Raw genomic sequence first — 115343 nt, 5'->3', positions numbered from 1 at the left:
AACCTCGGTGGAATCGACTTCAAGGTCGCAGACCTGTCGCTGGCGGAGTTCGGCCGTAAGGAGATCCGCCTCGCCGAACACGAAATGCCCGGTCTGATCGCACTCCGTCGCGAATATTCCGACGTGTTGCCTCTCAAGGGCGCTCGAGTATCGGGATCGCTCCACATGACCGTGCAGACTGCCGTGCTGATCGAAACCCTGGTCGCCCTCGGCGCCGAGGTTCGCTGGGCGTCGTGCAACATCTTCTCCACCCAGGATCATGCGGCCGCGGCCGTCGTGGTCGGACCGTACGGGAGTGTCGAGGAGCCCAAGGGCGTTCCGGTCTTCGCGTGGAAGGGCGAGACCCTCGAGGACTACTGGTGGGCCGCTGAGCAGATGCTGACGTGGCCGGCAGCCGCGGACGGGACCCCGCAGCCCCCCAACATGATTCTCGACGACGGCGGCGACGCGACGATGCTCGTGCTTCGTGGCGCTCAGTTCGAGAAGGCCGGCGTCGTTCCCCCCACCGACGAAGACCATGACTCGGACGAGTACCAGGTGTTCCTCGGCCTGTTGCGCCGCTCGCTCGAAGAGTCGAAGACCAAGTGGAGCGAGATCGCAGCGTCGGTCAAGGGCGTCACGGAAGAGACGACCACCGGAGTGCTGCGGCTCTACCAGTTCGCTGCGGCAGGCGAATTGACCTTCCCGGCGATCAACGTCAACGACTCGGTCACCAAGAGCAAGTTCGACAACAAGTACGGCACTCGTCACTCGTTGATCGACGGAATCAACCGTGGTACCGACGTCCTCATCGGTGGCAAAGCGGTTCTGGTCTGTGGCTACGGCGACGTCGGTAAGGGCTGCGCCGAAGCATTGAAGGGCCAGGGTGCTCGCGTCACGGTCACCGAGGCCGATCCGATCAATGCGCTCCAGGCGCTCATGGACGGGTTCGACGTGCGAACCGTCGAAGAGTTCATCGAGAAGGCCGACATCGTGATCACCTCGACGGGCAACCTCGGCATCATCACGTTCGCGCACATGCAGCGGATGAAGCACCAGGCGATTTTGGGCAACATCGGCCACTTCGACAACGAGATCGACATGGCCGGTCTCGAGCGGGCAAAGGACGTCACGCGGATCAACATCAAGCCGCAGGTCGACGAGTTCCAGTTCGCCGATGGCCATTCGATCATCGTTCTGTCGGAAGGCCGACTGCTGAACCTCGGCAACGCCACGGGTCACCCGTCGTTCGTGATGAGCAACAGTTTCTCCAACCAGGTCATCGCGCAGATCGAACTGTGGACCAAGCCGAGCGAGTACGACAACGAGGTGTATCGCCTGCCGAAGCACCTCGACGAGAAGGTTGCTCGCATCCACGTGGAGGCACTCGGTGGCACGATCACCAAGCTCACCAAGGAGCAGGCCGAATACATCAATGTCGACGTCGAGGGCCCGTACAAGCCCGAGCACTACCGCTACTGATCCGGACGCGGTAGCCGTGGGAAAATTGCTGGTGATCGAGGGAGTCGACGGGGCGGGCAAGAACACCCTGGCCCGTCGGCTCGTCTCGGCGTGGGAGCGCGAGGGCCTCGAGGTCGCTCGCGTCGGGTTCCCACGGTACGGATTGTCGATTCATGCCGATCTCGCTGCCGACGCGTTGCGCGGTGAGCATGGTGATACCGCTGAGAGTGTGCACGCGATGGCTTTGCTGTTCGCCCTGGATCGACGGAATGCAGCAGAGATGATCCGAAAGCTGCTCTCGCACAATGATATCGTTCTATTGGACCGATATGTTGCCTCGAATGCGGCATACACTGCTGCACGGCTCGAAGAGCAGGCCGACGGTGCCGGGGTCGAATGGATTCGAGCTCTCGAATTCGAGCGATTCGGGGTGCCGATTCCTGATGTGCAGATCTTGTTGGACGTCCCGGTCGAGCTCGCCGCCGAACGTGCTGCGGCACGTGAGAAAGAGGATTCGACTCGCGTCCGAGACTCCTACGAGCGTGACTCCTCGCTTCAAAGCAGGACTTCAGCGGCCTATTGCGGGTTGGCCGCCGCGAACTGGATGTCACCGTGGGAGGTGATCGGCGGGGAGATCGATCCGACCCAACTCGCCGCGCACCTGGTCAATGAGACGTCTGACGGCATGAAAGTGACACCATAGAAACATGAAGCCCCGGATTCTTGTAGTCGACGACGATTCGGCTCTGGCCGAAATGCTCACTATCGTCCTTCGTGGCGAGGGTTTCGAGCCTTTCGTCGTCGGTGACGGCACTCAGGCTCTGGCCGCGGTTCGCGAGAACCGACCCGATCTGGTGTTGCTGGATTTGATGCTTCCAGGTATGAACGGCATCGACGTGTGCCGAGTTCTACGTGCAGATTCCGGAGTGCCGATCGTGATGTTGACGGCGAAGACCGACACGGTCGACGTCGTTCTCGGCCTCGAGTCCGGCGCGGACGACTACATCATGAAGCCGTTCAAGCCGAAGGAACTGGTCGCTCGTGTTCGGGCGCGATTGCGTCGCACCGAGGACGAGCCGGCCGAATTGTTGTCCATTGCCGACATCGTGATCGACGTCCCTGCCCACAAGGTGAGCAGGGGCGATGACCTCGTGTCCTTGACCCCGCTCGAGTTCGATCTTCTGGTGGCGCTTGCTCGCAAGCCGCGGCAGGTATTCACTCGTGAGGTGCTGCTGGAACAGGTGTGGGGTTACCGCCATGCCGCTGACACACGTCTGGTCAATGTTCACGTTCAGCGCCTGCGTGCGAAGGTCGAGAAGGACGCCGAGAACCCAGAAGTCGTTCTGACCGTGAGAGGGGTCGGCTACAAAGCCGGACCGCCGTGATCCGATTTTCCCACTCTCGGCGGCGAATCAACGGAACGTTCTCGCCGCTGTTGCGTTGGTTGCGTTCGCTCAGTACTGCGCTAGGTCATGCGTGGCGCCGTTCGCTTCAGCTGCGCGTGGTGGTCTCGACTCTGACATTGTCGCTGGTCGTCATTACCATCCTCGGGGTCGTTCTGACCAGTCAGATCACCGATCGTCTGCTGGAGGCGAAAATTACCGCCGCCACCGAGGAACTCGATCGTTCTCGTACCACTGTCGAAGGGTCGCTGGCCGGAGCAGACGACTCGAGCGGGCTGAGCACCCGTCTCGAGCGCGCCCGTGCGCAGTTGACCAGCCGCGACGTCGATGCCGGGCAGGCTTCCGGGTCCGCGGGCACCTTCGACCCGGTGCTGATCGTCGAAGGTGACGGTGTCCGCAGTGACGCCTCCGTCGGTCCCGTCGATCACATTCCCGCGAGTTTGCGTGAGTTCGTGAAGCAGGGGTTGATCAGTTATCAGTACGCAACGGTCGCTGATAACGAGGGTGGATACTCCGGGCCTGCATTGATCATGGGTTCACCCACCGGATCCGATATCGCCGGGCTCGAGCTGTATCTGGTGTTCCCACTCGGGAGTGAGGACAGAACACTCTCACTCGTCCGCGGAACGCTCCTCATCGGTGCGGTCGTGCTCCTGGTCCTACTTGCAGCGATATCGATGCTCGTCGCCAGGCAAGTGGTCCTTCCGATTCGCTCGGCCTCACGTATCGCCGTTCGATTCGCCGATGGACGACTCAAGGAGCGAATGCCGGTGCGCGGGGAGGACGACATGGCGCGGCTTGCCATGTCGTTCAACGAGATGGCGGAGAGCCTGTCCAAACAGATCACCCAGCTCGAAGAGTTCGGAAACCTGCAGCGGCGTTTCACCTCCGATGTGAGCCACGAGCTTCGAACCCCGCTGACGACGGTGCGGATGGCCGCTGATCTGATCCACGACGGCAGTGCAAATCTCGATCCGGCTTTGAGGAGATCCTCTGAGTTGTTGGTCAACGAACTGGACAGGTTCGAGACGTTACTCGGTGATCTGCTCGAGATCAGCCGCCACGACGCGGGTGTCGCCGAACTGGCCGCGGAACAACTCGATCTACGGATGTGCGCGCGAGCGGCAGTGTTCACGGTGCGGCACTTGGCACGAGAGACTGGCACCGAGGTCATCGTGGACATGCCAGATACTGCCGTCATCGCAGAAGTCGATCCGCGTCGTGTCGAGCGAATACTGCGAAACCTGCTGGCCAATGCTCTCGATCACGGCGAAGGGAAGCCTGTTCTTCTGCGGCTCCGAGCCAACGCGGACGCTGCGGCATTTGTCGTCCGAGATCAGGGAGTGGGGCTACGTCCAGGTGAGGAGAAGCTTGTTTTCAATCGCTTCTGGCGTTCGGATCCCTCTCGCGTGCGCAGATCGGGCGGAACCGGTCTCGGACTTGCCATCAGTGTCGAGGATGCACGGTTGCACGACGGGAAGCTCGAGGCTTGGGGGGCTGTGGGTGAAGGCGCATGCTTCCGGTTGACGTTGCCACTCGTGCGAGGACACAAAGTGATCGGAAGTCCATTGCCCCTGAAGCCGAGCACTCGACGTTACACACAGGGCCAACCGCTTCCCTCGTCGACCTCGCGGACCGATACGCCCCGGACGGCGGATGCGGAGCACTCGGAGTTGACGCCCGCGGTGTCCAGCGAGTCGACGGACCCTTCGAAACGTTCGGAGTCATCGTGATCCGGCGTTGTTCGGCGACCGTTGCCGCTGTCCTGGTCGTCCTCCTGTCGCTCGCAGGATGCGCAAGCCTGCCCGAATCGTCGACCCCGCAGGCAATCGGTTCGATCACGGGAGGGGCGGCGTCGACTACACCGCCACCGCCGGCGGAAGGACGTGAGCCCGATCTGCTCGTCCGCGACTTCCTCGTAGCGAGCGCGAATTCGGCGAACCGCCATCAAGCTGCACGGCAATATCTGACACGCGATGCCTCCAGTACCTGGGACGACGGAGTCAAAACCGTCGTAGCGGATCGAATCGACCTGTTGTCCGGCCCTCGCACTTCGGACGAATCGGAGTACACGATTCGATCGAACACCGTGGGCGTCCTCGCGTCGGGTGGTGACTATCAGGCCGGTGCAGGCTCGGTGGACTCGACGATTCGGATCGTCAAGGTCGACGGTGAGTGGCGCATCGACGAGCTTCCTCCCGGCGTACTGATCGATCGCTCGCAGTTCTTCAATGCCTACCAACGGCAGTCGTTGTTCTTCGTAGATCCGCTCGGTGCGGCGTTGGTTCCCGATGTCCGGTGGCTCACAGGTTCCCCTGATCAACTGGCCAACCAGCTCGTGCAATTGCTGATCGACGGGCCGAAACAGACGTTGGCGCCTGCTGTGTCGAACGAATTGTCGAACGATGTCGGCGTTCGTGGGCCGATCACCAAGGCCGATGGTCGAACAACACAGGTCGGCGTCGGTCCAGGCGGAGTGAGAATCGATTTCGGCGGACTGCAGTCGATGGATACGAAGAATCGTGAGCTACTTGCTGCCCAGGTGATCTGGACGTTGGCATCGGCGGATATTTCCGGTCCGTACGTCCTGCTCGCCGACGGACAACCTCTCGATGACGACAAGCAGGACGGGTGGACGACTGCAGATGTCGGTTCTCTCGATCCGTTGGGAACATCCGAGACTGCAGTGGGCCTACACGCGTTGGTCGCAGGGCAACTGATGTCGGTCGAGGATTATGGTGCCGTTCCCGTTCCCGGATATTTCGGCACCGTCAACAATCTGCGTAGTGTCGCGCTGTCGAACGACGGAACGCTGGTGGCCGGCGTGGCAGACACCGGCCGCCCGGTGCCCGAGCCGTCCTCGACTTTGATGATCGGCGGGTACGACAGCGGTGCCTTCCCAGTAGCGGAGGGACAGTCGATCACCAGACCTTCCTGGGGTGCCGACAACAATGCGGCGTGGGCTGTCATCGACGGTACGAATGTGATTCGCGCAGCACGGGATCCAGCGACGGGGCAGGTGTCGGTGGTTCCGGTGGATGCCACCGCCGTCACTGCGCTCGGTGTGAGGATCACCGACCTACGGCTATCACGCGACGGTGTCCGGGCGGCTATCATCGTCGACGGGTTGGTATACGTCGCGTCGGTGGTGCGCAAGGAGAACGGCTCGTACTCCCTCATGTCTCCCAAGGCGGTGGCAAACGGTCTCGGCAGCGACGCTCTGGCGTTGGACTGGAGTACCGGTGATGCCATCGTCATCGTGCGTATCGCGACCGACGTGCCGGTAGTGCAGGTTACGACCGACGGTTCGCGACTCGATGCGCTTCCGAGCCGGAACCTGACAGCTCCGGTGCTCTCTGTCGACGCGTCGCCGACGAACGAGTACGTCGCGGATTCGCGAGCAGTATTTCAGCTGAACAACAGCGATCCTGCCGGTGACCGCTATTGGCGTGAAGTAGCCGGACTGGCAGGAGTGAAAGCGACACCGATTCTGCCAGGCTGAGCGCTGTATCCGGCAAAAAGTGTCGTACCCGGATGCTCTGATTCACCGTATGAACGCAACTGTTCGGACGTTGCTCGACCTGGCACTCCCTCGTGAGTGTGGGGGCTGCGGTGCTGCGGGAACCCTGTGGTGTCTTCGGTGCGAGGACACTGTGTGTTCCGCCGTCGAGCGGGTACGGCCTCGCATCGACCCAGGGGTGCCGTGCTGGGCGCTCGGGCCGTACTCCGGTGCCCGCCGAAGCGCGGTCCTCGAACTGAAGGAACGGAACCGGCACGACGTGGCCGTCCCACTCGGACGGGCCCTTGCCCACGCGGTCGAGCAACTTCGGGAATTCGGTGAGATCGATCCGCCCGAGCTTTCTCGTCTGGTGCTCGTGCCTGCGCCCACTCGAGCGCGCGCAGCGCGAGTGCGAGGTGGTGATCATGTAGAGCGCTGTGTCGAAGCGACCGCGGCCGAGCTAGGGCAAGAAGTCGTGCGGATACCGTCGATATTACGGATGCGCACGGGAGTACGAGATTCGGTCGGGCTCAGTGCGTCCGAGCGGCAGGCGAATGTGGCGGGTCGGATCGAGCTGGCACTCTCGCGCAGCGCAACATCTGCAGGTCGTCGACATCGCAGACGCGCCGAAGTCGGCGATGTTGCTGTGCGCGTGGGAATTCCGCGTGAGAGAACTGTCCTCTTCGTAGACGACGTACTCACCACCGGTGCGACGGCGACCGAATCAGTAAGTGTCCTAAAGAATTCGGGAGTGCGTGTTGATGGGGTATTGGTGGTTGCAGCAGTTCGGTAGGGGGCCTCGATGGTGCACTCCGGACACGCGGACGTACCAATTTCAAGTGAAGAGTGGCACACGAGCGGATGACAGACTAACGTCGCGGACACGACCTCGATATGTTTTTCGAGGTCTCGTAGTGGAGGTGATGCAGCCGCACGTGATGCCGGTTGGTTCCCCATTCGGCATGAACATTTGCCGCACTGCGAAAAGCGGTGCAGCCTATATCGGGAGGTACGAGTGACGACCCCTTCACAAGCTTCTGTTTTCTTCGACGAGAAGCCTTCGGACGAGTCCACCAAGACCAGTGCCGACGTTGTGGTCAAGGGCCGCAATGTCGAGATCCCAGACCACTTCCGGGTGTACGTCTCCGAAAAACTAGCCCGACTCGAGCGCTTCGACCCTTCCATCTACCTCTTCGACGTCGAACTGCAGCACGAGCGCAACCGTCGACAAGCCAAAGCATGTCAGCGCGTGGAAATCACCGCAAAGGGCAAAGGCCCGGTTGTTCGAGCAGAAGCTACTGCTGACAGCTTCTATGCAGCGCTCGAGTCCGTCACATCCAAACTGGAAGCGCGTCTCCGTCGGACCAAGGATCGCCGCAAAGTCCATTACGGTGACAAGACTCCGGTGTCGGTCGCCGAGGCTACGGCAGAGTTGGCTGAGGACGACAGTCTGGCGCTGAATCCGGATATCAAGCTGGATTCGTTCGAGGACGAAGCTACGGGACCCGGACAGATCGTCCGAACCAAAGTCCACTCCGCTTCACCGATGAGCGTGGACGACGCTCTCTACGAGATGGAATTGGTCGGTCACGACTTCTACCTCTTCCACGACAGCGTCTCCGACCGCCCGTCCGTCGTGTATCGACGGCACGCATTCGACTACGGCTTGATCAGACTCACCTGATCTGGCCCACGCGCTAGGTCCGACGTGCATTTTGAGCCACGTCAGTGGGCCCGACCTGGGGTTCGACCCAAGGTCGGGCCCACCGACGTGTGGTGGGCCTACAAAGCACTCAGCATCAGCGCCTACCATGGACGCGTCGGTCCGCTGCTGGCATGAGACTTTCATGTGAGTGCAGCGCAACCGGCGCTGCCGTAACGCCCCGCTACGACGTAGATGACCAGTCGATATCTTGCTAGCCGATATCCGTAACCGAGGATCGAGGACGAGAAAGCCCGTGCCTTCGCTGTCGTTTTCCAAGCTGCTCCGTGTTGGTGAAGGTCGCATGGTCAAGCGGCTCAAGAACATCGCAGACCATGTGTCCACCCTGTCTCCGGACGTCGAGCGGCTGTCCGACGCCGAACTGCATGGCAAGACCGCAGAGTTCAAGAATCGATTCGCGTCCGGTGAATCTCTGGACGAGCTGCTGCCCGAGGCTTTCGCCGTCGCCAGAGAAGCGTCGTCCAGAGTGCTGTCGCAGCGACATTTCGACGTCCAGGTGATGGGCGGCGCAGCTCTGCATTTCGGGAACATCGCCGAGATGAAGACAGGCGAGGGCAAGACTCTCACCTGTGTTCTGCCTGCATATCTCAATGCGATCTCCGGCAACGGAGTGCACGTGGTGACGGTCAACGACTACCTGGCCAGGCGAGATTCGGAGTGGATGGGCCGAGTCCATCGCTTCCTCGGCCTCGAGGTCGACGTCATTCTCTCGGGAATGACTCCGACCGAGCGGCGTGCGGCCTATTCGGCCGACATCACCTACGGAACGAACAACGAATTCGGATTCGACTACCTCCGCGACAACATGACGCACTCCCTCGACGATCTGGTGCAGCGGGGTCACAACTTCGCTGTCGTCGACGAGGTCGATTCGATACTCATCGACGAGGCGCGCACGCCGCTGATCATCTCGGGTCCGGCCGACGCGTCGTCGAAGTGGTACGGGGAATTCGCCCGAATCGTGCCGATGATGAAAATCGACGTGCACTACGAGGTCGACATCCGTAAGCGCACCATCGGTGTCCATGAGGCGGGCGTCGAATTCGTCGAAGACCAGCTCGGCATCGACAATCTGTACGAGGCCGCGAACTCGCCGCTGGTGAACTACCTCAACAACGCGATCAAGGCGAAAGAGCTCTACACCAAGGACAAGGACTACATCGTTCGCGACGGCGAGGTCATCATCGTCGATGAGTTCACCGGCCGCATCCTCGTGGGGCGTCGATACAACGAGGGAATGCACCAGGCCATCGAGGCGAAGGAAAAGGTCGAGATCAAGGCCGAGAATCAGACTCTCGCCACGATCACGCTGCAGAACTATTTCCGGCTGTACGACACTTTGTCCGGCATGACCGGTACTGCCCAGACCGAAGCGGCTGAGCTTCATCAGATCTACGGGTTGGGAGTCATTCCGATCCCGACCAACCGACCGATGGTTCGCGTCGACAACGGCGACCTCATCTACAAGACCGAAGAGGCGAAGTTCGATGCGGTGGTCGCCGACGTCGTCGCACGACACGCCGAGGGGCAGCCGGTTCTGATCGGAACGACGAGTGTCGAGCGCTCGGAGTACTTGTCCAAGCAGTTCACCAAGCAAGGCGTAGTGCACAGCGTGCTCAACGCGAAGTTCCACGAGCAGGAAGCCACCATCGTGGCCGAGGCCGGCATGCTCGGTGCGGTCACTGTGGCGACCAACATGGCAGGACGCGGCACCGACGTCGTTCTGGGTGGCAACCCGGACATCATCACCGATCTGCAACTGCGTAAGCAGGGTCTGGACCCAGTGGAGACGCCCGACGCATATCAAGATGCGTGGGAACTTGCCCTGGAGACTGTGAAAGCCCAGGTGAAAGCCGACGCAGCGACCGTGCGCGATGCAGGTGGACTGTACGTCCTCGGTACCGAGCGGCACGACTCACGCCGGATCGACAACCAGCTTCGCGGTCGTTCCGGTCGTCAGGGTGACCCAGGGGAGTCTCGCTTCTATCTGTCACTCGGTGACGAGCTGATGCGTCGATTCAACGGTGGCGCACTCGAATCGATCATGACTCGTCTGAACCTGCCCGATGACGTGCCGATCGAGGCCAAAATGGTCTCCAAAGCCATCAAGAGTGCGCAGACCCAGGTAGAGCAGCAGAACTTCGAGATCCGCAAGAATGTTCTCAAGTACGACGAGGTCATGAACCAGCAGCGCACCGTCATCTACGAGGAGCGGCGCCGCATCCTCAAGGGCGCAGACATGGAAGGCCAGGTCGAGGGGATGATCACCGATGTGATCACCGCCTACGTCACCGGGGCTACTGCTGACGGGTACGTCGAGGATTGGGATCTCGAGCAGTTGTGGACGGCATTGAAGACCTTGTATCCGGTTGGTCTGGACTACAAGGAGCTCTCGCAGGAGAACGAGTTCGGCGAAAAGGGCGATCTGAGCCGCGAGGAACTTCTCGAGGCATTGCTCGCCGACGCTCGGGCGGCGTACGCGACGCGTGAGAAGAACATCGAAGAGATCGCGGGCGAGAACGGAATGCGTGAGCTGGAGCGTCGGGTGCTGCTCTCGGTGCTCGATCGAAAGTGGCGTGAGCACCTCTACGAGATGGACTATCTCAAGGAAGGCATCGGCCTGCGCGCGATGGCGCAGCGCGATCCTCTGGTGGAGTACCAGCGCGAGGGGTACGACATGTTCCAGGGAATGCTGGAAGGGTTGAAAGAGGAATCCGTCGGGTTCTTGTTCAACCTGCAGGTCGAGGCGACCCCCGCCCCCGCAGGTCCCGCGGTAGGGGCAGGCCTGGCCGTCGCGCCGGGTCTGGCGTCTCCGATCGGTACTGCCAGTGCATCGATGCAGAAGTCGTCAGCTGCCCAGAAGACACCGATCGAGAATCCGCTGCCGACACAGGAGCAGCTCGCACAGCCGGCGCAGGGTGCGGGCTCGGCACCGAGCGCGCTTCGCGCAAAGGGCCTCGACGAACGCCCCAGTGGGCGGTTGACGTTCTCCGGTCCGGACGAAGACGGTGGTACCGAGGTACGTCGTTCCGAGGGTGGATCCGGTCGACGCGGATCAGCGACTGCAGAAACCCCGATCACCCCTGAGGGGACGCGCCGGGAGCGACGCGAGGCAGCTCGTGAGCAGTCGAAAACCTCCAGCAAGTCCGGTAGATCCAAGAAGAAGCGCTGAGAACCTGCCGTCGTTCCGGTAATTCTCAACGGATCCTGACGGAGGTGACCGTCCAGCCCGAGTATCGCGCAGTCTTTCGATACTCGAGGCGGGCGGCCACGGCAAAGATGCGCGGTCCGCGGGCATAGGTGCCGAACACCTCCGCGGAGTTCTTCGCACATCGACTCACATGCACCCGTCGGAGTGACGCGGCGCCTAGACTCTGGCCGGGTGGCTGCGAATTCACAAGGGTTTTCAGCGACTCGACAACTGTGGGGGTGAACAAGGCGCCCAGCCTGGCGGTTGTTCGGCGTCTGTCGAGAACCTCCAGGATCAGTCGCAACGCGCGTTCTGCCCCCCGCTGTGCGTCGTCGGAAGCCTGACTCTCGGCTGGGTTTACTACATTCGATCCAGGCGTGCCCCCGTGAGCGTGGTTTCCGAGACTTCGCTGGAAGGGGCGACGTCGACGGTCCGACTGGCTTCGGGCCTGCACGTGTGCGAGATGGTGATCGAGACGTTTCCTGGCGTGTACGGCGGCACTTCCAGGCGCCGTCGGTGGCTCGAAAGGCCGGGCGTGCGAAAGGAATGTATGACGGTTCGACACGGGTGGGTTGTCCATTTTTTGCATCCCTTACGTCGCGGTGTATGCATCCTCTAGTGAATGAGACGGAACCGGAGGCCGTACGGTTCCACTGTTGTCTTTCGTGCAGCCGGTAGAAATGGCTGTAGCGTTTTGCTTCATCCAAGTTCGATCGGCATGGTCGGTTCGAGCGTCGGGCAGAACTAGCCGGTACCGGCGAACGGAAACGGGGAGCAGGATTCGCGATGGCGACAAGGCTGACTACGCAGGATGCGTCTTTCTACTTTCTCGAGGCCAGCAGCACGCCCATGCATTTGGGATCTTTGGCGACCTTCCGCACACCGCGCAGCGGTTTCAGTTATGAGAGTTTGCTCGAGCTCGTCGAGGAGCGTCTGGTTCTCGTGCCTCGCTATCGGCAGAAGGTTCGCGAGGTCGCATTCGGGCTGGCGCGCCCGGTATGGGTCGATGATCCGGACTTCGACATCACCTATCACATTCGCCGGTCTGCGTTACCGAAACCGGGTTCCGATGACCAGCTTCACGACTTGATTGCCCGGCTCACCTCCAGACCCCTGGACCGAACACGTCCACTATGGGAGATGTATCTCGTGGAGGGGTTGTCCAAAAACAGGTTCGCCATCTTCACCAAATCGCATTCTGCGCTCGTGGACGGGGAGCTGGCACTCGAGCTCGGTCAAGTCATCCTCGACGCGAGCAAGAGTCCCCCTGTGATGGCCGAGGAACTGTGGATGCCGGCGCGCGAGCCCAAGGACACGACACTCGTCCTCGATGCCATCACCGAGATGATCATTCGCCCCAGTGAAGGCGTCGAAGCCGTCCGAGGTGCGTTCCGTAGCATCACCGACGTGGCGAGCGAGGCCGTTGCTGCGACGGGCAAAGTGTTTTCCGCCGTACGCACGGCGGCACAGGTTGCGCCCTCCAGCCCGCTGAATACTCCGATATCTCGAAATCGTCGGTTTGCGGTGGCGAAGACAGAACTGTCGGACTACCGAAAGATCCACACCCGATTCGGTTGCTCGATCAACGATGTCGTGCTTGCTGTGGTGACGGGTGCGTTGCGCAACTGGCTTCTCTCGCGGGGCGAACCGGTGACCGAGTCCTCGACGATTCGGGCGTTGGTGCCGATGTCGGTGTACGTCTCGAACGAAGGGGCAGGACCCGTCGAGCACGCGGCCAGACTGACCGGTGAGCCGGAAGCAGAGGTGCCGCGCAGTGAAGTGTCGTCCTTTCTCGTAGACCTGCCCGTAGGTGAGCCCAACGCAGTCGTCCGGCTGTCGCATATTTCTCATGCGACCGAAGCTCATGCGCGACAGTCACCCGGAGTGACGGCTCAAACTTTGATGCGGATTTCAGGATTTGCTCCGGCCAGCTTGCATGCAATGGGCGCGCGAGCGGGTAGTCGGCTTTCGAAGCGATTGTTCAACCTGATCATCACCAACGCTCCGGGACCGCAGTTTCCACTGTATGTCGGTGGGGCGCGCATGCTGGAGATGTACCCGGTGTCGCCACTCTTCGAGAATCAGGCCCTCAGTATCGGTCTGACGTCGTACGACGGCTCTGTGTACTTCGGGTTGAACGCCGATCGGGGTGCGATGCCCGACGTCGATGTGGTGACAGCACTGCTACTCGAGTCTCTGGAAGAGCTGATCGATGCCAGCAACGAGTCGAGAGTATGAGGAGTTCTACTGTGAGGGTGTACATACCGGCGACGGTAGCGATGTTGAGGACGCTGGTGGCAGACGGTGAACTCCATCCGGTGAGCAGGACCGCGTTCGCGGTGACGCCGTCTCTTCGAGAGGCGTACTCCTCGGGTGACGACGAGGAGTTGGCCGAGGTTGCAATGAACGAGGCAGCCAGGGCGTCATTGCGGCTCATCGCTGCAGGTATCGAGGACGAGACCGATGCCGGGGTAGTCGACGGGGGAGTGGTGAATCGACGTGCGGTAATTGCTGCGGACGTCGAGGACCCGACGCTTCGTCCCGATCTCGACGACGCGGTCGTTCGGTTGAAGAACCCGTTGCGCATGGACGAGGTGGCGTCGGTTCACCTCGATCTGGAGGGCGCGGAGGATGCTGTCGGAAAAGCTGTTGCGGTAGTCGACGCGGCCGACGTCGGTGACCCCGACGCAGAGTTCGTCCTCGGCGATGCCGAGGACCACAGTCTGGCGTGGTACGCGACGCAGGAATTGCCGTTCTTGCTCGCGTTGCTGTGACGGCGGTGTAACCCACATCGCTTTTGCGTTTCGTCAACCTACGGTAGCGTAACTTACAGCAACGTATCGTTGCCTCGAGCGAGGGGATGACCAACCGGATGGACCTCAAGAAGTGGCTGGAAGCACCTGCTGCGGACGTATCTGCGCCCAAGCGGCCCAAGCTGAACATGCTGCGCGGAGCGTTCACCAGGATTACGACTCCGCTGCTTCCCGACGATTACCTGCACCTCGCCAATCCGTTGTGGTCGGCGAGAGAGCTGCGCGGACGCGTCGTCGAGGTGAAGCAGGAAACTGCGACCGCGGTGACGCTGGTCATTCAACCGGGGTGGGGTTTCAATTTCGATTACAAGCCCGGCCAGTACATCGGAATCGGTCTTCACCTCGGCGGTAGGTGGCATTGGCGTTCGTATTCGCTGACGTCACCGCCGAACTGGGACGAAAAGCGTATTTCGATCACCGTGAAGGCGATGCCCGAGGGTTTCCTCTCCAGCCACCTGGTCGGTGGAGTTCCACAGGGCACCATCGTTCGACTGGCTGCGCCGAAAGGAAATTTTGCGCTTCCGACTCCGCCTCCGGAGAAGATTCTGTTCATTACCGCCGGTAGTGGCATCACGCCGGTGATTTCGATGCTGCGAGCGCTGGACCGTCATGGAGAATTGTCGGACACCGTGCACATTCACTCGGCGCCCACCGAGGATGAGGTCATGTTCGCGGACGAACTCTCTGCACTTGCCGAGGCGCATCCACAATTTCATTCGCATATTCAGCTGACACGCTCCGATGGCAAGTTCGCACTTGCCTCGCTCGACGAGCTGTACCCGGACTGGCGCACCCGTGAGACATGGGCGTGTGGTCCCGCTTCGCTCCTCGAAGAGATCGAGCGCGTGTGGAAACACGAGGGGTTGGAAGACAAGCTTCACCTCGAGAGATTCGAGATTTCGCGCGCTGACACTTCAGGTAAGGGCGGAACGGTAACGTTCGCAAAGTCCGATCGTTCCACTGAGGTCGATGGCGCGACCAGTCTGCTCGAGGCAGGCGAAAATGTCGGTGTACAGATGCCTTTCGGATGCCGGATGGGGATTTGTCAGACCTGCGTGGTCCCGCTGACTGCTGGCCATGTCATCGATCTCCGCTCAGGTAAACAGCACGGTGAAGGTGATCGAATTCAGACGTGCATCTCGGCCGCGGCCGGCGACTGCACTCTCGACCTGTAAACGCCTGTGCGCTGCGGGGGAGCACACCTACCTCTCAGTATCTTCGGTTATTATTTGGCTAGGCGCTCCGTCGCCTGACAGACATTCGGGCTAAGCCATCAGTGCTAGGCCCAGGACCCCTGGAGGACCACGATGGCCATTTCGGACATCAAGGAGTTTGCTCACCTGACCGAAGCCGATATGGAAGCCTTCGGACGGGAACTCGACGCGGTACGACGTGATATCGAGGACAGTCGCGGTGCCAAGGATGCCGCCTATATCCGCCGGACCATCCGGGTGCAACGCAGTTTGGAGCTCGGAGCTCGAATTGTGCTGTTGGGCAGCAAGTATCGGCCCGCTTGGTTAGCAGGAACAGCGATGCTCAGCGTTGCAAAGATCATCGAGAACATGGAGCTCGGGCACAATGTGATGCACGGGCAATGGGATTGGATGAACGATCCGGAGATTCATTCCGTCTCGTGGGAGTGGGATCAGACGGGGCCGTCGGAGCAGTGGAAGCGAGCGCACAACTACTCGCATCACACGTACACGAACATCGTCGGAATGGACGACGATATCGGTTTCGGTATTCTCCGTATGACTCGTGACGAGCCATGGAAGCCAATCAACCTGATTCAGCCTTTGGCCAATGTTCTTCTTGCCATGACTTTCGAGTGGGGCATCGCCCTGCACGATCTCGATGCGAAGAAGGATCTCGACGGCGAGACGAATCTGCCGTTCTGGAAGTCGGCGTCCAACCGACAGTTCGGCCGCAAGATCGCCCGTCAGGTTGGCAAGGATTTCGTTCTCTTTCCTGCGCTGACCGGCCCCGCGTGGAAGTCGACTTTGACTGCCAATGCGACGGCGAACCTCGTGCGCAACCTGTGGACCTACGTAGTGATCTTCTGCGGACATTTCCCCGATGGTGCAGAGAAGTTCACCATCGGCCAGTTCGAGAACGAGACCCGTGCCGAGTGGTACATGCGGCAAATGCTGGGAAGTGCGAACTTCGAGGCGGGCAAGGTCATGGCATTCATGTCGGGCAACCTGTGTTACCAGATCGAGCACCACATGTTCCCCGATCTTCCAAGCAACCGGTACGCGGAAATCTCCGAGCGCGTGCATGCGCTCTGTGAGAAGTACGACCTTCCGTACACCACGGGCTCGCTGGGTAAGCAATACCTGTTGGCGCTCCGTACCATTCACAAGCTTTCGCTCCCGGACTCATGGTTGCGGGCTACCTCCGACAATGCGCCCGAAACGAGTTCCGAGCGGCGTTTCCGCACGGGTGAGGTTCCTGCCGTCCATGCGCTCCGAATCGATCCGATGACCGGTGAGCGGCGAGGACTTCGTTCGGCTATCGCCGAAGCCCGAGTCACCCTTCGGAACGCAAAAAAGGAAGCCAAGCGGCAGGCGAAGGCGATGCGTCGTACACAGGGCGAGTGAGTTCACTCACACCTACGCGTGCGTAACCTACGCAACCGTAAGTTGCGGTACGGTCGTTTCAAGAACGTGTACGAAGTGCACCTCGACGACTGCCAGGAGGGCCGTATCCTATGGCGATTTCGGAAATCAAAGAATACGCACATCTGACCGACGCCGACGTGGAAGCGCTCGGAATCGAACTCGACGCGATTCGTCGGGACATCGAGTCTTCGCGGGGCGAGCGTGATGCGAAATATATTCGCAATACGATTCGCTTCCAGCGCGCACTCGAGATCGGTGGTCGTGCAACTCTTTTCGCGAGCCGTAAGCGTCCCGCCTGGTTGCTCGGCGCGGGACTGCTCGGCGCCGCGAAGATCATCGAGAACATGGAACTCGGGCACAACGTGATGCACGGGCAATGGGATTGGATGAACGACCCGGAGATTCACTCCACTTCGTGGGAGTGGGACAACACCGGACCGTCCGCGCATTGGAAGCAGACCCACAACTACATTCATCACAAGTACACCAACATCCTCGGCATGGACGACGACGTCGGTTACGGGTTGCTGCGGGTGACTCGCGATCAGCGCTGGAAGCCGTTCAATCTCGGTAACCCGGTGTTCAACCTGCTGCTGCAGCTGTTCTTCGAGTACGGCGTCGCAGCCCAGCACCTCGAACTGGGCAAGGTTGCCAAGGGGCGTATTCCGCGCGAGGAGTTCGTTCAGAAGCGCCGCGAGGTTCTCGAGAAGGTCGGCAGGCAGGTCGTCAAGGACTATGTGGTGTACCCGGCTCTGACCGGTCCCGCGTGGAAGTCGACGATGACGGCGAATCTCCTCGCGAACATGATTCGCAACGTGTGGACGAACACCGTCATCTTCTGCGGTCACTTTCCCGACGGCGCCGAGAAGTTCACCAAGTCCGACATGGAGGGCGAGACTCAGGGGCAGTGGTACCTGCGTCAGATGCTCGGCAGTGCGAATTTCGATGCGGGCCCCGTCATGGAATTCATGAGCGGAAACCTCTGCTATCAGATCGAACACCACCTGTTCCCGGATCTTCCCAGTAATCGTTTGCGGGAAATCAAGGTTCGCGTTGTGCAGCTCGCCGAGAAATACGATTTGCCGTACACCACCGGATCGATCGGCAAGCAGTATCTGTTGTCGTGGCGAACAATCGCCAAGCTCTCGCTGCCGAACAAGTATCTTCGGGCTACCGCGGACGATGCGCCGGAGACAGCATCCGAACGTAAGTTCGCCAATGAGCCTGCGGGTCTGCTGACCATCGATCCCGAGACCGGGAAGCGTCGCGGCCTTGCAACGGCGATTCGTGAAGCCAGGAATTCCCGCGGACTGTTCGGGCGAAAAGTCAAGTGAAGTAGTACTTACGGTTCGAAACCACGAACGACGTCTGGTGATCTACTGCCAGGCGTCGTTCGTGCGTACGGCCTCGAGAAGGCCGCGAACGGCGCGGACGCGACGGGCTGCGTCGCCGGTCAAATCATCGAGGGCACATTCGGGATCGGCGGGCGGTCCTAGATGGGTGCATCCTCGTGAGCACTCCTCGATGGCGTCGGCGAGGTCGGAGAAGGCAGCCACGACGTCGTGCGGTGAGATGTGCGCGAGGCCGAAGGATCTGATGCCCGGGGTGTCGACGACCCATCCGCCGCTGGGCAAAGGCAAGGCCACCGACTGCGTCGATGTGTGCCGCCCCTTGCCTACGCCCGATACGACGCCGACGGCGCGATGCGCGTCGGGGACGAGTCGATTGACGAGGGTGGACTTTCCGACTCCCGAGTGCCCGATCAGTGCGGTCAGTTTGCCCCGCAACGTGGCCGTCAGCTCGGTGAGGTCCTCGCTTTGGCCGGCGAGAACCACAGGTACGTCCAAATCGGCGAAAGATGCGGTGAATTCGGTCGGATCCGCGAGGTCGCTCTTGGTCAGGCACAGAATCGGTGACAGACCGCCGACGTAGGCGGCGACCAGTGCACGCTCGACGAAGCCGGTACGCGGCGGCGGATCGGCCAGCGCAGCGACGATGAGTAGTTGCTCGGCGTTGGCGACGACGACGCGTTCGAAGGGATCGGTGTCGTCGGCTGTACGGCGGAGCACCGTGCGACGCTCGGCCACGCGGACTATACGAGCGAGGGTATCGACCTTGCCGGTCAGATCTCCGACGATGTCGACGTCGTCTCCGACGACGATCGGTGTCCGGCCCAGTTCACGTGCGCGCATGGTGACAACGGGCCGGTTCGGGTCACCTCCCAGAACGCATCCCCACCTGCCTCTATCGACCGCGACGACCATGGCCGATTCGGCATCGGCATGTTCGGGCCGGGTCTTGGTCCGAGGTCGCGAGCTCTTTCCTGGACGTATGCGTACGTCCGATTCGTCGTACCTGCGCGGCGTCAGGACATGTTCCCGTCGGTCTCGAGGTGCGAGGGTGAACCGGCGAGCATGTCGGACCAGAGGGTCTCGAACCCGGGCAATGTCTTTGCCGTGGTGCCGATGTCGTCTACCTGCACTCCGGGTACGCGGAGTCCGAGTATTGCGCCGGCCGTCGCCATTCGATGATCGGCATATGCGTGCCACAGTCCGGAACCGAGGGGAGCCGGCGTGATCTCGAGACCGTCGGCGGTTTCGACGGCTTTTCCGCCGAGCCTGCCGATTTCGGTGGCCAGTGCTTTCAGTCGATCGGTCTCATGGCCGCGCAGATGTGCGATCCCGCGAAGCCAGGACGGTCCATCGGCGAGCGCTGCCAGTGCTGCCACTGTCGGGGTGAGTTCGCCTACCTCGTGTAGGTCGATATCGATGCCGTGCAGCACGTTCGGTCCCGACACTACGAGGGTGCCGTCGGTGAGTTCGACCTCGGCGCCCATGGACCGAAGGATCTCGCGGATCGCATCGCCCGGTTGCGTCGTTGCGGCCGGCCACTGGGGTACGCGCACTTCACCGCCGGTGACCGCAGCTGCAGCCAGAAACGGTGTCGCGTTCGACAGATCCGGTTCGATGACCCAGTGCACCGGGGCAACCGGTCCCGGGTGGACACGCCAGGTATCGGCGTCGCCGCTGTCCTGGGGGGTCTCCACTCGCACCCCGGCCTGCCTGAGCATGTGCACCGTCATCTCGATGTGTGGCATCGACGGCACAGGTTTGCCAATGTGGTGAATGGTGATGCCGTCGTCGAATGCTGCGGCGGACAGCATGAGCCCGGACACGAACTGTGAGGATCCGGATGCGTCGATGTCGACGGCGCCGCCACTCAGGCGCCCAGTGCCTGTCACGCTGAACGGGAGCGAGTCACCCTCCACCTGTGCGCCCACCGACCGTAAAGCTCCCAGGATGGTATCCAGAGGCCGCGAACGGGCTTGCTCGTCGCCGTCGAAGAAGACTGCACCGTAGGCAAGCGTGGCGAGCGGTGGAACGAACCGCATGACGGTTCCGGCGAGACCACATTCGATCGAACAACCGTGGAGTGGGCCGGGAATGATGTGCAGCTCGGTCGGATCGTCTTCATCGATGTCGATCCGTACCCCGAGATCACGCAGAGCGGCGATCATCAGATCGGTGTCTCGGCTCCGCAATGTTCCCGACACCGTGGACGGGCCGGTCGCAAGAGCAGAAATGATCAGTGCTCGGTTCGTCATCGACTTGGATCCGGGCAGGATCACCGTTGCATGTACGGGCTCTGTGGTCGACGGCGCTGTCCAGGTGCTCACTCCTTCATCTTTGCGCATCGACGTTCACTCCGTCGCGATGGGAGCCGTGACCGCCTTGCAGAGCCGAACCAGTTCGCGGGGATCGAGCTCGATTTCCAGTCCGCGCCTACCTCCACTACACAGCACCCGGTCCCACGAGAGTGCCGAGTCGTCGACGATGGTGGCCAACGCCCGCCGTTGCCCCAGTGGTGATATCCCGCCGAGCACGTACCCGGTCGATCGCTCTGCCTGAGCCTGATCGGCCATGGTCACTTTACGAGTGCCGAGAGCCGCCGCCGCCGACTTCAGGGACAGTGTCGTGGTGACGGGTAGTACTGCAACCGCGAGCGTGCGGTCGGCGCACTCGACCACGAGGGTCTTCAAAATCTGCCCACACGCCAGTCCGAGTCGCGCGGTCAGAATGTCTGCGGCTTCGGTCCCGTACGAGGAGGAGTTCGGGTCGTGCTCGTAGCTGTGCAGTCGGTGGTGCACTTTCGCCTGGGCCAGCACCGTGATGGCAGGAGTGGGGGCGCCGCGCATGCGCGCAACCATATCGGCGTCGTGGTGGAACTGGGCTCGAGGGAACACGTGGCGTCGCGTCGGTGTTGAACACGCAAGAATCTCTAGCTGGGAAGGAAGGGATCTGCTGTGACGGTTTCGACAACAGAGCGCCCCTCGCGCACACCTGTCGGTAGCGAAGCGATCTACGTTTTGGGGCTGCCCTCGCCCGCGGTAGCCTGGTCGAACATGGCTACCGAAGGGATCAGCGTGGAGGAAGTCGAGCCGAAAGCTCAGGCGACAGCTGAATCGGCGACCGAGTTGACCGAGCGTTTCGAACGTGACGCGCTCCCGATGCTGGATCAGCTGTACGGTGCCGCACTGCGAATGACCCGCAATCCTGCCGATGCGGAGGATCTGGTTCAAGAAACGTACGTCAAGGCGTACACGGCGTTCAGATCGTTCCGTGAGGGCACGAACCTCAAGGCGTGGCTGTATCGCATCCTGACCAATACCTACATCAACTCTTATCGCAAGAAGCAACGCCAGCCGGCTCAGTACCCGACCGACGAGATCACCGATTGGCAGTTGGCCGCCACCGCTGAGCACTCGTCAGTCGGTTTGCGTTCCGCCGAGGTGGAAGCGCTGGACGCACTTCCCGATGACGACATCAAGGCCGCGTTACAGTCTCTGCCCGAGGACTTCCGAATGGCTGTGTATTACGCAGACGTGGAAGGTTTTCCCTACAAGGAGATCGCCGAGATCATGGGAACGCCGATCGGAACGGTGATGTCGCGTTTGCATCGTGGTCGTAAGCAACTGAGGGGCCTGCTCGCTGGTGTGGCCCGTGAGCGTGGATTCAACCGCAACGGCGCGGTCGATGCGTACGAGCAGGAGGTGTCGAAGTGACGTCCGAGGCAACTCCCGACGATGCGGGGCAAAGCGAGTTCGACAATCTCGACTGCTCGGCGGTGATCGCCGATGTATGGCTGATGCTCGACGACGAGTGCGACGACGCCAGTCGGAAGCGTCTACAGAAGCACATAGACGAGTGCGGGTCGTGCTTCGCGGCTTACGGTATCGAGGAGAAGGTCAAGAATCTGATCAGCCGTAAGTGTGGTGGAGATCAAGCTCCGAGTGGTCTGCGCGAGCGCCTCAGCATCGAGATTCGGAGAACGGTCCTGATTCGGCAGACCGAATCCGACTGAGGCATCCAGGACCAAGTCGGTTCGATAGAAACGGAAAAAGGCCAGGGAGCGTTTCAAGCTCCCTGGCCTTTCTCGGTTCTCGGTCCGAGCGTCAGCTGTTCGGACGCTTGCCGTGATTTGCCTTGTTGTTCTTGCGACTGCGCTTCTTACGCCCACGCTTACCCATGTGTAGCTCCTCTCGTATGTTCACTACAGTCTTTCACGTGTGATTGGCTGTCCTTCTACGGGTGCCTGATGAGTTGGAGGTGCTTGTGGTGCGGATCACTGAACGAGAGGGAAATTAATGGCCGAAGACGTGCGGGCAGAGATGGTGTCGACTGTCTTCGAGATCGTGGTAGCCGAGGGGGACACAGTCGCTCACGGCGACACTCTCGTGGTTCTCGAATCGATGAAGATGGAGATTCCGGTGCTGGCCGAAATCGCGGGTACCGTAACCAAAATCGACGTCAAAGTCGGTGATGTCATCAAACAAGGTGATCTCATCGCAGTGGTGTCCTGAGCCCAGTCGCCGTTCACCGTGTCGACTCTCAGTGACCTTCTTGCCGAGCACACCGACCTTCCCGGGGATGCCGTCGATCATTTGCAGCGAGTGGTCGGGGAGTGGCAGCTTCTGGCCGACCTGTCCTTTGCCGATCTGCTGCTGTGGGTCGGCACCGGCAACGCGGCCGATCGTCCCGATGCCGAAGTGCTCTGCGTTGCCCAGTGCAGGCCGACAACGGCTTCCACTGCCTTCACCGAGGACATGGTGGGGTCGATCGTGTCGGAGTTACAACACCCGACCGTGATCGACTCGTTGATCACCCGCGACATCGTCCGCGGCGGTGCTTCCGGTACCGAAAGCGTGCCGGTGAGGTGTGGTGATCACGTCATCGCCGTTCTCACTCGCGATATCAACCCTGCCCAACAGCGGCCTCCCAGCGCGCTGGAGAGCGCGTACCGAGATTGTGCCGATGACCTCTGCCGGATGATCAATGAGGGAACGTTTCCGACGCCGGCCGAACGAACCGACGTGAACTCGTCTCCGCGTGCCGGTGACGGTTTCATTCGGCTCGACACCGATGGTCGGGTTGTCTATGCCAGCCCCAACGCGCTGTCGGCGTATCACCGTATGGGATTGGCGACCGAGCTTTCGGGACGGGATCTTGCCTCGGTGACGCGTTCCTTGATCACCGACCCGTTCGATTCCCAGGAGGTGGCCGACCACATTGCGGCCTCCACTTCGGGAGATGCAGGTCATCGCATGGAAGTCGACGCGCGCGGCGCGACCGTGCTGATCAGAACCCTTCCACTCCGACCGCGTGGTGAATCTGTCGGTGCAATAGTGCTGGTCCGCGACGTCACCGAAGTCAAGCGCCGCGATCGTGCTCTGCTGAGCAAAGATGCGACCATTCGCGAGATTCACCATCGGGTGAAGAACAACCTGCAAACCGTCGCTGCGCTGTTACGGCTGCAGTCGAGACGACTGGAGAACGAAGAGGCGCGCACCGCGTTGTCGGAATCGGTGCGGAGGGTGACCTCGATCGCACTGGTTCACGAAATGCTCTCGATGTCGGTGGACGAGGAAGTCGACCTCGACGAAATAGTCGACCGGTTGGTGCCCATCATGTTGGATATTGCGACAGTCAATCCGCGCGTTCGCGTGGTGCGGGAGGGCGCGCTGGGGGTCTTTTCCGCCGAACGTGCAACGCCGCTGGTCATGGTGCTCGCAGAGTTGGTCCAGAACGCCATGGAGCACGGTTTCGTGGCAAGTACCGATGGAGTGGTCCGCATCACGGCCGACCGATCGGCGCGGTGGCTCGACGTCGTTGTCCACGACGACGGTCCAGGTCTGCCTCCTGGTTTCTCCCTCGAGAAGTCCGAGGGACTAGGGCTGCAAATCGTGCGGACGCTCGTCTCGGCAGAGTTGGGTGGGTCGCTGGGGCTGCATCGCGCTACAGGTGGCGGAACCGACGCCTCGCTTCGCGTGCCATTGGGCAGACGCGGTCCGAGGATCTGATTGGAGAGTGTGCGCAGAAAAAAACTCGGTCCGAGTATGGACCGAGTTTTTGCCTGCTCTTGTTCCTGGGAACGTCAGACGGAGCTACGTGCTCGCGTGCGAGCATTACGACGCTTGAGTGCGCGACGCTCGTCTTCGCTCATGCCGCCCCACACGCCCGCATCCTGGCCGGACTCGAGTGCCCATGAAAGGCAATCAGCCGTGACAGGGCATCGCGTGCAGACGACTTTGGCATCGGCGATTTGTGCGAGTGCCGGGCCACTGTTTCCCACGGGGAAAAATAGTTCCGGGTCTTCGTCGCGACAAATAGCGTTGTGGCGCCAGTCCATCCTCTGCTCCTTACCGGGCGCCGAAGCACCGTTTTCCGTTTCATTGATGTTCGCGAGTGCGTAACCAATGTTTCCGCTCTGTTGCTTGTGAATGCTTTCACGAACTCAGGGGAAGTCAATAGATTGCCGCGTGACCGTGGTCAAGCTCACTCTGTTAGGCTGCCTCAAGCCTGCTGCGCTCCTTTGTACCCCTTGCGGCGAATTCTCGCTATACACCGTTGTCGCTGCCGTGGTAAGCGCGGCTGGAAACAGGCTGGACGAGTCTGACCGAGCGAGGGTGAAGCTGCCTGCTCCGCCCGTCGGCGCAGGGGTCATTCGGACGGCGGGGCTATGACTTCCAGTGCAGACGGAGTTGCGAAGAATTCGGCCTCGGTGCGCTCCCCGAGATAATCGCCGTCCATCTGCAGGCCGATCGGTTCGGTCGAAGTGATCTTGATTCGCGGCACATCGTCGATGCGAAAGAGATTGCGAGACTTGGGTTCCGCGCCTGCAGATAGAAGTTGTCGCGACACCAGAAGGCTGGGCACCACCTTGGTCGTCCTCATTGCGAACAACCCGAGTCCGGTATCGAACGTGGTCCCGGGATTGGTGTGAACCGGCCTGGCATCGAGATAGGTCCACGGACTCGAATTGGAAACGAACGCGTAATGCACGCCGGTGATCGGGTCGTGGCCCGGCACCTCGACTGTCAACATCGGCTCGTGACGCTTGTGCCGAAAGAACTCGCGTACGGCCGACCGAACGTAGCGAGTGGCAGAAACAGGGCGTCCGTCCTTGCGGCTCGCGTCGATCGCACGACATACGTCGGCATCGAGTCCTAGGCCGGCATTGAATGTGAACCACCGGTTGTCGCAGTGGGCGAGGCCGATCGTCCGTCTCGACCGCGACGCAAGAAGCTCGATGAGCTGATTGGTGGCAGCTACCGGGTCGGGTTCGATTCCAAGGGAGCGGGCGAAGACATTCGCACTGCCTCCAGGCACCACGGCCAAAGCCGGGATGGCCCCGATCGTCACTGATCGCATCGACGTCGGAAGCGGAACACCGAGCAGTCCGTTGATGACCTCGTTCACCGTGCCGTCACCACCGTGGACGATGACCAGGCCCATACCGTCCTCCCGAGCTTCGCGTGCCAATTCGGCCGCGTGATCTCGGTGCGTGGTGTGGGCGACCGTGACGCGAACGCGGCTCGACAGCGCGTGCGCCAACAGGTCACGGGCAGCAGGAGTGGTCGATGTCGCATTGGGGTTGACGATCAGAAGCGCGCGCACGGGGCATCAGCCTAGCGGTCCGACGGCGGTGTTCTAGGCTGGCCGGGTGTCAACGCCTTCGCAGCCACTGGTGCCGCCTTCGACCTTCCGGTCCGCCGGGGTGCTCGTCGCCCTCCAAGGACTCGTAGCGTTGGTCGTTGCCGTAGTTCTACTTGTCCGCGCAGTCGGCGGTGTCGAGGATTCCGCCGCGAACGGCTACGGAACCGCCGGATGGTTCGCAGTGGTCGGACTGGCCGTCGGAGCTGCGGGTGGGGCACTGGTGGCGGGTAAGCGTTGGGCTCGAGCCATCGCTCTGGTCGTACAGTTCCTCCTGTTGCCGGTCGTCTGGTCGCTGCTCACCGACTCGCATCAGCCGCTGTACGGTGCGTTGCTCGGACTGGTAGTGATCGCGATCCTGGTGTTGCTTTTCAGCCCGCCGTCGTCGAGATGGATGGCCGCCGAGTACGGGGACTTCGACGAAAAAATGTAGACGACCGTACTCGGCTGTGCATTCGGTAGGTCGGCCCGACTACTAGCTCGAGCTGGACGTATTCGCGAGGGCAGCCAGTGCATCACCGGTCATCCGGAACGTCGTCCACTCGTCCTGAGCGAGAGCGCCGAGTGAACGGTAGAAGCCGATCGACGGGGTGTTCCAATCGAGCACCCACCAACTCAGCCGGGTGTACCCCTTCTCGATGCACTCCGTGGCCAGTGCGGCGAGTAGTGCTCTGCCATGGCCCGCTCCGCGAAATGCGGGTTTGACATAGAGGTCTTCGAGATAGATGCCGTTGACGCCATCCCAGGTGGAGAAGTTCAGGAACCACAGAGCCACTCCCACGACCTCGCCGTCGTTCTCGGCGACGTGGGCGAACACCGAAGGTGCTGGTCCGAATAGAGCGGCAGCGATCTGTTCGGGTTTCACCGTGCAGTGTTCGAGCGATTTCTCATAGTCGGCCAGTTCGTACACGAGCCCGGTGATGGCTTCCACATCGTTCTCGTTCGCCCGTCGGATCATGCTGCTCACGGCTTCTTTCTCCCGGTTCGCACCGACGGATCGATGTTGTGGACGACGAGCTGTCGATACGAATGATCGAAGCCCAGCACCGAGTACGCACCAGGAGCCATTGCGAAGCGTTTCCCCTCGGCGACAGGCAGTTCCAACCATCGAGTGAGCAAAGCACGCGAAAAATGGCCATGTCCGACGAGGATGACGTCGCGCTCGACCAAGACCGGCAGCACGACGGAGAGCACGAGATCGGCACGGGAGCCGAAATCGTCGATCGACTCACCGTTCGGGCACGGGTGCGTCCACACGGTCCAGTGCGGCACGGTTGCGTGTATTTCGGGTGAGGTCAGGCCCTCGTAGTCTCCGTAGTCGACTTCGGAGAGCGCGTCCCACTCTCGGTCGACCGTCAGGCCGGCGAGGTGTGCAGTCCGCTGAGCCCGCGCGCGTGGGCTCGACAGGACCAGCGGCTCGCGCAGTTCGAGTTCCACGATGAGTTCGCCTGCCGCGACGGCCTGCTGCTCGCCGACTGCTGTCAGTGGGACGTCCGTGGGTCCCGTGTGCCGGCCACTTGTTGCCCATTCGGTTTCGCCGTGCCGGAGTAGCACGACCCGGCCGGTGGTGCCAGAGTTGGAGATCGTCATACCCGCAATGATGCCGTGTCTGGTTTCACAGTCCAGACGGTGGATCCGCCGGCAAAACCGAGAGCGTAGTGCGGCGACAGGGAATACCGATCAGGGGGACACTCGTTTGTCCTTCTGTCAGGCGCATTGTTCGTGATGGGCATGGGACTCGGATCCACGATGATGCCGATCATGACTGCCTCGCTGCAGACGCTCATCCATCACGAGGTCGCACGTGGGTCGACATCGATGAACATCGTGCAGCAGACAGCGGGTCCATCGGCACCGCCGTGATGTTCGTGGTGCCGACGAATCAGATCAAGAACGTCGCAATGTGGGCGCATCGGATTCGGTTTCGACGAGCCCACATTTGCATTCGCCTGGCTCTGTCGTGTTTTGTACGCAAGGATCAGCGGTGTGACGACAGTACTAGCAGTGGCCAATCAGAAGGGTGGCGTCGCGAAAACGACGACGGTTGCGTCGCTGGCGGCCGCACTCCACGCGCTCGACCAGCGGGTTCTCGTGGTCGATCTCGATCCGCAGGGGTGCCTGACGTTTTCGTTGGGTCACAACCCCGACAAACTCGATTCATCCGTGCACGAAGTCCTCACCGGCGACAAAAAGGTTTCCGACGTGCTCATCGAAACCGACGAGGGCATCATGCTGCTGCCCGCGACGATCGATCTTGCCGGTGCCGAAGCGTTGCTCCTCATGCGTCCGGGACGAGAATATGCTCTCAAGCGAGCGCTGGCGCCGGTGATCGACAATTTCGACGTCGTCATCATCGACTGCCCTCCTTCGCTGGGGGTGTTGACCCTCAACGGCCTCACCGCAGCCCAATCGGTGCTCGTTCCACTGCAATGTGAAACTCTCGCGCATCGTGGTGTCGGACAGTTACTTCGGACCGTCTCGGAGATCCAACAGATCACCAATCCTGATCTGACCCTGCTCGGTGCACTGCCGACTCTGTTCGATGCGCGGACCACTCACAGCAGGGATGTGCTCGGCGACGTATCCGATCGATACGATCTGCCGGTTCTGTCGCCACCGATCCCGCGAACTGTCCGGTTCGCGGAGGCTACGGCTTCAGGGTCGACGGTGCTCTCGGGTCGAAAGAGCAAGGGCGCGCAGGCATATCGCGAACTTGCAGCGAATCTTCTGGCACACTGGCAGCACGGGACCGAATTGGCCACTTATTCTCCGAACACACCGGACTGATCGGTTTCGGTAGCATCGCTTCAGCGTGCCGATAGTGCAACGAGGTTCTCACCGCGCTGCTCGATGACGACATCGCCGATCACCGACATGCCCACTGGGCCGGTATAACCGGCTCGGTCGACGTCCAAGGTCCGTTCTACGGTGCCCCTGGCGGGGTCGATCACTGCTGTTCCGCCGGGTACCGGAACCAGTAGCCGACCCGCCATGACCGTGCCGGGTCCGAGTGCGCCGGGGATCGACCACATCGGGGCCAGATCGGTCAATCCCAGTGCCACGATTCCACTTCCAGTCCACCAACTGAAGACCGATGCGGCCTTGACTACCGCTTCGGCTGTGGGGGAGTGGTTTTCGTCGACGACTGCGGAAGGAAGGTCGAACTCGGCCACGGGCTGTGCGTTTCCGTCGAAGACGGCAACCCTCGATGGTTGAGCGGAATGTGCTGGAATAGCCACTGCCACACGGTCACCCGAGGCGACAAGAATCGATGCTCCGGCGATCGGGCCGTCGGATCCTATCAACGCCGCCACGACGGAAGAACCGTATTCCTCCGGCTGCTGGGCATCCTTCGGGGCTGGATTCATCGTTGTCAGTCGCGCCCCGGACTCACCTCGGCACTGCTCGAGAACTGCGACGCGAGAACTGTTGGAAGCGGAGGACAGTAGAGTGCAACCGGATCTGGGTTGACCACTCGGATTGACCGGCGCGTCGACGCGACCGTATTCGAGTGTTCGGACCAGGTCCGAGCGCCATAGCTCCATTCGAGTGTCACCGCGAGAGGTGACGTAGGTTCCGTCATCGCTCAGCACGATATTCGCATCAGCGTCACTGCTACGTTGAGCTTTTCGCGTACCACTGGAGCTGTCGAGTTCGGTGACCTGCGAGCAACCCCTGGCGTCCTGATAGACCGCGACGATCGTATTCCACGCCTCCGTAACGGCGCAAAGCTTTCGATCTCGGCTATAGCTCCATGCAATGGAGCCGTCGAGCGGGTCCCGACCGGTGACAGTGCCACCGTCGCCCGTGACGACGGCACCGCCTGTGGTGACCGGTGCCGACGTGACCGGACTCGACGCACGCCAAGTCTCGGTAAGCGCGTCCGGAATCGACGTTGCCACATTCGCTTGGTGCAAAGGAGATTCCGCAGGGGCTGATGTCGTGCCGTGCGCGTCGCTTCGGAGCCACACAACTCCGAGAACGAGCACGGTCACGACTGCGATCGCTACGGCGACGACGATATCGGACCGGCGCCGACGTTCGGGTGCAAGCACAGTTTGGGAGACTACTCCGACGCGGCCGCACCGGACGAGGCTGACGCGGAGGAGCGGCGACGCCGTCGTCTACGTGGAGGAGCCGTCGTTTCTGTCCCTGTGTCACCGGTCGATTCGGTGGCTACCGAACCGGTGGTGTCAGCGACGGAGTCAGCCTCTCCGGTCGCGGGCTTACCCGCTCTGGTGCGCGAACGAGAGCGGGAGCGGCGAGGCTTGGAAGCACGCGGCTCCGCATCGGCGTCGGGCTGCTCAGAGCCCTTTTCATCCGAGGTCTCATCGGTTGCAGCGCTACCGTTCGAGTCCTTCGCGGCTTTGGCCTCGGACGACTTGTGCACTGTGCTGCCCACACCGGTTGGGATGTCGAGTTCTTCGAACAGGTGCGGGCTGCTCGAGTAGGTTTCGACGGGGTCGGGTGTCCCGAGATTGAGGGCTTTGTCGATGAGCTGCCACCGGGGGATGTCATCCCAATCGACCAACGTCACAGCGATGCCGGTGCGGCCTGCGCGGCCCGTCCGGCCGATGCGGTGAACGTATGTCTTCTCGTCCTCCGGGCACTGGTAGTTGATGACGTGCGTGACGTCGTCGATATCGATGCCCCGGGCAGCCACATCGGTGGCCACGAGAACGTCGATTCCACCGGTGCGGAACTTCTTCAGCGCTTTTTCGCGCTGGACCTGCCCGAGGTCACCGTGCACCGAGCCGACGGCGAATCCACGTTCCGCGAGTTCGTCTGCGACTTTCTGGGCGGTGCGCTTGGTACGGGTGAAGATCATGGTCGCACCGCGGCCGTTTGCTTGGAGCACCTTGGTCACCATCTCGACCTTGTCGAGTGCGTGAGCTCGGTAGACGTGCTGGGCGGTGCGATCGTGCACTGCCGACGACTCGGCCTCTTCGGCGCGAATATGAGTCGGCTGGGTGAGGAACGTACGGGCGAGGGTGATGATCGGTCCTGGCATCGTTGCCGAGAACAACATCGTCTGCCTTTTGTCCGGGACCATTCCGAGAATGCGTTCGATGTCCGGCAAGAACCCGAGATCGAGCATCTCGTCGGCCTCGTCGAGTACCAGGACGCCGATCTTGCCCAGAATCAGGTGACCCTGCTTCGCGAGGTCCAAAAGGCGTCCGGGTGTACCGACGACGACGTCGACGCCGTTCTGCAGGGCACTGATCTGTGCCTCGTAGGGGCGACCGCCGTAGATCGAGAGCACCTTGACAGGTCCAGTCGTCGAGCGGAGATGTTTGGCCGCATTCTGGAGGTCCGAGGTGACCTGCACACATAGTTCCCTGGTGGGCACGATTATGAGCGCCCGCGGGGTGCCGTCGAGAGCCGTGGTGCCTGAGTCCGTTGTGGAGATGCGCTGCAGCAGTGGAACGCCGAACCCGAAGGTCTTGCCCATTCCGGTGCGGGCCTGACCGATGAGGTCGTCACCGGCCAGAGCCAGGGGGAGTGTCAGCTCCTGGATTGCGAAGGTCCGCTCGATCCCGATGTCCTTGAGGGATCGGACGATCTCCTCACGCACGCCCAGTTCGGCGAAGGTCGGGGGTACGTGCGTGTCGTCGAGTTGGGCGGTCAACGTCGTGTCGCCGGTCTCGTCTTCTTGGTCGATAATGATCTTGCTCAGGGGTCTGGCCTTCCTCGTATCGAGAACGTACGCACAAGGAAGGGCACAGGCCTATTGCCGGCCGAAGTCGATGCCCTCAATCCGATGTGATGTCGCGTCGAGCCTCAGCCGCGATCGTGTTCGGGCCCGAACACGATGGGCGAAGCAGTCGTAGCGACCCGGATCAGGTGCGCACACATTGTCACTGATCTCCGCGTGAGTCGGTCCGTATCGATCGGTCCGTGCAGTGATCTGAGCACCATGGTAGCTTGCCGAACGCCCATCCTGTGTATCGAGTGATTTTCGATGCCTTCGCGACTGTGCGCGCGACCCGACACTCATCGTCGGTCTGCGCTGAAGCATCGATCCTGACGCGACTACGATCGTGTTCCATGGGAGCTCATTCGTCTGATCTATCGACCGCTGCTCTGTCGACCTCGGCTTCACCCACGGAGGACCCGTCCGATTCCGGAGGTTCATCCGAGATGACGTTGGTCGCTTACGACCACCCCGGGATATCGGATCTCTTCGCGGTGCTGGCGTACGGCGAAATTTCCGCGTTCTATCGGCTGGCCGAGGACGCCCGGATGGCTCCCTCGATGCAGGGTCGTGTCGCGCTGGCAAGTATGGCGGCGGCGGAAATGAACCACTTCGAAACTGTGGTCGGAGCACTGTCGGACCGAGGAGTGGACGTCTACACCGCGATGGACCCTTTCGTCCGCGCACTCGACGAGTACCACGCTTCGACGACCCCCTCGACGTGGATGGAAGCTCTTGTCAAAGCCTACGTCGGCGATGGAATTGCGGCCGACTTCTACCGCGAGATCGCCCACACCCTCGATCCCGAAGTCGCGAGGATCGTCCGCGAGGTTCTCGCCGAGACCGGTCATTCGGAATTCGTGGTTCACGAGGTCGCGGTCCGGGTGCAGGAAAGCTCTCAGGACAAGGCACGCCTGATGTTGTGGGGCCGGCGACTACTCGGCGAAGCGATCACCCAGGCACAGCACGTCTTGGCGCAGCGCGAGAGCCTCACCGACTTGGTGATAGCGGTATCGGGGGATCTCAACGGTGTCGCAGCGTTGTTCGATCGGATGCAGGAGCAGCACTCGAAAAGGATGCGCGTGCTCGGGCTCGTCTAGCAGAGAACATGGTGTTCGCTGACAGCACAGGCGCGAGGTGAGCTCCTGAGGTGTCGGCTGCACTAGCCTGGATGAAGCAGCTTTAGTTGTCTATGAGTTCGGAGGTTGGCCGTGGAGGTCAAGATCGGTGTGTCGGAAAGCTCTCGCGAGCTCGTGGTGAACAGTGCACAGTCGCCGGACGAGGTCGAGAAGCTCGTTGCTCAGGCTTTGAGTGGCAAGGACGGCGTGCTGGCCCTCGTCGACGAGAAGGGCCGCAAGTATCTCGTGCAGGCCGCGAAGGTGGCGTACGTGGAGATTGGCCCAGCCGATCCTCGTAAGGTCGGATTCGCGACCTAGATTTCTGGATCGACAACGCGATAGCCCCCGTATCGGAAGATCGATACGGGGGCTATCGCGTTGTCGTGAACTCTAGGGAGACTGAAGCGGAACATGGGACAGTCCGCCCCAGGCAAGTGACACCGTTGTGTCGACGGCGTCCTCTTTGGAAATCGGGCGGTCGGCCTCGAGCCAGTACCTCGCAGTGAACTGGCTGGCACCGACGAGACCGACGGCAAGCACGCGCGCTCGGTACGGATCCAGGCCCGAGTCGTGAGCGACGAGGTCGAACACTGCGTCGACGCATGCTTCCGTTGCCTGCTCGACGCGGGCACTCACCTGGGGGTCGCCCATGAGATCCGATTCGAACACCAGGCGAAACCCCTGCGTGTCGGTGTCGACGAAGTCGTAGAACGCCAGCACCGCAGCGCGGACGCGCTGCCGGTTGTCGGTCGTCGAACGTAACGCCTGCCTGACCCCCGAGATCAGGGTGTCCACGTAGCTTTGCAATACGGCGAGATACAGCTCGAGTTTGCCGGGGAAATGTTGGTAGAGTACCGGCTTGCTGACTCCGGCGCATTCGGCGATCTCATCCATTCCGGACGCGTGATATCCACGGGTCACGAAAATCTCGCTTGCTGCAGCCAAGAGTTGCGCGCGCCGCGCCTCGCGTGGCAAGCGCGCGCTGCGGCGGCCGGCTGGAGGAGTCGGACGGTCCGAGGACATCCGATCCGCGAGTTCTGTCATAGTGGTTGATCCCATCCGCATAGTCACTGCGCCGGTGTCGGCTGCCCGGGGGTGCCCGTGTCCGAAGGCGTTTGGTACTTGTAGCGCAGATCGTTGGCAACAATACCTGTCGAAGTTGTGACCGAAGGGACTGCGGGTACTCCTCGTTTATCGAGTCACATCCTTGGACAAGTCGGACATCTTGATAAGTAGGCCCGAATCGGGCATGGAGTTTGTTCGTAGGCATAATTTTCGGCGCGGCGAGCGGCGTATGCGCCAGACTGTGAGATTCTGGCGGAGTGACTGACCGAGGAGGGCCGAGGCGCGGGGGTGCATACCTCCCACCCGATCAGCGGTCACGTCGGTTCGAGGCCGCAGAAGGCCGCCGTACCGACGGCGATCGCCGTACGGAGAACGCTCGAGCGCGAGGGAATGACGGCCCTGCTCGACGTTATGAAAGCGGTCCGGACGATCTCCCGCGTGAAGTCGGCGGCGCAGGATCGCACCAGCCGCTGCGGGCCCAGTGGGACCCTACGAGCCGAGAAGAATTACGACGTCCGCGGACACCGCGTCCGGAACGTCAAGTCAGAAAACAGAGCAAGCTCGGAAAATTTGCATCCGTCTATGGTTGGCGCGCCTATGCAATTCCGCTGCTTCTGGTGGTGACCACTCTGGTCGTGGTCGACGCGGTGCGCACCGGCGATCCCACCACCACCGCAACGGGAAACCTCTCACTGCCGGCGGATCCGGGATTCGGAGCGCTCAGCTCGGACACGAGCGGTTCCGGAGTGATCGGGGTTCCGCCGCAAGCCGACGGCAACTTCGCTGCATCCATTCCCTCCGGTGAGCTACCGGACGGCGGGTCGTTTGCTGTCGATGGTGCGGGTACCTGGCACCTGGTCCCTGGATCGTCGAACAAAGTCGGTCAAGGGACCGAGCGCACCTTCACCTACACCGTCGAGGTCGAGGACGGTATCGATACGGCAGGATTCGGTGGTGACGAGTCGTTCGGAAGACTGGTCGATCAGACACTTGGCAACCCGAAGAGTTGGACGAACGACCCCCGGTTCGCATTCCGCAGAATCGAATCCGGTGATCCTGATTTTCGAATCTCGCTGACCTCGCAGATGTCCATCCGTAAGGCCTGTGGTTACGACATTCAGCTCGAAGTATCGTGCTACAACCCTGGAATCGGTCGTGTCGTGCTCAACGAGCCCCGATGGGTGCGTGGTGCCATCGCATTTCAAGGTGATATCGGCTCGTATCGTCAATATCAGATAAATCACGAGGTCGGACACGCGATCGGCTATCAGCAGCATCAGCCTTGCGAAACCGAGGGAGGCCTGGCCCCGGTCATGATGCAGCAAACCTTCGGTACCTCGAACGACGACATCGCCCGCCTCGATCCAGAAGGCGTCGTGCCTATGGACGGCAAGACCTGTCGGTTCAATCCGTGGCCTTACCCGCGTAGCTGAACGCTCGTCTCGAGACGCGGACCGGTGCGAGCGGTGGATCACCGAAGCGGCGGCGAATGGGCAGTTCGGTAACGTGAAGTGATCGAACGTGGCATACGGCCACTGACGGAGTGCCGTCGAGGAGTGCATTTTTCATGACGCAGTTGCCCCCGCTGGTCGAACCGGCAGGAGAGCTCACGCTCGACGAGGTGGCTCGATACAGTCGCCATCTGATCATCCCCGACGTAGGAATGACGGGGCAGCGACGGTTGCGGAACGCCCGAGTGTTGGTGATCGGCGCCGGAGGGCTCGGCTCGCCTGCATTGCTCTATCTAGCGGCGGCAGGTGTGGGGACGCTGGGGATCGTCGAGTTCGATGACGTCGAATTGTCCAACCTGCAGCGACAGGTCATCCACGGTAGTTCCGACGTCGGCCGCCCGAAAGGGGAAAGCGCTCGCGATTCGATTCGCGAAATGAACTCCGGCGTCGAGGTCAGGCTGCACAATGTGCGACTGGATCGCTCGAATGCCGTGCCTCTCTTCGAGCAGTACGATCTCGTTCTCGACGGAACCGACAACTTCGCCACGCGCTACCTCGTCAACGACGCCGCTGCTCTGGCCGGTAAGCCCTACGTGTGGGGGTCGATCTACCGTTTCGAAGGTCAGGTCTCGGTGTTCTGGGAGGATGCGCCGGACGGGGTCGGTCTGAACCTGCGAGATCTGTATCCGGAGGCTCCGCCGCCTGGCATGGTTCCCTCCTGTGCGGAGGGCGGTGTGCTCGGGGTCCTGTGTGCTTCGATCGGGTCGGTCATGGTGACCGAGGCGATCAAGCTGATCACCGGTATCGGTGACACTTTGCTGGGTCGATTGTTGGTGTACGACGCGTTGGCCATGAGCTACCGCACTATCCGTCTGCAGCGGGATCCGGATCGGATTCCGATCACCGAACTCATCGACTACGACGCGTTCTGTGGTGTCGTGTCCGACGAGGGCGCGGCTGGGGAGGAAGGTTCGACGATCACGCCGAACGAGTTGGCGGTGTTGCTCGAGACTGGTGCCGATGTCGCGTTGATCGATGTTCGCGAGCCGGTGGAGTGGGACATCGTGCACATCGCGGGGGCAACCCTGGTGCCGAAGGGCGGGATCATCTCCGGGGATGCGCTCGCGTCGCTTCCCCACGATCGGCGCATCGTGTTGCATTGCAAAACGGGAATTCGGTCGGCAGAGGCACTTGCCGTCCTCAAGCAGGCGGGTTTCGCCGATGCAGTTCATCTGCAAGGCGGCATTATCGCCTGGGCCGGTCAGATCGATCCCAGCTTGCCGATCTACTAGTCGCATGTCGGCACGGTTCGGCCGGTCGTACTCCACGCGCGCCTGCGGAGCGGTGCGGCTAGTCGGCGGTAGCGTGAGAGTTGTGAGCTCAGTGGAACCCCCTCAACACGTGATCTCCACATTCGGGTTGCGCGATGTACCGCCCACGCCGCTCGGTGCCGACTGGGACGGTGGGTGGCGACTCGGTGATGTCGTGCTTTCGCCTGTCGCAGATCACGCGCGTGCTGCGTGGTCGGCGAAGGTTCGCGAGACCCTGGCCGTCGACGGTGTCCGCCTTGCGCGTCCCGTCCGGTCGACCGACGGGCGTTACGTAGTCAGTAGTTGGCGCGCTGACACCTTCATCGAGGGTTCGCCGGAACCGCGGCACGACGAGGTCGTGTCGCTGTCGATGCGGCTGCATGCGGCAACGGCCCAGTTGGAGCGCCCTCGCTTTCTGGTGCAGCCGCCCGTTGCCCCGTGGGCGGATGTGGATGTGTTCGTTGCGGCAGATCGGGCGGCTTGGGAGGCTGTTCCCCTGCGTGCGGCGCGGGGTGCGGGCGCTCCGGAAGTGACCTCCGAAGACGGGCGTCAGAGCCTCGAATTGATCAAGCAGTTCGCGAGTCTGCGCAGACCTGTCGAGTCGGCAGACCAGTTGGTGCACGGCGATTTGTTCGGCACGGTGCTGTTCGACGGCAGCGAAGCCCCTGGCCTCACCGACATCACCCCGTATTGGCGTCCGACGTCATGGGCCGCAGCGGTGGCCGTGGTCGATGCCATTTCGTGGGGTGGAGCGGACGATGCTTTGATCGGGCGCTGGGACGATCTTCCCGAATGGTCACAAATGTTGTTGCGTGCCTTGATCTTTCGGTTCGCGGTGCATGCGCTGCATCCGCGCTCGACGCCCGAAGCTTTCCCCGGGCTCGCGCGGACGGCCGATTTGGTACGGCTGATCCTTTAGTTCAGTGGTCCGCCCCGAGTTCGCGGAAGAACACACGTGCTGCCTCGCCCGCACGTAGAGGGTCGCCTGCCGCTACGGCCTCGACCAGCGCGGCATGTTCGTCCACATAGTCGTTTTCGTGTTCGGCGGCGTGATGATGCATGGCCCGGCGGATCACCGGCAGTAGCGAATCGTAGAACTCCAGATAGATGGCGTTGTGGGAAGCGGCGACGATTGCGCGATGAAACTGCGCATCGATCGCGATCGCGTCGTCGCGAGAACTAGTTGTCCAGGCAAGATTTCGTGCGGCGAGTGCCTCTCGTAGTGCGCTGATGTCGTCTCCGTCGGCTCGCTCGGCGGCAAGCATAGCCGCGGTGACCTCGAGGGTGCGTCGTAGCTCGGTGACATCACGGTCCTGCGCGTCGGCAAAATATTTTCCCAGCGCGCCGCCCAGATCCGACACCGTCATCACATACGTTCCCGATCCCTGCCTTCGCTCGAGCATTCCAGCGTGGACCAGAGCCTGCACGGCTTCTCGGACAGTATTTCGACCGGTACCGGTCAACTCGCACAGCTCGGGTTCTGCCGGAATACGCGTACCGATTGGCCAACGCTTGGCCACGATCTCCTCGCGAAGCTGAGCAGTGACCTGTGATATCAGACTGGAACGCTGAACTTGCTGCACGCGTGACTCCCCGTTGTCTTCTCGATGTGTAGGCCAGTTTAAGGCTTTGCGTCAGATGATCCGGTCATCCTATGATTTGGTGGTGAGTCCCGCTGCAGTAACAGAGTCCAACGACAGGACCCACGCCAGGCATCTGGTCCGAGGACGTCTACTCGTCTTCGCGGCCATCGTTCTGTCAGCGCTGACATTGCGTGCCGCCGTGACCTCGATCAGCCCACTGTTCGGGCGTATCGGCGACGAACTCCACTTCGGATCCACGGTCGTCGGACTGGTCGGAATGCTCCCACCGGCGATGTTCGCCGTCTTCGGCCTTCTGACACCCCTCATCGTCAAGAGAATCGGACTCGAGCGCGCCGCCCTCGTGGCGATGTTGGCGACGACCCTCGGCATGGCTACCCGAGCATTCGCGCCGGGGACCGGCTCGCTCCTCGCCTTGTCGGCACTCGCGCTGGCAGGCATGGGAATCGGGAACGTCGTCCTTCCGCCGCTGGTGAAGCGCTACTTCTCCGATCGTCTGGCCGTGGTCAGCACCCTCTACATCTGTGCCATGCAGATCAGCACGATGGTCCCTCCGCTGTTGGCAGTTCCCGTCGCGGAGGCATTCGGATGGCGTATCTCGATCGGGATGTGGGCCGTGGTGGGGGTGGCGGCAGCAGTGCCATGGCTCGGTGTCGTTCTCTCACGCCGTGAGCGTGATGGCAGGGAAGCGGCGAGCATAGCGGCCGTGCCGGAGCATTCGGAAGGCAAAATCTGGCTCTCGTCGCTGGCATGGGGAATGGTCGGCATGTTCGCGATGACCTCGTTCATCACCTACTCGATGCTGACCTGGCTACCGACGATCCTCACCGATTCGGGCATCAGTGAGGCCTTCGCCGGTGCCTCGGTCGCAGCGTTCGGCGGCATGGGTCTGATTTCCTCGCTGGCCGCCCCGTCGCTGTGCGCGCGCCTGCGCAACCCGTACGGCTTGGTCATCGCGGCTGCCGTCTTCTACCTCATCGGGTTTGCCGGACTGTATTTCTCGCCGACCGCCGGAACTGTTCTCTGGGTATGCCTCATCGGACTCGGCACGATGACATTCCCGATGTCGTTGACACTCATCAATCTCCGCACCCGCACCCATGCCGGATCCTCGGCACTCTCGGGATTCACCCAGGGCCTCGGATACGTCGTATCGGCCACCGGGCCGCTGTCGTTCGGACTGCTGCACACACTCTCCGGGGGCTGGGGAATACCGATGCTCCTCCTGACCGGATGTGTTGCGGTTCTGCTCTTCGCCGGGTACCTGTGCTGCCGTCCGCGCATGCTCGAAGACACCTGGTGACCGTGGGGTCCTGACCGCAGGGTCGTAGCGTCGACGACCTCACGGGTAGCGGTTTTGCCACGTGAGAGCAAGTTAATCGACAGGTCACCGCAGGCAGCGCCCCCGCAACACGGTTTTTCTACCTTTGGGTCTCCCACGCGATCAGGAGGCCCACGTGACCAGCATTCCCGAGGCACCACCAGCCCAAGATGCTTCGACAGCGACGCCCGAGCGAGGACGCGTTCCGGTGTCGATCGAGCACCGCATCAGCCACTGGAACTCCGAGGACGTCGAGGCGTGGGAGGCCGGGGGCAAGACGATCGCGAAGCGGAATTTGATCTGGTCCGTCGTCGCCGAGCACGTCGGATTCTCCATCTGGTCGATCTGGTCCGTGATGGTTCTGTTCATGCCCGTGTCGGTCTACGGCATCGACGCGGCAGGCAAGTTCTTCCTCGTCGCGGTGCCAACGCTGGTCGGAGCGATCCTTCGGGTTCCGTACACGTTTGCGACAGCCAAATTCGGCGGTCGTAACTGGACGATCTTCAGCGCCCTCGTCCTGTTGATCCCGACGATACTGACCATGTACTTCATGCTGAACCCGGCGTCGTACACCACCTACATCGTCGTCGCAGCCTTTGCCGGCCTCGGTGGTGGCAACTTCGCGTCCTCGATGACCAACATCAACGCCTTCTATCCGCAGCGCGAAAAGGGGTGGGCACTCGGGCTGAACGCCGGCGGTGGAAACATCGGTGTGCCTGTCATTCAACTCATCGGCCTGTTGGTCATCGCCACGATCGGCAACACGGCTCCCGAAATCGTGTGTGCCGTCTACCTCGTCTTCATCGCGATCGCCGCCGTCGGTGCCGCACTCTTCATGGACAACCTCGAGAACCAGAAGACTAACGGCCGCTCGATGATCGACGTTCTCAGGTTCTCCGATTCCTGGTGGATAGCCTTCCTCTACGTCGGAACGTTCGGCTCGTTCATCGGATTCAGTTTTGCGTTCGGTCAGGTTCTGCAGATCAATTTCCTTGCCGGAATCACCGACGGCGCTCCCGCCACCGCAGCCCAGCAGGCACAAGCATCGTTGCACGCAGCTCAGATCGCATTTCTCGGACCTTTGCTCGGATCGATTTCACGACCGTTCGGTGGCAAGCTCGCCGACAAGATCGGTGGTGGCAAGATCACGCTGTACACGTTCGTGGCGATGGTCTTCTCCACCGGGATCCTGGTTGCCGCAGGCACGTGGGACGACAACACCGCAGGTGCTGCCACCGGAACCATGATGACCCTTTTCGTGATCGGGTTCATTCTTCTGTTCCTTCTGTCCGGCATCGGCAACGGTTCGGTCTACAAGATGATTCCTGCGATCTTCGCCGCCAAGTCCGTTGAACTGCAGGGCATGAGCGTCGAGGAACAGCAGCATTTCTCGCGTAGGATGTCCGGCGCGCTCATCGGAATTGCCGGTGCCATAGGGGCTTTGGGTGGTGTGGGAATCAACCTCGTGCTGCGAGCTTCGTACTCGGGCGCGGCGAAGTCCGCAACCACGGCCTTCTGGGTGTTTCTCGTCTTCTATGTCGTGTGCTGTGCAGTGACGTGGGCCGTTTATCTGCGTAAGCCGCGGGTTCTCGAAGGCAAGAAGACGAACGCACCCGTCGCGGTCTGACTTCTCTTCTCCTCGAACATTGTTCGACCCGAAATTCTCGAAAGGACAACTCACGTGAAGAACGCGGTGGTTGTAGGACACGGCATGGTAGGTCACCGATTCGTGGAGGCTCTCCGCGCGCGAGACACCGCGTCCGACTGGAAGGTGACAGTGCTCTGCGAGGAGGCATTGCCCGCCTACGACAGAGTGGGGCTTTCGTCCTATGTGGGCGCCTGGGATCACCGGGAGCTCGCGCTGGCGGGTAACGACTATCTCGACGACACAAGCGATCTCGGTAACACAGCCGTCGATCTGCGAATCGGTGTGCGAGCCGAGCGCATCGACCGCGCAACGAAGACGGTCACGACATCGACCGGCGAGACCGTCGACTACGACACCCTCGTATTCGCTACCGGTTCCTACCCTTTCGTTCCTCCGATCACCGGGCACGATCGCCCGGAGTGCTTCGTCTACCGCACGCTCGACGACCTGGACCGGATCAGGGCCTGCGCGGACGCGGCGGGTCCAGGCGCGGTGGGTGTCGTGGTGGGCGGAGGTCTACTCGGACTCGAAGCAGCCAACGCGCTGCAAAAGATGGGCATGACGCCCCATGTCGTCGAATTCGCTCCGCGACTGATGCCGCTTCAGGTCGACGAGGGTGGTGGCGCGCTGTTGGCACGTCTGGTCACCGATCTCGGGCTGACCGTCCACACCGGTGTCGGTACCTCGTCGATCACCGAGAATGCCGACGGGGCAGGGCTTTCGGTGGAGTTGTCCGACGGCAGCGTCATCGATGCAGCGCTGCTGGTGTTCTCGGCCGGTGTGCGGCCACAGGATCGCCTTGCTCGGGACTGCGGCCTCGAAGTGGGTGAGCGCGGCGGGATTTTGGTGGACGTCGGTTGCCGCACGGTCGATCCCGATGTCTACGCCATCGGAGAATGTGCCGCAGTCGAAGGGACTTCCTACGGGCTCGTCGCCCCTGGTTATTCGACGGCAGAGGTCGTGGCCGACCGATTGCTCGGCGGTGCAGCGGAATTCCCCGGTGCCGATATGTCCACCAAGCTCAAGCTCATGGGTGTCGACGTCGCCAGCTTCGGCGACGCCATGGCTCTCACACCGGGAGCGCTCGAGGTTGTCTTCGGTGACGCTCCGAAAGGGACGTACGCCAAGTTGGTCGTCTCCGACGATGCGAAGACCTTGCTCGGTGGAATCCTCGTCGGGGATGCTGCCGCGTACTCACTGCTTCGCCCTTTGGTCGGACGGGAACTTCCCGGCGATCCAGCATCGTTGATTTCCCCTGCAGCCGAGGAAGTCGGGATCGGTGCGTTGCCGATTGATGTCGAGATCTGTTCGTGCAACGGTGTGAGCAAGGGTGCGATCTGCAACGCGATAGCGGAGGGGGCCTGTGATCTAGCCTCGGTGAAGAGCTGTACGAACGCCGGCACGACGTGTGGGGGATGCCTTCCGTCGATCAAGGCGCTTCTTTCCGCATCGGGTGTGGTGATGTCGAAGGCGCTGTGCGAGCACTTCGGTCACTCACGTGCCGAGCTGTTCGAGATCGTTCGGGCGACGAACACCCGCACGTTCTCTTCGCTGATCGTCAAGTACGGCAAAGGGACTGGATGCGACATCTGCAAGCCGGTCGTAGCTTCGATCCTGGCCTCGACGTCCTCGGACCATATCCTCGACGGTGAGCAGGCATCTCTACAGGACACCAACGATCATTTCCTGGCCAACATTCAGAAGAACGGCACGTATTCCGTTGTTCCACGCATGCCGGGAGGGGAGTGCACGGCCGAACAACTCATCGTCATCGGTGAGGTGGCACGAGATTTCGGTCTGTACACCAAGGTCACCGGCGGTCAGCGAATAGACATGTTCGGAGCCCGCGTGGAGCAGCTACCTGCGATCTGGAAGCGGTTGGTGGACGCGGGCATGGAATCCGGTCAGGCCTACGGTAAGTCGTTGCGCACGGTCAAGAGTTGCGTCGGATCGAGTTGGTGCCGTTACGGCGTCCAGGATTCGGTGGGGATGGCCGTTGACCTCGAGAATCGATACCGAGGCCTGCGCTCGCCCCACAAGATCAAGTTCGGTGTCTCCGGTTGTGCTCGCGAATGTGCGGAGGCGCGGGGTAAGGATGTCGGCGTCATCGCTACCGAAGGCGGTTGGAATCTGTACGTCGGCGGCAATGGCGGCCAATCGCCCAGGCATGCGCGGTTGCTCGCATCGAATCTCGACGACGCCACCCTAGTCAGCTACATCGACCGGTACCTCATGTTCTATGTGCGGACCGCGGACCGTTTGCAGCGGACCGCGCCGTGGCTCGATGCGCTCGATGGTGGTCTCGAGCATCTGAAGGCCATCGTCTGCGAGGACAGCCTGGGGATCGGCGCCGAACTCGAGGCCGATATGGACCGCCATGTGGCCGGATACAAGGACGAATGGGCAGGCGTTCTCGAGGACGAGGAGAAGTTGGGCAGATTCGTCTCGTTCGTGAATGTGCCCGAGGCGATCGATCCGACCATCGCCTTCGACGAGTCGGGTGAGCGCAAGGTTCCGGTGCTGATGGGGATGCCGGCTTTCGGCGGTTGAGATATCGCTCACACAGCCTCCCGGGGCATCGGACCGCATGTGCACATCTGAGTAACCGCTATTTAACGACCGAGAAACACGGGCAACGTGCAATAGCACCAGGAGGTACGTGATGACTGTCATCGAGTCTCGAACCAGCACCACCAGAAACAGGAACCAGCAGCTGCCCACGACATCGGGCACCGAATCCGCGCGCTCGTGGACTGCCGCGTGCACCGTCGACGCGCTCGTTCCTGGCCGAGGCGTCGCCGTTCTGCTGAGCGGAGGAACCCAAGTGGCGTTGTTCGCATTGCCCGATGCGCGTGTGTTCGCGGTCGGCAACATCGATCCGTTCGGCCGGGCAGCAGTCATGTCCAGGGGTCTCGTCGGCGACCGGAGCGGTGAACCCACTGTGGCCTCGCCGTTGCTCAAGCAGGTCTTCTCTCTTCTCGACGGCCGATGCCTCGACGTCAGCGACATCTCGCTCGGATCTTTCGAGACCAAGATCTCGGGCGGCGTGATTTTCGTGCGTGGCGCATCGACATGAGCTCGACTGCCGAGACCGGGGAACCTCTGGCAGGATTCGCCGTCGGTATCACCGCGTCGCGGCGCGCCGAGGAGTTCGCGACGCTGCTCGTTCGGCGTGGAGCCTCGGTAATGCACGCACCGGCCATCCGGATCATTCCGCTGTCCGACGACGCCGAATTGGAACGCGTCACCGCCGGCATCATCGCCGATCCGCCGACGATCACCGTCGCAACGACGGGAATTGGATTTCGAGGCTGGATCGAGGCGGCCGACGGGTGGGGTCAGGCCGAAAGCCTCGGAGCAGCACTTGCGTCGTCGCGACTACTGGCTCGTGGGCCGAAAGCCAAGGGGGCAATCCGCGCAGCCGACCTACGCGAAGAGTGGTCACCGGCCTCGGAATCTTCGACAGAAGTGCTCGAACATCTTCTCGCACAGGGGGTCGAAGGCAAAAGGATTGCGGTGCAACTCCACGGCGCAACAACGGAGTGGGAACCGGTTCCGGACTTTTGTAAGGCATTGCGTGCCGCCGGAGCAGAAGTGGTGCCCGTTCCGGTGTATCGCTGGATCGCACCGGACGACAGCGTTCCGATAGATCGCATGATCGAAGCAGTCATCGTCGGAGATCTCGACGCCATCAGCTTCACGAGTGCGCCCGCAGTGGCGTCCCTGCTGATGCGAGCTCACGAGAACGGCGTTCTCGAACCTCTGCTGCAATCGATGCGTACCCGGGTGCTGCCGGTATGTGTAGGACCGATCACCGCCGCGCCTCTCGAACAACTGAACGTCGCGACGACGCAGCCGGCCCGTGCTCGCCTCGGGGCGCTGGCGCGTCATATTGCGGAGGAACTACCGCGACGCTCCCAACTCTTGAGCGCGGGTGGCCACCTTCTGAGCGTGCGCGGCAAATGTGTCGTTGTCGACGGCGAAGTGCGTGCGGTATCCCCGGCGGGCATGGCGCTGCTCAAGACTTTGTCGAAGCGACCTGGGCGAGTGGTATCCCGGGAAGATCTACTCGCATCGCTACCCGGCGGCGGGGGAGATACTCACGCCGTCGAAACGGCCATGACTCGGCTCCGCTCTGCCCTCGGCGCACCGAAGGCCATTCACACCGTGGTCAAACGAGGCTACCGGCTGGCGGTCGACGAACCCGAGGTCAGCGAGGAGTGCGAAGAGTCCGAGATACCCGAACGAACGTCCATGTCCGCCATGCCCATCTGCGAAGGGAGCAAGTACTAGATGAAATCAGATCCTTCGCTCGTCCTGGTAGCTCACGGGACCCGAGATCCGCGCGGCGTGGAGATGATCGCCGAATTGGCCGATGCCGTGAGCGGACAGGTCGGGGTGTCGCGGGTCGCTTTCGTCGATGTCCTCGGACCCTCTCCATCCGAGCTTCTTCGCGAGGTCCATGGGCCTGCCGTCGTGGTCCCGGCATTTCTGGCCTCGGGCTACCACCTACATACCGACTTACCCCGGGAGATCACCGACAGTGGTCACCGGAGCGTGAAAGTCACTCGCGCACTCGGGACCGGATCCGGTGCTCGGCAGTTCAACGCACGATCGGCAGCAGTTCCACCGGTTCGGTCGAGCTGACGTCGGCCGGCACCACGGCCAACGCGTCGTGATCGATCAGGTGGAGCAAATGTGCTGTGCGAACAGCGGTGTCCGCTCGCCATCCGGTGCCGTCGCGCATCACCGGAACGATCCGAGCCGTCGGCGAATTCACGGCCTTCGGGTTGGTCAGGTAGCCGAGACGAGGGGCGCTCGGAGTACGTCCGGTCAGTGCGTCGGCCACCGTGGGTGCGATGAGCAGCAGAGTCCCGATGGCAGCCAGCGGGTTACCCGGTAGCCCCAGCACCACTCGTCCGCTCGGCAATACCGCAGTGATCTGAGAGCCGCCCGGGCGCACCAGGATTCGACCGACCACTGTCTCGGCATCAGCATGGACCAGGGCCGTGCGGAGTTGATCCGCGGCACCTGCTCCGGTTGCTCCGACGACGATCGTGATGTCCACTGCCGTCGACGTGTTCAACAAATCCTCGAACGCAGTCGGTGAATCAGGGAGGTACACGGTGTCGACGACGGTGATTCCACACGCGTGGAGATACAGGGGCAGGATTGGTCCGAGCGCGTCGCGTGTCTGCCCTGATTCGAGTGGACCGGAAGCTTGGATCTCGTTGCCGCTCAGTACTATTTGCGCGCGAACCGGGCCGCGGACCATCAGCTCGGCGACTTCTGCGCTCAAAGCGACAGACATGACTGCAGGCGAAACGGAGGTGCCGGCAGGTGCTAGCTTTGCACCGGAGTGCCAATCCTCTCCGCGGCGCCGCGTGTCGTCCTGCTGCGTCACATTCGGTGACAGGCGCAACTGTCCGGCGGAATCCAGCTCGACGAATTCGTCGCGGACCACCGAGGTCGCGCCTGCGGGAACGTGTGCACCGGTGGCGATGCGAACAGCGTGGCCCCGCGCAATGGCCGCAAGTCCACTTGTACCGGCATAGGCGGTGTCCCCTCGAACAGTCCACGGGCCGTTGCCGGAAATCGCATAACCATCCATTGCCGATATGTCCACGTAAGGGAGGGGGCGGGTAGCGATCATCGGCTCGGCCAATACCGCTCCACGTGCCTGTAGCGGTGGCACTCGTCGGGGCGCGCCAGGGGCAAGTCTTTCTCGAATCCGCTGGCGGGCCTGGTCGACGGTGAGCGCCGGTGGTATGGAATCGGCGACGGCCCGTTGTGCTCGTGCCCGGTAGAGATCCTCGACGGTGTCGCAATCGCCGGATACTTCGGAAAGGTCGAGGACGGAACAGTCGTCGGGGGCGATCGATCGCATGGAGCGGTTCGCAAGTCTGCCTACCCGAGCCAGTGTCGACGCCAACTTCGAGCGATCCCACACACCGAAAAGGTATTGCGTTCGGCCTGTTTCGTCACGGACGAACGTCGCACCCGTCGAGTCGGTCAGTGACGCAGCGAGAAGCGCGTCGACGCTGTTCGCGTCGACGAACGGTAGGTCCGCGGCAAGAATGACCACCACATCTGCCGATGATTCCTGCAGCGCCCTCAGACCGGCTGCGACCGCAGCGACCGGCCCCGATCCGGCAGGCGACTCCTGGGTCTGATGGACACGAGAATCCAGGTCGTGCCGCGTCGGTCCCACCGTCACTATCAGACCGGCCCGCCCCACCGCCGCCACTGCGATCCCGATCATGCTTCGCCGTCCGACGGTCAACGCAGGTTTGTCGACCCCACCCATCCGCGAGCCGCGTCCCCCGGCCAGGACGATCGCGTCGAACTTCGGATTCTCGCTGTTCACGCCGGTAGTGGGACGTTCTGTAACCGAACCTGGCCGCGTGCAAGTGCTTTTCCGCTGTCGGATGCGGTGATGGTGACGAGCCACAGTTGCTGAATTCTGCCTTGCTGCAACGGTTCCGCCAGTACATCGACGCGACCACCTTTGCTGGCGCGCAGGAAGTCGGTTGCGTTGTGGACCCCGACGGCGAACTCGCCTCGTTCTTTCACCGCTTCGCTGGCTCCGATACTCGCAGCCGACTCCACCGCGGTCGTGTAGACCCCGCCGTGCACCACTCCCCACGGGGTGAAGTGTTCCGGGGTGAGCTCGATATGACCTACGACGCGCGTACCCGAGACCTCTTCGACGACCAATCCGGCGCTCGCGACGAAACCACTCGCAGTGGCAAGTGCGTACTTCGCGGTCGGACGCGGATCGAATTGCCCCAGGTTCATTCTGTCAGGTTAGTGCGCGAATTCGATTCGGGTAGCCGATGGCTACGGGGTGGGCCGTCGAGGCCGCACCGACCACCACTTCGCACGATGACGGGGAGCCAGGCCAACGAGGCAGCTGGGATCACCAGGAGCAGTCCTATTATCAACATGACTCATTATTGGACTGTGATAGGCAAGATTTACTAGGGCCTGTGTGTGAAACTGGACTGATGTCATCCCGCGTCGGCTCTTCCTCCAATTCCGTCGATACTCAATCCGAGGTAGATGCGCGCGCCCTTGCGGGACTGATGGGATCGGTCAAGATCGAGGGGATGCCGCTATACCGTTCGTTGGCGAATCAGTTGCGGAGAATCATTGCCGACGGCACGGTCCCGGCGGGCAAGAGACTGCCGCCCGAGCGGGTGATGTCGGCCCAACTCGGCGTCAGCCGTGTGACGGTCACCTCCGCGTACCGCGAATTACGCGAGCAAGGTTGGGCGGCAGCTATACACGGGGCAGGCACCTTCGTCGCGGTCCCCAGTGACGGGAGTTCCTGGGTATCGATGATGGGCTCGGAGGGTTCGAGCGTTCTCGATTTCGTCAATGCGGCGCCGGAGGCCTCGCCGTTCCTCGCAGATGCTCTCGTCGAGGCGGTGTCGTCACTGGCGAAGACCATGGCAGGGCACGGCTACGCCCCACCGGGCACCTCGGATCTACGCAGAGCCATCGCGGACAGATACTCCCGACGCGGCCTGCCCACCACGCCGGATCAGGTGTTGGTCGTCTCGGGTGCGGGCGACGCAATGCATCTCGTACTGGATACGTTCGTCAGTCCCGGCAATCGCGTCTTGATAGAGCATCCGACATATCCGGGGGCACCGGAACTACTGGAGAGCTTCGGCGCTCTTCCCGTCCCGGTGGCGGTCGACGCGGGGAACCCCGACGCGTTCGTCGAGGACGTGGACCGTGCCGCGCGCCAGAACGCCCCGACACTTGCCTACTTCATGCCGGACTTCTCCAACCCGTCGGGCAACCGGATGACAGCCGATGGCAGGCGCAGACTGGCGGCGACGTTGGCTCGGCACGGCGTGTTGACCATCGTGGACGAGGTCGCCGCCGATCTGACACTGGATCATTCGGATCCCCTCGAGCCCTTCGGAGTTCCCGGTCCAGGTACGGCAACCATTTCGATAGGCTCGTTGAGCAAGACGGTGTGGGGTGGACTACGGGTCGGATGGGTCAGATCGGATCAGCAGCTGATCTCCCGCATGGCTCGGGTGTACAACCGTCGCCAGTTGTCGGTCTCCATGGTCGAGCAAGCCACCGCTGTCCGATTGTTCGCGGTGTTCGACGATATTGTCGCCGAGCGTGTTGCAGGGTTACGCGAGCGTAGAGATCTGCTCGTCTCCCGGGTGGCTACCCAGTTGCCCGACTGGACATTTCGCGTTCCCGATGGGGGATTGTCGCTGTGGTGCGGACTGCCGCAGGGGTTGTCCTCGCAGGACCTGGTTCGTCGTGCGGCCACCCGTGATCTGCTTCTCGTCTCGGGAACCAGGTTTGGAACCGGCTATGCCTTCGACGACAGGCTGCGCATTCCCTTCACCCGATCCGCTTCGGAAATCGTTGCGGCGGTGGATGTACTGGCCAAGGTGGCAACAGGAGATCTCGGCCTGCGGGCCGACGCGCCTGCCGTCGAGCACATCGTCTGAAGTTGTTCAGCCCAGATCGAAGCGGGCAGTTCGGAGGTATACACGGCCGTCGCAAATCTCGACGCCCTCACTCTGTAGCTCGGCGAGTTGCCGTGTCGCCAGATGCGCGGCCGGTCTTCCGTTGGCGGGCACGACGCGGTGCCAAGGTAGGTCCGCCGAGTCGGTGCGCATGATCCACCCGACTGTTCGAGGACTCGACAATCCTGCGGCCGCTGCGATATCGCCGTAGGTCACAACCCTTCCGGGCGGAACCGAGGCAATGATCTCGCGTACCCGCTCGACGTGTTCCTCCGTGATCGAAGCCATCTACAGCAATTCGAGGACCAACTTGGCAACCTCTTTGGGTTTCGCCTGGGCCACCATGTGATTGCAATCCAACTGGACAAGAGTGAGATTCTCGCCCAATTGCGCGCGGAATGCGGCCTTCAGTTCCTTGCTGACGTACGGCGGCTGCACCCGCTTCGCCTGCACGACGACGGTCGGTGTATCCGTCGGCGGCACCAGTAGCGGCCTGGCCAGTTCGCCCCAGGACGCGACTATTGCTGCGGTGGATATCCGCCACTTGACTCGGCCGTTGTCCATCGCCTCGAGGTGCTGTTCGACCTCGAGATCGAGTAGCGCCTGCGGTACATCGGCCCATGCACCGTTGACCTTCTCGGCTTTTGCTTCCTCGGCGTCCGTGTATTCGGAATGCACCGCAGTCAACTCGGCCACTTCGAGCAGGTCGACGGGGTCGAGTTCGATCGCGGGATCGAGCAGAACGAGCCCGCGGACGAGCTCGGGATGCTTCACGGCAAGGTGGACCGCCAACGCACACCCGTACGAATGGCCGACGACGAGAACAGGCCCGTGGGCATGGTTGTCGAGAAGTGTCTTGAGCCCATCGACCTGCGCACCGATATCCCACGGCGGCGTCCAAGGCGAACGGCCGTGGCCGATCAGGTCCGGAGCGAGCACGCGGGCCTGCGGAAGATAATTGTCGGCAAGGTCACCCCAGCGAGCACCGTGGCCGGTCATCCCGTGGATTGCGAGGATCTCGGGTCCGGTGTCCGGGCCGTACTGGTGAAAGTTCAATTCTGGCACTGCTGACACTATGCCGCATCGCGGCCCGACCCACAGCACGTGGACGAGAAACCGAGCATCGAACACGCGCGCGGGTGAGGGTCTGTCGGTGGCGCATGATCGAATCCTCTCCATGACTGCGGCGAATCCGAGCGGAGCACCGACCATCAGGGGCGGTGGTACCACCACGCTCTTTCGGGCGCCCAAGGTGAAGTCCCATCGCCGCATCTGGACCGGGCCCGCTGCCCGCCTTCTCGCCAGCAATGAAAATGCGGCCGAAGCCGCATCGAACGGATCGCCCGGATGGAACCCGTGGCAAGTCCTCGGTGGCCCGGGTACGGGAAAGACCGCGCTGGTCGCCGACTACGCGGTGTCGCGGATTGTGTGTGGCGACCCAGAATCGGTGCTGGTACTGACGCAATCGAAGCGCGCTGCCACGGCGGTCCGGGAAGAAATAACTGCTGGACTGTTCGCCGGGGAGCGGGCACCACGTGCAACTCGTGAGCCACTGGTTCGGACCGTTCACTCGTATGCTTTCGCCGTTCTCCGCCTGCAGGCAGCCATCTACGGCAATCCGCCACCACGCTTGCTCACCGGTGCCGAGCAGGACGCAGTGGTGCGAGAGATGTTGCGGGGAGATATCGAAGACGGGGCCGCTGACTGGCCCGAGCGCGTGCGTCCTGCTCTCGGCATGTCGGGATTCGTCACCGCGGTTCGTGACTTGATGCTCCGCTCGGCCGAGCGTGGCCTCGGCCCGGAAGATCTCGTCAAGCTCGGGCGTCGGCACACCCGCCCCGAGTGGGTCGCAGTCGGAAAGTTCGCAGCCAGGTACGAGCAGTCGATGCTGCTGCGTGGTGCTGTCGGGGTGGAAGCAGCGGGAGCGACGGCGCCTGGTCTCGATGCTGCCGAGCTCATCGGCAGCGCACTCATGGCATTCGCCACCGACCCCGAGTTGCTGGCGTCGGAGCGCGCTCGGATCAGACATCTCGTGGTGGACGACGCCCAACATTTGGATCCGCAGGCCGCGCAGCTGGTTCGGCTCATCGGCATCAACACCGAGAGCACGGTAATAGCAGGAGATCCGGACCAGTCCGTGTTCACTTTTCGCGGTGCCGATCCGTCGTTCGTCGCCGATCTCGCCGAGCCTGGTTCGGAGCGACGGATCGTCCTCGATCGAAACTTCCGCAGTAGCAGCGAGATTGTCGAGATCACCGGACCGATCGCGGGCAGGCTCTCCGGAACAGGAAGACACCGAGGTGCCGAAGCGGTGGGAGAGCCTCGATACGGTGCAACTCGCACCCTCGTGCAGACCCTGCCGTCAGTGGCCAAGGAGGCGGCACTCATCGCCGATGCCATGCGAAGAGCGCATCTCGACGACGGAATGCCCTGGTCGGACATGGCCGTCGTAGTGCGATCCGTGCCCAGGACGATCGCGCCACTGCGGCGGGCGTTGCAGTCCGCGGGTGTACCGATCGTCACGCCTGCCTCCGAGATCCCCGTGCATCGGCAACACGGGGCGGTCGGTTTACTGCTCGTGCTGCGCGCGATCGTCGACGAATCCTTCGACGGCGAAGACGCTTTGGCGTTGTTGTCCGGCCCGATCGGCGGTGCGGATCCGGTGAGCCTGCGCCGGTTGCGCCGCGGAATACGACGTATCGAGCTCTCCTCGGGAGGCGAACGCGACTCTGCCGAACTGCTGCGCGCTTTGATCGTCGAGACTGCACAATCCCCTGAGTCTTCACGACCTCCTGAGTCTTCACGACCCCCTGAGTCTTCACGACCCACTGACTCCGACGACCGCGACGCGTCAGCCCGTCCCAATGTCCGCTTTGTCGCAGCGTTGTCCGATGTCGAATCTGCGCCGCTGCGCAAGGTACTCGGTGTCGTCCGTAAAGCGTCTGCGCGCCGAAGTCGCGGGGTCGAGGACGTGCTGTGGGCAGCGTGGCAGGCATCGGGCTTGGAGAGGCGCTGGGCCGCGAGTTCGACGCGGGGTGGATCCACCGGTGCGCAGGCCGATCGAGATCTCGACGCCGTCGTCGCATTGTTCGAATCAGCCGCCTCGTATGTCGACCGGTTGCCCCAGGCGGGACTCGCAGGTTTCGTCGACTACATCTCGGGACAGCAGATTTCGACATCCAACTTCATCCGTTCGACCGTGCAACCCGAAGCGGTCACGGTGCTGAGTGCGCACTCAGCAGCTGGTAGGGAGTGGGAACTGGTCGCTGTCGCGGGCGTGCAGGAAGGTTTGTGGCCGGGGCTTCGCTCGCGGGGAAGTCTTCTCGGTACCGAGGCCCTGGTCGATCTCGCTGCCGGAATCGCCGATGCCGGCGAGCTGATCGATGACAAGCTGTCGAAGACAGCACCCCTGCTGGCAGCGGAGCGCAAGCTGTTTCTCGTCGCCTGCTCCCGCGCGCGGTCGGTGCTACTGGTGACCGCCGTGGATTCGAGTACCGGCGACACCGATCTGGTGAGGTCCCGGTTCATCGACGAGCTACAGGGGCGGGGAGAGCCGGACCTCGATGCGCCCCACGCTCCGCCGGCGCACATGTCCGGTCGTATCCTGGCACTGCCGATGCTCGTCGCAGAATTACGCAGTGCGGTCTGTGATCCGATTGTCGCAGAACATGATCCAGCCAAACACGATCGGGCTGCGCAGCAACTTGCTCGGCTGGCGCGGGCAGGTGTGAAAGGGGCGGACCCGAAAGAGTGGTTCGGTATAGGTGGAGTCAGTACCGACTCTCCGCTGTGGACCCTCGAAGATGGGCCCGTACCGCTCTCGCCCTCGACGGTCGAGCAGCTCACCACGTGCCCTCTGCGCTGGATGCTCGATCGGCACGGCGGAAACGACGGCGCCAATTCGCACGCCGTTACCGGCACTCTCGTGCATACCCTCGTGCAGGCTGTGGCAGGCAAGATGCCACCGGAGCAGGTTCGGCGGGCACTCGAAACTGCTTGGGATGGCGTGGACTTGGGCTCGCAGTGGTATTCGCGACACGAGTTGGAAAGAACCGAAGCCATGTTGAATACCTTCGAGGCATGGCTTCGCGGTACTCGCGGCGAACTCACCGAAATAGGCGTCGAAGTCGAGGTCGACGGCATTCTGGAGTCACGGTCCGAGGGAGAACCGTCGGTTGCCCTACGCGGACGGATCGACAGACTCGAGCGTGATGCCGACGGACGCCCCGTGATCATCGACGTCAAGACTGCCAGGACCGTGATGTCGAAAGACGACGCCCGCAGACATAGCCAGCTGGCGACCTATCAGGTCGCAGCGGCGGCGGGTGCCATCGCAGGTGAGCCTGCGGGAGAACCGGGGGGAGCACGATTGGTGTTCGTGGCCAAATCCCACAACAAGGATGGGGCGACGCAGCGAATCCAGCCGGCGCCGACACCGGAGGTCCTCGAGGAGTGGCGTGATGCCGTGCACGAGGCGGCGTCCGCGACGCAGGGGCCGACGTTTCTCGCGTTCGTCAACGACGGGTGTCGACACTGCCCCGTGAAATCGAGTTGCCCAGCGCACGAGACCGGCAGACAGGTGACCGACCGATGATGGCTCGTTCCAAGAATCGGACTCCGATCGACGTCGGTTCAGCGCGAATCGATCCGATCGAACTGGCGAGCGCTCTCGGTCAGAAGCATCCACCGACACCCGAACAAGCCGCCGTCATCGCATCTGCGTTCGGACCGACACTCGTGGTCGCCGGAGCCGGCGCCGGTAAGACCGAAACGATGGCGGCCCGAGTGGTGTGGATGGTGGCCAACGGCTTCGTGGACCCGGACAGCGTTCTCGGGCTCACCTTCACCAGAAAGGCTGCGCAGCAACTGACGTCGAGAATCCGAGCTCGTTTGGCGCGGCTGGCCGGATCGGAGGTCGTGCGTGCACTCGACCCCAGTCTGCAACTACGTGACCGCATCGTGAGCGGAGAACCGGAGGTCAGCACCTACCACTCGTACGCCGGACGATTGTTGACCGAACACGGACTGCTGTTGCCTATCGAGCCTTCTGCCACGTTGCTCTCGGAAACCGAACTGTGGCAACTCGCCCACCGCGTCGTCAGCACCTGGGACGGAGACCTCGATACCGACCGCAACCCGACGTCGATCACCGAGACGGTGCTGGCGCTGTCGGGGCAACTCGCCGAGCACCTTGTCGATCCAGATGATCTGCGACAGGCACACACCGATCTCGACAAGCTCGTGCACACCCTCGCGCCAGGTGCCGGGCAGCGCGGCGGTCCCACGAAAGAACTGCTCGACATTCTCGATGCGCAACATAAGCGAGTTGCGCTGTTGCCCCTCGTGAGCCGCCTCGCCGAGACACTTCGACGTGAGGGGGCACTCGACTTCGGGAGTCAGATGTCCATGGCTGCACGAGTCGCTGCCGAGCATCCCGAGGTAGGCCGATCCGAGCGTGAACGATTCCGGTTGGTGCTGCTCGACGAATACCAAGACACCGGGCACGCTCAAAGAGTCTTGCTGTCTTCACTATTCGGAGGAGGTTCCGATTCCACCCTTGCCTTGACCGCAGTGGGAGATCCGATGCAGTCGATCTACGGTTGGCGTGGAGCTTCGGCGGCCAACCTTCCGCGTTTCGCGACGGATTTTCCTTTGGCGGGAGGTGCACCTGCCCCGCGCCTCGAGCTGTCGACCAGTTGGCGCAACCCACCGGAGGCGCTCGAGCTGGCCAACCTCGTCACGGCGCCACTCCGGCAAACAGGAGTCAGTGTGCCGACACTTCGCGCACGTCCGGGGGCCACCCCTGGTGATATTCGATTGACGGTCACCGACACAGTGCTCAGTGAACGTGAGTGGGTGGGCGACCGGATCGCGGGGGAGTATCGGTCCGCAGCCGAGAACGGACGCACGCCCCCCACCGCGGCAGTGCTGGTGCGGCGCAACGCGGACGCCGAACCGATTGCCGAGGTTCTACGTGAACGAGGCCTTCCGGTAGAGGTCGTGGGGCTCGGCGGCCTCCTCCACATCCCCGAAGTCGCCGACGTGATCGCGATGCTCAGAGTAGTGGCCGATCCGTTGGCAGGTAGCGCAGCAATGCGAATTCTCACCGGGTCCCGCTGGCAAATCGGTGCCGCAGACCTTCGTGCACTTTCTCGCCGGGCCAGAGAACTGGGCACAAGGTCCGGCTATGGAGCGGTGGGACGCGTCGAGGATGCCGCCGAACTGGACGCTGCGCTGGGGAGCTCGTTGCCCGGCGAGTACTCCGAAGATGCGGGTCTGGCGGACGCAATCGCCGATCCAGGCCCGGCAGAGCACTATTCGGAGATGGGCCGACGCCGTATCACTGCACTCGCAGCAGAGCTGCACACGTTGCGTGAGCGCATCGGTCAGCCGTTGACCGAGCTCGTCGCAGACATCGAACGGCTGATGGGAATCGGGACCGAGGCTCAGGCGCGCACACCGTTCACAACTGGAGGAGACGTCGGCCGGGAACATCTCGACGAGTTCGCCGGTGTCGTTGCTGATTACGCAGACAACCCCAAGGCGACGATCACAGGGTTTCTTTCGTTCCTCGCGGCCGCGGAAACAGTCGAGAACGGTTTGGCCCCCGGCGAGGTCGAGGTGTCACCGCATCGCGTGCAGGTGCTCACGGTGCACTCGGCGAAGGGCCTGGAATGGGAAGTCGTAGCTGTCCCTCATGTCTCGAAGGGCGTGTTCCCGTCGTCGACTGCGTCGTCGACCTGGCTCGGCGCAATGGCCGAGCTACCGCCCGCCCTTCGGGGAGACAGAGCGCTCGATGCGGAGGGTTCCGACGGTGTGCCCGTGTTGGATTTGAGTGAGCTGTACAGCAGGAAGGATCTCCAAGAAGCTGTCGGTCGGCACAAGGACGCGCTGGCCCGTCGCCGTCTCGCCGAGGATCGCCGATTGTTCTACGTTGCGCTTACCCGAACGGAGCGTGCGCTCTTCGTTTCCGGCCACCAGTGGGACGAGAGCAGTTCCAAACCTCGCGGTCCGTCGCCGTTCCTGGACGAGCTGAAGAAGTTCGTCAACGAGTCCGCCGCCACAGGATCCGATCCGGTTGCGGTGATCGACGGATGGGCTCCAGCACCGGAAAGCGGTACCGCCAATCCGCTGAGCGCCGAACCGTATTCAGCGATCTGGCCACGCGACCCACTCGGGGCACGTCGCCCTGCCGTGGAGAACGGCGCGCGATCGGTGATCGCGGCGCTTTCGGCAGCGACGTCACCGCAAGAGGCGGCCCCCGAGAGCGTCACAGATCCTGAGAATTGGGCTGCCGATGTAGATGCCCTCCTCGCCGAACGTGAGGAGCGCTCTCACCCGACGGTGACGATTGCGTTGCCCGAGAATCTTTCGGTGAGCCAATTGGTCGACCTCGCCGCAGATCCCGATGCGTTGGCCGAACGGCTCCGGCGACCGCTACCGTTCCCACCGAACCCGCTCGCGCGGCGCGGGACAGCCTTTCACGCTTGGATCGAACGGCGGTTCGGGGCAACTCGATTGCTCGACCTGGACGAACTTCCGGGCTCTGCGGACAGCGGCGCGGCGGCCGACATCGATCTGGAGACTCTGCAGCACGCGTTTCTCGCGTCCGATTGGGCGCTCCGGAGCCCGATCGAAGTCGAGGTTCCCTTCGAAACATCGGTCGCGGGCACAGTTCTGCGTGGTCGCATCGACGCGGTGTTCGCTGATCCGGACGGAGGCTGGACGGTCATCGATTGGAAGACCGGAAAGGAACCGACAGCTACCGAAGAGCAGTCGGTGGTCATGCAACTGGCGGCCTATCGAATCGCCTGGGCCGAATTGATGTCCGCTGCGCGCCCCGAATCGGACCCTGTCCCGCTCGAGAAGGTTCGTGCGGCATTCCACTATGTGCGCAGCGGGCGCACTGTCGCCCCGGGCGACCTGCCGGACGTCAAGACGCTCGCCGCGCTCATAGACGGAACCGCGCACGTGGAATTAGCCAGCGAGGCACAGGTTTTCGAAGCGACCTAGGATGCGTTACGGCGTGCCTCCAGTGCTTGGGTCACCAACGGTATTTGAAGGGGAAGCCGGGCTATCAAGGCTGCCTTGACTACCGGAGAGGTCTTCGGATTCTGGACATACCGTCGTGCAAGGTCGATGTTCGCGGGGAATACGGCTACGAAGAGGACTGCGGCCAGTGCACCGCCCAGACGTCTGGTCCGCGGCACCGCGAGCGTCGCAGCGACGGCGAGTTCGGCCACCCCTGATACCTGGGTGTAGGTCCGTGCTTTGCCCGGCAACGCGGCAGGCACCTGAATGTCGAAGAACTGGGGTGTGACGAAGTGGAGAACGCCCGCGCCGCCCAATATCACTGCGAGGCGGACTGCTGCGGCCTGGCTTTTGTGCTCGCTCATGCGTATACCGTCCCACACGGGTACGAGGGAAACTCTCCGCTGCGGTACTACGAAGCCCTCGAACAGGGTTACGCTGCCAGCCGTGGATGACATCGACGTAGGTAACCAACGTGGCAGGTAGGCTACGAGCGCGTCTGAGCGCCGGGGACACGCTGACCGACAGACCCGACTTTGCACTCGTGGGTGTACTTCGCGTGCCCGAACTACAGAGCAGTCCGTGGCGCGCAATCTATCGACGCATTCTGGTGGCACTGGGAGTGTTGCTTTTCGCGGCGCTGGTCGTATGGATCGACCGCGACGGATACATAGACGCGCAGGGCGACGAACTCTCGTTCCTCGACTCCCTCTATTACGCAACCGTCTCGCTCTCCACGACCGGCTACGGTGACGTCACACCGATCACGCCGTCCGCGCGGCTGGTGAATATTCTCGTCCTTACGCCGCTACGAATCTTCTTCCTCATCTTGTTGGTCGGTACGACGCTCGCAGTACTCACCGAGCGCTCCCGGCAGGCATTCAAAATTCAGCGTTGGAGGCACAAAGTGCGCAATCACACCGTGGTCATCGGCTTCGGAACCAAGGGCCGCACTGCTGTGGACGCCATGCTGGGCGACGGTGTTCCTGCATCGGAGATCGTCGTCGTCGACACCGATCCCGCTGTGCTGGAATCTGCGTCGAGCATGGGGTTGGTGACCGTGCACGGTTCGGCTACCAAGTCCGATGTTCTTCGGTTGACCGGTGCACAACATGCGGCCGCGATCATCGTCGCCACCAACCGGGACGATACTGCGGTCCTGGTGACGCTGACTGCGCGCGAGATCGCGCCCAAAGCGAAGATCGTCGCAGCGATCAGGGAAGCAGAGAACACCCACCTGCTGCGGCAATCCGGTGCCGACTCGGTGGTCGTATCTTCCGAGACTGCCGGCCGACTGCTGGGAATCGCTACGACGACGCCGAACGTCGTGGAAATGATCGAGGATCTTCTGACTCCCGAGGCGGGCTTTGCCATCGCCGAACGCGAAGTCGAACGCGACGAGGTCGGGGGTTCTCCTCGCCACCTGACCGACATAGTCCTGGGGGTTGTCCGTAACGGCAAGCTCTTCCGTGTCGGATCGCCCGAGGTCGATGCAGTCGAGGCGACCGACCGCTTGCTCTACATTCGTCGCGTCGGCGACTGACGGCGGAATGTCGAGCACGCGAGCCTGCGTCCGCTCGGCGTAGTCGCTCCAGTCCTACGGCAGGGTCCGACGCCCTCCAGGATAGTGTCGTCGTTGTGCCACGATTCGAACTTGCTCAACCCCCGCTGCTGTCACGGTCGCCGCTCGATCGCGCGGAGGAGTCGAGAAAAGATACCGATACTCTGCGGGCGGGCTGGCCGACCGCGAAAGTCGTACAGATCGATCACCGAGGTCGGCTCCGGATCGACGCAGCGGGCCTCGTCTACACGCCTGCTTCCGAGGTCGCGGCCGAGCCGGCGTTGGATGCGGTCTTTCTCGGAGTTCGAGACGGCCATCATCTTTGGGCTCAGCGCGTAGGCGCCCTGACCGGAGAGTTGGGGGATCTACGAACAATTGGAGAACGCCTCGACGAGACCGAGTTGTCGATTCTCACCACTGCGCTCGCCATCCTCAATTGGCACGCCAGAGCCAGCTTCAGCGCCATCGACGGGGCGGCGACCACACCGTCGTCCGCAGGATGGTCGCGCACGAGCACGTCCGATGGTCACGAGGAGTTTCCCCGCACGGACCCCGCGGTAATCTGCCTCGTTCACGACGGTGCTGACCGGGTCCTGCTCGCACGTGCACCGACGTGGCCCGAGCGAAGGTTCTCCATTCTGGCGGGATTCGTAGAGGCGGGGGAGTCCCTGGAAGCATGTGTCGTCCGCGAGATCTCCGAAGAAGTCGGCATCACCGTGTCCGACATCACCTACCTGGGAAGTCAGCCGTGGCCCTTTCCCCGGTCGGTGATGATCGGCTTCTCGGCAGTAGGCGACCCGGAAGTACCCCTACAATTTCTGGACGGAGAAATTGTGGAGGCTCATTGGTTCGACCGTAAAGAAGTGCGAGCGGCGCTGAAGTTGGGGGACTGGGCAGCAGATTCCGATTCTCGGTTGCTACTCCCCGGATCCATCTCCATCGCACGCGGAATGCTCGAGGCCTGGGCCGCCGCCGATTAGCGGTCTCGGCCGGGTGTCTTACAACGACAAAGCGCTTTTCACTGCTGCGAGTGAGGGATTGGTTGCAGTCGTGCCGTCGGCGAACAGCACGGTGGGGACGATGTGGTTGCCTCCGTTGACACTGCCCACGAACTCGGCCGACGCCGGATCTTTTTCGATGTCGATCTCTTTGTACTCGATACCGGCTTCGTCCAGTTGAGTCTTGAGCCGGCGGCAGTAGCCACACCAAGTAGTGGAGTAGACGGTGAGTGCGGCCTTGTTTTCGGAAGTAGTCACGAGGAGATTCAACACCGTCCGGTGCGCGATTGTTCCACGGCATCAGTCGGGCAGTCGGCGTCCGGAACCGCGCTCCATGAACCGTCGGTGCCTCCTGACATGATGGTCGGCATGCCAGTGGACTCGATGATCGCCGGGTTGGATCCCGAACAGTCTGCTGCCGTGTCGGCGCCACGTGGTCCCGTGTGTGTTCTGGCAGGTGCAGGAACAGGTAAGACTCGGACCATCACCAGGCGCATTGCGCACCTGGTCTCGGCCGGACACGTCTCGGCGGGCCAGGTGCTTGCGGTGACCTTCACCGCACGCGCGGCAGGGGAGATGCGTGGCCGCCTTCGCGAGTTGGGTGTCGGTGGTGAAGGCCCGCCGGTGCAAGCGCGGACCTTTCACGCTGCCGCGCTCAGGCAGCTCAAATACTTCTGGCCGCAGGTTGTCGGTGACACCGGATGGCAACTGCTCGATCGCAAGTTCGCACTGGTGAGTCAGTCCGCCCATCGTGCGGGTGTGTCTACGTCCACCGATTCGGTCAGGGACCTGGCGGGTGAAATCGAATGGGCCAAAGGTTCGCTCGTTGCGCCTGAGGACTATCCCGCGGTAGCGGCACGCCTGCATCGAGAAGTTCCCATGGATGCGTCGAAGGTCGCATCGGTCTACGCAGGCTACGAGGACCTCAAGACTCATGGTGGCGACGGCATGTTGCTCGATTTCGACGACCTGTTGTTGCACACTGCGGCTGCTCTCGAGGAGCACTCCGCAGTCGCCGACGAATTCCGCGAGCGATACCGATGCTTCGTGGTGGACGAGTATCAGGACGTAACTCCGCTTCAGCAGCGAGTCCTCGATGCTTGGCTCGGAGAACGCGACGATCTCACCGTCGTCGGAGATGCGAATCAGACTATCTATTCCTTCACCGGTGCAACCCCGCGTTACCTCCTCGACTTCTCCCGACGCTTCCCCGACGCCACAGTCGTACGACTCGAGCGCGACTACCGTTCGACACCCGAGGTCGTCTCGTTGGCCAACCGAGTCATCGGCGCAGCGAGAGGTCGTATCGCCGGTACTCGGTTGCAGTTGATCGGGCAGCGCCCGTCAGGGCCGGAACCAGAGTTCTTCGAATACGACGACGAACCGGCCGAGGCCGATGGAGTCGCCCGCGCTGTGAAGAGATTGATTTCTTCGGGTGTGGCACCTTCGGAGATCGCGGTGCTGTATCGGATCAACGCACAATCGGAGGTTCACGAGCAGGCGTTGACGGAGATGAAGATCCCGTACCAGGTTCGGGGTGGTGAAGGATTTTTCAACCGACCGGAAGTTCGCCAGGGTATTTCTGCTTTGCGGACGGCGTCGGGTCGAGGCGATCTCCCGATGGAGTCCAAGTCGGGTAAGGGTATGCCCTCACTAGTGCGCGCTGTTCTCGCACCGCTCGGTCTGACCGCTACTGAACCAGCAGGTGCTCAGGCTCGTGAGAAATGGGCGTCGCTCGGCGGTCTGGTTCAGGTGACCGAGGAACTGCTGGCGCAGGATCCCGAGTTGGACCTCGATCGTCTCTTGGGTGAGCTCGCAGCGCGTGCCGAGGCGCGGCATCCACCGGTTGTGCAGGGCGTTACCCTTGCCTCCCTGCACGCAGCGAAGGGGCTGGAATGGGATGCAGTGTTCCTCGTCGGACTTGCCGACGGAACGCTTCCCATCTCGCACGCGCTGGGAAGTGATCCGAGTTCGAGCAACGATGCTGCCATCGAGGAGGAGCGGCGGCTCCTCTACGTCGGTGTCACGCGCGCGAGGGAGCATCTTCACCTGTCGTGGGCGTTGGCCCGCAATGAGGGCGGGCGAAAGTCGCGTCGTCGATCTCGCTTTCTCAACGGGTTGATTCCGGAGGACTCACCTGCGTCTCGGATTGCAGTACCCGCGACGAAGAAGTCCGGACCCAAGTGCCGCCTATGTGGGAAGCCGTTGATCGGTTCCGCCGCAACGATGTTGGGTAGATGTGAAAGCCATCCTTCGGATGTCGATGTCGAACTTCTCGACGCGTTGAAGTCGTGGCGACTGGACAAGTCCCGCGAGTTGAAGGTGCCCGCTTACGTTGTGTTCAGTGACACGACTTTGACGGCGATTGCAGAACAGCTTCCACAGGATGATCGCGGTCTCGTAGCCATTCCCGGTATCGGCGCCAAGAAGCTCGAGCGGTTCGGTGAGGATGTGTTGACGGTGATTCGTGATTCCTCGGTCAAGTAGATGGTGTCGCGGCCGTAGAACTGCAGGTAGAAAATAGCTTGTGCCGTTCGAAGCGTGGGGTTTAGTCTGTTTCCACCGCCCGTGGTAGACCGCGAGCGGGATGAATGTTCATATGATCCATTGGTCGAAGAGGAGGTGGGAGAACGATGACGAATTACATTTTCGTTGCTGACGACACGCATGCTGTTCCGTCCGTGCCTATGGCTCGTGTTTCTGCCTACCTCGCTACTGCCGGTGCAACCATCGGTGCCGGTACGACCCCGGCAGGGATTGACACGATGACTGCTTCCTGGCCGGCCCAGGCCGCAAGCGCAGCAGTACGTCCCGCAGCCGCAGCAGCATTTCATCGCCGAGCACACAGTACGTCCGTGATCGTAGGTCGATATCGAGGGAAGTCTCGATAGGAACGCTTCGAGAATCGCCTTTGAAAGGCCACGGACCCGCTCACGCGGACCGTGGCCATTTTTGTTCGAGAAGACCCCCTCCTGACTCGAACGTTCGGCCCAGGGTTCGCACCGAAGTCGCAGAACCGCACATACGCCGTACGACAAGTAGAGGAGACCGACGTGTCTACCGTCATAACCCGGACGACATGCCAACACGAGGTCGAGAGTTCGACCGATTCACCTTCGAGCGCAGCACGTATCGCTGCGTCACCGCAGCATGTAGCGATATCGACCGACAATGGAATTATCTTCGGGGTCGAAGTACCCTGCCGGGCAGACGATCCCGACTTGTGGTTCGCGGAGAGCCCGCATGAACTCGAGCGAGCCAAGGAGCTGTGCGTCGAGTGCCCCATCCGCCGCATGTGCTTGAGTGCCGCACTCGATCGCGCCGAACCGTGGGGTGTGTGGGGCGGCGAGATACTCGATCAGGGTGTCGTCATCGCCCGTAAACGTCCGCGTGGTCGGCCCCGGAAAGACAGGAGCAACCAACGGGAGGTTGCGTGAGATCGGTATGGGATGCCCGGCGTGCGCGCCGGTCCGATCAGCCTTCGCTCGACTGAGCGTCGTCGTCGGTGAAGCCGGGCATCCATTCGGTCAAGATCGACATGTAAGGCGCGTATGCGTCCAATTGTGCACAGATACCGACCAGTCCACCGAGAACGCGGAAGATCATGATGTATTCAGCAGGCATATTCAGTGCGCGAACAGTTTTGAGCTGGGCGCTGTCGAATTCAGCTGCGGAACCCGCTGCCTTCTGAAGCCATGCGCGCGTGAAGTGGAATGTATCTGTGCGAATCGGATCCGTGAACGGCCGTAGATAGTCCGATATTTCCGTTGCGGTCACGGTGCGCCCCGGAATGACGAATCCATTGTCGGTACACAGTTCGACCAACTCGTCGAATCGTTCCTCGCGCGCCAACCGAACCATCCTGCCCAGCACCGGCGGCAAGCCGTTCGGCATCGGGGCGGTCGCACCGAAATCGATGACGCCGAGTCGGCCATCGGGCAGCAGCATGAAGTTTCCGGGGTGTGGATCGGCGTGCAGCAGCCCTGCCCGTGCCGGAGCCGCGAAAGCAAACAACGCCAGCAGAGCTCCCGCGTCGTTGCGTTGCTGCGCTGTTCCGCCCGCGATGATGGTGGCCAGCGGTGTACCGCTCATCCATTCGCTGACCAGAACTTTCGGCGCGCTGGCGACGACGCGGGGCACCGCGAATTGTGGGTCACCGTCGAACTCTTGCGCGAAAGCCCGCTGGTTGGTTGCCTCGATACGGTAATCGAGTTCGTCCTCGGTCCGAGCTATCAATTCTTCGAGCACGGGTTTTACGTCTGCGCCGGTGAAGATGGCGCTGAATGTGTTGGCAAAACGGGACAACGTCTTCAGGTCGGCACGCAAAGCGTCGTCTGCGCCTGGGTATTGAACCTTGACCGCGACATCGCGGCCATCAGCCCAGACCGCGCGGTGAACCTGTCCGATGCTCGCCGATGCCACCGGAGTGTCGTCGAAAGAAACGAATCGGGATCGCCAGGTGGTGCCGAGCTGGCGGTCGAGCATCCGATGCACTTTGTCCGCTGGCAGGGGCGGTGCATCCGCCTGGAGCTTGGTGAGGGCTTCGCGATACGGCTCAGCGAACTCCTCTGGGACGGCGGCCTCCATCACGCTGAGTGCCTGCCCGAACTTCATTGCGCCACCTTTGAGTTCGCCGAGCACCGAGAAGAGTTGCTCGGCTGCTTTGGCGGCCAGCGCGCTGTCGATCTCTTGGCGATTGCCGCCGGCGAGCTTCTTCCCGAAGCCCAACGCAGCCCGCCCGGCGATACCGATCGGAATTCGTGCGAGCTTGGCAGTTCGGGCTGAGCCGCGGCGAGGAATGTCTGACACATACCCATCATGGCTGAACGAAGAACTTCTTGCCCACCTGCCAGGTGAGAGCACACATGTGACTGCTATACGAGGGCGCAGTCGCATCCTGGATGCCGAACCCAGTGGCGGGAGTCCATGGTGTGCGCCACGAGATCGAGCTCCAGCGACCTGTCCCGCAGTGCCGCGTCATGTCCGGCGACGAATGCTTCGATCTGGGCGAGCGCGACGGCAGCCGTTGCCAGGACGGTGGGCTTGGTGGCTTCACCGACACGGCCGAGGAGTTGTGCCGACACGTGCGGCCACTGCGGATCCAAGCTGCAACGAATCAACTCCGCACACCTAAGGCAACTGGTGTTGCCGGGCTCGACGAACGGACCCACGATCCCCTTGCCGTCGCGGATTCGCACCTGAAGGTGTGGAGTGCGTGAACGCACGAGCGAAGTGACTACCCGTGGATCGGGTGCCATATCGTCGGCGAGCACGACAATGTCACAGAGCCATCCGGTGTCGTCCACTGTCAGTAGTTGTGCAGGCGCGACACTCGAACGCACTACGACGAGGGCGGACGAAGGGGTCAGACCCGCGGCCACGGCGTCCGACAGCGGCCCCCGTCCGAGTATGTGGACGGTCATCACACTGCTTGCAGCTCCATCCGTCGAGGGAAGGACTCCCTCGCTCAGCAGCCCGGCCTCGTCGAGTTCGGCGAGGAGAGTGGACATCGAGTTGCCCGTCAACCCCACTGTGCACCCGAACCACACCACGTGAGCACGGGAATGGGCACCGTCGAGCTGGCCGAGGATATCGAGCAGCACCTTCGGTGCGACCCTGGGTGGGGGAGTGAGGATGTACGACCGGTCGGGATCCCAACCGACACGAACGGTCCCGTCCCGTTGTACGAACGCCGATACACGAAGCTTCGGTCGACGGATCGCTGATGTGCTCATGAATCGAACGATGACACCCCGGCACGGTCCCACTGCGCCGCGAACCGTCGGTTATCCACAGGCCGCCAACGCGGCTGAACAGCGGATAGAGCAAAAGACTGGGTGGATCGAAGATTTTCGATCCACCCAGTTCCCTGTCGAGCTCTTCCCAGCGTGGATTTCTAGGAGGACGTGTCGCCGTCCTTCTTTTCCCGTTCGGATCGTTCCTGAGCCTCGGTAGCTTCGAGTTGCGCGATCGGGTCGTCGAAACTGCTCGATCCGCCGCCCACGACACCGTCGATGAATCCGGCAGGATCGTCTAGATCTGCCGATACAGGCAGCAGATCAGGGTGAGACCACACACCGTCGCGTCCATCGATGCCGACTGCGGCGGTGAGTCGACGCCACAGCTCGCTGGCCTCGCGAACCTTGCGTGGTCGCAACTCGAGACCGACCAACGTTGCGAAGGTTTGTTCCGCCGGTCCACCCGATGCGCGACGTCGTCGAATGGTCTCGCCGAGCGCGCCCGCGCCGGGAAGCCTCTCGCCGAGAGCTTCACCTACGACGGTCTCGACCCAGCCCTCGACGAGCGCCAGCATGGTCTCGAGGCGTTCGAGCGCGTGCTTCTGCTCAGGCGTCGTCTGCGGCTCGAACGCGCCTTGCTGCAAAATTTCTTCGATCTTCGACGGATCGGTGAGGGATGCGGGATCGAGGCCTGCCGCTGCCTCCTCGATTGCCGAGAAGTCCATTCGAATGCCCCGGGCATACTCTTCGACCGTGGCGAGCACCCGCTGGCGCAACCACGGAATATGGCTGTACAAACGGTGATGTGCAGCTTCGCGGGCAGCCAGGAACACGAGAACTTCGCGTTCGGGTTGTTCCAGACCTTCGGAGAATGCTGCGATGGCCTCTGGCAGTAACGCTCCGACCCCGCTCGGTCCGAGCGGAAGCCCGATATCGGTAGAGGTCAGTACTTCTTTGGAGAGTTGGCCGAGGGCCTGACCCAGCTGAGACCCGAACGCCATCCCACCCATCTGAGTCAGCATGCCCATCATCGGCCCAGCAGCCTGCTGAGCTTCACTCGGAAGACCGGAAGTCCACATTCCGGAAATCTGCTCTGCGACTGGATCGCACAACCGCTTCCAGGTTTCGATGGTGTTGTCGAGCCAGTCGCCAGGAGTCCACGCAAGTGTCTTGCTCGCCCCGGCAGGCAGCGTCGTAGCGCCGTCCAGCCAGAGTTCGGCGAGATGTGCGGCGTCCGCGACAGCCTCGGACTTGCCCGCAGCCACCGGAGTGATCGTGCCGATCTGCTGACGAGCGAGCTGCAAAGCCAGGTCGTAGTTCACCGGCCCCGCCTTCGCACCTCCCTGTCCTTGGGCGCCCATTCCGCTCAGCATCTGCCCGAACTGGGTAAGCATCTGGCCCAGGGCCGCGGGGTCGAAACCCTCACTGCCGAATCCGAAGCCGCCGGGCGTGCTGTTTCCGCCCTGATCCTTCTTCTTGTCCGGATCCTCGTCGGAGCTCTCGAAACCAAAATTGCTCATGGGTCAACGGTACAAGGCTGCAGCGCTCGAGGGTATCAACGGTGATCACGCTGTCGGCGAACACGCGCACCTGCCCGCCGAGAATGCGGAAAGGAGGGGTCTCGCACCGGCCGTCGTTCGATCGGTTCTACTGTTTGTCGGGTGAATCGTAGGATCGCTACTCTGGTCGCCGCCCTTGTGCCCGTCGTCGTACTCGGTGTCGCGGGAACGGTCGTTACCGTTCCGTTCGCTGCGCTCGGTCCTGGGCCCACCTATAACACCCTCGGTGATGCGGACGGGGTGCCCGTAGTCGAGATCGACGGCGTGGGCGTAGACCCCACCACCGGCCATCTGAACATGACCACCGTCGCGGTGCGCGATCAATTGAACATCTTCGAGGCGTTCGGCTACTGGGTCAGCGGACGGCAGGGACTGGTGCCGCGCGAAGAGGTGTATCCACCGGACAAGACGAAGGAAGAAGTCCAGCAGAGTAACGAGGCGGATTTCGAGCAGTCGGAGGCCAGCGCAGAACTTGCTGCGTTGCACCACCTGGGCTTGCCTGTGGTGCTCACGGTCGGATCGGTCGCCGCCGACGGGCCGGCGGCAGGGAAGCTGACCGAAGGTGAAGGCCTGATCTCGATCGACGGCGTTCCCGCCGACACCGTTGCGGGGGTCCGTGACGCCGTCAGTGCGCGAGCACCCGGTGCCGTCGTCGAGATCGTGGTGTCGAACGAGAACGGCGAACGTACCGAATCCGTGACGCTCGGGGCCCGACCGGACGACCCGGAAAAGGGTTATCTCGGTGTCACACCGGCCGAGAAACCCGATGTCCCGTTCACCGTGAAGTTCAACCTGGCGGACGTCGGCGGACCCTCTGCCGGACTGATGTTCAGTCTCGCGGTGGTCGACAAGCTCAGCCCTGGCGAATTGAGCAACGGTGACTTCGTGGCAGGCACCGGCACTATCGACGCAGCCGGGACGGTCGGACCGATCGGCGGCATCCCGTACAAGCTGATCGCCGCGAGGGAAGCTGGTGCGACGACATTCCTGGTTCCGTCGAGCAACTGCGACGAGGCGAAACAGAACGTTCCCGACGGTCTCCGGCTGGTCAGGGTCGACTCGCTCGACGGCGCTATCGACTCACTGCAGGCGATCGGTGACGGGGGAGACGCGCCTGCCTGCTGAGTGAGGACTCATCGATCCGGTTCAGTCCTCTTCCACATTGTCGAATGTCGAGTACAACGCATGCACGACATTGGGCGCGAGGTTGTCGTAGAGGAGCAGTTCGATCGGGGCGAAGGGGTCGGCGTCGTCGTCCGGCTGCATCTGTAGCAGCGTCAACGTGGGGCCGTCCTTGATCACCGCGGCGATGAGTCGGCCGTCCTTGCGATCGGGGTGGGTCCGAGCGGCGATCCGCGCTGCTTCGTCTGCTGCGTCACTGTTCGCGAGCAGCGGCACGAGTGCTTCGTCGAGCGCAGACTCGGCTGCCGGTGGTAACACGACGATCTCTTGGACGAGTGCGCATCCGACGACGCCCTCCGGCCAGCTGGTCGTGGCGAGAAACTCATCCAGTGCCGGCGAACCGCCCTTGATGTCGTCGGGAAGCGAGTGCTGCTGAATAGGAGTGAGCTTCGATCCGTCGGCCAGTTCCTCCAGCAGTCCAGGCTCCGCCGCAGCCAATACCGAGGTTGGGACCAATGCGAACAGTTGCGGTGGCTGTCCCCACCCTTCGGCGTCGACGAAATCTGCCACTTCGTGCGCGCATCGCGCTAGTGCGGCACCGAGCTCTTCGGGGTCGTTTTCGTGGTCTATGCCGTCGCCGTACAGGTCGTCACTGAAATCGCTCACGTCCCCATCCTCCCACCGAGCAGAAAACGCACCTCGCAGGGCTACGAAAGAGTCGACGGGTGTGGGCGGGTCGGTGACGTCTTCCGTACAGTGGTTCTCAAATCGGACATGGCGGCACACAATGTGTGCCGCCGAAGCCATCTGCGGTACATATTTGTACCGCCCGAAGTTGGAGTGTGGCACGTGGGCATGAGGGCCCCCTCCGGACTACCGTCGCTGTCGCGGCGGAGCCGAATTCTACTTGTCCTGGCATTGGTCCTCGCAGCGTTGCTGCTGATCGGCCCACGCCTTATCGATACCTACACGAACTGGCTGTGGTTCGACGAAGTCGGCTTCCGCCAGGTCTTCACCACGACAGTGCTGACTCGCTTGGTGATCTTCCTGGCTGTCGGCTTGCTCGTCGGTGGCCTCGTATTTCTATCGATGTGGTTTGCCTACCGGAATCGTCCGGTCTTCGTTCCTGTTGCCGGGCCGAACGATCCGATTGCTCGGTACCGCACGACTGTCATGAGCAGGCTGCGCCTGTTCGGCGTCGGAATTCCCTTGATCTTCGGTCTCATCTCCGGTCTCATCGCGCAGACCAACTGGGTCACGGTCCAGTTGTTCCTGCACGGCGGCGATTTCGGAGTTGCCGATCCGCAGTTCGGTCTCGATGTCGGCTTCTACTCGTTCGACCTTCCGTTCTACAGATTTGTGCTGAACTGGTTGTTCGTCTCTACCCTCATCGCGTTCTTCGCGAACTTGGTGACGCAGTACATTTTCGGTGGCATTCGTCTGGCCGGCCGCGAGGGCGCTCTCACTCGGGCCGCACGTATTCAGTTGGCGGTCCTGGCCGGTTCGTTCGTGCTGTTCAAGGCAATTGCGTACTGGTTCGACCGATACTCACTGCTTTTCAGTAGTCGGAAGGAACCGACGTTCACCGGACCGGGATTCACCGACATCAATGCGGTACTTCCGGCCAAACTGATTCTGTTGGCCATTGCATTGATCTGTGCCGCAGCTTTCTTCGCGGCGATCTTCCTCCGCGATCTGCGTGTTCCAGCGCTCGCAACTGCATTGCTGGTGCTGTCGTCGATCCTCGTCGGCGCTGTGTTCCCGCTGCTGATGGAGCAGTTCTCGGTTCGTCCCAACGCTGCAGTCAAGGAGCGGGCATACATCGAGAGGAACATCGCGGCTACCCGAGATGCCTATGGCATCGGCGACGACAACGTCGAGTATCAGGACTATTCAGGCGAAGGTTCGCAGTCTCCGCGGGAAAGCCCGGCGGACATCACCACTATTGCGAACACGCGTTTGCTCGACCCGAATGTGTTGTCGCGCACCTTTACTCAGCAGCAACAGCTGAAGAACTTCTTCGGGTTTCCGACATCGCTGGATGTCGATCGGTACGAGATCGACGGCCAGCTTCAGGATTACATCGTCGCTGCACGTGAGCTGTCGCCCGAGAGTCTTACAGGTAACCAGACGGACTGGATCAACCGGCACACGGTCTACACGCACGGAAACGGTTTCGTGGCGGCTCCAGCCAACCGCGTAAACAAAGCGGTGCAGGATCCGACTGCAGAGGGGTCCAACAGCAACAGCGGCTACCCGATCTACACCGTCAGTGACATTGCTTCGCAGGGCACCGATCAGGTCATTCCAGTGGATCAGCCCCGCATCTACTACGGCGAGGTCATTGCACAAGCCGATCCCGATTACGCCATCGTCGGTACCGGTGGTTCGAGCGGAGATCGCGAGTACGATACCGATACTTCTCGCTACACCTATTCCGGTGCGGGCGGCGTCCCAATCGGTAACTGGTTCAACAGGTTGGCCTTCGCAGCCAAGTACGCCGAGCGCAACATCCTGTTCTCGGGCGCTATCGGCGACGATTCCAAGATTCTGTTCAATCGTGATCCCCGCGAGCGTGTTCAGAAGGCCGCTCCTTGGCTGACCACGGACAGCGACTCCTACCCAGCTGTTGTGGACGGGAAGATCGTTTGGATAGTCGACGGCTACACCACGTTGGAGAACTATCCTTACGCGCAGCGTGCGTCGTTGGACGGTCTCACCGCGGACAGCGTGGAACCGACGACAGGTCGGCCGCTTCCGAAGAAAGAGGTCTCATACATTCGGAACTCCGTCAAGGCGACGGTGGATGCCTACGACGGCTCGGTCACCTTGTACCAGGTGGACGACAAGGATCCGGTGCTCGACGCATGGATGGGCGTATTCCCCGACTCGGTCCAGCCTGAATCTTCCATCCCTGCCGACCTTCGGTCCCACTTCCGGTATCCGGAGGATCTGTTCAAGGTTCAGCGCGAAATGCTTGCCAAGTACCACGTCGATGATCCGAACGAGTTCTTCACCAACAACGCGTTCTGGTCGGTTCCGAGTGATCCGACCGTCGACGGCGGTACCGATCTCAATCAGCCTCCGTATTATGTATTGATCGGCGATCCCGAGACCGGCAAGCCCTCGTTCAGATTGACCAGTGCCATGGTCGGATTCGATCGGCAGTTGCTGTCGGCGTACATATCGGTGCGTTCCGATCCCGACAATTACGGCAAGTTCACGATTCTCCAATTGCCGACCGACACTCAGACGCAGGGTCCGCAGCAGGCGCAGAACTCGATGACATCGGATGCACGAGTTGCATCGGACAAAACGTTGTTGCAGCAGTCCAACAAGATCCAATACGGAAACCTGTTGACACTGCCGATTGCCGACGGCGGAATTCTGTACGTGGAACCGTTGTACACGGAGCGAAATACGGCTTCTACTTCGACGTTCCCACAGCTGACCAGGGTTTTGGTGAGCTACCGCGAACCGGGTTCGGGAGGTGGTGTGCGCGTCGGATACGCAGCGACGTTGTCGGAGGCGCTCGATCAGGTCTTCGGGTCGGGTACTGGAACTGCGGCAACCGCACCCGGTGGTGCTCCCGAGAATCCTCAGCCCACGGTCGAGCCAGGTGCGACGGCAGGGGCGACTCCGCCACCCGCCACTGCGCCACCGGCTCAGGGCCAGCCGAGTCAGGCTGCTGTGCAGCGATTGAACAGTGCGCTCACCGATGTGCGCACCGCCCAACAAAGCGGTGATCTCGGACGATTGGGAACTGCATTCGACGCACTTCAGCAAGCTATCGACGCGTATAACAACGGCGGCAGCTGACGGTGACTGCGAGTACCCGAATTATCGGGTACTTGCAGTCACCGGGTCACAGACAACATCGGTGACAGATATCTGAAGGCGAAAATCAACGCGAACGGCGCCGTCACTCATATGAGTGACGGCGCCGTTCGCGTTGTTGCGAAGCTATGTCGCGTCGATCAGCGCTGACGGGTCAGCCATGTCGAGCGGGCGATCGACTATCGGCCGATCGCGCTGAAGATCGGCGAGTTGGCTGCAACGAGCTGCTGGAACTGTGCGCTGACTCCGTACTGCTCGGCGAGCTTCGACGCAGTGTCGACGTACTGCTGTGCAACAGTGGTCGCCTGATCGGCGTACTGCTGTGCGGTCGCCTGGTACTGCGGCGCAACAGGCAGTTCCGGTGTGACGACGGGCTCGACCGGGGCGATGTACTCGACCGGTGCGGCTGGTGCTTCCTGGACGGGTGCTGCTGGTGCAGGCTCGACCTCGGCGACGGGTGCCGGTGCAGAGACGCCGGTGGTCAGGTTCTGACCGCAGACCGGCCAAGCTCCGGGTCCCTGGCTTTGCAGAGTGTTCTCCGCTACGCGGATCTGCTCGGCCTTGGACGCGCTCTGGGGTGATCCGCTGCCACCGTTGGCGGTCCAGGTGCTCTGCGAGAACTGCAGGCCACCGTAGTAGCCGTTGCCGGTGTTGGTGTTCCAGTTGCCGCCGCTCTCGCACGCCGCAACACCGTCCCAGTTGTGCTCTGCAGCGTTCGCAGTGCCCATCGAGAGGCCGAGGGGGATTGCTACGACTGCGCCGGTGACGGTCGCCCATCCGAGTGCACGCTTGCCGAAATTGGTTCCATTGGACATGTGGGGAAAATCCTCTCCGCGCATGCTGACGCAACCGGCCGTACTGGACTTCGCGAGTGTTACGTGTCCAAGGCACTGTGTACGAGTAACTCGCACGTGTTGCGGCTCTGCCCCCGTTCGTATTCGGGGATCCATCCCCCGCGGGGCAGAGCAACGCTAGCGGCGGGGGTGGTACTGGCCCTGTGTTTTAGGACCGAGAGCGAAGGTAGTCGAGGATTTTCGTGACGTCACACTAAGAATTTCCTGCACGACCGTCCACCTGTTGGGATGAATCACGGCGTTTCCGCTGCTGGGGAGCGGTCGGGACCGTTTCGTATCCACATCGTTACGTGCTCGTTATGTGCCATACATCACGTAGTTCGAGTGACTCAGGGCACCGTATTCGGTCTACTGAACCGGCGTGTCCAACACGTTTCGGACTCGTTGTGTTGAGTGAAAGGCATGAAGGGACCGTGCGTCCGGTTTTCTCGTAGTGCCGAGAGTCCAGGTCTCGGTTCATCGGTAGAAGCGATTTGCTTTCGTTCCAGATGGTCCGGTAACTTGATTCCTGCATCGCGGGGTGGAGCAGCTCGGTAGCTCGCTGGGCTCATAACCCAGAGGTCGCAGGTTCAAATCCTGTCCCCGCTACTAATAATTAAAGCCGGTACCCATCACGGGTACCGGCTTTAGTTCTTTATGTACTACGTTCGTTCCGTTCGGCCTCTAGTCGATCTGTTACCGGGTGTTCTCGGTCCGAAGATCGTTCACGTCGGCAACTGGGCTGGCATACTCCGTCAGCGCCAGCCGCAGGATCTTGCCGGTAGCGTTTCTGGGTAGCTCGTCGAGGAATACGATTTCGCGCGGAACCTTGTATCGAGCGAGGTTCGACTTCACGTAGCTCACGATCTCGTCTGCATTTCGCGTCGAGTCGTCCGTTGGGACGATGAAGGCCTTGAGGCGATGTCCAAAATCTGGATCAGCGACTCCGATCACGGCGGCTTCGACGACATCCGGACGTTCGGCGAGCAAGTTCTCCACCTCCAGTGGGTAGACATTCTCACCGCCCGAGACGATCATGTCGTCGTCGCGTCCGTCGACGAACAGCAGACCGTTCTCGTCGAAGTGGCCGACGTCGCCGGTCGACAGCATTCCGTCGATCCTCTCCTTGTCACGTCCATCGGTATAGCCGGAGAAGCTCAGTCCGCTCGAGACGAAGATCCGACCGACTGTTCCGACGTCGGTTACGCGTAGTCCGTCGTTGTCGAACAGTTCGACATGGCACGTAACCGGTGGTCGACCCGCGGTGCCGGGCGCCACCGCAAGATCCTCGGGTGTCGCGACGGTGGCAACTGCGACCTCGGTGGATCCATAGAGATTGTGCAGAACGTGCCCGAACGCCTCGGTCGTACGACGGCTCAAGTCGGGTGAGATGGCCGATCCTGCTGCGAAAACTATTCGTAGAGAAGATGTGTCGTACTTCGCGAGTACGGCCGGCGGGAGGTCGACAATCCGTTGCAGCATCGTCGGAACCAACACCAATGAGTCCGCGGAATGACGGGCGACCAGCGCGAGAGTGTTCTCTGCATCGAATTTACGATGCATAACCACGGTGTTGCACAGCGCCAGGGCCAGTGCAAATTGTGAGACGCCGGTTCCATGAAATGCAGGAGCTGCCATCACCATCGTCTGTCCGCGGCGCAGTGGAACCCGATCCAGGAACTGCGCCGACGCCAGCGGGGAGGTGTGATTTCGGGGAGCGCCTTTCGGCGTCCCGGTCGTGCCACTCGTGAGTAGAACGAAACCTCCTTGCATCGTCGGTGCTGGGACAGGTGAGGTGGATTGCCCTTTCGCCACGTCGGCCAAGGTGGCGATCGTGGGATTCGACGAGTCGGACCAGGTAAGAAAAGTCTTCACCTCGGGTGCGAGATCGGCCGCGACAGGGGCGAACTCCTCGTCGTACACGAAGGTGCCGACCTGCTCGCGGACTGCGACGTCGGCCAATTGCGGGGGAGCGAAACCGGTGTTCATCATCACGAGCCGGATGCCTCCTTTCGCAGCGGCCAGCATGGTGAGAACGAGCCCCCGGTGATTGCGAGCCATGACGCCCATGACGGATCCCGCTCCGACGCCTGCATTCATCCAGCCTCGAACGAGCGCGTTGGACTGCTGCTCGAGGTCGATGTACGACATCGACCCCATCTCGTCGACGAGAGCGGTTGTGGTGACGCCCGCCGTAGCGTGTGCGTGGACCGGACCGGCGAACGGTCCGTACTTACCTACTGCACGGATCGATGCTATTCCTCGATCCAGTCGCGGAAACGGTATGAGTCCCGCTCGATTCATGACGCGTACTGCACCGGCTCCTTCGATAATGTGTGACAGCGTGCGGTGTCGAACCATGCTGTGTTTGACCGACATGATCATCCCCTCGAGATCGTGCGTCGTGCCGAAACTGCTTCGCTTGCAGGTGGGTCGAAGACTGTGGACCATCACCCTGCGGCCTCGATCATAGTGTGATTCAGTTCACTTCGGGGTGAAAGTGTCGATCCTGGAGTCGCACTGGTGTTCGATTCAGGGATGCGGACAAGTGTCAGAATCCAACGTGCCTTCCGGAGTCGGAAGTGCGTTGCGATAGCACGCGGCCAGTCTGCGCTGTACAAATTTTTTCTCGGGTTCGGAGCCGGCGAGGCCGAGTGCGCGTTGGAACCATCGAGCAGCTTCCGGCCAGCGTTCGAGCCGTGCGAGGAGATCCGCTCGGGCGGCAGGGTATGGATAGTATTTCTGTAGCAAGGGCTCGGTGGACAGCGCTTCCATCGCTTCGAGGCCGGCGCTGGGACCTTCGCACATTGCGATAGCCGCCGCCCTGTTGAGAGCGACGATCGGCGACGGCGTGATCGTCGCCAGCACGCCGTACAGTTCGGCGATCTGAGGCCAATCAGTGGTCTCGGCATCGGTAGCTTCGTCGTGCAAGGCCGCAATGGCTGCTTGAACGCCGTACGGCCCAGGGGAGCCGCCGGTGAGAGCGAGTACCACCAATGTGCGCCCTTCGTCGATCATCTCGCGGTCCCATAACCGACGGTCCTGCTCTTCGAGCATCACCATCTCACCGTCTTTGCCTGCACGTGCCGAACTCCGGCCGTGAGTGCAGAGCATCAGCGAGAGCAGCCCGGTAACTTCACGCTCGGCTGGAAGCAGGCCATGCAGAATCCGGCCGAGCCGTATCGCTTCGTCGGCCAGATCTGTTCGGAGCAGGTCTTCGCCGGACGACGCTGCGTAGCCCTCGGTGAAGATCGAATACACGACCTGCAGAACTCCCGGCAACCGTTGCGCTATTTCATGTCGATCCGGGACGCGGAAAGGGATCCGTGCGACCCGGATCTTGTTCTTGGCCCTGGAGATTCGCTGTCCGGCCGTCGACGAAGGAATCAAGAAGGCGCGCGCAACCTCGGTTGTTGTCATTCCGACCAGGCAGCGAAGCGTGATCGCAATTCGATCGTCGGGTGCAAGCGCGGGATGCGCACAGGTGAAGAAGAGTTGGAGACGCTCGTCGGGCAGACCGCCGTCGACGGGATCGGCGGACGGGGCCTGAAATGCGCGATCTTGCTCGACCTGAATTTCCGCAAGTTTCGCGGCGTAGGTCTGATCGCGTCGAAGTCTGTCCACGGCCCGACGCCGGGCGGTGGTCAGCAGCCAAGCGCCGGGTCTCGACGGGACGCCATCGACCGGCCATCGACTCAAAGCAGCCTCCAGAGCATCGGAGGTAGCGTCCTCGGCCAAATCCAGATCGCCGAATCGCCCCACGAGCGTTGCCAGGAGTTGCCCGTATTCTTCGCGGAACACTGCTTCGAGTGAGAGTGCCGGTTTCCGGCTCATCGTCATAGCTCTCAGAAGTCGGCGATCGGTCGGACGACCACCGCACCACCTCCGCGAGAACCCGGGCACCGCTCGGCCCAATCGAGCGCGGCGTCCAAGTCCGGCACATCGATGACCTCGAACCCGCCCAATACCTCTCGCGTTTCCGCAAACGGTCCGTCCGTGATGCTGCGCTGCCCGGACGAGTCGACCTGCACTGTTGTCGCCGTGGTGAGATCTGCGAGAGCGTGGCCGGTAACCCACAAGCCGGCATCCTGCATTTCCTTACCGAACTGTATCCAGTCCTCCACCGAACAACCGTTGTCGAAATCCGCGCTCGGCGCGTTGATCAGCAGCATGTACTTCATGGTTCGTCTCCTTGTATCAGCGGTGCCTCGTTCGGCACGTTCGTTGTCTTACATGATGACGACGAACGGCGCTCAGCGTTTTCGACACTGCGACAGAAATTATCCCGCCACACATCTATCGACGATACTGCCGAAGCGACGCAAAGAACCCGTGGTCGACTCGAGCCGACCACGGGTTCTTCGGGGAGATGCTGTCTGGAACGACTACTTCAACGTCGCCGACGTCTTTCCCAGTACGCGACGGGCGACGATCAGTTGCTGAATCTGCTGCGTACCTTCGAAGATGTCGAGGATCTTCGAGTCTCGGCTCCACTTTTCAAGGAGAAGTCGTTCCGAGTACCCGGACGTCCCGGCCAGTTCGACGGCTTTGAGCGTGATGTCGGTTGCCGAACGGCCGGCTTTCGCTTTGGCCATCGAAGCTTGAAGCGAGTTCGGCTGCTTGTTGTCGGCCATCCAGGCTGCCCGAAGTGCCAGGAGGTGAGATGCCTCCCAGTCCGCTTCGAGCCGCAAGAACTCGGCTGCAGCGGCATGCTGGTTGTATGCCGGTGTGGTGTACGAGATATCGACACCGGCGTCGGTCAGAATCGACCGCAGCTCTTCCAGGGCAGCCCTGGCTACGCCGATCGCCATACCGGCTACGAGTGGTCGCGTGTTGTCGAACGTCTGCATGACGCCCGCGAACCCTTTGTCCACATCCACTTCCGGGTTTCCGAGGAGATTGTCCTTCGGAATCCGACAGTTTTCGAAGAGAAGCGCTGCTGTGTCGGAGGCTTTGATTCCGAGCTTGTGTTCGAGGCGGGCCACACTCAGCCCTGGGGCATCGCGCGGTACGACGAATGATTTGATCGCTGCGCGTCCCTTCGGCTTGTCCACGGTCGCCCATACGACGATGTGGCTCGAGCGCTCACCTGCGGTCACGTAGATCTTCTCGCCGTTGAGGACCCACTCGTCGCCGTCGAGAACTGCGGTGGTGGTCACGGCGGCCGAGTCGGATCCGAAGCTTGGTTCGGTGATGGCCATGGAAGCCCATACCTTGCCGAATCGTTCGAGCTGCTCATCGGTTGACACTGCTGCGATCGCCGAGTTGCCGAGTCCCTGATAGGGGATGGACAACGTCAATCCGACGTCGCCCCAGCAGGTCTCGATCACGTTGATCAGTGCGGACATATTTCCGCCGTTGGCATTGGCGGTCTTGCTGGGCTTCGGTGCGGACTCGCTGTCCTTTTGACGGCCACCTGCGGCGCCACCGATATCGTTGCCTGCGTCGGACATTCCCTCGATCATGGACGCCATGGTGTCGAGTTCGACCGGGTATTCGTGCTCGGCGAGGTCGTACTTGCGCGAGATCGGACGGAAGATCTCGGCCGCCACCTGGTGCGCTTGATTCGCCTGTGCCCGAAGCTTTTTGGGTAGTTCGAGATTGATCATCGTGTGTGTCCTTGGGTCATTTTCTTCAAGGTGGGCGCGAATCAGATGAGAACGATGCCTTCGGCAGTGCCGATGGCGCGAAGATCGCGGTACCAACGTTCTACCGGGTGCTCCTTGGTGAAGCCGTGCCCGCCGAGGAGTTGAACACCGTCCGAACCGATTTGCATACCCTTTTCCGACGCGAGACGACGTGCGAGGGCAGCTTCGCGGGCGAATGAAAGTCCCTGCTCTGCACGCGAGGCGCCGCGGAGGGTGACCAACCGCATGCCGTCCAACTCGATGGCAATGTTGGCGACCATGAAGGCGACGGCCTGCCGATTGCTGATGGGCTCACCGAACGCCTCGCGCTCGTTGACATAGGGGATGACGTAGTCGAGAACAGCTTGGCTGGTACCGACTGCGAGGGAGGACCAACCGAGGCGCGCAAGGCTGATGGCATCGGCGTAGTCGAGCGCATGCTGGTCCGAATCTCCATCGCCGAGCAGCGCGGACTCCGGAAGGGCGACGTCGGTCAGAAGTAACCTTCCAAGGCCTGCGGCCCGCAGGCCCATGCTCGGATCGGCTTCGACGACAAGGCCTTTGGAATCGGACTCGACGATGAAGAAGGCCGGACGGCCCTCCAATTCAGCAGCGACAATGAACAATTCGGAACTTGCTGCCGCGGGAACGAGGCTTTTGACGCCGTTGAGCTTGAAGCCGCTGGGTGAACGAACTGCCTTGGTGGACAATGCAAATGGGTCGAACAAGGCGCGAGGCTCGTTGACGACGACGGCTGCATTGGGCACCTTGTCGCCGACGAATGCGGGAAGGTAGGTTTTCTGCTGAGCATCGGTGCCCCACTGGGTGAGTGCAACGGCAACGCCGCTGGGCGCCAGAATGGGCAGTGCCAGTCCCATGTCTCCGTGCGCCAGTGCTTCGGCAACCAGGGAGTTGGTCACGGCACCGCGCTCGGAGGCCGCGCCGTCGAGCTCCTCCGGCACGTTGATCAACGTGATGCCGAGTTCGGCGGATCTACGAACGAGGTCCTCTGGAGAGGATGCGGAGGCATCCGAATCGAATGCTGCGGGCCGCAGAATTTCCTCGGCGAATTCCCTGACGGTCTCGACGATCATGCGCTGCTCATCGTCGGGAGTCAGGTCGAAGTACCCGAGGTTCTTGGCCGCTGAGTCCTCGAGGCGCTTCGGCTTCTCGTTACCCTTCGCCTTCGCGAACGATCGAGTTGCAGCACCGAGGGTCTTGAACCCGCTCTTGGTGCTCTCGTAGGTGACGCGGTCGATTGTTTGGCGGAGGTTGTACTTCTCTGCCAGCTCGGATCCGGTGATTGCCGTGAGCACGCGCATAGCGGTGCCGATGGCATCTCGTTTGAACGGATTGAGGCCAACCGCGGACGTGTCGCGAGGCGCTTTGCGCTTCGTTTCGGTCACACTGTCTTGCTTGCTCATGATCACCAGCTGTTTCTCGGTGTCGGGCTCGGACTCGGACTATCTTACTCCCGGGTAAGATAGCTGTCTACTCCTGAGTAAGTTGTTGGTGGTCGCCGCACGTCAGCGCCAGTGCGGCGACCTCTGACCACCGCAGCACCGTCGTCCTCATGTCTCAGCGCAGACGGCGAACGACCTCGTCCTGAAGAAGTCCGTTGGTCGCGATGGCACTGCCGCCGTGGGGACCTGGTCGGCCGTCGAGCGAGGAGAACCTGCCACCGGCTTCGCGGACGAGGATGTCCAGCGGTGCCAGGTCCCACAACGAGACCTCCGGCTCGGTTGCAATATCCAAAGCGCCCTCGGCCACCAAGCAATAGGAAAAGAAGTCGCCGTAGCCACGCACACGCCACACGTCGTCGGTCAACGAGATGAACTGCTCGCGTACCCCACGCTCCAACCAGCCCGACAGGCTGGCGAAGCTCAAACTGGCCGAGGACAGTTCCCGCACCGCCGAAACACCGAGTCGACGGGGCGAACCGTTGTCGAAGGAAGTGAATGCCCCTGCGGACTCCGAGGCCCACCACCTCCGGTTCAGTGCCGGCGCGCTGATGACGCCGACGACCGGGACTCCGTCGACCAGCAGCGAGACGAGTGTTGCCCAGATCGGTACGCCGCGAACGAAGTTTTTGGTGCCGTCGATGGGGTCGATCACCCACTGTCGTCCCTTCAAGGCCACATCACCGCCGAATTCCTCACCCAGCACTGCATCATCGGGGCGTTGCTCGGTCAGCACCGACCTGAGTTGATGTTCGACGGCCAGATCCGCGTCGCTGACCGGGGTCAGGTCCGGTTTGTCGTCGACCTCGAGGTCCAGGGCGAGAAAACGATTCCGCGTAATGGAGTCGGCGTCGTCGGCCAAAGCAAGCGCGAGTCGGAGGTCGGCAGCGTAGTCGGTCACGCGAACAAGACTAGAGGTGTCGACGCAGTCGACGTCATCCTCGTCAGTCGATGCCTCCGCAGTCCGGGGTCGTGTCGGGGACGGCGGTCTCCGCGCCGTCGACGGTGCCGGTAACCTTGGCTCTCGTGCATCCTGACGTTTCCGCAGACCTAGCCGAACTCGACATCACCCTCACCACGATCGAGTCTGTCCTCGACATCGAGGAGCTGCGCAGACGGATCAACGAGTTGGAGCATCAAGCTGTGTCGCCGGACCTGTGGAACGACCAGGACCACGCTCAGCAGGTGACCAGTGCGCTCTCGCACGCACAGGCGGAACTGCGTCGTGCGGAGGCGCTGCGACAACGGCTCGACGACCTCCCGGTTCTGTACGAACTGGCAGAGGGCGAAGAAGGTGAAGCCGAGGTGGCCGCGACGGCGGATGCCGACGCCGAGCGTGCCGCATTGCGAGAAGACATTGCAGCCGCCGAAGTGCGGACCCTGTTGTCCGGTGAATACGACCAGCGCGACGCGCTCCTCAACATTCGTTCCGGCGCCGGCGGAATCGACGCGGCCGACTGGGCCGAGATGCTCATGCGCATGTACATACGGTGGGCCGAGAAGCATGGTTACGGCGTCGAGGTCTACGACACGTCGTACGCCGAAGAAGCGGGCATCAAGAGTGCGACGTTCGCAATCAAGGGCCCATATACGTACGGCACGCTCTCGGTCGAGCAGGGAACGCACAGGCTGGTTCGGATCAGCCCGTTCGACAACCAGGGACGACGTCAGACTTCCTTCGCCGAGGTAGAGGTCCTGCCGGTAGTCGAAACCACCGACCACATCGAGATTCCCGAGAACGACATCCGTGTCGACGTCTACCGGTCCAGCGGTCCGGGTGGTCAGTCCGTCAACACCACCGACTCTGCCGTCCGACTGACACACATTCCGACCGGCATCGTCGTGACGTGTCAGAACGAAAAGTCGCAGCTGCAGAACAAGGTGTCCGCGATGCGCGTGTTGCAGGCCAAGCTCCTCGAAGTCAAGCGCAAAGAAGAGCGGGCCGAGATGGATGCGCTCAAGGGCGACGGCGGAAGCTCGTGGGGCAACCAGATGAGGTCCTACGTTCTGCATCCATATCAGATGGTCAAGGACCTGCGCACCGAATACGAGGTGAACAACCCCTCCACCGTGCTCGATGGCGACATCGACGGTTTCCTGGAAGCCGGGATTCGCTGGCGTATGCGGGGGGAGGAGTAGACCGACATGACAGCTGGCAGTGCGGTGCACGCTCTCTCTTCAGGAGTCCCGGACGATCTTCAACTGTGGCTCAGCGGCCGCGGTTTGGAAATCGTGCTGTACATACTCGGCGGCATGCTGGTGGCCAGGTTGATCAGCTGGACCGGATCGAGAATCACCACGCGGATCGACTCGAACTACCAGCACAGTGACGCGCTGGTCCGGTCCGAGGCAGCCAAGCACCGGCACGCACTCGCTCAAGTGATCACCTGGGTTGCCGTCACCATCGTCTACATTCTCGTCACCATCGAAGTTCTCCGACGGTTCGGATTTGCCGTCACCTCGCTCGTCGCACCCGCAACCGTCCTGGGTGCAGCGCTCGGCTTCGGAGCGCAGCGCGTAGTGCAGGACATTCTCGCCGGGTTCTTCATCATCACCGAACGGCAGTACGGGTTCGGTGACGTCGTACAGATCGCCGTCCTCGGCTCGGCGGAAGATGCTGAAGGGACCGTCGAGGACGTCACGTTGCGTGTCACGCGGGTTCGTAGCGTGGACGGTGAAGTGATAACCGTCCCGAACGGGCAGATCGTCAAAGCGATCAACCTGTCGAAAGACTGGGCACGTGCGGTGGTCGACGTCCCGATTCCGTCCACTGCCGACCTCACCCACGTCAACGAAATCCTGCGACGCGTCGGGCACGCTGCATTTGCCGATGCCAGACTGAGAAAGCTATTGCTCGACGAGCCCACAGTGATGGGTGTGGAGAGCATCGAGGTCGATCTGGTGCATGTGCGTCTGGTGGCGAGAACGTTGCCAGGCAAGCAATTTCAGGTTGGACGCGAATTACGTGTTCGGGTGGCAGCAGCGTTGCAGCCCGAGGGAATCAGTGTTGCCCCGGACATCTCGACGGCCGGAGTCGCACCCGATTCTGCCCAAGGCGATCGAGGGGCGGACAGGTGACCGAAGAGAACACCGAAACCGATCGGTGGACTCGCCACTGGAAGATTCCGGCGCGAATCTTCGGGCGCGCTCGGACTTCGACAGTGGCCCTCGGAATCTGCTTCGTGCTGACCGCGCTGCTCTACGGTCAGGTACGGCCTGAGCCGGAAGGTGCGGTGAACGGCCCGACTCCGATCGACACCAGCCAATACCAAAACCGCCTTCCGAGCTACGCACCCGAATCCTTGACTCCGTCGACCAGCGTCCCACCATCGTCGAGCGTCGAGCCCACGACATCGCTGGACCCGTCGGACACAAGCGGGATACCGGGGGAGTCAGGGCAACAGCAACAGCCAGGGCAGCAGCGGGAGCCAGGGTCGGCGACCGGAGAATCGGGTAACACGACCTCGCAGGTTCCGACCTATTTGCCAGGTATTACCGTTCCTCCGCAACTGCGATCGCTGTATCCGCAGGCGCCAACCCCCTCAGCCCCGTCGAGCACCCCATGACATTCGAATCGCGGTCCTCGCTTCGGTCGGCTACCCGCCGGTAAGGACTACACTGCGAGCCGTGATCAGCACCACGAATGTGTCCAAGTCGTACAAGACGTCGACCAGGCCTGCTCTGGACAACGTGACCGTTTCCGTGGACAAGGGCGAGTTCGTCTTTCTCATCGGACCATCGGGTTCGGGCAAGTCGACGTTCATGCGTCTGCTCTTGAAAGAAGAGAGCCCGACCTCAGGGGACATCCACGTAGCGGACTTTCACGTCAATCGGCTCGCGTCACGACGGGTTCCACGGTTGAGGCAGAGCATGGGTTGTGTTTTCCAGGATTTTCGGTTGCTGCAGCAGAAAACCGTCGTCGAGAACGTCGCATTCGCCCTGGAAGTAATCGGCAGGCCGCGCTCGATGATCAAGCGGACAGTGCCCGAGGTCCTCGAATTGGTCGGGCTCGGTGGTAAGTCCGATCGTTTGCCCTCCGAGTTGTCCGGCGGCGAACAACAACGCGTCGCGATCGCACGCGCATTCGTCAACCGACCTCTGGTTCTGTTGGCCGACGAGCCGACCGGAAACCTCGATCCCGACACCAGCCAAGACATCATGATGCTGCTCGAGCGGATCAACCGAACTGGCACGACGGTCCTCATGGCTACCCACGACAATCACATCGTCGACTCGATGCGGCGACGCGTCGTCGAACTGGACAACGGCCGAGTGGTGCGAGACGAGGCTCGCGGGGTCTACGGCGTGGGCAGATAGCCACCCCGGCCGTTCCGCAGGCTCCACTCACGGACAGCGGGTCGTTCCGCAGGCTCCACTCGTGCAGTCTTCGGGTCGTTCCGCAGGCTCCACTCGTGCAGTCTTCGGGTCGTTCCGCAGGCTCCACTCCCGCCGGCACGCCGGCTGACATGACTTTCTCGACCGCACACACCGAAGGGCTCGGATTCCGCGATGCGCGCAAGTTTCATTTTCAGTGAGGTTCTGACCGGACTTCGCCGCAACATCACCATGACCATCGCCATGATTCTCACGACCGCGATCTCGCTCGGCCTGTTCGGCGGCGGCCTGCTGGTCGTACAGATGGCAGGAAAAACGCAACAGATTTTTCTCGATCGCGTCGAGGTGCAGATATTCCTCACCGACGATATTTCCGCGACCGACCCAGAGTGCGCGCAAGACACATGCGCGGCGCTACGTAGAGACCTGGAGTCGACCCCCTCAGTCGTGTCCGTGGAGTACCTGAATCGGGATGACGCGGTCAAGGACGCCACCGAGCGAGTCTTCAAGGACCAACCAGAGTTGGCACAGTTGGTGAGCCCGGACAGCTTCCCGGCGTCGTTCAAAGTCAAGTTGAGCGATCCCGAGCGGTTCGGTGTCATCAACGACAACTTTGCCGAACGTCCAGGAGTACAGAGCGTGCTCAACCAACGCGATCTGGTCGAGCGACTCTTCAGTGTGTTGAACGGAGTACGCAACGCGGCCTTCGCTATCGCCATCGTTCAGGCGATCGCCGCAGTTCTACTGATTGCCAACATGGTGCAGATTGCGGCTTTCACCAGGCGTACCGAGGTGGGCATCATGCGACTGGTCGGCGCAACACGGTGGTACACCCAGCTACCGTTCCTGCTCGAGGCCGTTGTCGCCGCGATCATCGGATCGGCACTCGCAATCGCAGGACTCTTCGGCGCCAAGAACATCTTCATAGACGACGTACTCGCCGACGTATACGAAGCCAACATTCTCGCCCGAATCTCCAACAGCGACGTGCTGCTGGTATCGCCGTTCCTGGCTCTCGTCGGAATCGGTATGGCGGCCGTGACTGCCTACATCACGCTGCGCCTCTACGTCAGAGAATAGATCAGCTCCATACACTCACCCTGGTCACTCCGCAGGCTCCGCTCCGGCTGATCCTGGTCACTCCGCAGGCTCCGCTCCGGCCAATCCTGGTCACTCCGCAGGCTCCGCTCCGGCCGGAAGAAAACGGATTGCTCATCGGTTCTATGCTGGAGCGGCTGTGTACACGAGCGCACACGCCTTCCCGCGCTCGAGAAAGGGCCCTGCAGTGAGAGAGAAGGGCCGTAAGGCCATCGCGACCAACCGAAAAGCGCGACACAACTATGCGATCCTCGATGTCTTCGAGGCCGGTGTCGCCCTTGTCGGAACCGAAGTGAAGAGCCTTCGCGAAGGCAAAGCATCTTTGGCCGACGCTTTTGCGACCGTAGACGACGGTGAGGTGTGGCTGCGTGGACTTCACATCCCCGAGTACACGCAGGGCAGTTGGACCAACCACGCACCGAGGCGCACTCGGAAGCTTTTGCTGCACAAGCGAGAAATCGAACGTCTGGCGGGCAAGGTCAAGGAAGGCAGCCTGACGATCGTCCCACTGTCGATGTATTTCTCCGATGGCAAGGTCAAGGTCGAGCTTGCCTTGGCCAGAGGTAAGCAGGACTACGACAAGCGTCAGGACTTGGCGCGCCGCACCGCCGAACGCGAGGTGACGCGCGAACTCGGACGTCGAATCAAAGGCATGCGCTGACCGCGATCCTGCTCGCGCTCGTCGCTGCCGTCGGCTACGGAGTCAGCGACTTCGTCGGCGGAGTCGCATCGAGGCGGGTAGCCGCACTTCGAGTCGTCATCGTTTCCTACCCGTTCTCTTTGGTCGTCGTCTTGCTGATAGCCCCATTCGTCGGCGGCACCGTGTCGTTGGTTCCGATGTTGTGGGGGCTGGCGTCCGGGGTCGCTGGGGGTCTTGCGGTCTGGTGGTTCTATCTCGCCCTGGCGTCGGGACCGATGGCCGTGGTGTCGCCGCTGACTGCCGTTCTCGTCGCCGGCATTCCAGTGCTCGCTGGGCTCATGATCGGGGAAAGACCCGGCATGCTCGCGTTCTGCGGAATTGCTCTCGCGCTCGTTGCGGTGGTCTTGGTGAGTAAGGAGTCGCCGGACGAGGCGACCGGTGAGGTCGCGGGCGGTCGCGACATGAAATTCACCCGTACTGTCGCCTGGCTCACGGTCGGCTCGGGTATCACATTCGCGTTGGCGTTCATCTGTCTCCATCAGATCGGCGAAGGATCTGGGCTGTGGCCACTGGCCGCGTCGCGAGCCTCGGCAACCGCCGTGGTGTGGAGCGTTGCATTGGCAACCGGTCACTTTTCCGCCCCCCATGGAAGTGTCCTGAAACTCGCGGCGTTCGTCGGCGTGCTCGACGTCGTCGCGAACGCCGCACTGCTCTACGCCTACCAGGGTGGGATGCTCTCGCTTGTCAGCGTCATCGCGTCGCTGTATCCGGCGGCGACGGTGCTGTTGGCGATGGTCATGCTCGGCGAGCGTGTTGGTCGTCTACAGCAGATCGGCATGGTCATAGCTCTCGGTGCGGTCGGGATGATCGCCGTCGCGTGATAATCCGATTCCGGCTGGGTGCACATGATTGCCGTGCCGATCCCGGTTGAATCAGCCACTTCGGGGGTATCAGGGGTTGATGACCGCCAACATCAACTCGACCCCGCTTCGCGTGCTTGTCACCGGAGCGACGGGCTACCTCGGAGGACGCCTCGCTCCGCGGCTTCTCGACGCCGGTTACACAGTGCGAGTGTTGGCGCGTAACCCTGACAAGCTGGACGGTGTTCCGTGGGCAGACGACGTCGAGATCGCGCAGGGTGACCTCAACGATCGAGATTCTCTGAAGGCTGCGTTCGCGGACGTGGACGTCGTCTACTACCTCGTTCACTCGATGGGCTCGGTGGGCCACGACAATTTCGCGGACGCCGAGCGTACCGGTGCTGAGAACGTCGCCGACGTCGCTGCGGAAAGCGGAGTGGGCAGAATCGTCTACCTGGGCGGATTGCACCCCACCGACGGCGAGCTGTCGGAGCATCTGCAATCTCGCGCCGAAGTAGGTCGGATCCTCATCGAATCCTCGGTACCGACGTTGGTTCTCCAGGCCGGTGTCGTTATCGGCTCGGGTTCGGCGTCCTTCGAGATGATCCGGCACCTGACGAACCGTCTACCGGTCATGACGACTCCGAGATGGGTGCACAACAGGATCCAGCCGATCGCGGTGCGCGATATGCTCCACTACCTCATCGGTGCTGCCGAGGCCGATCTGAAGGAAAGCCGAACGTTCGACGTCGGAGGCCCCGACGTCATGGAATACGGCGAAATGATGAACATCTACGCGGGAGTTGCCGGGCTGCGCCAGCGTCGAATGGTGGTGCTGCCGGTGTTGACGCCGCGTCTCGCCGGCCATTGGATCGGATTGGTCACCCCGATCCCGCGCGGACTGGCCATGCCACTCATCGAATCTTTGCAATTCGACGCCGTCGCACACGGAATGGACGTCGATTCGATCATCCCTCGACCTGCAGGCGGTCTGACTTCGTATCGCGAGTCCGTGCGTCTCGCGCTGCGGAACATCGAGGAGGGGGAGACCGAAACGACGTGGTCCGACTCCGACTCGGCACAACCGTCCGATCCACTGCCGACCGATCCGACGTGGGCCGGGGAGGTCGTCTACTGCGACAGTCGCAGCGTATTTCTCGGTAGTGGGCCGAGCGAGATCCGTAGTCGACTGCGAGGCGCTGTCGAATCGGGTGAATTGAAGGGTTGGCGTCGGGAGGATCGTGAAGAGGAAAACTCGGGTGAGGTGCGGTTGCGGTCTACCGCATCACTGCCTGGCGACGCGCGGATGCAATACCAAGTGATCTCGGCGGGTGGTGGTACTCGACTCGAACAGCGAACCTACTTCTTCCCACGCGGACTCGCAGGGAGGGTGTTCTGGTACGGGTCTCTGCCGGCCCGCAAGGTCCTGTTGGGTCGTACCCTGCAGGCGGTTGTGCGGCAGGTCGACCGGGCCTGACTCACCACGGTTGGTATCCCGATGGGTATCGGGATGAATCTGCTCGGCGCACGCGTTACACTGACAAGCCGGAGCACAGTGCTTCGGAACATACGGGGCTGAACGGTTTCGACTTTGTATGTTGAGTCAGGGGAAGCGTGTCGGTGCAGGCGAGAGACCACCGTAAGCGTCATCGCAAAAATATAAGCGCCGATTCCAATCAGCGCGACTACGCACTCGCTGCCTAAGTAGCGACTGCGTGTCTGTCAGTCCGGGCTTGCCCTCGGTCCGGGTACTGGCATCAGCTAGAGGGCTTACCGATTCACTCGGCCACGGAGTGATGAGGAAAATCAAACAGTGGCTGGGATCGTCATCCTGGCTTGTTTGCGAGATCGGGAGATCCAAGTAGAGACATAGCAGACTGCACACGGAGAAGCCCTGGCAATGCAGCAGAGGACCCGGGTTCGATTCCCGGCAGCTCCACGCGAACGCCGGGCCGCACAAGAGCATAAGCTCTCGCGCGGCCCGGCGTTTTTTTGTATGCCAGTCTCCGTGGGGTTCCCGGTGCTCGCTACACGCCGCCTGATCGCAGGTGCGCCGACGCGAAACTTCACCGGGGAACTAGTGTTGTCCGGGAGTTGACTCTGCGACAAGAAGGAGGCGCATCGTGGCGCACGAACGAGCTGGTTCCATTGCTCTGCCCGAGGATCTCGTCGACGTAGCGCAGCTGGTCACGGCCTACTACTCCCGTACTCCGGACATGTCGGATCCGGGCCAACACGTCGTTTTCGGGACGTCCGGTCACCGTGGATCCAGTCTGGATACGGCGTTCAACGAGGCTCATATTCTCGCAACGACGCAGGCGATCGTCGAATACCGCGCCTCGCAGGGCATCACCGGCCCGATGTTCATCGGCCGTGACACGCACGCGCTGTCCGAGCCCGCGTGGACCACAGCGTTGGAAGTTCTTGCTGCAAACGATGTTTCGGTACTCGTCGACTCCGGGGATCGGTACACGCCGACGCCGGCCGTCAGTCACGCGATTCTGCGCTACAACTCGACCGGATCTTCGGCCAAGGCCGACGGCATCGTCGTCACACCCTCGCACAATCCGCCGCGTGACGGCGGATTCAAGTACAACCCTCCGCACGGTGGTCCCGCAGACAGTGACGCCACGTCCGTGATCGCGGACCGTGCCAACGAGCTGCTGCGCGGTGGACTGGCAGGTGTGAAGCGCGTGTCGTTGGCGACCGCTCTGAGTACCTCGGTGGACAAGTACGACTTCCTTGGAACTTACGTCGAGGATCTGTCGAACGTCGTAGATCTCGACGCGATCAGGTCGGCCGGGGTGCGCATCGGCGCCGATCCGCTCGGTGGTGCGAGTGTCGACTACTGGCAGGCGATCGCCGAGCGTCACAACCTCGACCTCACTGTCGTCAATCCGCTCGTCGATGCGACTTTCCGCTTCATGACGCTCGATACCGACGGAAAGATCCGAATGGATTGTTCGTCTCCCAACGCGATGGCGTCGTTGATCGCAGCACGGAACTCGTATGACATCTCCACGGGAAACGACGCGGACTCGGACCGCCATGGAGTGGTGACACCTGACGGTGGTCTGATGAATCCCAATCACTATCTGGCAGTTGCAATCGACTACCTCTTCACACACCGATCCGGCTGGTCGCCGAACTGCAAAGTTGGAAAGACTTTGGTGTCGTCGTCGATGATCGATCGTGTCGTCGCAGGCCTCGGCCGAGACTTGCTCGAGGTACCTGTCGGATTCAAATGGTTCGTGCCAGGACTCCTCGAAGGCGGTCTCGGATTCGGCGGCGAGGAGTCGGCAGGAGCGTCGTTCCTGCGAACCGACGGGCGGGTATGGACGACGGACAAGGACGGCATCATCCTTGCGTTGCTCGCGTCCGAGATCACCGCTGTCACGGGCAAAACGCCGTCTCAGCGCTACGTCGACTTCACTGCGCAGTACGGCAGTCCCGTGTATGCACGGGTCGATGCGCCCGCTTCACGTGAGGAAAAGGCCGTCCTGGCCAAGCTCTCTGCTGATCAGGTCACGGCAACCGAACTTGCGGGGGAGAAGATCACGGCCACACTGACTACCGCACCCGGTAACGGCGGCGCGATCGGGGGATTGAAGGTGACCACCGAAAACGCGTGGTTCGCCGCACGTCCATCGGGAACCGAAGATGTCTACAAGATCTACGCCGAATCGTTCAAGGGCGAAGATCATCTCGCGCAGGTTCAGACCGCTGCGAGAGAACTGGTGTCGCAGGCACTCGACCGATCGTGACAGCTTCGAAACCCACCGAGGCTGTGAAGGGCGGCGCGCTGCCGTCGCAAATATGGGTCCTGATCTCGGCGAGCTTCGTGATAGCTCTTGGTTTCGGAATCGTCGCACCGGTAATTCCACAGTTCGCCACCGAATTCGGTGTCGGTGTAGTCGCTGCATCGGCGGTCATCAGCGTATTCGCGGCGATGCGACTCTTGTTCGCGCCTGCCAGTGGCCTCTTGGTGCAGAAGCTCGGTGAGCGACCGGTTTACCTGGCCGGTCTGTTGATCGTGGCTGCATCGACCGGCGCCTGCGCTTTCGCCCAAACCTATTGGCAGCTCCTGATCTTCCGAGGACTCGGCGGCATCGGATCGACAATGTTCACGGTGTCGGCTCTGGGCCTTCTCATTCGAATGAGCCCGGCGGACAGCCGCGGACGCGTATCGGGGTTCTACGCGACGAGCTTCCTGATGGGTTCGATAGGTGGCCCGCTCGTCGGCGGAGCGGTCGTCGGATTGGGTTTACGAGCACCCTTCATCATCTACGCGATCGCTCTGATCATCGCTGCTGCCGTCGTCTTTTTCAGCCTCGGCAATGTCGATTCGACCGAATCCGAGCACGGTTCTGCAGTGCCGATGATGTCGCTACGCGCTGCTTTGAGAGTGCCCGCCTACCGTGCTGCTCTTTCCTCGAATTTCGCGACGGGGTGGGCAGTGTTCGGTGTCCGCGTTGCGTTGGTTCCGCTGTTCGTCGTTGCAGTTCTCGACCGCTCGGCTGCGGTGGCTGCTGTGGCGCTGGCGGTATTCGCCGTCGGAAATGCCCTCGTGCTGATCACCTCCGGACGGCTTTCCGACGTACGCGGGCGAAAACCTTTTGTCGTCGCAGGCCTGATCGTTGCGGGTCTGGGCACCGCAGCCATCGGTCTGACCGATAACGTGGCGCTGTTCATGATCGCCTCTTTCGTTGCGGGTTTCGGGTCCGGTCTGATGACACCGGCGCAGCAGGCCTCGGTGGCCGACATCATCGGCTCCCGTGCACGCGGTGGCCCAGTTCTCTCGACATTCCAAATGGCATCCGACGTCGGGGCGATCTTCGGGCCCATCGTCGCCGGAATGGTGGTCGAGTACTACTCCTACGGAACGGCCTTCGTGATGTCCGGGGCGATTCTGCTCGCTGCGGCAGTGTGGTGGCTGTTTGTGAAGGATACGGCGAGCGCAGCAAAAGCAGCTGCCCGCAAGCAATGAATTGCTTCCCGGCGCCTCGCGCCTCGGCTGGGTAGCACTCCGTACTATTTCCAACGTGAGCCAAAAAAGAACATCGAGTGCGAAGTACACCCCACAACCGACGTCCAGTACCTCTACGTACGTTCTGGCCGCGGTTGCGGTACTCGTGGTCGCTGTGGTCGTCGTCGTGGCGGTCATGTGGCAGCGGGGCAGTGACACCCCGCGCAACGACGGTTACGGCACGGTAAAAAATGCGAATGTGGAATTGACGGTTCTGCCCGATGGCGTCGTCCAACTGGCCACAGCAAATGCCGCGCCGGTCGTGGATCTGTTCGAAGATCCGATGTGCCCATTCTGTGGTGATCTGGAAGTCAAGCACGGCCAGGAGTTGGCACAGAAGATCGACGACGGTGCGGTAGCGGTTCGATATCACCTGGTTGTGCTTCCTCAACTGGACGCTTCATCGGCGAGCGGGAGCTACTCGAGCCGAGCGGTTGCTGCATCGCACTGTGTCGCCGCATCGGAAGACGCCGTTGTCTATTCCGCATTTCACGCAGGCTTGTTCGGCGCAGATTTTCAACCCGAGGAGAACGGTGATTCCGACCGCACCGACACCGAACTCGCCGACCTCGCACAGAAGAGTGGCGCAGGAGAGGCGACCACACAGTGCATTCTGTCCGGTGCGATGACCGACGTGGCCGCAGCAGACGCGGCGAGCGCCCGTGAAGCCCTGTCCGCGGCGGGTGCAGCCGGAACCCCCGGTGTTCTCGTCGATGGTCAGGTCGTCGATGCCCTCCGCGACTCGTCGTGGATCGAATCGATCGGCTGACCGAACATTTCCTGTCCCAGCAGCGGATTTGTAGCAGTATGCGGCCATGGTGTAACTTCGTTCGAGCAACCGCAAAACAGTGCGGCTGTGAAGTACGGGGCTATGGCGCAGCTGGTAGCGCACCACACTGGCAGTGTGGGGGTCAGGGGTTCGAGTCCCCTTAGCTCCACCGAGTTCGTCCTGAAAGAAGAAGTGCACGCAAGCCCTGACCGGTAATTCTGGTCAGGGCTTGCGTTGTTTGTGGGGTGAAAAAGAAAATGGGGGCCACCGCGAGGTGGCCCCCATTTCCTTGTCACGACTTGCTTCCGCCCGGTCGCCGGGCCGGGTGACAAGACCGGTCAGTGAGCAGCGTCGAAAGCGTTCTCGACGTCCGAAGGAATTCGGCCTCGAGCCGAAATGGTGTATCCGTTGGATTTTGCCCACTCGCGGATAGCCTTCGTCTGATTGGCATCGCGCTTCTGGCCGGTCGAGGTGGCGCCGACGGCCTTCTTTGCACGCTTACCGCCGACACGTGCCGAGTGCTCGATGTAGTAATCGAGCTTGCGGTGAAACTCTTTGGCGTTTTTGTCGCTGAGATCGATTTCGTAGCTGACGCCGTTGACGGAATAGCTTATGTGCTCTCCGCCGGATTCGATCGGCTTGTCGTCGATATCGTCGACCAGTTGAACATAAACTTTCTTGGCCATTCTGGAGGTCTCCAATGATCAATCGGGATGAAACCGCGTAGAGCTCAGGAAACTATACGACCATCTACGATATCGACGAAACAAGCTCTTGGATCCAAATAATTGGAAATCAGGAAGGATCTGTACTCGCGGGCTGAGCTGCGAGCCGCATCTCGTCCAGGCCGACGAACTTCACGCGGGGACGCCCAGTGTCTTTTCCAGCCGAAATCTCTGCTTTGTCGATGCGTGCCCATGCAGGAAAGTCGAGTGCGTCGGGCGCTTTCTTCTCCAGCAATAGGTCGAGTTCCGCACGATCCGCGCGGGCCTGAGGAAGACGGTCAGCAGCTATGTCTTCGAGCAGGCTCCGAACGGTCTCAGCTGCACACTTCTTGTTGGTTCCGATCACGCCGGTGGGCCCGCGCTTTATCCAGCCTGTTGCATAGGTTCCGGATACCGGCTCGCCTGAATTGTCGATCACGCGGCCTTCTTTGTTGGGAATCACGCCGACACCGGAATCGAACGGCACGCCTGGTATCTCGCTTCCGTGATAACCGACCGAACGCAGAACCAGACCTGTGTCGAGCATCTCCTCGGTCGAGGTTCGCTCGGCTTTCACCGTGCCGGACTCATCGGTTCGCAGTTCATTGTGTATCAGACGGACAGAGGTGACCGACTCGTCTCCGAGTATCTCGTCAGGGGAAACGCAGAAGCGGAGCACAATGCGCTTCCGGTTCGGGTCGGATCCTGCGCCTTGGCCGTCTCCGGCTGCAATTTCGCGAGCCAGTTCCACCTTCAATGCGGTGGAGGGTTCGGCGGTGCCGGATTCCAGAGCTGCCGAAGTGGCGGCGTCCGGTTCGGCTTCGTCGGCTGACAACACGATGTCGATGTCGGCAGCATTCATCAATCCGATCAATTCGGGGTTCGTGTACGCAGCCTGGGCTGACCCGCGTCGACCCAGAACTACCACCTCGCGGATCTTGCTGCCTCGTAATGCCTCCAGCGCGTGGTCGGCGATATCGGTGTTCTCGAGTTCGGCCGGCGAAACCAGCAGAACACGAGCGATGTCGAGGGCGACGTTTCCGTTGCCTACGATGACTGCCCTTTCGCTGCTCAGATCGTAGCTGCGGTCGGCGTAGTCGGGGTGGCCGTTGTACCACCCGACGAATTCGGCTGCTGCGTGGCTGCCGGGAAGATCTTCCCCTGGAATCCCGAGGCGTCGATCGTTGGAGGCACCCGTCGCGTAGATGACCGCATCGTGGTGTTCGAGAAGTTCTTCGTGAGAGATATCGGAGCCGATCTCGACGCCGAGATGGATCCGTACCGACTTCTTGCCGCCGACCGCGCGGAAGAGATCGGTCACCGCCTTTGTGCCTGGATGGTCGGGTGCTACGCCCGCCCGAACCAGCCCGTACGGGGTCAACAGGCGGTCGTACATCTCGACCTCGATACCGCGGATGGACGCGAGTTCGGTGGCGGCGTAGAACGCCGCAGGCCCTGATCCGACGACGGCAATTCTTCGGCCGGTGAAGTCGACGCCTTTGAAGGGCGAAGCAACCGCGTTGTACCCACTGCTCTGCATCGGGTTGAATTGGAAGTAGTTGGCATTTATCCCGAGGTATCGCTCTTGCTCGGGCTCCAATTCATGGTCGGCGCGGATGGCGTCGACGGGGCATTCGTCCACACACGCACCGCAGTCGATGCAGCTATCGGGATCGATGTGCAGCATTTCCGAGGTCATGAAGCCAGGTTCGTCCGGCGTGGGGTGAATACAGTCGACTGGACACACATCGACGCACGATGCGTCGTTGCAGCAGGGTTGAAGAATCACGAACGTCATGAACCTGTTCTACCGCGAGATGCACAACTCCGTGGCCGGTTCACTACTCCTACTGCAACGGTTCGGTGTCGACTTGCTCACATTCCGCTTGCAGATTCGGATCAGCCGGTATCGCGCGATCAACTCGGCCTCACTTTCTGCTTCACTTGTGACGAAAGTGTCTGCTGTTGCTGGTGTATGCCACAGAGGCTGCTGATTCGCGATGTGGAAGGGGAGTGGCACGCTCGACTTCGTCGGAGTGTGTCCAACTGCTTGATGAATAGAACCTCTGTGCTCGGCGTGCTGTCCGCAGGTGTGATGGCCGGCGCGCTGATGATTCCTGCAACAGCGTCGGCCGCCCCTTCAGGCCTGGAGCTCGACGGTAAAACGGTCTTCGTGGATCCCGGTCACCAAGGTGTCGGCCACGCCGAGAATCTGGCTGCGCAGGTCGACGATGGCCGCGGCGGCACCAAGGACTGCCAGACATCGGGGATGACCACCGTCGACGGCATTGCCGAACACACCATCAACTGGAACGTCGCTCAGCTGGTGAAATCGAGTTTGGAAAGCCTCGGTGCCTCGGTCGTCATGAGCCGTGCCGACGACTCTGCGTGGGGCGGATGTGTCGATGACCGAGCACGAGCGGCCAGTGCGTCCGGGGCGGACGTCGCTGTCAGCATCCATGCGGACTCGACGGCTGTGGGCACCGATGCAGACAAGCACGGGTTCCACCTGATCGTCCCCACACTCCCCATTCCCGACGCGGCTGCCAACGCGGCCCAGTCGGAAGGTGGCCTGGCCGCATCGAACCTGATGCGCGACGCGTACGAGCGAGCCGGGTTCAGTGCCGCCAACTACGCGGGGGCAGTCGACGGACTGCAGGAGCGGTCCGACATCGCCGGGCCGGCACTGACCAGTGTGCCTTTGGTTTTCGTCGAGATGGGAAACGGCTCCAATCCTGACGATGCTGCTGTGCTCGAAAGCCCGGAGGGGCAGCTGAAGCACGCCATCGCGATCTCCACCGGGTTGATCGACTATCTCCTCGGCCCGCACACCACTGTCACGGCACTATCCGTGGAGGATGGACCGGAAGCACCGTCCGACTCGGCCACGGCGACCCCTGCTGCGGGTAAGCCGAAGCTCGAAGCCGCCCCGAGTTCGGCCGGGGGGAGTCCGCTCGCGCGCTTGCTTGCCGGGATCGCACCCTACGTCGATTCCGTCGGGATCGACGGATTGTCGGATCTGGTGACCGACGACAACGTTCGGTCGGTGTCGAACTTCGCGCAGGGCCTGCTGAAGCAGATGCTCGCAACCGAGTAGCCTCACGACTCGTGGCGCGTGCACTCGGAGACCGAAAGATTCCCGTAATTCTCGTCTCGGGATTTCTCGGTGCAGGCAAGACGACGTTGCTCAATCACCTGCTTCGCCACAATCGAGGAATTCGCATCGGAGTCATCGTCAACGACTTCGGCTCCATCAATATCGATTCGATGATGGTTGCCGGTCAAGTCGATTCGATGGTGGCCCTCGGTAACGGGTGTATCTGCTGTGCCGTGGACATCGAGGAAATGGATTCGATGTTCGACGTTCTGTCCGACCCCGCGAGGGCACTCGACGTGATCGTGGTCGAGGCCAGTGGCATTGCGGAGCCGAGAAGCCTCATTCGAATGGTGCTGGCCAGCAACAATTCTGCGATCGTCTACGGCGGCCTTGTCGGAGTGGTCGATGCAGTCGAATTCGGCGGCACCGTCGAACGGCATCCCGAGATCGAACAACACCTCCGCCTCGCAGACCTCGTGGTACTCAACAAGACCGACCGACTCGACGATGCCGAGACGGCTGCGGGCCTCGACAGTGTCCGCGAGATAGTCGGAGACGTCCCGATCGTGGTGACCGGACATGGCCGCGTCGACGCAGCGTTGCTCTTCGATGTACCGACACGTGCTGATGACAGAAGCTCGGCACGGCAATTGTCGTTCGACGAGGTGCTGTACGAGGACGAGGATCTCGGCGATCACTCGCGGCATCTGCACGCCGCCTATACGACTACGAGTTTCGAGACCGAAGAGCCGATGGACCCGCGCCGCTTCATCGAGGTGATGGAGAATCCGTCGGGAGAGGTCTACCGCGCAAAGGGTTTCGTATATTTCGGTGTAGATGGCTACGCGGGGAAATACGTCCTCGGTACGGTCGGCCGTCATATCCGACTCGAATCGACCACGTGGGGCCGCGACGAACGAAGAGCGACCTCGCTGGTATTGATCGGAACGGATATCGACGAAGAATTGGTCGAGGTCCGCCTGCTCGACTGCATCCGCCGGACCGGGGACCCGACCGATCGCGCAGCGATGCTACCGGTTCATCGATACACGCCGAATTCGGCGTGAACAGACGCCCTGCGGCATCAGTCAGAGGCCGACCCATTCCGAGGTGCCCGTGGCGAAATGCTGACGCTTCCAGATGGGAACTTCGGACTTGATGCGTTCGACGAGCGTGGCGCACGTCGCGAAGGCTTCCGCGCGATGTGGTGAAGCGACCGCGGCGACGAGCGCGACATCGCCGACGACCAGGTCCCCGACACGATGTACTGCCGCTACGGGCAACCCTGATTGCGCCGCCACTTCGGCGCAACACGCGCGGAGAAATTTCTCTGCATCAGGATGCGCCTGATATTCGAGTGCGGAAACGGCTTGACCGCCATCGTGATTGCGCACCACGCCGCTGAAGAGTACGACCGCGCCGTGCTCCGGCCCGGCGACTGCGGCCTCGACGATATCGATATCGATCCGATCCTTCGAGATCTCTGCCAGAGGCTCGTTCACGGCAATTCGCCTTCCTGTGTTTCGGCGTGCAGACCGTCACCGGCAACCTGCGCGAGCAGATGGTCCAGGATCGGCCCGAGGACCGAGAGTCCGTCCTTGACACCCCCGGGTGACCCAGGCAAATTCACGATGACGGTCGTTCCTGCAAGCCCGGTAAGTCCACGACTCAAGGTCGCATGAGGAGTGACGGTGGTCCCCTTGGCCCGAATCGCGTCGGCGATCCCGGGGAGTTCGCAATCGAGAACTGCTCGTGTCGCCTCGGGGGTGGCATCGGTCGGTGACACGCCTGTACCCCCGGTGGTGATCACCAGTGATGGCGCACCGGTCAATGCGTCGTCCAGGCCGGATGCGATATCGGCGTCGGCAAATATCAGCGGCCCGCGAACAGTGAACTCGCGCTCCCGCAGCCACCGCGCTATCACCGGTCCGGTGGTGTCCTCGCGGGTACCTCGCGCACCACCGGTCGACGCCACGAGTACAACAGCCGATCTCGTTCCAGCGCAGGGTGTTTCGTGGGCCTTCTCGACGCCCCGAGACCATCGCCCACGCTTTCCGCCCTCTTTGCTCAGCAGACGGATGTTGTTCATGGTTGCGGACGGGTCGACGGCCTTGACCATGTCGTGCAGGGTGAGACCGGCGACGGCTACGGCCGTCAGCGCCTCCATCTCCACTCCCGTCGGGCCGGTGGTCTTTGCCGTCGCCTCGACAGTGATCGTCGTTTCGGTGAATCCGAAGCGCACATCGACCGAAGACAGTGCCAGTTGATGGCACAGCGGTATCAGCTCGGAGGTCTTCTTGGCCCCGGAAATGCCCGCGATTCGAGCCGTGGCCAAGACATCTGCCTTCGGCATTCCATCGGCGCGGACGAGGGACACAACCTCGGCAGTGGTGGCCAGTTCGCCTGCAGCGACAGCTATTCGGGTGGTGTCGGACTTGTGTGACACGTCGACCATGCGGGCGCGGCCTTCGGAATCGACATGGGAAAAACTTGTCATAACGGCACCACTGTCACTTCGGACCCCGCGGTCATCTCGGTCACTTCGACGGGCACGTCCACCAACACATCTGCCCATGCCATCGCGGCAACGAGGTGCGAACCTGCTCCGGCGATCAATGTCACGGTTTCTCCCTCCAACTTTCCTCGCAGAAACTGCCGTTTGCCCGCGACGGAGGTGACGTCTGCTGCCAGCTTCGCCACCCGGGTCGGCACCGGCGGTAAGCCCGCTGCGTCACGCAGCACATCACGTGCGAACACCAGGAACGAGACGACGGTGCTCACTGGGTTACCTGGAAAGTTCAATACGGGAACGCCGTCGACGACGGCTGTACCTTGAGGTCCGCCTGGCTGCATCCGTACCGGCCCGAATTGCCCGCCCAGTGGGAGCAACACATCCTTCACTACTTCGAAATCGCCCATGGACACCCCGCCGGAGGTGATGATGAGCTCTGATTCCGCGGCAGCAGCGGTGACGATGCGATGGAAGTCTGTTGGTTCGTCCGAGCTGCGGTGTACGCCCGTGACTTCGGCGCCGTTGCTGCGAAGATGAGATGCCAGTGCGATTCCATTGGAATCGAAAATTTGGCCGAGCCGGAGCGAGGAGCCGGCCTCGACGAGTTCGGCGCCGGTGGTGATCACGGCAACCCGTGGTCGACTGCGAACCTGCGTGTGCGACAAGCCGACTGCGGCAAGGACTGCAATGTGACGAGGTTCGAGAAGCTGGCCTGCGTGGATCAGTGTGGTACCAGCGATGACGTCGCTGCCCTGCTCGCGAATGTAGTCACCGGGTTGTCTGGACACTTCGATCGTGACGGAATGCTCGTCACCTGCAGTCGTGTGCTCGACGGGCACGATGGTGTCCGCACCTTCCGGGACCGGGGCGCCGGTCATGATCTTGACGCTGGTGCCGGGTTGCACTGCACTCGGTCCGGTCGCTCCCGCGGCCACTGTGCCCACAACCTCGAGGGTCACCGGAACTGTGGTGATCGCCGACGAGTGGACTGCGTATCCATCCATCTGCGAATTCCTGAACAGTGGAAGATCGACCGGCGAAGCGACGTCGGCGTAGGCGACACGGCCCAGTGCATCGCTCAGCAGGACCGTCTCCGCGGTGCGTGTCTTCAAGGGATCGAGTAGGCGTCGAACGTGAGCGGCATGGTCCTCGACCGAGGCCGCGCTCATGCTCCGCTCGCCTTCGGGGCCGACTTGGCGCGGATCTTCATATATTCGATCCTAGGCGTGCGTGTTTTCGAAATTGGAGACGGCCGAGGCCCCCCGTTCTGTGAGGAACGGCATACTGGACCGCGTAGCGTTGTCGGAGCGAGGATTCGCTCTTGTTTCTCGAGGAGGGTGCACATGACCGTCAGCAGTGTCGTCGGACTCGGTATCCCCTCGGTGAAAGGCTCCGAATCTTCCAATAACACCCAATCTTCGGAGAGCCCTGGGGTGTTCTCGGTGGACGACCGGCCCGATGTACCGGTTCTGATAGACCGGTTCGGCCGGGTGGCGCGCGATCTCCGGGTGTCCATCACCGAAAAGTGTTCGCTCCGTTGTACTTATTGCATGCCTGAAGAAGGTCTGCCTGTCATTCCGGCCGAGAACCTGCTCACTGCCGAAGAGATCGCGCGAGTGGTATCCCTCGCGGTACATCGACTCGGGGTCGAGGAAGTGCGCTTCACCGGTGGTGAACCGCTGATGCGGGCCGATCTGACCGACATTCTCGCCCGATGCGCACAGCGAGTGCCCGGCATTCCCCTTGCGATGACCACCAACGCCATCGGTTTGGAGCATCGGGCGGAGAGCCTCGTCGAAGCCGGGCTGAGCCGAGTCAACGTCTCGCTCGACTCCATCGACCGCGCGCATTTCGCCGAACTCACCCGACGCGATCGTCTGCCGTCTGTCATGGCGGGAATCCGGGCAGCGAAGAGAGCCGGATTGAACCCCGTCAAAGTAAACGCCGTGCTCATGCCGGAGACACTGCACGGTGCAGGCGACCTGCTCGAGTGGTGCCTGGACGAAGGCGTGGCCCTCCGATTCATCGAGCAGATGCCGCTCGACGCCGACCACGAATGGGCACGTTCCAACATGCTCGACGCGCAGCAACTGCTCGATGTGCTCGCCACCCGTTTCGACCTCACCGAAGTAGGTCGCGAGGATCCTTCTGCGCCGGCCGAGGAATGGGCAGTCGAAGGAACCGACGCCACCGTCGGCATCATCGCGTCGGTCACCAGGTCCTTCTGCTCCGACTGCGACCGAACGCGGCTCACCGCCGAAGGAACAGTGCGGTCGTGTTTGTTCAGCGACGAGGAAACCGACCTGCGGGCGGCCATGCGCGGGGGAGCAACCGACGACGAACTCGCTGCACTGTGGCGTGGCGCAATGTGGAACAAGTGGGCCGGGCACGGAATCGATGCCGAAGGTTTCGTTCCACCGACGAGAAGTATGGGAGCAATAGGTGGTTGAGGTTCGTTACTTCGCCGGTGCGGCGGACGCGTCGGGATGTGCCGCCGAGACATTCGACCTGCCGATGGGCAGCGATATCGCGGCGTTGAAAGCTGCGGTAGCTCGCAGACACGGCGGAAAGGTGGCCGATGTACTACGAGTGTCTGCGTTTCTGATCGGTGACGATCTCACGCGTGATCCCACAGCGACTTTCGGTGACCGAGTCGACATCCTGCCACCGTTCGCGGGCGGCTAGCCCGAGGGCTCAGTTCTCGGTGGTCCACCAATCGTCGAACGGTGTGACGGGAACCGCGCGCTTGTGCCTGGAGTTCAAGAACATCCTCTCCAGCTTCGCTGCGACCTCCTCGGTCACGTCCTTGCCTTCGAGGTAGTCGTCGATCTGCGCGTACGTCACACCCAGGGCCTCCTCGTCGGGAAGCGCTGGACGATCGTCCTCCAAGTCGGCGGTCGGCACCTTCTTCCACGTGCTCTCCGGTGCACCGAGCTCTCGCAACAGCTCGGCCCCCTGACGCTTCGTCAGCCCGGTAAGAGGTGTGATGTCCACCCCGCCGTCGCCGAATTTGGTGAAGAATCCGGTGATCGCCTCGGCTGCATGATCAGTGCCGACCACAACGTAGCCGAGTTCGCCGGCGAGCGCGTACTGCGCCACCATGCGCTCGCGAGCCTTGATGTTGCCGCGCACGAAGTCGCGAACCGCGTCGTTGCCCAGGGCGTCCGCCACCGAGGCGGCCGCCGCGTCGGCCGATGCTTTGATATTGACCGTCACGGTCCGGTCGGGATCGATGAACGACAGTGCGATGGATGCATCGTCTTCGTCGGCCTGCACGCCGTAGGGGAGACGCACAGCAAGAAATCCGGCTTCGGCGCCTTCGCTGCGAAGTTCGGTTACCGCGCGTTGAGCCAGCTTTCCGGTCAAGGTGCTGTCCTGACCGCCACTGATGCCGAGCACGAACCCCGTGGCGGGTGTCGAACGGAGGTAGTTCTTGAGAAAGTCGACGCGTCGGGTGATCTCGGAGGCGGGGTCGATGGTCGACTGGACCGCGAGTTCACGTTGGATTCGAGTGCGCAATTCCGAACGGATGAGAGCCATCACGCCATCTTAGGTGTGCTCAGTACACTGCACGAGATGACAGCGGAGACCTTTTCGCCGTGCATGCAGCGGGACACGGCCCGTCGTACGGTGCGGCACTTCACCGCGCTGCGGTGGCGGAACTGCTCTCCTGACGGGTTGCTCGACGGACCAGGTCTTCCCAGCCGTCGGCAAGCCGTTGCTTCGACATGCCGAGGTCGCGGAATTGGTGCAGGACGAGCGTTGCTTCGAGCGGTGTCAGGAGTCCGTAAGCGAGGAGTTCGAGGTCGCCCTCCACGCGGGCAGTTCGGAGGAGGTTCAACACGTGCGTGTAGTTGACCCTGTGTGCAGGTGCGGAATATCGCAGTTCCGGTGAGTTTTCGGCCGCGCGCATGACCTCTCCCTGTACCTCGACGAGGTTCAAGCGAGCGCGCCCGAACGCGACCAATCGGTCGATCGGGTCCGCCCCTGGGCCCAGCGGTGGGGGACCGAACAGGAAGCCGTGCTGCAGCTCCTTCTCGGTATGGTCCACCAACGCTTGCATGAGTCCGGATCGGCTTCCGAATCGCCGGAAAACTGTGCCCTTGCCCACACCGGCTCGGGCGGCCAGAGCATCCATCGTGACAGCGTCCGCCCCGACTGTGGCGACCAGTTCGGTGGCTGCTTCCAGTAGGAGGCGTCGGTTACGTGCGGCATCGCAGCGCTCGGTTTCCTCGCCTGCAATAGGGAGCATGAAGTCGGTCACAAGCGCAACCATACCTGCCCCGGGAACAGAAATGGACCACGGTCCGCTTAGGTGGTAGGAATGCACCTACACCCGCCGCAGCTCCAACTTTCGAAGGATTTTTTTATGTCGCAAGCGCACGTACTCGTTCTCGTCGGCAGTCTTCGTGTCGACTCCGTGAACAAGCAGATTGCCGAGACCGCCGCCGCGCTCGTACCGGAGGGTGCCGACGCGCTCGTGTACGAAGGTCTTGCAGATGTGCCGTTCTACAACGAGGACCTCGACGTCGAGGGATCGGTGCCTGCGGCTGCACTGAGTCTGCGTGCAGCCGCCGAGGGGGCCACCGCGTTTCTCCTTGTCACCCCTGAATACAACGGCACCATTCCCGCGGTCTTGAAGAACGCTATCGATTGGCTGTCTCGTCCGTATGGGGTGGGCGCCGTACAGGGAAAGCCGGTTGCCGTCATCTCCGCCTCGCCGAGCGGTAACGGGGCCAAGTGGGCTCATGACGACACACGTAAGTCGGTCGGCATTGCAGGCGGAAAGGTTCTCGAGGACGTCGTGCTCACCATCGGCGGCACCATGGACAAGTTCGGTTCCGCGCATCCCCGTGAAAACGCAGAGGTGTCGGCACAGATTTCCGCTGTGGTGGCCGAGTTGGTCAAGGCATCGCACGAGCTCGTCGACGCCTGATTCGAGGCGCCCCGATACTGGAGCGAACTGCTCTGGCGAGGCATCGTGGCCGAGCCCCCGAATCTTGTGTTCGGGGGCTCTCTGCTGCCTACGGGTCGCAGATTTCACCCTCCGGGTGCAGCGTGTCGACTTGCGGTTGCATGGGCTGCTCGTTTTCGGCTGCGAGGCGTATGTGCACAAGGAGAATCTGTGATGCACGACACGCCGAGTCGGCCTCGACTTTTGGCCCATCTCGAGAGCGTGACCTGCGAATGTCATGCATGTTGTTCGCAACATCTCGTGTTCTAGCTATAAGTCGGACACTAGGTGTAGTGTCTGAACAACCGAGAAGCCACAATGCTCCCCGCCGAGAAAATTGGTACGGAGACCGTGAAATCCCGCTCGGAACTGCTCGAATTCGGGTTCGTATCCGGAATCGACACACCAGACGAAAAAGAAGTTCGAAAAGCTATTCCGCAGTGCATTACGAGCATCTCGGTGAACTCCGCGATGCTGGACAGTGAGAAGGGAACCCCATGAGCGTCACCGTCTACACCAAGCCCGCTTGCGTTCAGTGCAATGCCACCTACCGCGCCCTCGACAAGGAGGGTATCGAGTACTCGATCATCGATATTTCACAGGACACCGAGGCCCGTGACTACATCATGGCGCTCGGCTACCTGCAGGCGCCGGTCGTCGTTGCCGGCGACACTCATTGGTCGGGATTTCGCCCCGATCGCATCAAGTCGCTCACCGCAAGCGTTGCTTGAACAGAAGACGGAGATGAGCAGGTGTGACTTTCACCGGTCTCGATTCGGCTCGGCTTCCTGCCTCGACGCACCCATTGGTGTACTTCTCCAGTGCGTCGGAGAACACCCATAGATTCGTCACCAAGTTGGATCTTCTGTCGAGTCGGATACCGATTCACCGGCCGGAAGAATTTCGGGTGGATCAGCCGTACGTTCTGATCGTCCCGACCTACGGCGGTGGCACCACATTTGCCGGCCGCGACACCAACTATGTTCCCAAGCAAGTGATCAAGTTTCTCAACGACAAGCACAATCGGTCCTTGATCAGGGCAGTCATCGCAGCTGGTAACACCAACTTCGGTGACTCGTTCTGTTTTGCGGGCGATGTCATTTCACAGAAGTGCGCTGTTCCTTACCTTTATCGCTTCGAACTGATGGGGACCCCCGAAGACGTAGTTCGTGTTCGGGACGGTCTCGGCGATTTCTGGGAGCGGGAGTCGCGACGAGCGGCGCACACCTACTGACATCAGTACGAGTTCAGCAGTACAAGACTTACGAAGAAAGTGGAGCACCCGCCGTGGCACCGACAATCACCGATACAGCACCCGCCCAGACGACCGTCCGCGCGGATGGTGATCTCGACTATCACGCGCTGAACGCGATGCTGAATCTGTATGGCCCCAATGGGGAGATTCAGTTCGAGAAGGACCGTGAAGCGGCCAACCAATACTTCCTGCAGCACGTCAACCAGAACACCGTGTTCTTTCACGACCTGGATGAGAAGCTGGACTACTTGGTCGAGGAAAACTATTATGAGGCAGAGGTTCTCGATCAGTACTCCCGCGAGTTCGTCAAGTTCCTCATCAACCACGCCTACTCGAAGAAGTTCCGCTTTCCTACTTTCCTGGGTGCCTTCAAGTACTACACCTCGTACACGCTGAAGACTTTCGACGGCAAGCGCTATCTGGAGCGGTTCGAAGATCGCGTCTGCATGGTTGCCCTGACTCTCGGTGCAGGTGACGAAGCCCTTGCCGCCGATCTGGTCGACGAAATCATCGCAGGCCGTTTCCAGCCCGCGACTCCCACCTTTCTCAACTCCGGCAAGAAGCAGCGCGGCGAGCCGGTTTCGTGCTTCCTGCTGCGCATCGAAGACAACATGGAATCGATCGGTCGATCGATCAACTCCGCACTGCAGCTGTCCAAGCGCGGTGGTGGAGTTGCGTTGCTGCTCAGTAATATTCGTGAAGCCGGCGCGCCGATCAAGCGAATCGAAAATCAGTCCTCGGGTGTCATTCCGATCATGAAGCTGCTCGAGGACTCCTTCTCCTACGCGAACCAGCTCGGTGCGCGTCAGGGTGCAGGCGCTGTGTATTTGCATGCGCACCATCCCGATGTCTACAAGTTCCTCGATACCAAGCGTGAGAACGCGGACGAGAAGATTCGCATCAAGACGCTCTCACTCGGAATCGTCATCCCGGACATCACGTTCGAGTTGGCGAAGAAGAACGAAGACATGTATCTCTTCTCGCCGTACGACGTCGAGCGGATCTACGGAGTGCCGTTCGCGGACATCAACGTCAGCGAGACGTACTACGAGATGGTCGACGACAAGCGGATCCGCAAGACGAAGATCAAGGCACGCGAGTTCTTCCAGACACTCGCCGAGCTGCAGTTCGAATCCGGATACCCGTACATCATGTTCGAGGACACCGTGAATCGGGCCAACCCGGTGAAGGGCAAAATCACTCACTCGAACCTGTGCTCGGAAATCCTGCAGGTATCCACCCCGTCGACGTTCAACGACGATCTGTCGTACAGCCACGTCGGCAAAGATATTTCCTGCAACCTCGGCTCGCTGAACATCGCCAAGACGATGGATTCGCCCGATTTCGGCAAAACCATCGCAGTGGCAATCCGCGGGCTCACGGCCGTGTCCGATCAGACCCACATCTTCTCGGTTCCGTCGATCGAGCAGGGGAACAACGACTCTCACGCTATCGGCCTCGGCCAGATGAACCTGCACGGATACCTGGCGCGCGAGCGGATTCACTACGGATCCACCGAGGGCATCGACTTCACGAACATCTACTTCTACACCGTGGTATTCCATGCCATCCAGGCGTCGAACCAACTCTCGATCGCGCGCGGTGAATACTTCAAGGGTTTCCCGGACTCCAAATACGCATCGGGCGAATTCTTCGACAAGTACACCGATGAGGTCTGGGAGCCTGCCACGTCCCGCGTCGCCGCATTGTTCGCCGACGCCGGTGTGCACATTCCGACGCAGGCCGACTGGTCCGCGCTGAAGGCGTCGGTGCAAGAACACGGCATCTACAACCAGAACCTGCAGGCAGTCCCGCCGACGGGGTCGATCTCCTACATCAACAACTCGACCTCTTCGATCCACCCGGTTGCGGCGAAGATCGAGATCCGCAAGGAAGGCAAGATCGGTCGGGTCTACTACCCAGCGCCGTACCTGAACAACGACAACCTGGAGTTCTACCAGGACGCGTACGAGATCGGGTACGAGAAAATCATCGACACCTACGCTGCGGCAACGCAACACGTCGATCAGGGGTTGTCGTTGACGCTGTTTTTCAAGGACACCGCCTCGACCCGCGACATCAACAAGGCGCAGATCTACGCATGGCGTAAGGGAATCAAGACCCTTTACTACATCCGCCTGCGTCAGTTGGCGCTGGAAGGCACCGAGGTGGATGGTTGCGTTTCCTGCATGCTGTAGAGCTTTCGTCGTCGTAGTTCCTGTGCGTGGCTGCGAGTAAGCACAGGGACTACGACGCACATCTTGTGTCGAGGACTACCTCCCACCGCAACGGGTAGTGTTCAGATAAGCCAACATTCGGCAGTGTTACACCGGTAGTAAAGGAAGCATCGTGAAGCTCATCGATCGTGTCTCGGCCATCAACTGGAATCGCGTCCAGGATGACAAGGACTCGGAGGTGTGGGAGCGCCTGACCAGTAATTTCTGGCTGCCGGAGAAGGTGCCGGTCTCGAACGACATCCCTTCGTGGGAGACGTTGAATGCAGTCGAGAAGCAGTTGACGATGCGGGTGTTCACCGGACTCACCTTGCTGGACACGATCCAAGGGACAGTCGGAGCGGTCAGCCTCATTCCCGACGCGATCACCCAGCACGAAGAGGCTGTCTACACCAACATCGCGTTCATGGAGTCGGTGCATGCGAAGAGCTACAGCTCCATCTTCTCCACACTGAGTTCCACGCGCGATATCGACGACGCGTTCCGGTGGTCCGAGGAGAACGTCAACCTGCAGCGTAAAGCCGAGATCGTCCTGAAGTTCTATCACGGCGACGATCCACTCAAGCGGAAGGTCGCGTCGACCCTGCTCGAGTCTTTCCTGTTCTACTCGGGCTTCTACCTGCCGATGTACTGGTCTTCGCGAGCCAAGCTCACCAACACCGCCGACCTGATCCGGTTGATCATCCGTGACGAAGCTGTGCACGGCTACTACATCGGATACAAGTATCAGCGGGGTCTGGAGAAGGTCACCGAAGCCGAGCGCGAAGAGCTCAAGAACTATACCTTCGAGCTGCTGTTCGAGCTGTACGACAACGAGGTCGAGTACACCCAGGATCTCTACGACGAGGTCGGGCTCACCGAGGATGTCAAGAAGTTCCTGCGATACAACGCGAACAAGGCACTGAACAACCTGGGATACGAAGGGCTGTTCCCGAAGGACGAAACCGACGTGAACCCAGCCATCCTGTCGGCGCTCTCACCCAACGCCGATGAGAATCACGACTTCTTCTCGGGCTCGGGCTCGTCGTACGTCATCGGTAAGGCAGTCAACACCGAAGACGACGACTGGGACTTCTGACCTAGGGGTGCTGGGGTGTGTTCGACGACCGGCCGGTAGCCGAACACACCCGACACCGGTTGATCAATTACGAAACCAGGCCTCGACCGAGTCGTCGAGTGCTTTGTCGATTCGCAAACGTGAAGTCTCCAAGAGGGTTTCCGGTAGCGCGTCGGGCGCGAACCATTCCACTGCCAAATTTTCGTCGTCGGCGACGTGCGCGTCGCCTCCAGTGCGGCGGGCCAGGAACGTGAGATCGAGGTACTGCGCCTGGTCGCCGTTCGGGTAGGTGATCGGCCCGGTGACATCGACGCTCGTCAACCGAATCAGCTCCGCATCGAGCCCGGTCTCCTCAGCGATCTCACGTAGTGCCGCGGGTCCGGGTTCCTCGCCGGGTTCGAGAATGCCCGACACCACTGCCCAGAGACCGTTGTCCCGTCGCCTCGTGAGGAGTATCCGGTCGTTTTCGTCCAGGACGACTGCGCTGACGCCGGAAAGCCAGAGCGGGGCAGTACCCACTCGTCGCCGGAGCGAGAGGACGAACTCGGGTACGGGCACCTCAGGAAGCGTATGCGTTGAGGGAGTTCTGCACGTCCGCAAGAATCGCCCGCGCCGCGACGATGCCGCTCCCGGACCACACTGTGTCGTCGACGGCGAACACGCGGCCGTCCTTCACCGATCCGAGCTCGAGCCACGGATCACTGCGCAGGACTTCGGTTCCGAACGATTCGCCCTCGTCACCGTCGAAGCGCACGTAGACGATGTCGCCTTCGGCCGCGAGCAGATCGTCGGGGGCGACGGTGACTTCACCATCGCGTTGCGCAGGTGGGCGCTGAACGCCGATCTCGGCGAGTACCTGCCCGGCGAACGACGTCGTGGAATCGGTGACCATGGAATCGGGAAGGAAACGCACGACGGAGGCTTGGGTCTGTGCGGCATCGATGTCGCGGCCGGCCTGCTGAGCGTCGGCACTGAACCGAGCGAGTTCGTCGAATCCGGTTCGACCACGTCCGAGGGCAGCAGCCGACTGCAGGAACGTCCCCTTCCAGCCATCATCGGAGCTCGTGAAGACGGTGGGTGCGATATCGCTGAGGGCCGCGTAAGTATCCCGGCCCAGCGAATCGGACCCGATGATGAGGTCGGGGGCGAGAGTGGCGACGGCGTCGACGTCCGGAGCGCCGAGAGTTCCGACGCTCGGAACTCTCGCTATGCCAGGTCCCAGATACAGCTCTTGGTCACCGTCTCCACGGAAGTCGGGGTCGAGCGTCGCCGCGCCGACGACTCGTTCCCAGACGCCTACCGCGCAGGTGGCATCGAGCGAAGCTGCGTCGAGCACAACGATGCGCATGGGGTCGGCTGGAACGTTGCTTATTCCCTCGCTGTGCCCGACCGGTCGTACCGATCCTTCTATGCCGGTCGGATCGAGCGGTGCGGCCTCGGGGCACAGACCGGCAGTCTTGCGGTCGTTGCCGACCACACCCGCTCCGGCGATATTGGTCGTGCTCCGGACAATGGTCGACGCGTCGTCCGAGGACGAGGGGGGAGTGGAGCACCCGGCCGTGAACAGGGCGACGCCGATGGCCAGAATCAGCCCGGCGCGCGAAGTCGAAGTCACGGTCGACAGGCCTGAGGTAGTGGACAACTCGTGCGTTTCCTAACGGGAGTGGGATGCGCTCACACCATATCGGTCCGCAGCCATCGGCCCCTTCACATGGTGGTGTGAGCGTCGATTGGTTTCGTTGTTCAGAGGTTCGTACAATCGAATACGACACACGGTAGGACCGGTTCGGCGCTGCTCTGTGGGACGGTCTACGATTCGTGGAGCGCAAGACACCAGGACGTCGCCTCGTGGTTCGAGGTACGACGCGCATTCAGGAGGATCAGTGACTGCCCTAGCGCCTAGGCCCACTCCCGTTGTGGAAGCGGTGAGGCCTTTTCCGCCGCGGATGGGACCGAAAGGTTCGTTCATTCACAAGGCGGTGACGACGACAGATCCCAAGGTGTTGGGGATCATGTACATCGTGACATCGATTGCGTTTTTCCTTGTCGGTGGCTTGATGGCGTTGCTTATGCGCGCCGAGCTGGCGGTACCGGGGATGCAGTTCCTGTCGAACGAGCAGTACAATCAGCTGTTCACCATGCACGGCACGATCATGCTGTTGCTGTACGCGACGCCGATCGTGTTCGGCTTCGCCAACTACATCCTGCCGCTGCAGATCGGTGCGCCGGACGTGGCGTTCCCGCGGTTGAATGCTTTCTCGTATTGGCTCTACCTGTTCGGTGCGTTGGTCGCCTCGGCAGGATTCATCACCCCGGGTGGTGCTGCTGACTTCGGTTGGACCGCGTACACCCCGCTTTCGAGTGCATTGCATTCGCCGGGTGTCGGTGCAGACCTGTGGATCATGGGTCTTGCGATTGCCGGTCTCGGCACCATTCTCGGTGCTGTGAACATGATCACGACGGTCATCTGCTTGCGAGCGCCTGGTATGACGATGTTCCGGATGCCCATTTTCACGTGGAACATCCTGGTCACCAGCATCCTCATTCTTCTTGCTTTCCCGCTGTTGACGGCGGCACTGTTGGGATTGGCAGCCGATCGACATCTCGGTGCGCATCTGTTCGATCCGGCGACCGGTGGAGTGTTGTTGTGGCAGCACTTGTTCTGGTTCTTCGGTCACCCCGAGGTGTACATCATCGCGTTGCCGTTCTTCGGGATCGTGTCCGAGGTGTTCCCGGTCTTCTCGCGTAAGCCGATGTTCGGATACACCACCTTGATCTACGCAACGATTGCCATCGCTGCTCTCTCGATCGCGGTGTGGGCCCACCACATGTACGCCACGGGTGCGGTGCTGTTGCCGTTCTTCTCCTTCATGACGTTCCTGATCGCGGTGCCCACCGGTGTGAAGATCTTCAACTGGGTCGGCACGATGTGGCGAGGTCAGGTGACTCTGGAAACCCCGATGCTCTTCGCTATCGGCTTCTTGATCACCTTCCTCTTCGGCGGCCTCTCCGGCGTGCTCCTCGCCAGCCCGCCGATCGACTTCCACGTCACCGACACCTATTTCGTAGTGGCGCACTTCCACTACGTGGTCTTCGGCACGGTGGTTTTCGCGACGTTCTCCGGCATCTACTTCTGGTTCCCGAAGATGACCGGCCGAATGATGGACGAGACGCTGGGCAAGTGGCACTTCTGGCTCACGTTCCTCGGCTTCCACGGCACCTTCCTGGTCCAGCACTGGCTCGGTAACGAGGGCATGCCGCGTCGCTACGCCGACTACCTGGCCTCCGATGGTTTCACCACGCTGAACATCATCTCCACCATCGGTGCGTTCGTGCTCGGTGCTTCGACACTGCCGTTCGTGTGGAACGTCTTCAAGTCCTATCGCTACGGCGAGGTGGTCACTGTGGACGATCCTTGGGGCTACGGCAACTCGCTGGAATGGGCCACATCGTGCCCACCGCCGCGGCACAACTTCACGGAATTGCCGCGAATCCGTTCCGAGCGTCCGGCATTCGAACTCCACTACCCGCACATGGTGGATCGCTTGCGGGCCGAGGCTCATGTCGGCCCGGGCAATCACGGTGGACACACGACCGAGGTTCTCGAGCAGGCGCGCCGAGCTCCTCTCGCTACGAGCGATCACGAGCACTCAGGCGACACGGATCCCAAGTAAGTACCCGATCGATCTGAAGAGCCCCTCCCGGTATCCGGGTGGGGCTCTTCGCTTGCAACAATCATCTGGCAGACCAATCAACTTTCGGCCCCTCTGCAAAGCCGGGGTCGTGTGAAGGGAGAATCGGTGGCGTCATCGGACACCGCTGTACTCGTGACGGTGACGGGCCCGGACAAGCCAGGTGTCACCTCGGTTCTGTTCGCTGCGCTCTCACGGCACGACGTCAGTCTCCTCGACGTCGAGCAGGTCGTCATCCGTGGACGGCTCACGCTGGGCGTGCTGCTGACCTGCCCGAACGACCCCGAGGACCTGCAGGAAGAACTCGAAGAAGCCATGTCCACGGTGGGTGTGCACGTCGATGTCGAGATCGACGCGGACCCTGTCGGCAAGCACTCGTTGGCTACCCACGTGGTGGTCGTTCTAGGTCGCCCCGTCACGGCCCGCGCGTTCAGCACAATCTCGCGTGAACTGGCACGCCAGGGCGCCAACATCGACTCGATCCGGGGCATCGCCGACTACCCGGTCACGGGACTGGAACTTCAGGTGACGGCGACCGACACGACTCCCGACGCAGACCGCCGACTTCGGACCGGTCTGTCCGAGATAGCTGCCGGAGTCGGATGCGACGTCGCGGTGGAGCGCAGCGGAATTTCGCGGCGGTCCAAACGCCTCATCGTCTTCGACGTCGACTCCACCCTCGTCCAGGGGGAGGTCATCGAGATGCTGGCGGCGAAGGCCGGCCGTGAAGAGGAGGTCCGCGCCGTCACCGAGGCAGCAATGCGGGGCGAGATCGACTTCGCGGAGTCCCTCACTCAGCGGGTGGAGGCCCTGGCAGGCCTGGATGCTTCGGTCATCGAGGAGGTCGGTGACGCGCTCGAGTTGACGCCGGGCGCTCGCACCACCATCCGCACCCTGCGCCGACTCGGATATCACTGTGGCGTCGTCTCTGGCGGATTCCGTCAGGTCATCGACGGTCTCGCACATGAACTCGAACTGGATTTCGTCAAAGCCAATACGCTCGAGATAATCGATGGGAAGTTGACCGGTCGGGTGATCGGCGAGGTCATCGACCGGGCCGCGAAGGCGACAGCATTGCGCGATTTTGCCGCGCAGTGCGGCGTTCCGATGGAGCAAACGGTAGCTGTCGGTGACGGCGCGAACGACATCGACATGCTCACTGCGGCTGGGTTGGGCGTGGCGTTCAATGCCAAGCCTGCGTTGCGCGAAATTGCTGATACCGCGATCTCGCACCCCTATCTCGATGCGGTGCTCTTCATGCTCGGTGTGACGCGGAACGAAATCGAGGCTGCGGACGCCATCGACGGTGGCGTGCGGCGCGTCCCGATCCCGTGACCGAACCCGTGACCGAACCGTTGGAAGAGCCAGTCCCGCCTCGAAGTACCTTCGCCGAGCGTCACGCTGTGCTGGCCCTCGGATACGGGGGCAAGGAAGACCCGCCCGACCCGGCGGATGTTCTCGCGATGCCGATCGTGCTTCATATTTCCAAAGCGGACCCACCGATGCGCAGCGATCTGTTGGCAGCGGCGGCGATCGCAACGGTGCGGATCTGCCTCGATGAACGCGCCGGTCCCGGCGGCGAGTGGGACGAGCAGTTTCGCGCGTGGACTTCGGCGCGCATCAGAAAGGTGGCTCGTCGCGCCCGCGGCGCCCAATGGGAAGCCGCTCTCGCAGTCGACGGTGTCACGGCCGAAGTCGGCGCAGCCCAGGCCCGCGCGCTGGTCCCCGGACGGGTCGGCGATCTCGACTCCCGAATCAAGAAGTTGCAGATCGGCGGGACCGATCTCGAGCACGATGATCCGGGGCCGCCTCGGCCCGCTGTGCCGGTGTTGTGGATCGACCGGTCGTTGGACATGACGGTCGGAAAAGCTGCTGCACAGGTAGCGCATGCGTCGATGTTGTTGGCGGCAGCGATGAGTGTCGAGCAAGCTCAGGCGTGGGCAGGGCAGGGTTTCGAGTGTTCGGTCCGCGATGCCGATTCAGCGCAATGGGCGATTGTTCGCGCGCTCGTCGATGGAGATGGCGCAAGCGCGGTGGCCGTGCGCGATGCCGGCTTCACCGAAGTAGCCCCCGGTTCGATGACCGTCATCGCCCTCGCCTCACCCTGACATCGGTAGAGGGTCCACTGGCTCGCGACTGGATGTTTGTGCCGCTACCAGTCTGGCGGACACTCGATGGATGTCTTGGATCGTCTCTATGCTCGCCCGTGCTCGCCTGGTCCACCTCGCGCCACGACTCGTGGCGCTCTACGTGGGTTTGTGTCTGTACGGATTCTCGATGGCGCTGATGATCACTGCGGGGCTCGGGCTCGATCCATGGGATGTACTCCACCAGGGCCTGAGCCTGCACGTGCCACTGAGTTTCGGAGCGATCACTGCAGCGACCGGAGTAGCTGTGTTGCTCGCATGGATTCCGTTGCGACAGAAGCCAGGACTGGGAACCGTCAGCAATGTGGTGGTGATCGCGGTAGCAGTCGACCTGTCGATTCGATGGCTCCCGACTTTCGACGCGATTGCTGTCCGAGCGGCCATGATGGTGACCGGCATCGTCGTCAATGCGTTCGCGACGGCGCTGTACATCGGCGCAGGAATGGGTCCCGGTCCACGGGACGGCCTGATGACCGGACTGGTCGCACGAACGGGGCTCTCGGTTCGCCTCGTTCGGACGTGTATCGAGCTGATTGTCGTCGCAACCGGTTGGATGCTCGGAGGAACCGTGGGTATCGGAACCGTGCTGTACGCCTTGGGGATCGGGCCACTCGTTCAACTGTTCATGCACTACCTGCCGTCGCTGCGCAGTACCAGGACCGTCGAACCAGTAAGCGAGATGGCCGATCCGGCGGGCAACGACGTCGTGTCGGCGGGAACCCCGGTGGCGGTGGACGAGTCGAACACGGGAACGAATCTGCTTGCGGCCCAGGAAGGACAGGCCAGTTCGATGTCGGTCGGTCCA

General features: G+C 61.8%; 101 protein-coding genes, 2 tRNA genes, 1 other RNA gene and 2 pseudogenes (2 of these 106 cut by a window edge). 67 read left to right on the top strand and 39 right to left on the bottom strand.

The window, feature by feature from the left end; translation table 11 throughout:
• The 8 genes from ahcY to secA all read left to right on the top strand — a co-directional run.
• On the top strand, nt 1–1461 hold the 3' portion of the coding sequence (gene ahcY, locus E5720_RS03180) for an adenosylhomocysteinase (protein WP_136169436.1). 60 nt of this gene lie to the left of the window's left edge; only the last 1461 of its 1521 coding nucleotides appear in the window; its start codon lies off the left edge, out of view; the stop codon is at nt 1459–1461.
• 16 nt (nt 1462–1477) lie between these two features.
• Nucleotides 1478–2143, top strand: a complete 666-nt coding sequence (locus E5720_RS03175; RefSeq protein ID WP_136169435.1) for a dTMP kinase — start codon at nt 1478–1480, stop codon at nt 2141–2143.
• A gap of 4 nt (nt 2144–2147) precedes the next feature.
• Nucleotides 2148–2825: an MtrAB system response regulator MtrA gene (gene mtrA / locus E5720_RS03170; RefSeq protein WP_136169434.1), complete on the top strand. Its 678-nt coding sequence runs from the start codon at nt 2148–2150 to the stop codon at nt 2823–2825.
• Nucleotides 2822–4576, top strand: a complete 1755-nt coding sequence (gene mtrB, locus E5720_RS03165) for an MtrAB system histidine kinase MtrB (RefSeq protein ID WP_136169433.1) — start codon at nt 2822–2824, stop codon at nt 4574–4576. Before mtrA ends, mtrB begins: the two co-directional genes overlap by 4 nt.
• A complete protein-coding gene (gene lpqB, locus E5720_RS03160; RefSeq protein WP_136172412.1) occupies nt 4576–6345 on the top strand; it encodes an MtrAB system accessory lipoprotein LpqB in 1770 nt (589 codons plus the stop codon). Before mtrB ends, lpqB begins: the two co-directional genes overlap by 1 nt.
• A 49-nt stretch (nt 6346–6394) precedes the next feature.
• Nucleotides 6395–7135 carry a ComF family protein gene (locus tag E5720_RS03155; RefSeq protein ID WP_136169432.1) on the top strand — a complete coding sequence of 247 codons (741 nt, stop codon included), beginning with the start codon at nt 6395–6397 and terminating at the stop codon, nt 7133–7135.
• Nucleotides 7136–7357: 222 nt separating this feature from the next.
• Nucleotides 7358–8026 (top strand): ribosome-associated translation inhibitor RaiA, encoded by a 669-nt coding sequence (gene raiA, locus E5720_RS03150; protein ID WP_136169431.1) that lies wholly within the window; start codon nt 7358–7360, stop codon nt 8024–8026.
• A gap of 274 nt (nt 8027–8300) precedes the next feature.
• Nucleotides 8301–11237 carry a preprotein translocase subunit SecA gene (secA, locus tag E5720_RS03145; RefSeq protein ID WP_136169430.1) on the top strand — a complete coding sequence of 979 codons (2937 nt, stop codon included), beginning with the start codon at nt 8301–8303 and terminating at the stop codon, nt 11235–11237.
• A gap of 25 nt (nt 11238–11262) precedes the next feature.
• On the opposite strand, the gene E5720_RS21930 is transcribed toward secA, so the two are convergent.
• On the bottom strand, nt 11263–11835 hold the full coding sequence (locus E5720_RS21930; RefSeq protein WP_247596147.1) for an Rv3235 family protein: 573 nt from the start codon (nt 11833–11835) through the stop codon (nt 11263–11265).
• Between the two features lie 206 nt (nt 11836–12041).
• Here E5720_RS21930 and E5720_RS03140 point away from each other — a divergent pair, with 206 nt between their 5' ends.
• The 5 genes from E5720_RS03140 (at nt 12042) to E5720_RS03120 (ending at nt 18023) form a co-directional block, all read left to right on the top strand.
• On the top strand, nt 12042–13493 hold the full coding sequence (locus E5720_RS03140; RefSeq protein ID WP_136169429.1) for a wax ester/triacylglycerol synthase family O-acyltransferase: 1452 nt from the start codon (nt 12042–12044) through the stop codon (nt 13491–13493).
• A complete protein-coding gene (locus E5720_RS03135; RefSeq protein WP_210729949.1) occupies nt 13490–14029 on the top strand; it encodes a hypothetical protein in 540 nt (179 codons plus the stop codon). The genes E5720_RS03140 and E5720_RS03135 overlap by 4 nt, the downstream gene beginning before the upstream one ends.
• Before the next feature lie 98 nt (nt 14030–14127).
• The gene (locus E5720_RS03130; RefSeq protein WP_136169427.1) at nt 14128–15243 is read left to right on the top strand and encodes a ferredoxin reductase; all 1116 of its coding nucleotides are present in this window, start codon (nt 14128–14130) and stop codon (nt 15241–15243) included.
• 132 nt (nt 15244–15375) lie between these two features.
• Nucleotides 15376–16668: an acyl-CoA desaturase gene (locus tag E5720_RS03125; RefSeq protein WP_136169426.1), complete on the top strand. Its 1293-nt coding sequence runs from the start codon at nt 15376–15378 to the stop codon at nt 16666–16668.
• Between the two features lie 110 nt (nt 16669–16778).
• Nucleotides 16779–18023, top strand: coding sequence for a fatty acid desaturase (locus tag E5720_RS03120; protein WP_136169425.1), 1245 nt, complete (start codon nt 16779–16781; stop codon nt 18021–18023).
• 42 nt (nt 18024–18065) lie between these two features.
• On the opposite strand, the gene rsgA is transcribed toward E5720_RS03120, so the two are convergent.
• Genes rsgA through ybaK form a run of 3 tightly spaced genes read right to left on the bottom strand, consistent with a single transcriptional unit; the run spans nt 18066 to nt 20884 of the window.
• Nucleotides 18066–19058: a ribosome small subunit-dependent GTPase A gene (rsgA, locus tag E5720_RS03115; protein WP_210730012.1), complete on the bottom strand. Its 993-nt coding sequence runs from the start codon at nt 19056–19058 to the stop codon at nt 18066–18068.
• Entirely contained in the window at nt 19055–20383 is a 1329-nt protein-coding gene (aroA, locus tag E5720_RS03110; protein ID WP_136169423.1) for a 3-phosphoshikimate 1-carboxyvinyltransferase, read from the bottom strand. The genes rsgA and aroA overlap by 4 nt, the downstream gene beginning before the upstream one ends.
• 6 nt (nt 20384–20389) lie before the next feature.
• Entirely contained in the window at nt 20390–20884 is a 495-nt protein-coding gene (gene ybaK / locus E5720_RS03105; RefSeq protein WP_210729948.1) for a Cys-tRNA(Pro) deacylase, read from the bottom strand.
• Between the two features lie 207 nt (nt 20885–21091).
• Here ybaK and E5720_RS03100 point away from each other — a divergent pair, with 207 nt between their 5' ends.
• From E5720_RS03100 to E5720_RS03080, 4 genes are all read left to right on the top strand, one after another.
• Nucleotides 21092–21751: a sigma-70 family RNA polymerase sigma factor gene (locus tag E5720_RS03100; protein ID WP_136172410.1), complete on the top strand. Its 660-nt coding sequence runs from the start codon at nt 21092–21094 to the stop codon at nt 21749–21751.
• Between the two features lie 83 nt (nt 21752–21834).
• Nucleotides 21835–22050 (top strand): mycothiol system anti-sigma-R factor, encoded by a 216-nt coding sequence (gene rsrA, locus E5720_RS03095; RefSeq protein WP_247596281.1) that lies wholly within the window; start codon nt 21835–21837, stop codon nt 22048–22050.
• Between the two features lie 283 nt (nt 22051–22333).
• Nucleotides 22334–22549: a biotin/lipoyl-binding carrier protein gene (locus E5720_RS03085; protein ID WP_084346870.1), complete on the top strand. Its 216-nt coding sequence runs from the start codon at nt 22334–22336 to the stop codon at nt 22547–22549.
• 18 nt (nt 22550–22567) lie between these two features.
• The gene (locus E5720_RS03080; RefSeq protein ID WP_136169421.1) at nt 22568–24046 is read left to right on the top strand and encodes a PAS domain-containing sensor histidine kinase; all 1479 of its coding nucleotides are present in this window, start codon (nt 22568–22570) and stop codon (nt 24044–24046) included.
• Nucleotides 24047–24120: 74 nt separating this feature from the next.
• Here the strand turns inward: E5720_RS03080 and E5720_RS03075 are convergent, their stop codons facing one another.
• The gene (locus E5720_RS03075; RefSeq protein WP_136169420.1) at nt 24121–24375 is read right to left on the bottom strand and encodes a WhiB family transcriptional regulator; all 255 of its coding nucleotides are present in this window, start codon (nt 24373–24375) and stop codon (nt 24121–24123) included.
• A 311-nt stretch (nt 24376–24686) separates the two neighbouring features.
• Complete coding sequence (locus tag E5720_RS03070; RefSeq protein ID WP_136169419.1) at nt 24687–25643, bottom strand: diacylglycerol kinase family protein; 957 nt, start codon at nt 25641–25643, stop codon at nt 24687–24689.
• A 46-nt stretch (nt 25644–25689) separates the two neighbouring features.
• On the opposite strand from E5720_RS03070, the gene E5720_RS03065 reads away from it, so the two are divergent.
• Complete coding sequence (locus E5720_RS03065) at nt 25690–26112, top strand: hypothetical protein (RefSeq protein ID WP_136169418.1); 423 nt, start codon at nt 25690–25692, stop codon at nt 26110–26112.
• A 42-nt stretch (nt 26113–26154) separates the two neighbouring features.
• Here the strand turns inward: E5720_RS03065 and E5720_RS03060 are convergent, their stop codons facing one another.
• Nucleotides 26155–26637: a GNAT family N-acetyltransferase gene (locus E5720_RS03060; protein WP_136172409.1), complete on the bottom strand. Its 483-nt coding sequence runs from the start codon at nt 26635–26637 to the stop codon at nt 26155–26157.
• A gap of 5 nt (nt 26638–26642) precedes the next feature.
• Nucleotides 26643–27269 carry an acid phosphatase gene (locus E5720_RS03055; protein WP_136169417.1) on the bottom strand — a complete coding sequence of 209 codons (627 nt, stop codon included), beginning with the start codon at nt 27267–27269 and terminating at the stop codon, nt 26643–26645.
• 111 nt (nt 27270–27380) lie between these two features.
• Between E5720_RS03055 and E5720_RS03050 the strand changes: the two are divergent.
• A pseudogene (locus E5720_RS03050) lies at nt 27381–27568 on the top strand (MFS transporter); the annotation flags it as partial.
• 97 nt (nt 27569–27665) lie between these two features.
• Entirely contained in the window at nt 27666–28466 is an 801-nt protein-coding gene (locus tag E5720_RS03045; protein WP_136169416.1) for an AAA family ATPase, read from the top strand.
• Between the two features lie 20 nt (nt 28467–28486).
• Here the strand turns inward: E5720_RS03045 and E5720_RS03040 are convergent, their stop codons facing one another.
• Nucleotides 28487–29734: a hypothetical protein gene (locus E5720_RS03040; protein ID WP_136169415.1), complete on the bottom strand. Its 1248-nt coding sequence runs from the start codon at nt 29732–29734 to the stop codon at nt 28487–28489.
• A gap of 11 nt (nt 29735–29745) precedes the next feature.
• Nucleotides 29746–31356, bottom strand: a complete 1611-nt coding sequence (locus E5720_RS03035; RefSeq protein ID WP_136169414.1) for a DEAD/DEAH box helicase — start codon at nt 31354–31356, stop codon at nt 29746–29748.
• A gap of 464 nt (nt 31357–31820) precedes the next feature.
• Here E5720_RS03035 and E5720_RS03030 point away from each other — a divergent pair, with 464 nt between their 5' ends.
• Entirely contained in the window at nt 31821–32474 is a 654-nt protein-coding gene (locus tag E5720_RS03030; protein ID WP_247596146.1) for a ferritin-like fold-containing protein, read from the top strand.
• 111 nt (nt 32475–32585) lie between these two features.
• On the top strand, nt 32586–32810 hold the full coding sequence (locus E5720_RS03025) for a DUF3107 domain-containing protein (protein ID WP_179142288.1): 225 nt from the start codon (nt 32586–32588) through the stop codon (nt 32808–32810).
• A gap of 72 nt (nt 32811–32882) precedes the next feature.
• Here E5720_RS03025 and E5720_RS03020 read toward each other — a convergent pair whose 3' ends face one another.
• Nucleotides 32883–33536, bottom strand: coding sequence for a TetR/AcrR family transcriptional regulator (locus E5720_RS03020; protein ID WP_136169412.1), 654 nt, complete (start codon nt 33534–33536; stop codon nt 32883–32885).
• Between the two features lie 278 nt (nt 33537–33814).
• On the opposite strand from E5720_RS03020, the gene E5720_RS03015 reads away from it, so the two are divergent.
• The 3 genes from E5720_RS03015 to E5720_RS03005 all read left to right on the top strand — a co-directional run bounded on the left by E5720_RS03015 (nt 33815) and on the right by E5720_RS03005 (nt 37237).
• Nucleotides 33815–34990 (top strand): DUF3152 domain-containing protein, encoded by a 1176-nt coding sequence (locus E5720_RS03015; protein WP_136169411.1) that lies wholly within the window; start codon nt 33815–33817, stop codon nt 34988–34990.
• Nucleotides 34991–35124: 134 nt separating this feature from the next.
• Nucleotides 35125–36300 carry an adenylyltransferase/sulfurtransferase MoeZ gene (gene moeZ, locus E5720_RS03010; RefSeq protein ID WP_136169410.1) on the top strand — a complete coding sequence of 392 codons (1176 nt, stop codon included), beginning with the start codon at nt 35125–35127 and terminating at the stop codon, nt 36298–36300.
• A gap of 82 nt (nt 36301–36382) precedes the next feature.
• A complete protein-coding gene (locus E5720_RS03005; RefSeq protein ID WP_136169409.1) occupies nt 36383–37237 on the top strand; it encodes a TIGR02569 family protein in 855 nt (284 codons plus the stop codon).
• Between the two features lies 1 nt (nt 37238).
• Here E5720_RS03005 and E5720_RS03000 read toward each other — a convergent pair whose 3' ends face one another.
• On the bottom strand, nt 37239–37901 hold the full coding sequence (locus E5720_RS03000) for a FadR/GntR family transcriptional regulator (protein ID WP_136169408.1): 663 nt from the start codon (nt 37899–37901) through the stop codon (nt 37239–37241).
• Between the two features lie 82 nt (nt 37902–37983).
• On the opposite strand from E5720_RS03000, the gene E5720_RS02995 reads away from it, so the two are divergent.
• From E5720_RS02995 to E5720_RS02970, 6 genes and pseudogenes are all read left to right on the top strand, one after another.
• A complete protein-coding gene (locus E5720_RS02995) occupies nt 37984–39222 on the top strand; it encodes an MFS transporter (RefSeq protein WP_247596145.1) in 1239 nt (412 codons plus the stop codon).
• 232 nt (nt 39223–39454) lie between these two features.
• Entirely contained in the window at nt 39455–40867 is a 1413-nt protein-coding gene (locus tag E5720_RS02990) for a nitrate/nitrite transporter (protein ID WP_136172408.1), read from the top strand.
• An 84-nt stretch (nt 40868–40951) separates the two neighbouring features.
• A complete protein-coding gene (gene nirB, locus E5720_RS02985) occupies nt 40952–43438 on the top strand; it encodes a nitrite reductase large subunit NirB (RefSeq protein WP_247596280.1) in 2487 nt (828 codons plus the stop codon).
• Nucleotides 43439–43550: 112 nt separating this feature from the next.
• The gene (gene nirD, locus E5720_RS02980; protein ID WP_136169405.1) at nt 43551–43964 is read left to right on the top strand and encodes a nitrite reductase small subunit NirD; all 414 of its coding nucleotides are present in this window, start codon (nt 43551–43553) and stop codon (nt 43962–43964) included.
• Nucleotides 43961–45181 (top strand): uroporphyrinogen-III synthase, encoded by a 1221-nt coding sequence (locus E5720_RS02975; RefSeq protein ID WP_136169404.1) that lies wholly within the window; start codon nt 43961–43963, stop codon nt 45179–45181. Before nirD ends, E5720_RS02975 begins: the two co-directional genes overlap by 4 nt.
• Nucleotides 45182–45485 (top strand): annotated as a pseudogene (locus E5720_RS02970) (CbiX/SirB N-terminal domain-containing protein); the annotation flags it as partial. It lies immediately after the preceding gene.
• Nucleotides 45486–45491: 6 nt separating this feature from the next.
• Here E5720_RS02970 and E5720_RS02965 read toward each other — a convergent pair.
• On the bottom strand, nt 45492–47195 hold the full coding sequence (locus E5720_RS02965; protein ID WP_136172407.1) for an NTP transferase domain-containing protein: 1704 nt from the start codon (nt 47193–47195) through the stop codon (nt 45492–45494).
• A gap of 56 nt (nt 47196–47251) precedes the next feature.
• Complete coding sequence (locus E5720_RS02960) at nt 47252–47686, bottom strand: PaaI family thioesterase (protein WP_136169403.1); 435 nt, start codon at nt 47684–47686, stop codon at nt 47252–47254.
• Between the two features lie 209 nt (nt 47687–47895).
• On the opposite strand from E5720_RS02960, the gene E5720_RS02955 reads away from it, so the two are divergent.
• Nucleotides 47896–49374, top strand: a complete 1479-nt coding sequence (locus E5720_RS02955; RefSeq protein ID WP_136169402.1) for a PLP-dependent aminotransferase family protein — start codon at nt 47896–47898, stop codon at nt 49372–49374.
• A 6-nt stretch (nt 49375–49380) separates the two neighbouring features.
• Here the strand turns inward: E5720_RS02955 and E5720_RS02950 are convergent, their stop codons facing one another.
• Entirely contained in the window at nt 49381–49680 is a 300-nt protein-coding gene (locus tag E5720_RS02950) for an MGMT family protein (protein ID WP_136169401.1), read from the bottom strand.
• On the bottom strand, nt 49681–50457 hold the full coding sequence (locus E5720_RS02945; protein WP_136169400.1) for an alpha/beta hydrolase: 777 nt from the start codon (nt 50455–50457) through the stop codon (nt 49681–49683).
• A 112-nt stretch (nt 50458–50569) separates the two neighbouring features.
• Between E5720_RS02945 and E5720_RS02940 the strand changes: the two genes are divergently transcribed.
• Nucleotides 50570–53986 (top strand): ATP-dependent DNA helicase, encoded by a 3417-nt coding sequence (locus E5720_RS02940; protein WP_136169399.1) that lies wholly within the window; start codon nt 50570–50572, stop codon nt 53984–53986.
• Nucleotides 53983–57405, top strand: coding sequence for an ATP-dependent DNA helicase (locus tag E5720_RS02935; protein WP_136169398.1), 3423 nt, complete (start codon nt 53983–53985; stop codon nt 57403–57405). The genes E5720_RS02940 and E5720_RS02935 overlap by 4 nt, the downstream gene beginning before the upstream one ends.
• On the opposite strand, the gene E5720_RS02930 is transcribed toward E5720_RS02935, so the two are convergent.
• Nucleotides 57402–57788 (bottom strand): hypothetical protein, encoded by a 387-nt coding sequence (locus E5720_RS02930; protein WP_136169397.1) that lies wholly within the window; start codon nt 57786–57788, stop codon nt 57402–57404. The genes E5720_RS02935 and E5720_RS02930 overlap by 4 nt on opposite strands.
• A 110-nt stretch (nt 57789–57898) precedes the next feature.
• Here E5720_RS02930 and E5720_RS02925 point away from each other — a divergent pair, with 110 nt between their 5' ends.
• Both E5720_RS02925 and nudC read left to right on the top strand, forming a co-directional pair.
• Nucleotides 57899–58966 carry a potassium channel family protein gene (locus tag E5720_RS02925; RefSeq protein WP_136169396.1) on the top strand — a complete coding sequence of 356 codons (1068 nt, stop codon included), beginning with the start codon at nt 57899–57901 and terminating at the stop codon, nt 58964–58966.
• Nucleotides 58967–59061: 95 nt separating this feature from the next.
• Nucleotides 59062–59964, top strand: coding sequence for an NAD(+) diphosphatase (nudC, locus tag E5720_RS02920; RefSeq protein ID WP_136169395.1), 903 nt, complete (start codon nt 59062–59064; stop codon nt 59962–59964).
• An 18-nt stretch (nt 59965–59982) separates the two neighbouring features.
• On the opposite strand, the gene E5720_RS02915 is transcribed toward nudC, so the two are convergent.
• Nucleotides 59983–60240 carry a mycoredoxin gene (locus tag E5720_RS02915; RefSeq protein ID WP_136169394.1) on the bottom strand — a complete coding sequence of 86 codons (258 nt, stop codon included), beginning with the start codon at nt 60238–60240 and terminating at the stop codon, nt 59983–59985.
• A 102-nt stretch (nt 60241–60342) separates the two neighbouring features.
• On the opposite strand from E5720_RS02915, the gene E5720_RS02910 reads away from it, so the two are divergent.
• The 3 genes from E5720_RS02910 to E5720_RS02900 all read left to right on the top strand — a co-directional run bounded on the left by E5720_RS02910 (nt 60343) and on the right by E5720_RS02900 (nt 63419).
• Entirely contained in the window at nt 60343–62469 is a 2127-nt protein-coding gene (locus tag E5720_RS02910) for an ATP-dependent DNA helicase UvrD2 (RefSeq protein WP_136172406.1), read from the top strand.
• 146 nt (nt 62470–62615) lie between these two features.
• Nucleotides 62616–62873 carry a hypothetical protein gene (locus tag E5720_RS02905; protein ID WP_136169393.1) on the top strand — a complete coding sequence of 86 codons (258 nt, stop codon included), beginning with the start codon at nt 62616–62618 and terminating at the stop codon, nt 62871–62873.
• Nucleotides 62874–63140: 267 nt separating this feature from the next.
• A complete protein-coding gene (locus E5720_RS02900) occupies nt 63141–63419 on the top strand; it encodes a WhiB family transcriptional regulator (RefSeq protein WP_210730010.1) in 279 nt (92 codons plus the stop codon).
• Nucleotides 63420–63456: 37 nt separating this feature from the next.
• Here E5720_RS02900 and E5720_RS02895 read toward each other — a convergent pair whose 3' ends face one another.
• The 3 genes from E5720_RS02895 to E5720_RS02885 all read right to left on the bottom strand — a co-directional run bounded on the left by E5720_RS02895 (nt 63457) and on the right by E5720_RS02885 (nt 67240).
• Nucleotides 63457–64791, bottom strand: coding sequence for an AarF/UbiB family protein (locus E5720_RS02895; protein WP_136169391.1), 1335 nt, complete (start codon nt 64789–64791; stop codon nt 63457–63459).
• Nucleotides 64792–64856: 65 nt separating this feature from the next.
• Entirely contained in the window at nt 64857–65717 is an 861-nt protein-coding gene (locus tag E5720_RS02890; protein WP_136169390.1) for a TOMM precursor leader peptide-binding protein, read from the bottom strand.
• Between the two features lie 161 nt (nt 65718–65878).
• Nucleotides 65879–67240, bottom strand: coding sequence for a zinc-dependent metalloprotease (locus tag E5720_RS02885; RefSeq protein ID WP_136169389.1), 1362 nt, complete (start codon nt 67238–67240; stop codon nt 65879–65881).
• Nucleotides 67241–67381: 141 nt separating this feature from the next.
• On the opposite strand from E5720_RS02885, the gene E5720_RS02880 reads away from it, so the two are divergent.
• On the top strand, nt 67382–68404 hold the full coding sequence (locus E5720_RS02880) for a PDZ domain-containing protein (RefSeq protein WP_136169388.1): 1023 nt from the start codon (nt 67382–67384) through the stop codon (nt 68402–68404).
• Between the two features lie 21 nt (nt 68405–68425).
• Here the strand turns inward: E5720_RS02880 and E5720_RS02875 are convergent, their stop codons facing one another.
• Nucleotides 68426–69031, bottom strand: coding sequence for a PPA1309 family protein (locus tag E5720_RS02875; protein ID WP_186627150.1), 606 nt, complete (start codon nt 69029–69031; stop codon nt 68426–68428).
• 219 nt (nt 69032–69250) lie between these two features.
• On the opposite strand from E5720_RS02875, the gene E5720_RS02870 reads away from it, so the two are divergent.
• Nucleotides 69251–72220, top strand: coding sequence for a UPF0182 family protein (locus E5720_RS02870; RefSeq protein ID WP_210729946.1), 2970 nt, complete (start codon nt 69251–69253; stop codon nt 72218–72220).
• A gap of 197 nt (nt 72221–72417) precedes the next feature.
• Here the strand turns inward: E5720_RS02870 and E5720_RS02865 are convergent, their stop codons facing one another.
• Nucleotides 72418–73053 carry a transglycosylase family protein gene (locus tag E5720_RS02865; RefSeq protein WP_136169385.1) on the bottom strand — a complete coding sequence of 212 codons (636 nt, stop codon included), beginning with the start codon at nt 73051–73053 and terminating at the stop codon, nt 72418–72420.
• Nucleotides 73054–73606: 553 nt separating this feature from the next.
• Here E5720_RS02865 and E5720_RS02860 point away from each other — a divergent pair.
• Nucleotides 73607–73680: transfer RNA gene (locus E5720_RS02860), tRNA-Met, on the top strand.
• Between the two features lie 87 nt (nt 73681–73767).
• Here the strand turns inward: E5720_RS02860 and E5720_RS02855 are convergent.
• The 6 genes from E5720_RS02855 to E5720_RS02830 all read right to left on the bottom strand — a co-directional run bounded on the left by E5720_RS02855 (nt 73768) and on the right by E5720_RS02830 (nt 81059).
• Entirely contained in the window at nt 73768–75432 is a 1665-nt protein-coding gene (locus tag E5720_RS02855; RefSeq protein ID WP_136172405.1) for an acyl-CoA synthetase, read from the bottom strand.
• A 171-nt stretch (nt 75433–75603) separates the two neighbouring features.
• A complete protein-coding gene (locus tag E5720_RS02850) occupies nt 75604–76905 on the bottom strand; it encodes an RNA polymerase sigma factor (RefSeq protein ID WP_136169384.1) in 1302 nt (433 codons plus the stop codon).
• Nucleotides 76906–76916: 11 nt separating this feature from the next.
• Complete coding sequence (locus E5720_RS02845; protein WP_136169383.1) at nt 76917–77252, bottom strand: YciI family protein; 336 nt, start codon at nt 77250–77252, stop codon at nt 76917–76919.
• A 204-nt stretch (nt 77253–77456) separates the two neighbouring features.
• Nucleotides 77457–78680 carry an acyl-CoA dehydrogenase family protein gene (locus E5720_RS02840; protein WP_136169382.1) on the bottom strand — a complete coding sequence of 408 codons (1224 nt, stop codon included), beginning with the start codon at nt 78678–78680 and terminating at the stop codon, nt 77457–77459.
• A gap of 41 nt (nt 78681–78721) precedes the next feature.
• On the bottom strand, nt 78722–80128 hold the full coding sequence (locus E5720_RS02835) for an acyl-CoA dehydrogenase family protein (RefSeq protein WP_136169381.1): 1407 nt from the start codon (nt 80126–80128) through the stop codon (nt 78722–78724).
• 148 nt (nt 80129–80276) lie between these two features.
• The gene (locus E5720_RS02830) at nt 80277–81059 is read right to left on the bottom strand and encodes an inositol monophosphatase family protein (protein WP_136169380.1); all 783 of its coding nucleotides are present in this window, start codon (nt 81057–81059) and stop codon (nt 80277–80279) included.
• Between the two features lie 125 nt (nt 81060–81184).
• Between E5720_RS02830 and prfB the strand changes: the two genes are divergently transcribed.
• The 13 genes from prfB to E5720_RS02765 all read left to right on the top strand — a co-directional run bounded on the left by prfB (nt 81185) and on the right by E5720_RS02765 (nt 93055).
• Nucleotides 81185–82297, top strand: a complete 1113-nt coding sequence (gene prfB, locus E5720_RS02825; protein WP_136172404.1) for a peptide chain release factor 2 — start codon at nt 81185–81187, stop codon at nt 82295–82297.
• A 6-nt stretch (nt 82298–82303) separates the two neighbouring features.
• Nucleotides 82304–83236 (top strand): mechanosensitive ion channel family protein, encoded by a 933-nt coding sequence (locus E5720_RS02820; protein ID WP_210729945.1) that lies wholly within the window; start codon nt 82304–82306, stop codon nt 83234–83236.
• Nucleotides 83233–83724, top strand: coding sequence for a hypothetical protein (locus tag E5720_RS02815; RefSeq protein WP_136169379.1), 492 nt, complete (start codon nt 83233–83235; stop codon nt 83722–83724). The genes E5720_RS02820 and E5720_RS02815 overlap by 4 nt, the downstream gene beginning before the upstream one ends.
• A 61-nt stretch (nt 83725–83785) precedes the next feature.
• On the top strand, nt 83786–84475 hold the full coding sequence (gene ftsE, locus E5720_RS02810; protein ID WP_136169378.1) for a cell division ATP-binding protein FtsE: 690 nt from the start codon (nt 83786–83788) through the stop codon (nt 84473–84475).
• Nucleotides 84476–84667: 192 nt separating this feature from the next.
• Nucleotides 84668–85573, top strand: coding sequence for a permease-like cell division protein FtsX (ftsX, locus tag E5720_RS02805; protein ID WP_136169377.1), 906 nt, complete (start codon nt 84668–84670; stop codon nt 85571–85573).
• Between the two features lie 205 nt (nt 85574–85778).
• Complete coding sequence (gene smpB, locus E5720_RS02800) at nt 85779–86252, top strand: SsrA-binding protein SmpB (RefSeq protein ID WP_136169376.1); 474 nt, start codon at nt 85779–85781, stop codon at nt 86250–86252.
• Between the two features lie 8 nt (nt 86253–86260).
• Nucleotides 86261–87112 carry a DMT family transporter gene (locus tag E5720_RS02795; RefSeq protein WP_136169375.1) on the top strand — a complete coding sequence of 284 codons (852 nt, stop codon included), beginning with the start codon at nt 86261–86263 and terminating at the stop codon, nt 87110–87112.
• Between the two features lie 79 nt (nt 87113–87191).
• Nucleotides 87192–88568, top strand: coding sequence for an NAD(P)H-binding protein (locus tag E5720_RS02790; protein ID WP_136169374.1), 1377 nt, complete (start codon nt 87192–87194; stop codon nt 88566–88568).
• Between the two features lie 94 nt (nt 88569–88662).
• Nucleotides 88663–89033, top strand: a transfer-messenger RNA (tmRNA) gene (ssrA, locus tag E5720_RS02785).
• 181 nt (nt 89034–89214) lie between these two features.
• Nucleotides 89215–90855: a phosphoglucomutase (alpha-D-glucose-1,6-bisphosphate-dependent) gene (pgm, locus tag E5720_RS02780; protein WP_136169373.1), complete on the top strand. Its 1641-nt coding sequence runs from the start codon at nt 89215–89217 to the stop codon at nt 90853–90855.
• Nucleotides 90852–92078 carry an MFS transporter gene (locus E5720_RS02775; RefSeq protein ID WP_247596144.1) on the top strand — a complete coding sequence of 409 codons (1227 nt, stop codon included), beginning with the start codon at nt 90852–90854 and terminating at the stop codon, nt 92076–92078. Before pgm ends, E5720_RS02775 begins: the two co-directional genes overlap by 4 nt.
• Before the next feature lie 55 nt (nt 92079–92133).
• Nucleotides 92134–92886: a thioredoxin domain-containing protein gene (locus E5720_RS02770; protein ID WP_168708270.1), complete on the top strand. Its 753-nt coding sequence runs from the start codon at nt 92134–92136 to the stop codon at nt 92884–92886.
• A 96-nt stretch (nt 92887–92982) separates the two neighbouring features.
• Nucleotides 92983–93055, top strand: a tRNA-Ala gene (locus E5720_RS02765).
• Nucleotides 93056–93224: 169 nt separating this feature from the next.
• Here the strand turns inward: E5720_RS02765 and E5720_RS02760 are convergent.
• Complete coding sequence (locus E5720_RS02760) at nt 93225–93572, bottom strand: Lsr2 family protein (protein WP_136169372.1); 348 nt, start codon at nt 93570–93572, stop codon at nt 93225–93227.
• A 109-nt stretch (nt 93573–93681) separates the two neighbouring features.
• A complete protein-coding gene (locus tag E5720_RS02755; RefSeq protein ID WP_136169371.1) occupies nt 93682–95388 on the bottom strand; it encodes an FAD-dependent oxidoreductase in 1707 nt (568 codons plus the stop codon).
• 255 nt (nt 95389–95643) lie between these two features.
• Here E5720_RS02755 and E5720_RS02750 point away from each other — a divergent pair, with 255 nt between their 5' ends.
• A complete protein-coding gene (locus E5720_RS02750; RefSeq protein WP_136169370.1) occupies nt 95644–96687 on the top strand; it encodes an N-acetylmuramoyl-L-alanine amidase in 1044 nt (347 codons plus the stop codon).
• A gap of 11 nt (nt 96688–96698) precedes the next feature.
• A complete protein-coding gene (locus tag E5720_RS02745; RefSeq protein WP_136169369.1) occupies nt 96699–97754 on the top strand; it encodes a GTP-binding protein in 1056 nt (351 codons plus the stop codon).
• Nucleotides 97755–97775: 21 nt separating this feature from the next.
• Here E5720_RS02745 and E5720_RS02740 read toward each other — a convergent pair whose 3' ends face one another.
• The 3 genes from E5720_RS02740 to glp are packed head-to-tail and all read right to left on the bottom strand — an operon-like array spanning nt 97776 to nt 100368.
• Nucleotides 97776–98189, bottom strand: a complete 414-nt coding sequence (locus tag E5720_RS02740; RefSeq protein WP_088944455.1) for a molybdenum cofactor biosynthesis protein MoaE — start codon at nt 98187–98189, stop codon at nt 97776–97778.
• Nucleotides 98186–99184, bottom strand: coding sequence for a bifunctional molybdenum cofactor biosynthesis protein MoaC/MoaB (moaCB, locus tag E5720_RS02735; protein WP_136169368.1), 999 nt, complete (start codon nt 99182–99184; stop codon nt 98186–98188). The genes E5720_RS02740 and moaCB overlap by 4 nt, the downstream gene beginning before the upstream one ends.
• Complete coding sequence (gene glp / locus E5720_RS02730) at nt 99181–100368, bottom strand: gephyrin-like molybdotransferase Glp (RefSeq protein ID WP_136169367.1); 1188 nt, start codon at nt 100366–100368, stop codon at nt 99181–99183. Before glp ends, moaCB begins: the two co-directional genes overlap by 4 nt.
• 174 nt (nt 100369–100542) lie before the next feature.
• Between glp and moaA the strand changes: the two genes are divergently transcribed.
• Together moaA and E5720_RS02720 are read left to right on the top strand one after the other, a co-directional pair.
• Nucleotides 100543–101649, top strand: a complete 1107-nt coding sequence (gene moaA, locus E5720_RS02725; protein WP_136169366.1) for a GTP 3',8-cyclase MoaA — start codon at nt 100543–100545, stop codon at nt 101647–101649.
• Nucleotides 101642–101884 (top strand): MoaD/ThiS family protein, encoded by a 243-nt coding sequence (locus tag E5720_RS02720; RefSeq protein ID WP_136169365.1) that lies wholly within the window; start codon nt 101642–101644, stop codon nt 101882–101884. Before moaA ends, E5720_RS02720 begins: the two co-directional genes overlap by 8 nt.
• Before the next feature lie 9 nt (nt 101885–101893).
• Here E5720_RS02720 and nadE read toward each other — a convergent pair whose 3' ends face one another.
• Complete coding sequence (gene nadE, locus E5720_RS02715; protein WP_136169364.1) at nt 101894–102739, bottom strand: ammonia-dependent NAD(+) synthetase; 846 nt, start codon at nt 102737–102739, stop codon at nt 101894–101896.
• Between the two features lie 100 nt (nt 102740–102839).
• A complete protein-coding gene (locus tag E5720_RS02710; RefSeq protein ID WP_136169363.1) occupies nt 102840–103463 on the bottom strand; it encodes a TetR/AcrR family transcriptional regulator in 624 nt (207 codons plus the stop codon).
• Nucleotides 103464–103568: 105 nt separating this feature from the next.
• Between E5720_RS02710 and E5720_RS02705 the strand changes: the two genes are divergently transcribed.
• The 5 genes from E5720_RS02705 (at nt 103569) to nrdF (ending at nt 108720) form a co-directional block, all read left to right on the top strand.
• Nucleotides 103569–104135, top strand: coding sequence for an NAD(P)H-dependent oxidoreductase (locus E5720_RS02705; RefSeq protein WP_136169362.1), 567 nt, complete (start codon nt 103569–103571; stop codon nt 104133–104135).
• A 515-nt stretch (nt 104136–104650) separates the two neighbouring features.
• Nucleotides 104651–104884, top strand: a complete 234-nt coding sequence (gene nrdH / locus E5720_RS02700) for a glutaredoxin-like protein NrdH (RefSeq protein WP_084346927.1) — start codon at nt 104651–104653, stop codon at nt 104882–104884.
• Between the two features lie 74 nt (nt 104885–104958).
• A complete protein-coding gene (nrdI, locus tag E5720_RS02695; RefSeq protein WP_136172400.1) occupies nt 104959–105387 on the top strand; it encodes a class Ib ribonucleoside-diphosphate reductase assembly flavoprotein NrdI in 429 nt (142 codons plus the stop codon).
• 53 nt (nt 105388–105440) lie between these two features.
• A complete protein-coding gene (gene nrdE, locus E5720_RS02690; protein WP_136169361.1) occupies nt 105441–107606 on the top strand; it encodes a class 1b ribonucleoside-diphosphate reductase subunit alpha in 2166 nt (721 codons plus the stop codon).
• A gap of 151 nt (nt 107607–107757) precedes the next feature.
• Complete coding sequence (gene nrdF / locus E5720_RS02685; protein WP_136169360.1) at nt 107758–108720, top strand: class 1b ribonucleoside-diphosphate reductase subunit beta; 963 nt, start codon at nt 107758–107760, stop codon at nt 108718–108720.
• A 63-nt stretch (nt 108721–108783) separates the two neighbouring features.
• Here the strand turns inward: nrdF and E5720_RS02680 are convergent, their stop codons facing one another.
• Together E5720_RS02680 and E5720_RS02675 are read right to left on the bottom strand one after the other, a co-directional pair.
• Nucleotides 108784–109257, bottom strand: a complete 474-nt coding sequence (locus tag E5720_RS02680; protein ID WP_136169359.1) for an NUDIX domain-containing protein — start codon at nt 109255–109257, stop codon at nt 108784–108786.
• Between the two features lies 1 nt (nt 109258).
• Nucleotides 109259–110314: an iron-siderophore ABC transporter substrate-binding protein gene (locus E5720_RS02675; RefSeq protein ID WP_247596143.1), complete on the bottom strand. Its 1056-nt coding sequence runs from the start codon at nt 110312–110314 to the stop codon at nt 109259–109261.
• Nucleotides 110315–110582: 268 nt separating this feature from the next.
• Here E5720_RS02675 and ctaD point away from each other — a divergent pair, with 268 nt between their 5' ends.
• The 3 genes from ctaD to E5720_RS02660 all read left to right on the top strand — a co-directional run bounded on the left by ctaD (nt 110583) and on the right by E5720_RS02660 (nt 114499).
• On the top strand, nt 110583–112373 hold the full coding sequence (gene ctaD, locus E5720_RS02670) for a cytochrome c oxidase subunit I (RefSeq protein ID WP_136169358.1): 1791 nt from the start codon (nt 110583–110585) through the stop codon (nt 112371–112373).
• A gap of 126 nt (nt 112374–112499) precedes the next feature.
• Nucleotides 112500–113726 carry a phosphoserine phosphatase SerB gene (gene serB / locus E5720_RS02665; protein WP_136169357.1) on the top strand — a complete coding sequence of 409 codons (1227 nt, stop codon included), beginning with the start codon at nt 112500–112502 and terminating at the stop codon, nt 113724–113726.
• On the top strand, nt 113723–114499 hold the full coding sequence (locus E5720_RS02660) for a peptidyl-tRNA hydrolase (RefSeq protein WP_247596142.1): 777 nt from the start codon (nt 113723–113725) through the stop codon (nt 114497–114499). Before serB ends, E5720_RS02660 begins: the two co-directional genes overlap by 4 nt.
• Nucleotides 114500–115168: 669 nt before the next feature.
• Here the strand turns inward: E5720_RS02660 and glgX are convergent.
• Nucleotides 115169–115343 carry the 3' portion of a glycogen debranching protein GlgX gene (gene glgX, locus E5720_RS02650; protein ID WP_136169356.1) on the bottom strand. The gene runs 1964 nt beyond the window's last position, so the window shows 175 of its 2139 coding nt (coding positions 1965–2139); the start codon falls outside the window, past its right edge; the stop codon is at nt 115169–115171.

The sequence above is a fragment of the Rhodococcus sp. PAMC28707 genome (assembly GCF_004795915.1).
Lineage (GTDB): Bacteria > Actinomycetota > Actinomycetes > Mycobacteriales > Mycobacteriaceae > Rhodococcoides.
The sequence above is the reverse complement of the archived record's forward strand: the minus strand, read 5'-3'. Positions and strand labels throughout refer to the sequence as shown.

Coding starts and splice junctions, on each gene's coding strand:
- E5720_RS03085 (WP_084346870.1), top strand. CDS start 22,334: ATGGCCGAAGACGTGCGGGCAGAGATGGTGTCGACTGTCTTCGAGATC.
- moaCB (WP_136169368.1), bottom strand. CDS start 99,184: ATGACAAGTTTTTCCCATGTCGATTCCGAAGGCCGCGCCCGCATGGTC.
- rsrA (WP_247596281.1), top strand. CDS start 21,835: ATGCTCGACGACGAGTGCGACGACGCCAGTCGGAAGCGTCTACAGAAG.
- E5720_RS02965 (WP_136172407.1), bottom strand. CDS start 47,195: ATGGGTGGGGTCGACAAACCTGCGTTGACCGTCGGACGGCGAAGCATG.
- E5720_RS03155 (WP_136169432.1), top strand. CDS start 6,395: ATGAACGCAACTGTTCGGACGTTGCTCGACCTGGCACTCCCTCGTGAG.
- nrdH (WP_084346927.1), top strand. CDS start 104,651: ATGAGCGTCACCGTCTACACCAAGCCCGCTTGCGTTCAGTGCAATGCC.
- E5720_RS03135 (WP_210729949.1), top strand. CDS start 13,490: ATGAGGAGTTCTACTGTGAGGGTGTACATACCGGCGACGGTAGCGATG.
- aroA (WP_136169423.1), bottom strand. CDS start 20,383: ATGCGCAAAGATGAAGGAGTGAGCACCTGGACAGCGCCGTCGACCACA.
- E5720_RS02975 (WP_136169404.1), top strand. CDS start 43,961: ATGAGCTCGACTGCCGAGACCGGGGAACCTCTGGCAGGATTCGCCGTC.
- glp (WP_136169367.1), bottom strand. CDS start 100,368: ATGAGCGCGGCCTCGGTCGAGGACCATGCCGCTCACGTTCGACGCCTA.
- E5720_RS02905 (WP_136169393.1), top strand. CDS start 62,616: ATGACGAATTACATTTTCGTTGCTGACGACACGCATGCTGTTCCGTCC.
- E5720_RS03140 (WP_136169429.1), top strand. CDS start 12,042: ATGGCGACAAGGCTGACTACGCAGGATGCGTCTTTCTACTTTCTCGAG.
- E5720_RS02885 (WP_136169389.1), bottom strand. CDS start 67,240: ATGAGCAATTTTGGTTTCGAGAGCTCCGACGAGGATCCGGACAAGAAG.
- E5720_RS03060 (WP_136172409.1), bottom strand. CDS start 26,637: ATGATCCGACGGGCGAACGAGAACGATGTGGAAGCCATCACCGGGCTC.
- E5720_RS02890 (WP_136169390.1), bottom strand. CDS start 65,717: ATGAGCACATCAGCGATCCGTCGACCGAAGCTTCGTGTATCGGCGTTC.
- E5720_RS02760 (WP_136169372.1), bottom strand. CDS start 93,572: ATGGCCAAGAAAGTTTATGTTCAACTGGTCGACGATATCGACGACAAG.
- E5720_RS03030 (WP_247596146.1), top strand. CDS start 31,821: ATGACGTTGGTCGCTTACGACCACCCCGGGATATCGGATCTCTTCGCG.
- E5720_RS02935 (WP_136169398.1), top strand. CDS start 53,983: ATGATGGCTCGTTCCAAGAATCGGACTCCGATCGACGTCGGTTCAGCG.
- E5720_RS03130 (WP_136169427.1), top strand. CDS start 14,128: ATGGACCTCAAGAAGTGGCTGGAAGCACCTGCTGCGGACGTATCTGCG.
- E5720_RS03120 (WP_136169425.1), top strand. CDS start 16,779: ATGGCGATTTCGGAAATCAAAGAATACGCACATCTGACCGACGCCGAC.
- E5720_RS02850 (WP_136169384.1), bottom strand. CDS start 76,905: ATGAGCCGGAAACCGGCACTCTCACTCGAAGCAGTGTTCCGCGAAGAA.
- E5720_RS03055 (WP_136169417.1), bottom strand. CDS start 27,269: ATGACGATCTCCAACTCTGGCACCACCGGCCGGGTCGTGCTACTCCGG.
- E5720_RS03075 (WP_136169420.1), bottom strand. CDS start 24,375: ATGGACTGGCGCCACAACGCTATTTGTCGCGACGAAGACCCGGAACTA.
- E5720_RS02865 (WP_136169385.1), bottom strand. CDS start 73,053: ATGTCCAATGGAACCAATTTCGGCAAGCGTGCACTCGGATGGGCGACC.
- E5720_RS03125 (WP_136169426.1), top strand. CDS start 15,376: ATGGCCATTTCGGACATCAAGGAGTTTGCTCACCTGACCGAAGCCGAT.
- mtrA (WP_136169434.1), top strand. CDS start 2,148: ATGAAGCCCCGGATTCTTGTAGTCGACGACGATTCGGCTCTGGCCGAA.
- E5720_RS02705 (WP_136169362.1), top strand. CDS start 103,569: ATGTCGCAAGCGCACGTACTCGTTCTCGTCGGCAGTCTTCGTGTCGAC.
- E5720_RS02755 (WP_136169371.1), bottom strand. CDS start 95,388: ATGACGTTCGTGATTCTTCAACCCTGCTGCAACGACGCATCGTGCGTC.
- E5720_RS02790 (WP_136169374.1), top strand. CDS start 87,192: ATGACCGCCAACATCAACTCGACCCCGCTTCGCGTGCTTGTCACCGGA.
- E5720_RS02750 (WP_136169370.1), top strand. CDS start 95,644: ATGAATAGAACCTCTGTGCTCGGCGTGCTGTCCGCAGGTGTGATGGCC.
- nadE (WP_136169364.1), bottom strand. CDS start 102,739: ATGGCTCTCATCCGTTCGGAATTGCGCACTCGAATCCAACGTGAACTC.
- E5720_RS02840 (WP_136169382.1), bottom strand. CDS start 78,680: ATGATCAATCTCGAACTACCCAAAAAGCTTCGGGCACAGGCGAATCAA.
- moaA (WP_136169366.1), top strand. CDS start 100,543: ATGACCGTCAGCAGTGTCGTCGGACTCGGTATCCCCTCGGTGAAAGGC.
- E5720_RS02855 (WP_136172405.1), bottom strand. CDS start 75,432: ATGGTTCGACACCGCACGCTGTCACACATTATCGAAGGAGCCGGTGCA.
- nirD (WP_136169405.1), top strand. CDS start 43,551: ATGACTGTCATCGAGTCTCGAACCAGCACCACCAGAAACAGGAACCAG.
- E5720_RS02955 (WP_136169402.1), top strand. CDS start 47,896: ATGTCATCCCGCGTCGGCTCTTCCTCCAATTCCGTCGATACTCAATCC.
- E5720_RS02950 (WP_136169401.1), bottom strand. CDS start 49,680: ATGGCTTCGATCACGGAGGAACACGTCGAGCGGGTACGCGAGATCATT.
- E5720_RS02845 (WP_136169383.1), bottom strand. CDS start 77,252: ATGAAGTACATGCTGCTGATCAACGCGCCGAGCGCGGATTTCGACAAC.
- E5720_RS02960 (WP_136169403.1), bottom strand. CDS start 47,686: ATGAACCTGGGGCAATTCGATCCGCGTCCGACCGCGAAGTACGCACTT.
- E5720_RS02940 (WP_136169399.1), top strand. CDS start 50,570: ATGACTGCGGCGAATCCGAGCGGAGCACCGACCATCAGGGGCGGTGGT.
- moeZ (WP_136169410.1), top strand. CDS start 35,125: ATGACGCAGTTGCCCCCGCTGGTCGAACCGGCAGGAGAGCTCACGCTC.
- E5720_RS02910 (WP_136172406.1), top strand. CDS start 60,343: ATGGTCGGCATGCCAGTGGACTCGATGATCGCCGGGTTGGATCCCGAA.
- E5720_RS02820 (WP_210729945.1), top strand. CDS start 82,304: ATGACAGCTGGCAGTGCGGTGCACGCTCTCTCTTCAGGAGTCCCGGAC.
- E5720_RS21930 (WP_247596147.1), bottom strand. CDS start 11,835: ATGGACAACCCACCCGTGTCGAACCGTCATACATTCCTTTCGCACGCC.
- ftsX (WP_136169377.1), top strand. CDS start 84,668: ATGCGCGCAAGTTTCATTTTCAGTGAGGTTCTGACCGGACTTCGCCGC.
- nirB (WP_247596280.1), top strand. CDS start 40,952: ATGGTAGGTCACCGATTCGTGGAGGCTCTCCGCGCGCGAGACACCGCG.
- ybaK (WP_210729948.1), bottom strand. CDS start 20,884: ATGCGCGGCGCCCCCACTCCTGCCATCACGGTGCTGGCCCAGGCGAAA.
- E5720_RS02930 (WP_136169397.1), bottom strand. CDS start 57,788: ATGAGCGAGCACAAAAGCCAGGCCGCAGCAGTCCGCCTCGCAGTGATA.
- E5720_RS03100 (WP_136172410.1), top strand. CDS start 21,092: ATGGCTACCGAAGGGATCAGCGTGGAGGAAGTCGAGCCGAAAGCTCAG.
- E5720_RS03020 (WP_136169412.1), bottom strand. CDS start 33,536: ATGACAGAACTCGCGGATCGGATGTCCTCGGACCGTCCGACTCCTCCA.